Raw genomic sequence first — 115343 nt, 5'->3', positions numbered from 1 at the left:
ATAAAGGTCGTGTGCCTCTCATTAAGAGATGTGTTTCACTTCCTAGACTGTTTAATACTCCTGCTAGTTCCACTCCGATGTATCCACTACCAATGATTGCTACTTTTTCAGGTTGCTTGGTCAAGGCAAAGAAACCATCCGAATCAATTGCATGTTGAACGCCATGAATTACTGGTAGGGAAGGCTCGCCACCTGTTGCTATGATGATATGTTGCGCCTGATACAGTGTGTCATTTACCTGGACTGAGTGCGTATCGTGAAAAGTGCCAGCACCTTGAAGCAAAGTGATGTTATATTGGGTAAAACGTTTTGCGTAATTTTCCCTGAGTCGCTCTATATAGGCATTCCGTTTATTAACTAGAGTGTTCCAATCAAGTGTTGTGGCTGTTAGGGAAAAACCATATTCAGGTGCATGATGGATCATTTCATTAATCATCGACGCATTAAACATAATTTTTTTGGGGACACAACCTAAATTGACGCAGGTACCCCCTAAATAACTAGGCTCTACTACAGCAACCTTGGCTCCATATTTGGCAGCTCGCACAGCACTGGCGATTCCGCCACTGCCCCCACCGAGAACGATAAGATCAAATTGTTGGTTTTTCATAGACAATTTTTGAAAAATAAGTTTATATTATCAGGAACCGTCCAACCAACCAATATAAAATTCCCAATAAATATTTGCCTCATGGGGATGTTTTCCTAGTGTTTGTTTTTTCTGCCTATATTTAAACTGATTTGTATAAGTAAGTACTACAAATACAGCGTTCGATACTGAATTATCTTTTTTTAAAAAATTTGTAATCAATTATTTCGGATCTCTTCCTTGAGCATGATCAGGATTAGGTTTAGGAGATTTTGAGTTGCAACTGAAGCTTATCCTAGTTTTTCCTGCAATAGGATCGGAGATTTTGATCAATGATCTTTAATAAGGAGATTAATATGCCAGCACCTGTCATTAAGATTCGACGTGTCGTGGTTTTAGGAGATAGTTTATCGGATAGAAGTACATTTGATAAACGCATGCTTTTCGGTTTTATGCCTTTGGGTGATCTTTATGGGGTTGGTTTTGATGCACCACGAGGTCGGTTCACTAATGGATTTGTTTGGGGAGACTACTATGTTACAGCGATTATCGGGCAATTTGAGATAGATGAAGCACGAAGAAAACTTAACCTTGCGCACGATGCTCGTGGAAATGCAGATGTTGCAGATGCTATTTTAACGAATGATTTACATTTACGGAAAAAAAATCAAAAAGCATTTAGTTTAAATAATGACAAACATATTTTATATAAAGGATCTCGATTTGCCAGATTTTATTGTGAAGCAGGATTAACATCCTATGATTACAAGTCACAATTCACCCTTAATCCTAAAGAAGAAGTCGCTCGATTAATCGTGGCTCATTTAGAAGAGAAACGAAAACTACTCATTGCAGACGATAAAAAATATAAAGTTAGTGCCCAAGAAAAAGCCGAAACGTTAATCATTGAATGGTCTGGTGCGAATGATTTAATTACGGTGAATTCTGAACCGACTTTTCTTGAAGTAGATAATGCAATCAATGCCCGAATAGAAAATCTTGAGATTTTGATTCAACAGGGTTATCGAAATTTTGTTTTATTGAATCTTCCAGATCTCTCTTTAACACCAAGATTTAAAAATAAAAGTGTTAAGGAACAAGAAAATGCCGCCAAGTGCTCGGTGTATTTTAATAAACAATTGGCAGCTAAAGTACAGCAAATTATTGAAAAATATAAGGACTTAAATACGGCTTTGAATCTTTCGGTTTTTGATGTCAGTACGCAATTTGAAAAAATTTATACTCATTGTGAAGAGTATGGTTTCGAGAAAAGTAAATTAGAAGCACCTTATATTGAGTCTGAGCAATTTAAACAAAGCCAAAAAAATCCGATGCATCAAAAAGAACATATTTCCCCAGCAGATGGTTATATGTTTTGGGATGACATACATCCTACGATGGATACTCATACTTGGTTAGCAGTGCAATTTAAAGAGGCATACAGAACGATTTTTCAATTTATTCCTCCTGAACCTGTACGAAAATGCTGTAAAGATGCGGAAGATGCCTCACATCAATTTTCATCTGGATCTTATACGCATTTACCTCCGGATGTAGTAAAAATAATAAATAACCTTCATCGAAGTGCAATTAGCTTGGGGCAATCGTTTTGTGCATCACGTCGTGCACGAGGCGAGCTATTAAAGCAGTTTATTTTTAATTTACAGTGTCAAAGTGGGAATTTACAAGAGATAGATGCTTATATTAAAACATTTACTCAAGATCCTGAGAATATGAAAATAATAAAGCACAATAGCTCTTTTTTTGATTTTTTTGCATGTAAAAAACCGATTTATCCAGAAGATTATATTAGTGAACTAGGTAAGGTGGTTGTAGAAAATATGAGTCTCAAGCTGCCCGCAATATGATTAAAACATAAATTTTGGCCCCGGGTGCGTGTAGCGAAACCCGGGTTATGTTTCGCTACACCAAGGGTATGATTCTTTATTCTGCGCTTATTTTAAATTCCACATCAACATTGCCACGAATTGCATTAGAATAAGGACAAACTCCGTGAGCTTTGGCTACTAATTCTTCCGCTTCTTTTTGATTTAAGCCGGTAATGTGAGTATGCATTTCTACTCCAAGCTTATATCCTTTTTCAGGTGTGGGGTATAAAGATACTTGAGAAAGAATGGAGACATCTTGCAGAGGAATTTTCTGTAAACTAGCAACATGGCGCATAGCACTCTCAAAACATGCGGCATAACCTGCGGCAAATAATTCTTCTGGATTTGTGCCACCGCCTTGACCACCTAATTCCACTGGTTTGGCGAGGTCAAGTCGCAATAATCCGTCGGAGGTTTCTATATGACCATTTCGGCCGCCGTGCGTTCGTGCTGTTGCAGTATATAGTGCTTTCATATTTTAGTCCTTTAATGATATCTGATCAAAGTTAGAGTTGATTTATGAATTTGTCAATCAGGAAACTTTATATATTTTATTGCATTCTTGATTGGGTACTGTGGGACTTTTTACTCCATAAAACAACCCTTTATCCATATAATTACATACTTGTTTGGTATTTAACTGATTAAGGCATTGGGATAGTGTTTTGTGGCAATGTGGAAAAATAGCCCCAGGAGAGTTAATCGCCTGATATTGTTGGTTTTTCCAACTGCTTTTGTCACTTGTATAATAAGTAGTAAAATTATTTATTTTCAGATTATTGTCCAAGCTAAATATTTTTATCGCTGGGTAATTGTGATGGATGCGGCTGACAGCAGGAGTTGAATAAGCATATATATTACTGCCATCATTTAGATGGATTTTTCTGAATCCATCCATATGTGTATGAGAGGTGAGTAGAGTAATTTCTCCATATGATTTTTTGTTGTTGTTTAATATTTTTATAAATTCTTTCAAGTAAGTCTCATGCCAAATAGGTTCCCCACGATATGAAATTCCTGGTGGTTCATGCATAGCAATTAACAGTTGTTTGGCATGATGTTTTTTTAATTGTTGATTCAGCCAAGCGAGTTGAATTAACGCATCATGCTCCTGATTAGGATACTTAGTAAGGATGGGTGTTCTTGTCCATTGAGTTGCATTTAAAGCAATCAACATAATTTTTTTATTCCCAGGCAGTACATAGCTCGAATAATATCCATCTTGATGCATATGACTGTCATCAATAATTAAGTCTTTACAGTGCGCACAAGCCCCATCCCAGTCCGTAGCAAAATTTAATGGAGAAACGCCATTTGATTCGAAGGGTTGGTAATTACCAAGTAACGAGTCGTTGTTCCCTGTAATATAAAAAATAGGTTTCAGTTCCTTATCGTTTTCATATAATGCATCAAATACAGTTTTTTCAAACTCTCCTTTTTTAGGAGTATTAAATAAAGAGTGAGTGGGTAAATCGCCTAAGAAAAGAATGAAGTCTACTTTTTTGCTGAGTTTTTCATATTCCTTCATGGTAATTTTTAGAAATTCTGTACCGGTATCCTCTCCATCACGAGATTGATTAGTACTGCCGTAATGAATATCACTAATCGTTAAAAAACTTGGAGCTGCAAATACAGAATGAAAGAAGCAAAAAATCAGTAGAATAATTTGAACTAATGAATTCAATTGAATCTCCATTGCTATTTATTCAGGGATATTGTGTATATTAAATCATTTAGGCTGAGTGAGGGTAACGAAACTCAGAAATTTTTGATTTTCCCGAGTTTCGTTGCATGCCATCCGGATGCATTCCTAGGCAGCTTCGCGGATACTCCATACTCTTTGTATTTGATTGGGCGTATCGGGTGCTTGTACCCACAGTAGGGCAGGGCTACCCGAAGGATTAATCGGTAGCGTCTTGGAAGACAACATGACTGCAAAAGGATATTTTTTTACTACAGATTGCAGGATTGCCCATACTTTCCCTGGATCCGCTTGGTTATCGTTTACGATGAGTTCATTGCCTCGATATATTATGTTAACAGGTTGCCCTCTCAGCGCTGTTCGTATTGCGGACTCCAAACGTCTCCATCGAGCTTGATGTACCTTTTGTTTTTCAGCTTGGGTAGGATTCAGTTGGAAACTAATGCGTTGATGTGGTGAAAAAACTCGACTCAAACGACTGCTTTCAGGGTTTTTCTGTAGAAAGTAAGTAATAATTGCATCCAAAACCGGGCGTCCGGGTCCGGAGGCTTTTCCTGGTTGTCTGTTCACATACATTGCAAAAGCCAAAGTATGGCCACTGGCCGTATATAAATATCCTGAAAGACTGTTTATTCCTGTCATGGTACCGGTTTTAGCACGCACAAAACCTTGTTGTATGGGAATACGAAATCTTTTTTGCAAGGTTCCATCTCGTCCAGAAATGGGTAAAGCGGATATGTATTCATACGATAAAGGAAAACGCTGATATAAAAATTTTAATAATGCAATGGTTTGCTCAGGGGTTACTAAACTGTATCGTGATAGGCCTGAGCCATCAGTAAAAATCGCATTCGAAAAATCAATTCCAGTTTGTGATTGTAAAAAGTTTTTGATCAAGGGTTCAGCTCCTCGCCAGTTGACTGGAGCACCTTTGAGCTTTTCAGCAGCATGTAAATAAAGACTATCTGCATAGAGATTATCAGAGGGTTTTAAGGTGTCTGCCATTAATTGTGATACGGGTTTAGAGTGTTGGGTCGCAATTAATAAAGAACCTGCTGGAGTTTTACCTAACTGTACTTGACCATTGAGTTGGATATTAGCTTTGATCAATTGGCTTTTGATCATTGCTTGAGCATACATTAATGGGTTTTTTATAGCCAAACGTTGTTGTACTGCCCATTGTCCTACCCCGACGCAACCACGAACTGTTAAATGATTGTCTTGATCCAAACTAAAACCTACTCCACAGCCTTGAGCGCTGGCTTTAGTTGTCGCCTGGTTATTTAATGTAATAGCGCCACCTCCATCGTCTGCTTCAACGATCGCTGGATCTCCTACCTGAGCACCAGGGTTTACCGTAACGGTTAAACGATTGGAATCAACCATAACAGGGGCATTGGGGGCACCATAGCTGTAAGATAAATCTGCTGTTAACCAACCTGGTGGATAAGGGTCGACTCCAGCAAAACTGCTATCGATGTATACGTTACCCTGGATGGTATTGATATTCCATTCTTTTAATGAGGAAAGTAGTGTATTTAAATCATTGCGGGTAAATGAAGGGTCTCCGCTTAATTGCACATAAACGTTACCTTGGAGTACGCCTTGTTGTATGTTACCCGCACTCACATTCAATTGGTTTTTAAAACGATAATCTGGTCCAAGAACCATTAAAGCGGCTGCTTCCGAAAAAAGTTTCATATTACTTGCAGGGATATACAACCGTTCTGTATTACGGCGATATAAAGTTTGACCGGAAGTCAGGTCAAGAACGACAATTCCGAGATTAACATTCGGGTTAATGCGGTTAATTAACTTATCTACTTCGCTTTGGATACTGGCACCTTCTGATAGTGCTGATAATGCCAATAAAAACGTGCCAGTTAAGGTCCTTTTCATCGATATCGTTCCTTTTGCTTTACCATATGCTTAATAGAGAATTGATAAACATGTCTAATCATATCGCAAGCCCAATCGCTCCAAAAGTCCTGCAAGAGTATCATTATCAAAAAATTTAACTTGCAGCCATCCGCCATCACCATTATCGTTTATTATTTGAACAGGGGCCCCCACTTGCTCTGCCAATATGGCTTGTAATCGCTCAATGTCTCGATCTTTTTTAGCGTTTTGGGGAGGAGAACCTTCTTTGCTTTTTTGCGTTTTAACTGCCTGTTCTAACTGTCTCACAGACCATTCTTGCTCTATAGTTTGTTGGGCTAAATATTCTTGTTGCGTTGGGCTCAGCCCTACGAGAACTCGCGCATGCCCCAAAGATAAGGTTTTATTCCGAATTAAATTTTTTATTTGTTCACTTAAACTGAGTAGACGAATAATATTGGCAATATGGCTACGCGATTTTCCTACCAAAGTGGCTATTTCATCTTGATGATAATTAAACTCATCAATCAAACGTCGATAAGCGCTTGCTTCTTCAATCAAATTTAAATCTTCTCGTTGAATATTTTCAATCAGAGTGAGAGCGCATGCTTGTTTGTCACTATAATTTCCTATCAGACAAGGCACTGTTTGCAATCCTGCTATTTTTGCAGCACGCCATCGCCTTTCACCAGCAATGATTTCATAACGCTGTTTTGCGATTGGTCTTACGATTAAGGGTTCTATCAAACCTTGTGAGGCAATTGATTGGGCGAGTTCTTTTAATGCGATGTCATTAAAATCTTGTCTGGGTTGATAGTGTCCCGCTTGAATGTTTTCTATAGGTACGTGCTGAAATTCAACGTGCATCGAAAATAGTATTAGATGAGATTGTTATAAATTGTTTCATATTTTCGGAGGAATGGAAATAGGACTGGGTGTAACATAACCCAGATTTCACTGTGCGTTAACCCAGGCTAAGCTCCTATTTATAGCAAGCCATATATTATGGCTGAAATTGAGATGATACCCATGATCGTTGTAAATATATTGCTTACAACATGTGTGCGATATTTTTTCATTGCGGGAATTTTGGCCGTTGCATACATAGGCATAACAAATAACAGGATAGCAATAACTGGCCCACCTAGAGTTTCTATCATTTTTAAGATGTTGGGATTGATTGTTGCTACAATCCAGCAGGTAATTACCATAAAAATTTCTATGATGCGCTGCAATCTACATTGACTTATCTCTTTTCCAGCTTGTTTTAACAAATTGACGATAATACTGCTCAAACCTTCTTTTGCGCCTAAATAATGACCAAAAAACGATTTGGAAATTGCAATAAACGCAATAATAGGAGCAATACAAGCAATTAGAGGGGTTTTAAAATGATTGGCAAGATAAGAGAGGATCGATATATTTTGTTGTTTCGCTTGCAAAAGGTCCTGAGGTGAGAGACTAAAAACACAACTAAATACGAAGAACATCACTGAAAACACCATGAGTAAATGGCTGTAGCGCATGATCGAGAGACTATTAGTGTCTGCATTAATTCCATGTTCCTTTTTTTGATTAACCGCAAAAGATGAAATAATTGGTGAGTGATTAAAAGAAAAGACCATGACTGGAATGACCAACCAGAGCGTCATTAACAGACCATGTCCCCCATTGGCATGTAATGAATTGCTTTGTTGTAAAATATCACTATTCCAGTTGGGTATTAAATAAATAGACAAAAATAATAATATTGTTGCAAAAGGGTAAACCAATACGGACATTGATTTAACAATTATTTCTTGTCCAAAACGGACAATAGCCATGAGTGCCAGGATAAGGATTATGGCTAAAAGTGCTCTTGGCGGAGGGGACATGCCTAACTGATTCACCAGAAAACTTTCAGTAGTATTAGTAATTGCCACACTGTACATTAATAAAATGGGGTAAATTGCAAAAAAATACAAACCCGTCAATATTCTTCCTGCAAAAGTACCAAAGTGCTCTTCAACCACATCGGTAATGTCATTTTGTGTCGAGGATCCGGATAAGACGAAACGGCATAGAGCCCGATGTGAAAAATAAGTCATGGGGAAGGCAAGGATGGCCATTATCACTAAGGGCCAGATCCCATTAAGCCCGGCATCTATGGGAAGGAAAAGGGTTCCGGCGCCTACTGCAGTACCGTAAAGACTTAACATCCACACGGTATCATGTTTGGTCCATGAATACTTTTTATTAACTGCTAAGGGTGAAAGTATTGCTGCAGCTTCATTTGATGACATTAAAAAAATCCTTTATACCGAACACTGTGTTCAATATTAACACTGTGAAGCTAATATTTCAACAGAAGCTTCTTCATGCTACGGATGTTTCTGCATTTAATATTCTAGTTTTGTCCCATAAAGTCGGTCTCCTGCATCACCCAATCCTGGAATAATATAGCCTTTCTCATTGAGTTGTTGGTCTATTGCTGCAGTGTAAATGGGAATTTCTGGATGCTCTTCATGAAATGCTGAAATTCCTTCAGGAGAGGCTAACAGACAGAGAAATTTGATTGATTTAGGATTGATTGCCTTAATTTCTTTAACTGCGGCAATTGCTGAGTTTCCAGTAGCCAACATGGGATCAACTACAATCACATCACGATCTCGAGTATGTTCTGGAAGTTTAATATAGTACTCAATGGCTTCCAGCGTTTTGGGATCTCGATATAATCCAATATGCCCAATTCGTGCAGTAGGCACCAGTTGCAACATCCCATCAACTAAACCATTACCCGCACGCAAAATCGAAACAAAAACTAATTTTTTACCTTTTAAAACAGGTGATCGCATCATGGCTAGAGGCGTCTCGATCTCTTCATATTCTATTTCTAAATCACGGGTGATTTCATAAGCGAGTAACATGCTGATTTCATGCATCAACGTACGAAATTTGACAGTACTGGTATCTTTTCGGCGCATAATTGTTAATTTATGCTGGATTAATGGGTGCCTCACTACAACTATATGTTGATCGTTCATTCTAACTCCAAACTGCGGTTTTATGTGAAAAATTTGTAGCTTGGGTTAGGCGAAGCGGAACCCCGGAAATCTGTGGTAGGAAATCCGGGTTATGCTTTGCACCTTCACCCAGGCTACCATACATCCAAGCTACAATTGTCTTAATTTAAAAAACGGTACCATCACTAATGATTTGGATAGGTGGAATACCTTGAGGACGCTTTTGTTTCGCAATTCGTCGTCCGGCCTCCCAGGTTCCTCCTTGCAAAATTTTAGCCAAAGGGAGTTCATGGGCATTCTTTTGCAATTTTTTTCTGATCAAAATAGCTAATTCATCCAAGAGTGAAATGGTTAATGCTCGCCACTCCACTATCATTTCTGCATCAGGTGGCAGTGCTTTGTTTAGAACTTCTTTGTTTTTAATTTGCAATAAACCACAATCGATGAGTAAACCACCATTTCGATACTCAGGTAAACCAGTGAGTTCCTCCAAATGAGTGACTGTAATTCCCGCTTGTTCTAAGGGTTCAATCAAGGAATAAGTAAGCCACTGGGATAATTTATGAAATGGAATGTATTCCGATCCAGGTTCATTTGTTTTTAGAGCATTATATTGCCACACATCTCCAAGAGGGACTCCATCGAATGAAAGCCTGGCTGGCCATACTTCATTGAATGTATTGAGTACTTCATGAAAAATTTGAGCGGCCGTCAGTTTGTTATTTACTGCTAAAGAACTTATATAAGTATAAAAGTTACCTAAGCGATTTTCAGCTCCAAAATGATGTTGATCCTGTTGTATTAATGCGCCAAGCCGATTGAGTAAGGCAACTCTTCCGGAAAGACCTTCTAGTGGATTATCGGGAGTCACTTGGAAACCATGACGCAACTCATCTTCATTAAATGCCAATAAACGCTCTGCATCCACTCTTAACGGTTCAGTTGGGTTGGCACTGAAAATACCTTCTTGGTAAAGAGATAAACTGGCTAAGGCTAAGCCTTCTGAGCGTGAATATTCGATACCTGTCTTGGGTTCTTTATAGCGCCAATGTTGGCCGGCACCGGCATCTAGAAAGACACTGAGAATAACCAACTCATAAAGTATTTTTCCGTGTTTCTCCGCAGGCAAGGTATTTAATTGTTCTTGCATTTTTTGTATTCGATTAATACCTCCTGCTTCAAAATGACGCCAACGACTGTGATAAGGAATATCAAGATTTGGATAATTATCTTGAATAACCTCAATAACAAAAGAAGCGGTACGGGTCATTTTTTCCGGGTCTAAGGAGAAATAAACGGATTTGTCTTCTTTCACACGCTCTAAAATCGCTAGCGAGCGCGCACGTATGGTTCGTGGATCCTTTAAGGTAGCTAACACGTGTGCAGTTTCTTGTTCATTACTCATTAAGGTCACGTCCTCTAGTTCTTGCTAATTCATTAATATCCACGATCCTATCCGGTGAATAATAACCCGCCGCACGTTTGGCATTCATTTCTACTTGTGCATCAGGAGGAACGAGTTCATCAGGAATGGTTACTCGCTCTACAACCTGAATTCCAGATTTGAGTAAGGCATCATATTTCATATTGGACATGGAAACGAAACGATGAATTTTGGTGATGCCAAGCCAATGCAAAACATCGGACATTAATTCTTGAAAACGCATGTCTTGAACGCCCGCCACACATTCCGTTCGTTCAAAGTATTTAGCAGCGGTATCGCCACCTTGTTGTCTTTTGCGCGCGTTATAAACTAAAAATTTGGTTACTTCACCGAGCGCTCTTCCTTCTTTGCGATTATAAACAATCAAGCCCGCGCCGCCGTTTTGTGCCGATTCAATCGACAATTCGATTCCATGTGTCAAATAGGGTCTACAGGTGCAAATATCCGATCCAAATACATCAGAGCCATTACATTCATCATGAATTCGACAGGTAAGCTCAATTTTCGGATCGTGAATGGTGGTTACATCACCAAAAAAATAGGCAGTCATTCCACCTATAGGTGGTAGAAAAACATCATAATCAGAACGTGTTACCAACTCGGGAAACATCCCTGCTGTTTGCTCAAATAGAGTGCGACGTAAAAGTGACTCTGAAACCCCAAAACGCTCCGCAATTCCGGGTAAATACCACACTGGTTCCAGCGCGACTTTAGTAACCGCTACGTCGCCAGATTCTTTTAATATTTTTCCATCGGGTTTAAGCCGACCTTTTTGAATGGCTGTATGCAATTCTGGAATATTGATATGCGCTTTAGTGACGGCAATTGTAGGGCGAATGTCATATCCTGCATGAATTTCTTCTGCGAAAACACTGGCTACAAGATGTCCCCAAGGATCAAGCGAGACGATTTTCTGAGTATCGCTCCATTGTGGATGCGGGCCTATAGCTACGGGTGGTGTTGTGTCAGTAAGATCGGGTACATGCTCGGGGTCCAATACTCCCGCAGCGACAGCAAGTGCTCGATAAACTGAATATGAACCGGAGTGGGTACCAACCGCATTGCGATTTTTTATATTAGTGAGGGACGCTATTACTGGACCTCGTTCTTTAGGATTTTCTGCGCCCCATTTTATTTTTAAGGGTGCAGCAGTATGTCCGGAAGGATGTGACGATAAAACAATATGTCCTTTGGATTTTTTCTTGGACTCATCTTGAACCATAATGCTAATCCTTTAAATGATAACTACTCGATAAATTATCATAACAGAAGAAATTAATTGGTAGAAAGCACTATTTTCCTTATTGAATAGAGAAACTTGAGTCATTGTACTGGGTTAAGATTCTCGTTATTATGGTTTGTTTTTTATTAATTCCTCTAAAATAACACTAAGTTACGCGCCCGGGATTTATTTCACTATATCCAGGATGCAATTTTTTGATTTTTACTTGAAACGATTATTGTTAGGAAATACAACATTATGACTACCTTAATTCTTTGTTTGTTCATTGCCATATTAATGCCTTATCTTCTCAAGATTATTGTCGCCAATTTTATGCAAAAAGAAGGGAAATACGATAATCATTATCCAAGAGCTCAACAGGCAAGATTACAAGGAATGGGGGCAAGAGCTGTTGCCGCTCATCAAAACAGTTTTGAATCATTAATCGTATTTGCTACTGCTGCATTAACCGCAATGGCGACAAATCATATCGGCACAACGATTCAGATTTTGGCGATTGTTTATATTATCTCCCGAGTTATTTATTGTTATTTTTATTTAATGGATAAGGCTTCGTTAAGATCGCTCACCTGGTTTATTGGTTTTCTTTCGTGCTTAATTATTTTGGGACTATGTATGGTGTGATTTTGTTATACTATGGGCTTCATTCGGCTAGGGGCCATTAATTAAGAAAGTTGAAAAGGGTTTGTTGATGCACAAAGAAAATGATGTTCAGCAGGTTTCATTACAGCCATTGCTGGTTTTTGTGGTTTTAATGCTTATGGTATTGATGCAGATGACTACCGATCAGTATATTCCTTCATTACCTGCAATTACCAAGATTTTTAACAGTAATGAAGCATCTATTCAATTAACCTTATCTCTTTTTATGCTCGGCTTGAGCATTTCTCATGTGTTTTACGGCCCTTTATCCGATAAAATTGGTCGTAAACCACCGCTTATGTTTGGTGTCGGTCTCAGTATTTTAGGTAGTTTAATTTGTTTTCTTGCGCCTTCGGTTTTGGTTTTGATTATTGGCCGCTTTATTCAGGGATTTGGTATTGGATGTTGTGGTTCAGTAGGCCGTTCTTTAGTACGTGATCTCTTTACTGATAGAGTCTTATCCAAAATTGGTTCATATGTAGGTATTGTGAGTGTTTTTATTATGGTTGCTTCCCCGGTTCTTGGAGGTTATATCCAGGAACATTTTGGTTGGCGTACCAATTTTTTATTTTTGTTAGTATTTGGAATTGTTATATGGATCTTAGCTTTGTGTACTCTTCCTGAAACAAATAAAAACCTTAATCCTGATGCAACCAAATTAAGGGTAATGCGCGACAATTATTTTACCTTATTAAAATCCAAAGTTTTTTTAGGTTATGCATTATGCGCTTGTTTTGCTTGTGCCGGTTTAATTGGCTATCTCGCGATCGCTCCGTTTCTTTTTCAGGATACATTGGGACTTAGTCCCATAGAGTTTGGTCAATTGACTATTTTTATTGCCGGTGCAATTTGTATTAGTGGGATAATTAATAGCCAATTGGTGATGAGCAAAGGAGTATCCTACATGGTATTTATCGGGAGTGTGTTTATGGTGATTGGTGGTTTGACCATGCTCTTTCTCGCTCTTTCAGGAATACAGAATGTGCTCTCCATTATGATTCCAGTGGCATTGTTTAGCATGGGGATGGGATTTACATTTATCAATGCATTTGCTGGTGCGTTCCATCCATTTCCTCAAATGGCTGGAACAGTGGGTGCCTTGTATGCGTGCATGCAAGACTTAAGCGCTGCGTTATCTAGTGGTATTATCGCTCTGGGTAAATGGTATGGGCAATCTTCATTGGCTATAATTTTACTTATTTTAGGGTTAGGTTCTTTGGCTTCGTGGTATTATCTGGCCTCACAAGAGCATTAAGAGGTGTTGTTTATGAAAATTACTGAGACAGAATTAAAAAATATTATATCTAAACTATCAGGTGCAAAAGCAGAAGAAATTCATGATGATACGGCATTAATTGAGGACCTGCATTTAGATTCATTGAAAATAGTAGAGTTATTGGCCATTCTTAGTGAAGAATATAATTTAACAGTGACCGAAGAAGATGCAATGAATTTTCATACTTATAAAGATTTATTTGACTTTACTCAGGCGTAACGATACGCCATCCGGAAAGTAGTGCTTCCAATTCACCTTAAGTTTTCTACTTCATCCACGGAGCCCTAAGTGCTGCGACTTGTTCGCAGCATCCAGGAAAAACACCTGGGTACGGCAAATGCGTGCACCCAGGCTTCTATTTAAGGATTTAGAACTGAATCCAAGGTGTTTTCCTCATTCTGCTTCATTAAGTAGGTGAGTAGCATGCAAACGACGACCATTCCTACTAGAGCTGCTCCTCTAAAAAAAGAAAGATTCTGGCCGGAAGATACTGATTTTAATTGTGCTTTTTCGGCAGATAATTTACCAATTTTATACCACTCATGTTCGGGCGAGAATAATATAGAGTTGGGCTCAATTTTTTGATAGCGGTTGAGTAAATTAAGCCATTGCTCTTTGTGCTTTTTTTCATAAATTTGAGCATCCACTTTATTAAGTTGAGTATTACTTTTTAGAGATTCGGATTCTTGCAAAAACCCACTACATTTTTGATGTAATTCACGGATTGGTTGTGCAAATTCCTCTTTGCAATAACGAGTAGTTGCATTACGTTTTAAGATGGGAAGGGCATGTTTTAGACTTGCTTCTTCCAATTCTAGCGAAGGATTTTTAGCGAGTTTTATAGCGAGATCCAGAATGTAAAAAGCAATTGCAACACTATCATATTCGGTTTGCTTTTGTGTTTCAGTTACCGGTTTTGACGAAGAAGAATATGGGATGTTGGCTGAAACTGCGATCTCTTTTAATTGTTTGATTTGTTCATTGACTCGCGCCATAAGGGGTGTATGAATATTATTTTCATCGAGAAGCCAGCCTGCATATCCTCGGAGATGTTCTTGTTCAAGATAAAATTTAACTTGCTCAAATATTGAGGAAAAGAGTTCTGAGGAAAGAGGTTTATCCCCGCTTGCATGTTCCATTTCATCCATAAGTTGACCCGCAAAATCAAGCAACTCATTTACTTCTTGAAAAACAAGTTGTCCATTAAGACGAGCATCTGGTCCTATTCCTATTTTAGGTAAGGCAACATATTTTTTAATTTGAATATCAATTAACTTACATAAAAACTCGAATAATTCTTTTTGACTGTTCATAGTTATTCCATCCTGAATTTTGGGCAGATAGATTATCTGATGACTTTAATTGACGCAATTAAATCATGCTAGATCTTATTTTCTTTAAAGAGATATATAATAAGAGAAGGAATGCGTCGCTTCGTCAGGAATAACATGGAAACAAATCGCGGATTATCCGTAACGACCCAATCAGTTCAGGTTATAGAAAGCATTAATCACTTCCATCAACAAGTCTTAGGAGCAGGCAAGGAGCCGCACTTTATTTTAGATGCGGTCAAAAATAATCCTGATAATTTGCTCCTCCAAGTCTATACGGCTGCATTTTATCTTTATGGCCAGACTGATCCAGCTACTGCTTTAGCAAAAAAACATTTAGAGCACGCTGAAAAATTATTGTCTTCGGTTAATTTAAGAGAACAATTAAGCTATCAAGCAGTTAAAGCTTGGATGAATTTAGAGTATGAAACTGCGATAACTATTTTAACGGCTTTAACTGCGTTGTATCCGCGCGATACTTTAGCTGCTAAATTTGCTGAGTGGTTATTTTATTGTTCAGGACAAGCATATAATGGCCATCACTATTTGAAATTTTGCGAACGAATAGCTGCTCATAATCAGGATGAATCCCATTTTTTAGCCATGCATTCTTTTGCAGCCGAATTATCGGGTCACCTATCAGATGCGCAACGTTTTGCAGAACAGGCTTTGATTCTGCAGCCTCTTACACCTTGGGCGCACCATACTCTAGCTCATATCTATCTCAACACAAAGAATAGTTCGAAAGGGATAGCGGCCTTAGAAACGTTTCGCGGGAGCTGGGAGCAGATCTCAACACTTCTTCGTGGGCATAATAGTTGGCATTTGGCTTTATTTTATCTTACATTACGACAAGCAGATAAGGTGATGGATTTATATCCTGTAATTTTTGGTACTTCTCCGGAAATTATTACCGAGCAAATCGATGCTATTTCATTATTATGGCGTCTGGATATGGCAGGATTACCGCAGTTCGATCAATTTAATATCGTTGCCAATTATCTGGATGACAATCCTTTTACTCATTACACGGGTTTTAATACGGTCCATTATGTATATTGTCTTGCACGTTTAGGCAAGGAAGATGCGGTTCATAAATCGCTGGTCTCGATTGAAAATTATGCTAAAACCCTGCCTCAAGGCTACAACCAATCGCTGTGGCTTTCTGTTATTCTGCCTTTAAGTAAAGGGATTCATGCGTTTGTGAATAATGATTTTCAATTGGCCTATGATTGCATGACTCCATGTATCTCCAGACGCACAGAAATCGGTGGCAGTGATGCCCAGTCAGAAATCATTGCGCAGACTTATTTGCTTTGTTTATTACACAACAAGAAAAATAAAGCGGCAAAAGAATTTTTTAACTTCCATTTGGCGCATTATAAAGGAACACCACTGGCTGAATTTTGGTTTGATTCGAAGCTAAGGTTTTAATGAAAATAGTAGCCTGGGTTAGGCGATGCCGTAACCCGGGAACATTAAATAACTTCTAAAAGAGCACAAGCAGCAATACCTCCACCACCTGCAGCCACTAATAACACTTTATCTTTTGCTTTAATGTTTGCATGCTCGCGGAGGTATTCCAGAGCAATACCCACACTTGAACCTGAAGTATTACCCGTTTCTTCTACGGTCTTGATGATACGTTCTTCAGGAAAGCCTAACTGTTTGGCAACGGATAAAACCAAATTTTTATTGCCTTGGTGTGGGACCAACCATTGAATATCTCCAGTGGTAAGGTTTAATGCCTTCAAGAATTCTTCTGCTCCATCAACCATTCCATGAACTGCTTTAACAAATAGTGCAGTATTTTCTTTAATTGTGATGTAAAACAATTCTGGACTTGTACAATTCGCAGCGGGTAACCGCGAACCTCCGGCGGGGGTGGATACCGTATCGCTGACTTCTCCATCAGCAAATAAAGCTGAAGCAAGGAAACGAAACTCTGCATGTTCCTTATCGGGAGATACCACACAAGCGGCAGCTCCATCACCAAAAAGAACGCTTGTAGCAAAATTATTTTTATTTAAAAACTTAGAGCGAATTTCACTGGCGATTAATAAAATGGACCCCTTAGTTGCCTGAGCAATAGCAGCGCTTGTATGCAAGCCAACAACAAAACCTGCACAGGCGGCCCCAATATCAAAAGCACCGGTATTGTTTAAACCAAGTCGGTGCTGTACTAAGGGGCTGGTTGGTGGTGCTGGATAATCTCCAGATATAGTAGCCAAAATAATTTGGTTGATTTTATCTTTTTCTGCAGGTTTTGCCGTGAACAATTGTTCTGCTGCAAGAACTGCCAAATCACTACATGCCTGATCTTCATTGGCCCAGCGCCTATTTCTAATGCCGGTCGAAAAGCTAACCAATGTTGGACTTTGTGTGCTATTCATCCAGTTAAGCACGTCTTGATTGCTCATAACCGTTTCGGGCAATGCAATAAATGGACCTTTGATGTATATGTTTTTTTCAGCACGTAATAAATTCATGATGATAATAGTCCTTCAGAACGCATTAGAGGTAAACCACCGCTTACAGTAATTACTGAGCCGGTCATAAATGAGGTTTTGGACAATAATGGATCCATGGCTTCAGCGATTTGGGTTGCTTCTCCCATCATGCCCTGAGGTATAATTTGTGCCATTTTTTCTTGATAGGCAGGCCTTTTCCAGAATTGCTCGGTTCTAGAGGTTTTAATCAAACCGACACGCACAATATTGGATAAAATATTATTGGCACTGTAATCTACGGCAAGATTTAAAAACAATCCTTCCAGCGCGGCTTTGGTCGCACAATAAGCACCGTAGCGACTGGTTCCTGTAATTGCAGAAAGACTGGAAATTAGAATCAATCGTCCAAATTTATTGGCTAATAAAGCGGGTAATAATTGATGAATTAACCAAATATTACCATGCAAATTATCATCGATGTAGGTTCGCAATGCAGGATAGGATAAGGCATGTAATTTACGTAGCTGACTTACACGCGTAAACGCATTAAGAATGATTCCATCTAAAGGTTCCTGCAGTAGATTTTGCAGATCTTCTTTACTTGCTTCTGGATTGGAAAAATTATATACCAAACCGCTAACCTGCATGTCCTGTTGTTTGTAGTGCTCTAATGTGTTGTTTAAACTGTCCTTACTTGAACTGGTGATGATGATTTTATCACCTAATTGCAGTCGTCGTTTGGCTATAGCTTGAGCGATATCCGATGAGCCGCCTGTAATTAAAAGATTCATTTTGCCCCCAGTTCGATTAAATGTTTTTCTATATTTCCGATTGATTCATAATGTTCTTTTATTAAGGGGATAACCGGGATCTTGATTTTGAATTCTCGTTCCAACTCGATGATGAGTAAGGCCAACATTAGGCTATCTAAGCCTCCTTGTTCTAGGGAAGCAGATGAATCTTGAGGAAGATTGTTAAGTCCAATCTTTGCTAATGTATTGCGAATTCGTTCAGTGAGCATGGATTTTTTCCTTCTGACTTAAAAGTAGCGCTTTTCTATCAAGCTTCCCATGTTGATTACGTGGTAATTTTTTCAATAATTGCACCGTAATGGGAAGTTTTCTGGGTAAAAAATGTTGTTTTAGTTGTTCAGACAGTATTTGTTCAGTGGTAGTGGCGCTAAAGTTATCTTGTTCCAGACACGCAAGTAAACGGACACCATATAACTCATCAGTTAAAGGGATAACAATAACTTCCTTAATTCCTTCAATTTGACAAATCTTATGTTCAATATCAATTAAATTGACTTTTTCACCGCCTATATTGACGATATGATCCAACCGTCCTTTAATTGCGACCAAACCGGAAGGTAATTTCTCTGCTAAATCGCCAGTAAAAAACCAACCCTCGTCCATTCGGGATGGTTTGTCTTCTCCCAAATAGCCTAACATAAGCTGACTCCCTTTAATGAGTAATTCATTGTTTTCTGACAAACGGATCTGCCAATCACCTACTGGATAGCCAGCAAAGTCTTCCAGAAATAAGGGATCTTTGTTGGAGTAAGTTAATACGCGCGGGGCCGCTTCAGTTAAACCATAATTATTATAAATTGTTGCATGGGGAAATGTATGGATCAGACTTTGACGCAATGTAATGCTTAAGGGCGCTCCTGCAGAGACGATCGCCTTTATTTTGGCAGCGCTCTCTGGAAACAGTGTCCCCATTTTTTGAATCGCAACCCAATGAGAGGGAACACCGCTCCACATTTGAGGAACAGTGTATGTTTCTAATAAGGTTTTAATATCCGTAAATTGGGTAATCAATTGTGTCTTTATTCCAGCGATTAATCCAGGAAGCAATTGACCAAGCAGTCCAAAAGAATACGACAAAGGTAAAAATAATAATTGATCGTCTATGCTTGAGAATTCGAGCGCATTAATCACTGCCTTACAATTTGCAATAATATTTTTTAGTGAAAGTTGCACTGCTTTCATTTGCCCTGTGCTTCCTGATGTAAAGAGTACTAAAGCAAGTTCCGGGTGATGTTTGATGTGCTTATTTTCCTGGATTTCTATGAGTGTACCTTGCTCATCCACCGTCATATTCGTACTTAAAATATGACGTTTCTCCTGACCCAATTCTTGAGGAGCAAAGAGTGCAACCGGTTTTCCAATGCTTAAAGCCGCGATTAGCTGAATCACAAACGAAGGTTGGGGTATGGCGTGTAAAACCAATATTCCTGAGGGTAGTTTTTTCAACTGTAACGACATTTTTTGGATGGCAATCTCTAGTTCAGCAAAACTTAAATGCTGAGCTTCGAAGCTTAGTGCAACTCTATTGGGAGTGTCTGGAGAGAGAAATTGCATATCTTAATCCTCAACCTTATTTAATCGCCAGCTTGCGATTATAGGTAATGTTTTATCTAATAAATGTTTTCGACAGAAATTTCGACGAACTTTCCCACTAGTTGTATGCGGCATGGCTTTAAGAGGAATGAGAATAATATTATGAATTTCGAGTTGATGCGTCTGATAAATCAGTTCAAAAATAGCATTGAATAAATTATCTTGCTCCTCTGGTGACAAAAAACGATTTTTTACCTCGCACATGACCGTAAGCTCATATTCATGTTCTCTTTGAATGACAAAAGCAGCACATTTACCCAGAGCCCCATCCACCGATGAATGAAGAAGAGAGTATTCTATATCTTGCGGGTAATGATTTTTACCATATAGGATAATCAAATCTTTAATACGACCAGTCACATATAATTCCTCTTCATGTACAAACCCTAAATCGCCGGTTCTTAAATACACTTGATTGCTTGGATCATCGGAAATTTTACCATGAAATGTATGTTGGGTTTCTTCATCCTGTTGCCAGTACCCCTGGGCTACGCTGGCACTATGCACCCAGATTTCACCAATTTGATCATTATCACAAAGAGTAAGTGTTTCCGGATCTACAATTTTTACTGTTTGCATAAACCGTCCACAACTAATCAAGCTGTGGCTCTGAGGACTTCCTTCTGCTGCAAAATGGACACGATGATCCTGGTACTGCTCTTTAGACAAAGTGAGTTCGTGGTAAGGAGTACCAGGAGTGTTTCCTGTTACTAATAAGGTTGCTTCAGCTAAACCATAACAAGGAAAGAAGGCTTCTTTGCGAAATCCATAATCTTTAAAGGCTTGATGAAAATGTTCTAATGTTTCTTTTCGAATAGGTTCAGCACCATTCGATGCAATTTGCCAGCAGCTTAAATCGAGTCCCTGTTTTTTTTCTTCTTTAATGCGTTTGACACAATAATCGTAGGCGAAATTAGGGCTACCACTTATGGTCGCCCTATATTTGCTAATGTTTTGTAACCAAGAAAGCGGATTTTGTAAAAATGAAAACGGGGACATTAGATAGGTAGGTACTCCCGCATAAATAGGGGTTAAAATATAACCAATTAATCCCATATCATGATGAGGAGGGAGCCAGCTAAACGAGATGGTTTCCTCATTTAACTGGAATGCATTGGATATTTTGTGAATATTATCTAGCAAATTGCGGTGTGTGACCATGACTCCTTTAGGATGCATCGTTGAACCTGAAGTGTATTGCAGAAAGGCAATGTCGTGTTCGTGAATAAGGGGTGGCTGCCAAAAAGAACTCATATGCAATTCCATGTTTTCTATAGCCAAGCATGGAACTTTATCCAGATGTGGTTTTCCATTTCGATCCGGTGTGGCAAATTTAACCAAATGATCCGCCGTCATCATCACACATACTGGTTGTGCATTTTGAATGATGCGATGTGCCTTATCCACTAATTTTGCTTGAGCAGGAGGATAAATAGGCACAGCAATACAACCTGCGTAAAGACAACCAAAAAAAGCCTGAATCAGTGGCAGTCCTGGAGAGAATAATAATAAAATTCTATCTCCAGGCTTTGCTCCTTGTTGATGTAATTGTACTGCAATGGCCCTGGCCCGTTCATCCAATTCACCAAAAGTCATTGGTTCTTCTAAATTTCTATTTAGAAAAGTACAACTCGTTTTTTTTGGGGTATGAACGGCTCTGTATCGAACCGCATCAACTAATGACACACAGTTGAAAATCTCTTTATTCATTAGCGATCCTTATGGCTTATGGAATTCGAGAACTTGTCCCGCATAAGAGAGACCACCTCCTACACTCATCAGGAGTATTTTTCCAGGTCGATCAAAAATTTTTTCTTCAATTGCTCTAGCCAAAGAATAGAGAACAGAGGCACCACCAATATTACCAATTGTGTCAGAGTCCCAAATAATGGTTTTGTTCATCATTTGGTTTTCTTGGAGCACTTCGGTGATTAATTTGCGATTGACTTGATGAGGAATAATCCAGGTAATGGCGTTTCTATCCTCTTCGGTAGGTAATAAATGGGCAAGCATCTGCTTGTATTTAGTATAAGCAAGTTCTTTCATCAGTGTCTCATCACCAATTAAGTGATAGCCTACAGTATCGATTTGTTCTTTAGTGGGTGGAAAAACACCTTGAGTGGTAAATGCTTCGACATATTTTCCTTCCGTAGAAAAAAAGGTTTTCTCAACGGTAAATGCACCAGTTTCCTTTTGTTCCATGAGCAAGGCTGCAGCACCATCACCTAATCCTATCCATGTTTTTTCATTTTCAGGATCGATTACTTTAGATAATGTTTCAGCACAGCTAACCATAACATTAGGGTATCCTAAGGCCATTAATGCGTAGGCAAGATGAAGTGTAGACAGAGAAGTGGAACAGCCGGTTTTTAAATCATAAGCAGGAGCATCTATTTCTAACTCCCCAAGAACGGCAGCAGCTTGTGAACCTGTAAAGCGTTTATTGGTTGTAGATCCGAGTAAAAAAGCATGTATTTGGGGGAGTGTATAATTCGCAAATAATTTTTTCACTGCTTCAGTCGCTAATGATTCAGCAGTTAATTCGCGAGATTTATCCAAAGATTCCCAGGGTTTATGACACCAATAACGGGAGTAAAAACCAAATTCCTCACCGATTTTTTCAGCAAACTTTTCTAAAAAAGATAAAGAATGTTCTGAAGTTCGTGGAAAATTTTGTAAAATTTCCAGATTAGTAATAGGAGGGGAGTCCGGTAGGACTCGCGATGCGGCTGTAATATCAAATCGAATGTTAGGATGCAAAATTTCCATAAATTACCTTTTATTATGTCTTTAATTTGCCTTTTTCAGCAGTTATTTAAAATTTTAGAATTCAATGTGGCTAAATTATAGCTGTTTTTTAGGAAAAATTGACCCATGTAATTACGAAGTGTATATTTTATATAAACAAAATTTAAGGTTGAGCGTGATATGTCCTCATCGTCTGTTGATAAAACCACGATGAAATGGATAGAAAATCTTATTGACGAGCATAGTTTTCTTCCGTTCCTTGCAGATTATATTCCTAATAATCAACCCCATTTACAATTTGGGGCTGAAGTGATTACGGGGTTGGCCAAAGTAAATGACCGACCTGTTGCAATATATGCCCATGATAATTCAGTTAATCGAGGGTATATTACGAGCCAGGGCGCAAAAAAAATACTGCGCCTTATGGATAGGGCTAAAGATTTACGTATTCCAATTATTGCTTTTTTGGCGTCTCCTGGAATTTCTTTAGAAGAAAATTTATTAAGCGGTGATGAATACACACAAATTATCGCTCGTAACATTAACTTATCCGGTGTAATCCCACAATTTGCGGTGCTTGTTGCTCCCACTCTTGGGGCACCTGCTTATTCTGCAGTACTCATGGATCTGCTCTTTTTTAACAAACATCGCAGTTACCTGATGGTGACGAGCCCGATGGTCGTTCAACAAGCGATAGGTGAAAAAGTAAGTATGAGTGAATTAGGTGGGACCGCAATGCATGCAGGGACGACAGGTATTGCTGATTTTGTTGATGACAGTATCAGTGCACAAATCAATCATGTGAAAACCATGCTCAACATTTTTCCATCACATAGTGGTGAATGTCCTCCTATTCATTCAGTGCAAGAGCCTATACATGCTTTGCCCAATATTCCAACTGATCCGAGAATGCCATTTAATATGCTCGAATTGATTCAGGCCATTGTTGATAATTCGGAAGTATGGCAATACAAAAGCAACTATGGCCAAGCCATGATTTGTGCTTTTGTACGTATTCATGGGCATGTCGTAGGCATCGTTGCTAATCAGAGTATTCGTTTTAGTGGTGCGATTGATTCAGATGCAGCGCAAAAAGCAGCTAAATTTATTCGAATATGTGATGCCTATAGGATTCCTGTGCTGACGTTAATTGATGTTCCCGGATTTATGCCTGGAAAGCGTGAAGAACAAAAAGGTTTGTTACAACACGGAGCGAGGCTATGTGCTGCGATGCAAACTCGGGTGCCTAGAATGAGTGTAGTTGTGCGTAAATGTTATGGGGCTGCAGCATTTTTGATGATGCAAACTGCATCGCAACAAGGCGATCTTGTTTTGGCCTTGGAGACTGCAACTCTTGGGGTAATGGGTAAAGAAACGACGAAAAAGGTGCAAAATACTGATGGGCAAGTCTCTGCTGAGACGAAACCCCCGCTTACTGATAAGCTGCATCTGGATCCTTCTTTAGCGGACGCTTATGTGTCTGGTCTAATCGATGAAATTATTACTCTGCAGCAAATTCGTGGAAGATTAGGCCAACATTTGGAATATGTATATCGTAAATTAGAGGAATTGCCGATTGCACGACATTCTATTGTGTAGAACGAGCGTGGAGTGTATCCCTCATTCGCCCGCCCCACAGGGAGAAGGGAGTCCGGGCTACCCCCTTCACTCATGAGAGACGGTAGAAAGAATCCCCTCTCCAATTCATGGGAGAGGGGCAGGGGTGAGGTTATAAAAACAACACGTGTAAGGACCAATATGTCTTACCTTAACTTGCAGCAATTAATTAATTCATTTGAAGCTTATTTGGGAAATCCAGAAAAACAGGATACGCCCCTCAATTTTCAAGAAAGCTTGCATTATGATGAGCAAGAACAACTTGCCTGGCCCCAAATTAAATTGATCCAACAATGGGGGTTTATGGAATATCTAATCCCTCAATCTCTTGGAGGGCAATTTGTTTCACTCGACGTCGGATATTTTCTAGCAAAATCAATTTGCAGACGAGATCTAACTACCGGTATCGCTTTAGGTTTGCCATTCTTGGGGGCATTACCGCTTTGGATTGCAGGAAGCGAAAATCAGAAAAAAAATTTGGCCTCCTCTCTTCGGCGAGGGGAAATCACTGCCTGTGCTTTGACCGAAGAGGCGCATGGTTCTGATATTATGGCAAATGAAGTATTTGCTCATCCTTGTAAGAGTGGTTGGGAATTATCTGGAAAGAAGTGGTGTATTAATTTTGCTACTTTAGGGCATAGTGTGACGCTTCTTTGTCGTACTCATCCTCGAGGAGGGCCATTAGGCTTCTCGGTTTTTTTTCTAGATAAAGCGACAATTCAATCTGGGTTTATACCAACACCTAAACTTCCTACGCTTGGGGTTAGAGGCTTAGACATCAGTGGTTTTTCTTTGGAGAACGTTTTTTTGCCTCAAGATGCATTGGTTGGGGATGAAAAACGAGGATTAGAAATTATCTATAAAACCTTACAGGTTTCTAGAACTTTATGTGCTTCTTTTTCTGTGGGTGCTGCAGATACTGCTTTGCGACTAGCTCTTTCTTTTAGTCAGCAACGACACCTATATGGTAAAACGGCCTATGAAATTCCCGTTGTAAAACAGCGCCTGGGAGAGCAATTTACCCAGTTGCTTATTGCCGATTGTACTGCTTTAGCAGTCTCCCGCGCTTGCTCCGTCATTCCTGAGAAATTATCATTTTGGTCTGCCATCATTAAATTCCTTATTCCCAAAATAACCGAAGAAGTAGTCGATCAATGTGCTACAGTGATGGGGGCGCGTGCTTATTTGCGCACCACAGAGTGGGCGATGTTTCAAAAAATCAGACGTGATATCCCAGTGGTCGGTTTATTTGATGGAAGTAGCCAGGTTAATTTATCCGTGATTGCAGGTAGTTTATTACCACAAGCTGGAATGAGAGGAAGTTGTTCTTCAAATCAGGCACAACAATTGGAGCCAATTTTTAATCTCAACATTATTTGTCCCAAATTCACTATGGATCGTTTAGGTCTCTTTACTCATGGTGAAGACGATATTTTGGCTGGTTTGTCCATTTTAAAATCAACGCAAATTGCTCCATTAATTAAAGCGGTTCGTACTGAGCTCCAACAATTAGATCAGCATGTAATCACTTTGCAAGATCAAAAACAGTTTGACCCGCGCAGTTTGACTGCTTTTCGGTTGGCAGAGAAGTATTGTTGGATTTTTGCAGCAAGCTGTTGTATTCATTTTTGGCATTATAATCAGAAATTAATGTCTGAAGAACTAGGGGGCGTTGAGTGGATAAATTCGGCAATTCAACTTATTCTTAATAAATTAAATACACACTCAAATGTGGATAATAAATTGCAAGAGTCTATGGCGGATCATTTAGCTTTATTTAATGAGCAAAATAAAATGCTCTCTGTGCTTCCAATAAAAATACCTGGTTAAAGTGCCTCGCCAACTTTAGCTTTTGCAGTTATTATTATTTATTGTATTCAATGAGGTTCGCAATAAGAATGAATTGGAAAAGATTATTAATCGCAGCAATTACTCGAAAAAAATATCAGGCCTTCATTGAGGATACGAAATATCCTGAGCGTTCGCGTGAAAAGTTGTGGACTCGAGAGATTGTACCTTTATTAAAAAAATCTTCTTATTGGGGTGCTGCATTGAAAAGCATCCAAACTTTAAACCTGGATGATTTTCCAATTACCACCTATGCAGATTATGAAGCAGAACTCTTGGCTGCACAATATAGCCTTATTCAGCCCTTTAATGGGGAAAAATTGATTTTTTGGTCAGAGACATCAGGAACAGCCGGTGTTCGTAAATACTTCCCAATTACTCACTCGTTCCAAACTCAGTTTCAACGTACCATGCCGCCTTATATTTATAATATGACTCAGCGTTTTCCCGGGTTATTTCAAGAAAAAATATTGTATCTGGTGGCTGTGGATGCTCATCGAACATCTCCAGCTGGCATTCCTTCGGGTTGGATTAGCAATTTCAATTATCGTAATTTACCTTCTTTTATTAAGCGTTTTTATGCGCTACCTGATGAAGTACTCGATAATACAGAAGTCTATACACAATGGTCTGCTTTGTATGCTTTGGCCTCAGACCTTAGTGCCATATTTGCGGTAACTCCTATGGTTATCGATGCGTGTTTTGAGCGTTGTCTTAAAAACTTTAAGCAGTTTTTACCTTATTTATTAGGTGAAAAAGCAATCCCTGACTTTTTGCCGCCGATTCAAATTACGAAAAAACGTCGGGAATACTTGCGTCAATTAGCACAACAAGATCCCAAATCATTCAAAGAGTTTTGGCCGTCATTAAATGTAGTTGGATGCTGGATTTCTAGTCTTTGTGAATATCCCGCACTTGAATTGAAAAAATTGTTAGGACCAGGGGTAGATATGATGGATGGCACTTTTTCCGCTACGGAAGGATGGCTTACTGTTCCATTAGACAATCACCCCGGAGGATTTTTACATCCTAGTACCCATATTGTTGAGTTTATCGAGGAGGGTAAGCCTATTGAAAAAGAAAATCTTTTACAATCTTGGGAATTAGAGCAGGGCAAAAATTATGAGGTATTTTTAACTACGGCGATGGGTTTTGTTCGCTATCAGTTAAAGGATGTAGTGAAATGTACCGGCTTTTTAAATAAAGCACCAAGGCTTGAATTTTGTTATAAAACCCAAATGCTTAAATTGGAAAGTTGTTCAATCTCAGGTCACGAGTTGCAGGAAATGTTGCATTATATTTCTTTTGAGATGGCGCCTCACTGGTATTTTGCTCGTAATAGTTTGGGGAATCGGATTGTTTTGGTTACTGATGATGCCATTCAAATAACAGACTCCATATTATCAAAAATGCATGAACGTTTAATGCAAATCAATGAACCCTATGCTCACGGTGTGATGACTAAAGAAGTGTTGCCCATGGTTTTATTCCAATTGCCCAAAGATGAGTTATTAATAGATAATCATGCTCAGACCAAACCCAAACTTATTTCTCAGCAAGTAATTACTGAAAAATGAATTACAATGGTTCTGCATCGCTTTAATTTTACTATCGTTTCGCCCTCGAGCAGGCTGTTATCAAAGAGGAACATCATATTATGACTGAGAAGAATAAAACCAAGGCCAAAAAAAGAACGCCCAAAAAGACTGAATTGAGCTTATCTATGCTCATCATCAGTGATATCGTTTCAATCTTATTTAGTTTGATGCCTGCGGTAGCCGCTTTTAGTTTAACCGGTTTATTTATTTATCATGGTTATAATTACACCTGGTTGGTTCTTCCTTTGGCCCCTTTTGTTTTATTTGCTTCTTTTATCACTATTATTGCAGTAATTAGATTGTGTTTACCGCGCTTAAAGCCCGGACGTTATAAACGTGAAATGAATCGAATGACCGTTGCATGGTTTTGTCATTTTGCGCTCGCTCGTTCTGCTAAAGTGGTTGGTTTGATTCCTTTGTTGCAAACATTCAACATTGCTAAGTTTTTTTATTGGCGTGCGCTGGGGGCCAAAGTTTCCTTTCAAATTGTAAATTCTTTTGATATCGATTTTGTCGATTGTCCCTTAATTAGCATAGGAAAAAATGTCACTCTTGCGAGCCAAGTGTCAATTAGTTGTCATTCTGATGTGGGAAACTTACTTTTTCTTGCTCCTGTAATCATTGAAGATGATGTTTTTATAGGTATGGCCACAACTATTGGTCCAGGAACGACAATTAAAAAAGGGTGTTGGATTGGTTATGGGAATACGTTCGTCAATCAAATGGTTGAAGAAAATAGCCGATTTGGAAATATCAGGCCCACCCCGGATATACAATAAAAAACGCCCAGCGAAATGATATTCATTGATACGATATTAAGTTCTACGGAGCGATTATTGTTAATAGACTGGGTTGAGCGCCTACCTGAAATACTATTGGCATGTATGGAAGGTTGAACAAAAAGAGAACAGCTATAAAGAATAATGCAGAACTAATGTTACCTATCCGTACCCATTTTTGCTCCATAGTCTCAGTGAACCAGGCCGTAATCGCATAAGTTAAACTGAATAAGATTCCAGTGATGATGCAAATGAGCACATTAACGTCCTCGGAATAAGATTGGAAAATTTTATGCGTCATCATTAAAACTAAAAGGAATAAAATTACGCGATAAACACGTAATAACAATTTAAGCCAGGATGGAGCCCCTGATTCTATACTTCCATCTTGGAAGTAGGCATTAAAAAATATAATTCCTAAAGCAGTTAGTGGGATTAAAATAATTAAAGGATTGATGTATTCTTCACCACCACCTGCGGCGTGGCTTAAATAAAGAATAAAGTAAACCGTACTTATGAGTGCTAAGAAAGGGAATAAATAGTACATCATTCTTAAGAGTAAAAAGCGTAAATTATAGATAATATTGATATTTTGCTGACCGATTCCTAATCCTATAAAAAACAAAGTGGTATGGGAAATCAATTGAAAATGGATATTATTAGAATATAAGCCCCATAAGAAATCACTACCCACAGTTTTGAAAATAAAGGCGCCCAACAGAATCAGTAGATTGGCTAAAGCTGAAAACAAAGAGGCGACAAAAATCAAGGGAATCGTATTCCATACAGCAGCAAATAAACTGTTGTAAGTGATACGCCACGTATTATCATGATGGTACGCATAGTGAAATGCATGCACCATATAGACAAAGAGTGGGAAGGCGCACACAAATGTTAACCAGTGCTCAAGATGTCTGGATGGAACGCTTGCTTCTAAGGGCAGTAGAGGCAAAGACAAAAATAGGGCGATGATGAAGCTGCTTACAATTAAACGAAAGCAGTTTTTTTCATTGAACGCCAGCGCATATAAAAGAGCAAAAAGGCTAATCAAGGCATAATCAAATACTTTAGTAATTTCATTACGGATTAATCCGTCCAGTGCGAATCCTAGGAGTAAGCCAATTAGAGTGAAGAGATAGATTCCTTTTTTTGAGAGCATTTTTTTCTCCATAAGCTATGAATTTAGAATAGCTGATTTTAAATAAACTTGCATTTATTTCGTTGGTACACATTTTGGGGTTTTTATTAGAACAATTGATAGATATCATGGTTTTATTTTAATCTGCGTTTTTGTAGAATGAATTTTAGTAATTGATTAACTAACTGATTGAGTCGCTATGCTGAGTAAAATCGAACGTTTTAAAGAATGGCGTGGGAACAAATCGGACGCAGAGCAGGATATCCTTGAAACTGCACTGATTATAATTAATTATGTTAACTCAGTAGATAATCTTGATGACATCAAAGCGAATGCCCAGACAAAATATTACGAATTTGATCAATATCATAAACGCTCATGGGGAACGGCAGTTTTTATCAAACTATTTATCGATGAAGCAATTACTCACCTACCCAAGACAGCGGAAAAAGAAATAGCCCTTCTGACTCATTGCAGTGAGGTTGTCGCCAACTTGTACGAAAATTGGAAAAAGAATACTGCAGCAAATATTTTCACTTTAATTGGAAATATTGAAAAATTATTGTCCTTAAACAGTGTGCCTTTTGCGGATAAAAATCAATATAAAACGTTTCTTCTTTCTGCAGCTATGTTATTCCATATTATCAAACTTGGAATTTCTGAAGTTGAACGTGATTGGAAGGCACAAATGGTTCTTTCTGTTTTAATCGATCTGAAACAAATCAAGCCCAAGATCGATCTTTTTTTGCAAAACATAGAAGAAAGGGTGGCGAAATTAACACAGCCAGAACAAGAAAGCCCTGCACAAAGTATTGCCCCCGATCCTCTAAAACCAGTGAAAGATCTCTTTGCAAATCGTTATCTTAAGGTCATAGGAGTTAATCCTGTAACCTCAAAACAACAAAAGAAAACCGGGCCATATGGCTTTATGCGACATGTACCAGTAGCTCCGTCACATCCTCCAGTACGAAACATTCTGGAGAGTCTTTCTGTTCTTGAAGCAGATATGGAGAAAGTTACGTCAGGTATTTTTAGCGTGATCGATCTAAGAAGTAAAAAAGCAGAGATTGAAGAAAAAAAAGAAATAGTGAGGGCACTGTTTTTAGCGGCAGAAGAAAATGATTTTAAGATCACAGGGAGAAAAAACTTTTTAGAGTTTATCCAAGGAAAAGAACCATCAATTGAAGTGCTTTTAGAAAATTCAGAGGAGCATCGCAAACAAAAATTTATTGAACAAATCGAACAATTAAAAACCATGGGGCAATCCCCTGATCTGTCTTCAGAAGTGATACAAGGCGTAAGCTGGGTGGCTACACCAATAACCGTTGTTTATCGAACAGCCACCCCACAGAAATTGCAAAATATGATTGAATCCTCTCTTCCCACTACGTTGGATGGTTCATGCAAGACTGAATTTAAAGAGATGATAAAAGCATGTTTGTTGGATTTAGAAAGTAAACTAAGGAGAAAAGAACAACAAATTGCTACTATAAATAATCGTTTTTTTAATCAAGATGAAGAATTGAAATCGTTGATCGCAAGTGAAAGTTTGGAGCGACTTGCTGTTTTTCAACACGCAAATGAGGAAATGAAGGAGGCGATACAAGCCAGCTCTAAGTTACTTGCAACCGTAAAAGCAAACTCACTATTTATCCATGACCTTCAACAAAAGAGCCAAATCTTAAGCGAATTTATTAAACTTCATGACGGTTTTTTTGTGAAAATTAGCAATTTTCTAGCGCAATACTTTACTTGCTTTAAAACTGAGACCGCAAGAATGATAGATGATGCTGCTCATTTAAAAATTAAAGTCGACGAACTTGCAGGTGAATATCGAGGCGTTGTAAATCAGGGAATATGGCAAATTGACCAAATCTCATCTTTGGATGAGCGTTTTAAGACGCATATAAAAAATCAATTTAAGGCAGAGGAACTCGAGATAAATCACGAAAAACAAAATCACCTGAAGCCGAATAAACGTACGGTGCGGTTATTAATGAGCGGTTTATCGAATTTGTTTGCTCCAAAACCACAACCCCTTAAAGAACAAAAGAACAAAAAAGAATATGATAAAGAAGAGCCTGTTTTAGGTAACGCTCTCTAAAGTTTTTGAGCTCTCAGACTTATTCGATGCTCATAATCAGGATCAATCAATTGCTAACGCTACTTTGCATATTGTAATCAAATTCTTTTTCCCATAACCTTATAGATGCATATTACTTGGCAAATCTTATATGAATTATGAGAAAGTTTCGGTATACATTAATGAAGCGGAACAATGGCAGAATAGACCTTTGTATTTGGAACTCCTCAATCTGCTTAAAAAGCATAGTGTAGTAAATGGAGTAATATTTCGAGCGGTAGCGGGATTTCCTTTAGCTGAACGTGCTAAATCCTCTCTTTTTCATCTAAGTAAAAAATTACCTCTGATCGTGCAATTTATTGATAGTGTGGATGGGGTTGATGCTCTGTTACCTGAATTAAAAAAGATGGTTCCACATCATTTCATTATTCGCAAACCAATAGAAATAATAAGTTGGGGCGATATTCCATAGAAAACGTTATTTTAGGCATTTGCTCGGGCGGGAAAGAAGATCAAATGTTCTTTTTTTATTATGGTAATTAAGAACTCTAAAGCTACAGTAACTTTTTCGGGATGATCAAAAAATTCGATAATGAGAGGAAGAGAAAAAGATACATCCAAAAAAGAATCATTGTGTATTCCTGTTTCGCCACTAAAACCACTTATTGCACGAAAAACACTAATTCCTCGAATTTTAGCCTCGTTTTGTAAGTAATTTAAAATTATAGGGACATTATCGGCTCTTTCCAAAGTGTAAATTCGTACTACTGTAACTTCGACCGTTGCAATATCAAGTTTTTCGTTCACTCTTGATTCTCCATAACACTTCTCAAGTTGAATATTATTATCATATGGCATCGTAGGAAATATTAATATCCCAAACGTACCTCTAAATATAACTAAATCTGTTGAAAGGTGAAGAAAAATTTCGATACACTTGTCACTATTGATTCTTTTCGATTTATTGTAGAGTTAGTCATAAGAAGTAATTCAGTAAAACAATTTTAATCGATTAATAAAGGTACTCATGAAAAGGATATTTAAAGTCTCAAAAAGGGAGATTAATTTACCTGTAATTGTCATCGTTTTGAGTATCTTAATTGGCATTTACCATCTCCTGTCCTTTTTAATTCCTTTTACTAGTCATGCATTTGTGGTTACTAATGTTACTCCGATTGCAGCAGATGTTTCGGGCTTTATTACAAAAATCTATGTTCAAAATGGAAGTCCTGTAAAAAAAGATCAGCCTTTATTTGAAGTCTATCGGAAACCTTATCGTTTAGCTTATGATTCAGCAAAGGCTAGATATGAAGAAGCAAAAGAGCGCATTAAAGTCATTGAGCGGCAAACACAAAAAACAAAAACATTATTGGATGCAGCCAAGTATGAGTATCAAAAATCTCGATTTGAATATCAATTAAAAAAAGCACCTAGTGTACGCGAAGCTTTATCAAAACTTGAAGTACGGAAGCTTGATTATGATTTGCATTCAATTAAAAATAAAATGGATTCACTTAACAAACAAATTGCAGTCGAAGACCAGCAAATAATCCAACAAAGAAAATTAATTAAAGCGCTCAAAGCAGAAAAACGCAAAGCGAAAGTAAATCTTGATTTGACTATTGTTAAAGCACCTACTGATGGAGTAGTTGATAATCTTTATATTGGTCCAGGGACTCCTGTAAAAATACACCAACCATTATTTTCCTTTATTAATACATCAAGATGGTGGATACAGGCTAATTTTTATGAAACTGATATACGCAGAGTAAGGCCGGGCGATAAAGTCTATATTATGCTTCGCATGTATTATTTCAATAAAATCTTCCATGGCAGGGTAGTAAACACGATATGGGCAGCAGGGCGACAAATTACTGATCCACGCACGCAACAACAAATGGTTAGCAGTAATAATCAATGGTTATTAGAGCCACAACGTTTTCCAATTCAAATAGAGATTCTTGATCCAGATCCTAAATTTCCATTACATCCTGGTGCTAGTGCTTATGTTTATATCGAAACTAATTCGCATCATTGAAGATTATGATCCCTATGGAAATCATCGTGTTAATGGAGTGAAAGTTACTTATGTATTGCTTATTCTTTTTGCAGTTAATTTTATTTTTTCCATTCCTAACCCCTATTTTTATTATTTTTACATTCCAATTACCGCAATGGCAGCTGAGGTAGTAGGTGACACAATAAAAAGAAAAAATTTGCTGCTTTTTTATTGCATGTGGTGGTCTGTTATTAGTGCGTTTCTTTTTGATATTTTGTCCATTAGTGTTTTTTTTCCTATTTTTGCGTTCTTCTACTCGTTTTTTTTGTATATGATTGCTATTAAAAGCCGGATGCATACGATCGTAATTGCGCCCGTTGCCCTAAGTCTCGGCGCGTACTCATTGCTGTATAAAGAGATAAATACCAGTTTTTATGTCATTATTAATAATTGCTTGAATACTTTTATCGCGATGGCAATAGTTTTTGCGGCTTTAGCTTTTTTTCCTAGGAGTTATTATTATCGTTTATGGTTAAGGGCTTTGCTCTTACTCATTTCCCAGATTATTGAGCATTTATCCTTAATGGTAGAACGTAAAAACATTGTTTTTAATCCAGTGAGAGGTCATACAAACCATTTAATTCGTTATGCCTCGATGTTGCCTCGAACATTTCCTCTTCGCTCCATCTGGAAAATTAATTTACTTATTAATCACTTGCACTTAATTGTTTGTGTTATTGAATCAGAAACAATCATTTTAGAAAGTGAAAAAATCAATTTATTTATTGAGAAACTTAATATTTTAAAACGTGCAATTGAAAAGGAGCAGCCGTGTGAGTTAGCTGAAACGCCATGGAGCATTTTAAATAAACTTATATCTTCTTGGAATTATCTATGTTTAAAATTGTAGATTATCGAAAAGCTAGAGCATTGCAAATTTGTCTCGTTTTCTCAACTGCTTTGGCAGTTCAAAGTGTTTTAGGATATTCACATGCTGGATGGATTGGTTTTGCGGTAATGATGATTTACGCAGGATTTGATAGAGGTGCAAGTTTGCAGCGTACGACCCATCGTTTTTGGGGAGCGGTTTTGGGGTTGCTGTTGTCTTATATGCTATGGTTTATAGGACAAATTGATTTTCGTTTTATCCTAATTATTATTCCTGTTATTGTATTTATGGCTTACTTTTCTTTGGGAAAGCGTTATGCATTTCCTACTATTTTCACAGTAACGCTAACCTCATTAGGTACAGATTATTATGGTAGAAATAACTATGCTGTTCCTAATTTCTTTTTTGATTATTTATTATCGACAATTGTCGCATTTTTACTTTGTTTTATGTTTGAAACGTTGGTATTTCGCAATAGCCAATTATCGAGAAAATTTTATATTGATTTACAAAAAAGAATTATTACTCATTTGAATAAACTCTTTGATATAGTAACTCAAAAACCATTGCGAGATAGTATTTATTTAAAAGAAAGTATTGTGCTCAACACCAGTATGTTGGATTTATATGCTTTTGTTGATGCAGCCAAGCATGAACGGAATTTAGATGTGAACTTTGCAAATGAATTAGATTCTTTTGGCTCTGTAGTTCAACAAGCATATCATAATATTCGAAGGCTTTTTGTTTTAGGAGCCCATAGAAATGAAATACTGAAAATAGAAACGCGAAGTATACTGGAACAACTTACTCGGATAAATCAAAGCCAAAGAATTAAATATATTGGAGAATAACTTGATTAGGATGATTGGCTTACTGATTTTGGGCATCACATTGAGTTCTTGTACTCAACATCCGTCTAAGCCTTTACTTATCCCTAATCAATGGTCCGTTAAAGACTCTAAATTCATAAACTCCGATGAGAATTTGCCTTGTTTTCCATGGTGGAAGCAATTTAAAGATCCTAATTTAAATTCGTTGATTGACAAAGGTTTGGTCAATAATAACGATGTGAAAGTCGCTGTCGCTCATATTGAAGCAGCACAAGGTGAATTAAAGCGCGTACAACTGAATTGGATTCCTGAAGTTACGGGGAATGCAGGTTACTCCTCGTTCCCTTATTTAGGTTTCCCTGGTGTCCTACTTACGGTTGTTCCATCTTATACCATCAATATCTTTAAACAGATTAAAGAACAACAGAAAGCCAGATACGAATTAAAAGCAACAAAAGCAATGTATTATGGCGTTCGACTTGCTGTAATAAATCAGATTGCCAGCAGTTATTTTAATTATCAAAGCCAAATGGAACAATTATTTTTGTTACATTCTTTATCAACGGATCTTTCTAGATTAATTACTATATCTCAGTCTATGTACCAAGGTGGGTTATTTGCACGAACCCAACTAGAACTTGCCAAAACGGAGCTTTCATTAATTCAAGCTAAAGAAAGAATAGTGCAACAAAACATCGTGATTAGCGAAAATGCCTTGCATTATTTACTGGATGAAAATCCAGGAAGATTGCCGATGAAGCGTCACTTTAGAGATTTAAATAGTCAACAAATGATCATTGGTGCTCTTCCACTAACTATTATTGAAAATCGGCCTGATATGATGGAAGCCAAACAAGAGTTTTGTGCCGCCAACGCAGGTATTGGTATCGCTTTTTCTCATTTCCTACCCACAATTAATTTAGCTATGGCACGTGGAGAAATTGCTAAAGTTGCCAATGGAGGGCAGTTAGGCCAGGCGATTCATTTTAATCAGGCTATTCTCGAAGTTCCTTTTTTACGGGCATCGGCTTTTGGCCAATTACAAAAAGCTAAAGGACTAAATAAAGCATCCTATTATCGTTACACGGATACCTTACGCAAAGTACTTAGAGATGTAACGAATGATATATCAGCGCATGAACTGTATACCAAGCGACTTAATGATGTAATGAGGGCTGAGCGCGAACTAAGGAGTGCGTATCGATTAAATAAGACTTTATATCAAAGAGGTATTATCAGTCATCTTGTTTTAATTGAAGAAAAAGTTAAATTAGATCAACTCGCTATTGAAGTGAACCAACACAAATTGGAACAACTAATGACTATCGTTAATCTGTATCAGGATTTAGCGGCAGGGTATAATTATGGCTCTTTTGCTCTGAAATAGTCTGGTGAGAATCGTGCTATTTGACTTCTAATCCTATATGTTGCTCTTCGACATGGATTTCTTTTTTCTTGTTCACATTAAAAAATAAAACATTATCATGATGCTGTTTTACGGTAGAACGATGGGCGATACTAATAATTGTGGTGTTCGGCAGAAGCTCTTTGAGACGGCAATATACTTGTTCTTCCACATGTTCATCTAAAGAAGCTGTGGCCTCGTCCAGAAATATCCAGTCGGGCTTTCTTAGTAATACACGTGCAAAGGCAATTCGCTGTTGCTCACCCAATGATTTAAAGCCAACATGTTTATCTAATTTGTCTGTAAGGGTTTCCAAATTTACGGCTTTTAAAGCTGAAATCAATTCACTATCAGAATAAACACAATGTGCATCAGGATAAGCAAGGACCGCTCTCAGAGTATCATTAGGAAGAGTGGGTTTTTGCGGTAAAAAATAGACAGACTCTAGGCTATTGGGAATTAGGATTTCTCCTTCACCAGATAACCAAGTCCCCGCGATTGCTTTAAACAAGCTGCTTTTTCCAGTTCCTGACGGTGCTTGAATCAGGGTATGAATTCTCGGTTTAAATTGTAAATTAAGACCTTTGATGATTAATTCATTACTGCCGTGTAAGTGAAGGTCTAAGTTTTGTACGATAAGATTCTTATTTTGATGCCCTATACTGCGAATTATGTTCTTAGTGGATTCACCCTCATTATTTTTTTCCAAGGTTTGTTGTAATGTTATAATACGGGCTAAACTTGTTTGGAATTTATTAATCGTTTCAAAAGAGTTGATAAACCAGTTTAAAGAACGGGTTATCATAGAAAAATAATATCCTGCAGAATAAAATACATCCAAGGTAATTAAGTCTGTGAAATATAAAGGGGCTGCCGCAAAGACTGGAATAATTGCTTGGAGTATCCCATTAAATAAATTAAATGAGGAGGTTTCATTTTGAATGGATAATCGTTTTCTAGTTTTAGTATTTAATTCATCTACCTCCTTCTCCAGTCGGGTTTGGTAGTATTTCTCCGCATGTTCAATTGCGATTTCTTCCGAGAAAATTTTAATATGTTGCAAATCAGCGCGTAAATTGGATTGAGCAATGGTCTCTTCATTGGTTGATTCGCGTAACGATCGATTTATAAAATAACCCATGAGCGAAGTTGCAATCCCGACTCCTAATGCCACTAAGACTAAAAATCCAGGAATTATTATAGTTCCCCCAAAAAGCATAAAGGATAATGAGCCTCCTGCTAAACTTAAAAGTACAGTATAAATGGCGAGATTAAAAAAGTTATCGATAAACCCTAAGGATAAGTCCAGGAAGGACTCAACAACTTTATCAATGTCTTCTTGAATACGTTGTTCCGGGTTATCAATGTCACCATAAATTCGTGAAATTTCCAGATAATTCGTCTTATTATTTAAGTACTGATCTATTATTTTTTTAGTTAACCAGGAGCGCCAACTTACGTACAATTCATTTTTTAAAAAATTAGTTAAATAATTAAAACCAGCCATTGCCCCCGAAATTAAAAGGCCAGCTCCTAATCCCATTAACAAAGCAGCGGTATCTTTAACTATAAATGCGGCAAAAATATATGGAAAACACCACCACCCTAAAACAAAACTAAGTCCAATCATTGTGATGATGCTCAAAACACAACCTGAAAATAGAGCCCATGCTTTCCATTTATCATTAGAATTTAAAAAATAATCAGGCAAAAATCGCAGTGATTTTTTGAAATAAGAGGGCTCATCTCTCGAAGAAGTAGTCATTGAAACATCAATTAAGTTAAAAAAAAGACAACATAATGCATATAGAGCAAAGGATCAATGGGATTTTAAAAAGGGGAGGAACGGAGAAGCTAAATGAGCCAGTTTGCTTAATAAATTCAGTGATTTTTTAAGTAGACATAAGTATTATGATCCTCATTATTTTTATGAGAGATTAGATGAAATATAAGCCTAATTATTTTAAAGAATCCAAGCCAATTAAATCATTCAAATGGGTTATGGATAATTGTACCGTCAAGGTTACTACAGAAGAACAGCGGGACTTTATTAACAGTCCATTTGGCCAGCAGCTTATGGATAAACTTTTCGATAGCCCAAACTGGGAGCAATATTTAAAAGTAGCTCGACAAATAGAGGAAATAATGGAGTCTTTATCGGAGAACTATAATTCTTCATTTGGTTGTCGTCACTGAGGCGCTCTGGCCAACAATGATAAAGTGCTTGATTTTTAAAAACTTAATGTTTAAAGTTCGATCAGATTTAACTGCATTAAGGAGGATAAAAATGTTCGGTTTTTTTAATAGGGAAAATAGTTGGCGGGCAACCATGCAAGTTGCAAATGGTATTGCCCTATCGATAGCTGCTTATAATTTATTGTCTAATCCAGAAACAATTTGGGAAAATGGTTTTGAGATAGTAATGCTTGGGCTTAATGTAGTGACCTTCAGTAGCAATGATAATGCTTTAACCAGTATAGGAAACGCTGCTCTTAATTTTACAGGTTTGGGCACTGATTATGCGGGAGCTACAACGGGTTGCACTGCAAATTCGCTTCCAATTACCGCAGCAAAAGCGTTATTGCATATGACCAATGCAGTAACGAGTATTTGTTTCAAATATCAGCCCAATCAAGAAAATACTTCAGAAACTCATTCCGAAACTCATACAAAAACGCTTTAATCGACTGAGGTTGAGCGGGAACGTTCAACCTCCTCAATAAATTCAAATCGTTTAAAAATAAATCACTTAACGTTTCATGTTGCAATGAAAATTTTGAGCTATATTAAAAATACAGGATTTGAACAAATAAAAATAAGGACAAATCATGAGCGCTCTTCTGCTATTATTTTTAGCAGTAACTATAAGCTATTTTCCGCAACTTCCTTTAGAGCTTCCCCAAACACGGACTATGAAGGATGATGCTCGTTTCATCAGTGAAATAGCACCGTTTCCGGGCCTCGAGCAGATTAACGATCTTTACTTAAATGATATTAAGTCATTGTTAACTCATGAAGCGCCTAATTTAAATCCCCTAGTAATTAATAAAGTACTGACTACTCTCAAATGTGCTACAAACTATAATGTGGTGCATAATAATATTTTAACCATTATTGATTATTCATTGCCTTCCAACGAGAAGCGTTTCTGGGTTTTTGATTTAAAAGCAAGAAAGTTATTGTTTTACACCTATGTTTCCCATGGCATCAAATCTGGAGCATTGTTGACCAATTTCTTTTCTAATAAATTTAACAGTAAAGCAAGCAGTATTGGAGTGTATCAAACCCAACAAGCTTATTATGGCCGTGATGGTCTTTCATTACGTTTGGATGGCTTGGATCGTAGTTTTAACGATAATGCATCTGGTCGGTCTGTTGTGATGCATTCTGGTTGGTATGTAGAAGAAGGGTTTATTAAACGATATGGACGACCTGGACGAAGTTGGGGATGTCCTGCACTTCCTTTAGCGACCTCCAATGGAATTATAAATACCATAAAGGATAAATCATTATTGGTTATTTATTATCCGAGTGATGCGTGGTTTGCCAAATCAAAATTTTTAAATTGTGATAAAACTGCCGTGTCTCAAAATACGAATGATCCAACAATACAAGTACCTGATTCTGCTCCTGATGAACATCGCGATGCTATTTTATTTGTAGGAAGTGGTTATAAAGGCAGTAAAAATGCCGAAAGTAAACCTGTTGCCGTCATTTCAGCAGATACTTATGAACGTGTATTTCATACTACCGCACCATTGACGCGAATGTTACGACGTCAGATTAATAATGGAGAGTACATTGCTTTGAATGCAACAGAACTTTATTACTTGGCTAATAACAATAAGCCAGATACTGCAACAGGCCAAAATGAGGGACTGAATGCCATTCATTTCGTCATACCTGTACTGAAAATAGTTCGGGGTGGTTATTATGAAACACAAATGCAGATCGTCAATTTAGGTAAAATCAAAGAAGTTAAAATTAACGGAGGTTTATCCAAAGAAAACGAACTCGCAAATAGCTTCACCGTTTATTTTGAGGGGAGTTCAAGCGTTAATTTAAATGCGCATAATGAATTTATTCGCTGGGTGGGATTGTAGTATTAAAACTTGATTAGTGTAACAACCCGAGAAGATAGGGTTCTCGGGTTGAAGATTAGGCTACATTAGTTCATTAGTTGAATCATCGAGTTCAAGCCACATAGCGTTTAAGATAGCAAAACAACAGGCCAGACCAGTACCCAAAATCCAGGAAAAATACCACATAATAAACCTCCTAATAAGCCGTATCTTGATTTTTAGTAATTGTTTGCTCAGTTATTTTTCCTCGTAACACACGATAAACCCAAGCTGTATAAAGCAAGACAATAGGTAAGAAAATAACAGTAGCTGCTAACATAATAAACAAGGTTAATTGACTGGAAGAACTATCCCAGACCAATAAACTTTGTCCGGGATTTGAGGAAGAGGGGAGTATGAACGGAAACATACTAACACCTACCGTAGTGATAATCCCGGCAACAGAAAGAGCACTGCAAATAAAAGCAGTTTTAACATGTTTTGCGGCAATAAATGCTAGTAAAACCGCAATTATTCCTATTCCTGGAGCAAGTAACGTTATGGGAAGACTTTGGTAATTAGAAAACCAAGCATCTGCTTGTTGGATAACCGTTTTGTAATGTGGGTTTGATGGGCCATCATGCGCTAAAGCGCTGGTCAAACTATAACCATCAATACCATAATGAAGCCAAATCCCCGCTCCAATAAAGAGCAACATGGTCAATAGAGCAGATATTTTTCCTGCATTTCGAGCTCGCTCTTGTAGGTATCCCTCTGTTCTTAGGTTTAGATAAAAAGCACCATGCATGGCGAGCATCAGTACAGAGAGTAGGCCACATAGTAGCGCAAAAGGATTCAGTAAACCAAAGAAAGTACCCGTATAAAAGGGTCGTAGATATTCATCAAAATGAAAAGGAACGCCTTGCAACACATTGCCAATAGCAACCCCAAAGATCAGCGCAGGCACAAAGCCTCCGACAAATAAAGCATAGTCCCAAAATGAACGCCATTGAGGATTAGTTAATTTGGAACGGTATTTAAACCCTACTGGACGCAAGATTAGGGCCAATAATACCAAGAGCATTGCAAAATAAAAGCCTGAGAACGAGAGGGCATATAAGATTGGCCAGGCTGCAAAGATTGCACCCCCACCTAGAATAAACCAGACTTGGTTTCCTTCCCAAGTCGGTCCAATGCTATTAATTAATATGCGTCGTTCCGTGTCTGTTTTTGCAATCCATGGTAACCACATAGCCACACCCAGGTCAAAACCATCCATGATCGCAAAACCAATCAGTAATAAACCGAGCAGAATCCACCATATAATTCGCAATGTTTCATAATCCAAAGGCATAATGAATCTCCTAGTGAGCCATATTATCAGGGCCAAGACGGATGTACTTAACCATCAAGAAAATTTCAACGACGGCAAGAATTGTATAAAAGAGGATAAAACCCGTTATTGAGGTTAATACTTGAGCATTATTTAAAGTAGAGGTCCCCATAGCTGTGGGTAAGATATCCTGGACGACCCAAGGTTGTCGTCCGTATTCTGCAACCACCCAGCCTAGCTCTGCAGCAAGCCAAGGTAATGGTAATGAATAGAATGCCATACGCAAATACCAGCGGGTAGTATGTAATCTACGTCTCATAGACAAGTAGAAGCCTACTGCAAATAAAAGAATAAAGAAAAATCCGCAGGCAACCATGATACGAAAGGAGAAAAACAAAGGAGTGACTCGGGGCTTCAGATCATGGGCTGCTTGGTTAATTTGATCTTCAGTTGCGTCAACAACTTGTTCAGTATATTTCTTCAAGAGCAGACCATAGCCTAAATATTTATTGTGTGCGGTAAAATCAGCTTTTGCTTGTTCGTCATTAGGATTTTTTTGTAATCGAGTCAACGCTTCATAAGCAAGTATTCCTTCTTTGATTCGTTCTTTTCCTTGTTCGATCAACTCTGAAATACCTTCTAGAGGTTCTGTGAATGTTCGGGTTGCAATTAATCCCAATGCATAAGGAATAGTTATTGCATAATCAGTGGTCATTGTTTCTTCATTAGGAATACCAAAAACTGTAAGACCTGCTGGAGCCTTTTCCGTATGCCACATCGCTTCGATTGTTGCGAATTTCATTTTTTGGTTTTGATTATCAAGATAGCCGCTTTCATCCCCTAACACGACTACTGCTAAAGCGGATGCAAGTCCAAAACTGGCAGCTACAGTTATTGAACGTTTGGCAAAGTTTATGTTTCTACCGCGTAATAAGAAGTAAGCACTAATGGATAAAACAAAAATTGAACCTGTAACGTAGCCAGCACTAATCGTATGAACAAATTTAGCTTGAGCAACTGGATTAAACATCACGGCAACAAAGTCTGTGACTTCCATCCGCATGGTATGGAAATTAAATTCCGCACCAACAGGGTTTTGCATCCAGCCATTAGCAATCAGAATCCATAATGCTGAAAGATTGGTGCCTAAAGCAAGCAACCAAGTGCAACACATATGTTGGAAGCGACTTAATCTATCCCAGCCGAAAAAGAACAAACCGACAAAAGTGGCTTCTAAAAAGAAAGCCATAAGCCCTTCAATAGCCAGTGGAGCACCAAAAACATCGCCAACATAATGGGAATAATAGGCCCAATTTGTTCCAAACTGAAATTCCATGGTCAATCCGGTAGCGACACCTAAAACAAAATTAATACCGAAGAGAATTCCCCAATATTTGACCATTTGTCGCCAAATATCACGACCCGTCATTACATAGATTGTTTCCATGATGGCTAAAAGGAGGGACAAACCCAACGTGAGTGGGACAAAAAGAAAATGATAAAGTGCTGTTAGAGCAAACTGTAAACGGGATAGATCGACCAGGTCACTACCAGGAATCATTACTCACCTCGCATGTTTTGTACTTTATTGATAAACTCCTTAGATTCCCCTGTTTGTCTTAGAAAATACTAAGGAATTCCCTAATTTATTATTTTTCAGAAGAAAGATATTCTTTTGTTTGAATTGTTCCTAACAGCCATTGTTCATTGCTTTGATGTGGTTTTTCCACGTTCTTAAAGCAAATTATCCATAATAAAATCAATAAGCTAAATTTAATAATCAAGGTTATAAGAATATCACGAGTTAGTGGTTTAAGCATGTTCTTTAACCCCCTTTTCTTGACTCAGCATTCCATATTTTAAAGACTCTGCAATTAAGGAGGCTTTTTCAATGATTTCTTCCGCGATTTCTCTAGGCAAATGGTGTACTGCTTCTTTCTGGAATAAATCGAGCCAACGGACAAAGTGTGCTTCTTCAAAATGGGTGAATTGTTTTAATAGGACGTGTTTTTGATAGGCATTACCGTGATACTCATTGGTTTTCAACATGATGCTATTCCAAAATTGACACAGTAGAGGGATGTGCTTACCCCAATCAACTTGTGCCACATCATTAAAGATAGGGCCAAGGACCTCATCTCTTTGTACGTTTTGGTAAAAATGGGTCACGAGCTTTTCGATATGTGTTTTATTCAGCTCAGTCATGTCACTATCTGCTGATATAAATTAGGCTAATCATACTTAAGTTTCATTTTAAATACAACTTTAAATAGTACCAAATTTGATTATTTTCTTGTGGTATTAATTAACTCAAGTAAAGCGATTGCATTATTGTACTTTTCGTCTTTAGCACTGTATAACAAAGTCACAGTTTGGCGTTTTGCTTTGGTAGTGATTGTTGTGATTTGCTCTTGCTTTTTAGCCAGTTCATTAATGTAACGTTTTTTAAATTCTTGCCATTTTTCAGGTTCGTGATCGAACCATTGGCGTAGTTCGTTACTTGGTGCGATTTCCTTCAACCACAAATCTATAGCAGCGGTCTCTTTCTTTACTCCTCGAGGCCATAATCGATCAACCAATATTCTGTATCCATCTGATGAATCAAGTTGCTCATAAATTCTTTTAATTTTAATTTCATGCATCAGATTCTTCTCCTTGAGGAGCCAGATTGAGTAATGGGTAAAGTTCGACTTTGTTTAGAATAATGTCCGCTAAGCTAAATTGCTCTAAAATTGCAAAAAAAGCGCTTTGTGCTTCAAGAAGAATTTTTCGCAATTTACAGGCAGGTGCAATGCAACAATTTGCTTTATCTTTGTTAAAACAAGGTACTAAATCAAAATGCGGTTCAAGCTTTAAAACAAGAGCTTTTAAATTAATTTCTGCAGGATTTTCAGCCATGACAATCCCTCCATTTTTTCCTCTGGTTGTTTTAATAATCCCCAGTTTTGATAAGTTATGAATTATTTTTATCAAATGATTATGTGAAATGGCATATGCCGAGGCAATATCATTAATGGTGCAAGTATTTTGTTTGATCGCGATATAAATTAAAGCGCGCAGTGAGTAATCAGTAAATTGAGTGAGTTGCATTAAACACCCTAAATAGAAAGCAGGAACTTATTATTTCTTTTTATTAGATGTATTTCAAATGCAATTTCGAGGCACAAAAAATCGACAGAGATACTATTATTAAGACGTACTTGAGCTATAATTAAACTCATGGAGATTAAGAACGGGGAATGAGTATGAGCAGAAATATTATGAGTAAAATCATATGCATTGGAGTTTTTGCTCTAAGCCTCTTTGCTTCTGGAGTGAGTTCTGCAGGCGGGGGTTGGCATGGCGGCGGCTGGCATGGCGGTGGAGGCGGTTGGCATGGTGGAGGCTGGCATGGCGGTGGTTGGCACGGCGGAGGTTGGCACGGTGGTTACTATAATAGCGGCTGGCACGGTGGTTATGGGGGCTGGGGGACTGGTGTTGTAATTGGGGTTCCTTACTATAACGACTATTACTATCCCTCATGTCAAACTGTTCGCGTATGTAATCGATATGGACATTGTTGGTTACAAGAGTCTTGTTATTAAAATTATAAGAGCAATTTAATTTTATAACCCACGGGCTGAGTTTTGTGGGTTTTTATTTTAAAAAACCACACGCAAAGGTTTTCATGTCATACAATACCCCATATTGATGAAAAGTTTATAGTATCTATTGGTGAAAATTGATGCTATTTTTGATTACTTTTCGTATCTTTATATGAGTCTCCTATGAATTACACAATAGAATATCTGAAGCATATAAATTGGGAACAGATTGCTTTTGCATTATTTCTACTTTTTTTTGGTTATTTTTTTGCAAAAAAAATCAGTCACTGGGTTGAAAAAATAATTGAAAATCGATTTTCAAAACACCTCGCTATGTTATCAAGTCGAGTGATTTATTATGGGTTTTTTTTGCTGTTTTCGATTTCAGCATTGCATGAGATGGGGTTTAAGTTAACCTTATTACTAGGTACCGCGGGGCTATTTACTGTAGCTTTAAGCTTTGCTTCACAAACGGCGGCATCCAATCTTATTAGCGGTGTGTTTCTTTTATTTGAGCGCCCGTTCAAAGTAGGGGATGTGATTTCCATTAAAGATACTAAGGGAACAGTAGAAACTATTGACTGGTTATCAACTAAAATCAAAACCAATGACAATCGTTTGATTCGCATTCCCAACGAGGCTTTAATCAAATCAGAAATTACCAATTTAAGTATATATCCTCAAAAACGCGATGAGATAATACTTAGAATTGATGCAGTTCATGATGTCCATAATATTAAATCATTACTCCATAGAATTTGTGAGGAATGCAACCATATTTTACCCACACCCAACCCCCAAATTTTATTATCGCAGATGATTGATAGAGGAGGGGTTGAACTTAAAGTATTGTATTGGTCAAAAAGTGATTTAGCTACAGTACGCGATGAAGTGCTTTCTGCAATTAAAATAACATTTGAACGAGAAGCAATTACCTTTGTTAATGAACGAATTTACATCCCGACGCTTCCTTCATCTGCAACACCATTACCGCTATAGTTTGCAGAAAAAAGACGAAGCGAAATCTAGAACATTTCTTTGTGTGATTTTTTAAACAGATTTCGCTTCGTTTTATCTAATTTACACAATTAAGCCCACTTGCGAGTCACGCATACTAGGTGTATGTTGAATAGGAATGGATTGTAAGTTGGGAGTTGAAATGGAATCAACGATCGAAATTGTTGGCTATGTTGCCTGTTGCTTAGTGTTAGCGACGTTCTATGTCAAAAGGATTTTGACATTACGACTCATCGCAATTTGCTCCAATGTAGCCTTTATTATGTATGCGCTTGGTAGTACTCTCTATCCGATTTTTGTTCTGCATGCGTTATTACTACCTTTGAACTTATATCGGATTTTTGAAATAAAGAGAGGTACATTTAACTCATAATGATTGGGAATCTATTTTTTTAGAGGATCAATGGTTAAGAAAACGTAAATAATAGTTACAAATGTTTAAAGAGGTCATGGCATTTTCTTCAAAATTATTTTCATTATTTGAAAATGATAAAGTGAGAATTTGCCCTGACTTAAAAGTACCAAGTGCATAAATTTTGCATGAAAGAACAGCATTAATTGAAAAAATTCTTACGGTAATTATAAGGCCGCATACTTCCTCATGAGCTAGAAAAACTGTGGCTTTCATAATAGGCTTTAGTTCTTGAACTCTTTCTTGAGCTATTCATTTATTTTTCTGTTCGTGTTCAAGAAGCCATTGTTTGCGTGAGATTCCTCCACCATACCCCCCTAAATTTCCACTGGAGTTAATAATTCGGTGGCAAGGAATAATAATTGCAAGCGAATTTGCACCATTAGCATTGGCAACTGCTCGGTATGCAGTGGGTTTTCCTAGAGTTTGAGCTTGTTCTGCATAACTTCTTGTTTCGCCATAAGGAATAAGTGTCAAAGCATGCCAGGCCATTTTTTGGAACGGGGTTCCTAACATTTGGACGGGAGTGTTAAACTTTTTTAAAGCCCCAGAAAAATAAGCTTTGAGTTCTTTTTCAATCGAACGAAGTGGGGCAGTATCCCCTGGGATAATGGCTGCGTTCATTTTATTTCTTAGTCGTTCTACCTCACGCTCTAAACCTCTTCTATCCACGAACTCCAAAAGATGTAATGCCTCCTCATCAGCTACTGCAAGCAGTGGCCCAAGAGGTGAATCGAACCAAGAGGCTTTTAAAACAGTAGGATGTTTTGATAATTGCGAAGGAGCTGCTCCCATTATTTTAGAAAAAGCATCGCGAAAACCACTACCGGATTCATATCCGACATTTAATTGTGTTTCAATCACTATTGTACCCTCACGAATTTGTTTCATGGCTATACCCATTCTTCTTGCCCGCGCGTAGGCAACAAAAGTCATGCCAAAGCGTTTTTTAAATTGTCTACGTGCCGTTGATGTATCAATTCCTAATGCGGCGAAATCCCTGTCCCTCCATCTCTTTTCAGGATTAGCTTCTACAGCTGCAACTAATTGTTGAATCAAATTAGAAGCCTGATTAGGATAAACTAGGGGTTGGCAGCGCATACATGGTCTATATGACGCAAGGAGTGCCTCTTGAGCTGTGTGAAAAAACTCACAATTTTCAAATTTTGGTTTTTTTGCAGGACAGGTTGGTCTACAAAATATTCCAGTCGATTTAACTCCAACATAAAATAGACCTTCATATTTGGAGTCTTTAGCAAGTAAGGCCTGGTAATATTCTATTTTTGCTCTATCAGTTAACATGAATTGCTCAAATCAGTTGTTTCAATAGTTACTATAGCTTTTTTAAAAAAAAGAGCGACCGAAATTCAGGCATCGAATTTAAGGCAGTATCTAAGAGTCATTCACGGCCAAGCCATTCTGAGGAGTTTACGACGAAGGATCTCCTGATTTTTACTCATACCCATCTTTTCGAGGTCTCTCACTGCGTTCGGGATGACGTATCCTCCGCTATTGTAACCTGGATGGCAGCATAGCAGAACCCGAGTTTTTTAAATATTGGGCTAGGTGTTATTGAGTCCGCTAAAACAAAGAGGTTTATCTATTATCCCTTGAGCAGGCAAATTAAGTCGCACCATGCCGCACTGATCTGTCCTATAAAAGGGAATGTGTAATGAGCTCATAGCGGTTAAAGTTTTAGCATGAGGAAAATGAAAACGATTATCATAGCCTAAAGAGGCTATGGCATAACGTGGCGCAACTTCGAGCAAGAATCGATAAGAAGAAGAGGTTTTACTACCATGATGAGGGACAATTAAAACATCGGATGCCAGTTGTTCTCCATAGGTTTTTATTAAATAATCTTCGGCTTTTTTTTCAATATCTCCGGTTAATAATACCTTTCCAGCTTTAGTGCTTACTTGCAGAATACAGGAGTTATTGTTTTTATTTTTGAAATGAATGATGATTGGCAAGAAACGAAAATGAATACCATCCCACTGCCACTGCGGATAATTATGACATGATTCCCCATGACCATAATAACGAGGCTCATTGACTAATAGTTGCTCTACGTGCATTCCTTTCTCAAGGGACTTGAGCCCTCCACGGTGATCTTTATCTGGATGACTAATGACCACGGCATCAATTTTTTTTATTCCTAGGGTTTTAAGATAGGGTAAAATCACCATATTCCCTAGATCATTTCCTTTGAAAAATCGATCTCCAGTATCATAGATCATGACATGATGTTGACTTCTTACCGCAACTGCCAAACCTTGACCTACATCTAAAATATCAATTACAGCTTCTCCTGGTGATAGTGGAGTACGGGATGGAAAAAATGGAAGCAGTAACCAGAGTAGGGTAATCCATTGAAAGGGTTTAATGGGTAATAAAACCCACATTAGTAAAGCGCCCATCAAAATAATCACGAATTCAATGCTATGAATAGAGCAATTAATATTAATAATTTCTAAATGTTCAATAAGGCTTAATCCTTTAAATAACAATGCAATCAGCAACGATAAGAGTTTCATTAAGAGGAGGGCAATATTCCATGAACTGAGTGCCATCGTTATCAACGCTATGGGTACGATTAAAAAGCCAACCAGAGGAATAGCGAATAAATTTGCGATAAATCCATTAATTGAACCATACGAGTACCAGTAGAGGGTTAAAGGCATGAGTCCAATTAAGCAACTTAATTGTAAGGCTAAACTTCCTTTATATCCTTTTAGTCTCCAACGCTGTTGAGTTAAAAGCAAACATGCTACGGCGAGAAAGGAAAAATAAAAACCTTGCATGAATACTGCATGTGGTTCGATACATAAAACGCCAAAAAGCGCGTACCGCCATATTTGCCAGGCCGAAAAACGTTGTTTGCCTAAACGATAGAATGTATAAAAAAAACAGCCGATGAGTGCTCTTTGTACTGGGGGAGCAAATCCTGCTAAGAAGGCATATAACACAGCCGCCAGAAGACCGCTGACACTGGCTACATAGGGGGCTGGAACATACAAACAGCATAGGGCGCTTTGCGACCATAGCCAACGAATTAGCCAATAAATCATTCCTGATATCAATGCAATATGTTCTCCTGAAATCCCAAATAAATGGGTTGTTCCTGTACGTCTAAATAAATCCCAATTTTGTTGGCTAATATGGTTGGTCAAATTTAAAGTTAATGCTTCAACAATTCCTGCTGTGAATTGGTTGGGCGCCAATTGGTTGAGTTGATGACCTAAATGCTCACGTACTCGAAGCCAATTAAAATGAGAATGAGATTCTGAAAGCAATTGATTGTTTTTAGAAAGAATATAACCCGTCCAATGAATATGGCGTGTATTAAGTGCGCCAACATAATCGGCGCTTCCTGGATTAAGATAATTTCTCGGTTTTTTTAATTTGACAGTAAACTGCCATCGTTGCCCTACGCGTAATTCAGGAGCATTGTTATACCAAGATAATTGGATTAATCCTTGAGCTGGATGCTGCTCATATTGCTCAAGGGCAAATAAAAATTGGGTTTTAGAAAAATCTTGGTTAGGAATAGATGCAATTGTTCCTTGAATTGTCACTTTAGGTATGACGGGAATATTGGGCAATCCTTTAGTTAAATTAAGTGATTGATGCAGGAATGCCAGTAAAACCCCTAAAATAAAAAAGAGGATCAAGGAATACTTTGGACTTAGGAAAAAAACGAGTAGGCTAATTAGGGGTAAAGTACGGTTAAACGTATATAGATAGAGTATGCCTGTGAAAAAGCAAAAAATTTCCATTTCATTTTAAGTTGGACTGTCCGTTAAGCGAGATAGTAGAGAATAGGTTTTTGTTTGTAAAGTAAATTTTACTGTGGGGAGATAAGGTTCTAACTTAGCTTGGACTCCAACAAATAGTTTGTGCGGCTCCGGATGAGTCTACAGCTGTTTTCACATTCGATTGATTGATACTCAAACTGGCACAGGTTTCATCTTTAGTTTGGTAACCTATGGGGGTTGCGGTTAGCGTATAAGTAGTGTTTCCTATGTGCGTTAAGCGAATACTGTAAAAATCTTGAATCGATCTTTGCGGAAATAAGGGTAATGTATTGCAGGGCGCATTGTAAGAAAAATTTTGGGCATAACACCTTTCCAGAGTGATTTGAGCTTGTGCTAATGTGGCTATGGCATCGGAGCGATGTTTTTTTAGCAAGAAATGAAGGTAGCTAGGGTAGGCGATTGCAGAAAGGATGGCCATAATAAACAGGGTCATCATTAATTCAATTAAAGTGAATCCTTGGCTTCCTATTGGTTTTTTGTCCATCCTTGTTCGCACCAGAAGAGTAGATTGTTTTACGCCAAGTGAGCACTGGTAGTGCCCCTTGGTTTTTTAATCCCATTCGATAAATTTCTCAATATCTGCGTTTGCAACCTTGTATTGCTGAGGTCGTTTTTTGTTCTGCGCAAGAGCATGAGGTCTATTGCATTGAATTTGATTTTTAAATGTTTTTAATGCATCTTCTAAATTAACAAACTCATAACCATTTTGTTTATACAAATTGATGATATCAGGCAAAACATAAGCATTAAGTAAATTAGCGTGAATTAATAAAATTTGGGCTTGCTCCGTATTTTGATGGAATTCATTATGTTCTTCAGCACGTAGGGTTTGTTGCCAAATAAAATCCAGATAAAACGGCTTCAACTCGTCAAGATAAGTGCGTCTGTTCATTTCAGGAACGGATAACAAGCGTTGATTAAAGACAAAATCTTTGGAATCAATAGTAATAGGGGCAACCTGATAATTTTTTCGCGCAAGATAACAAAGTATGTCTTCTTTTTTTTGTCCAGAACTCATCGCCAAGTAAGGATAACGAAAATATTTAGGCTTCGTTAAAACAGGATTTAAAATGTTGTCAGCACCTCGAATTTCTTGAATGTATTCTTTGGTATCCATTTTATTTAAATTTGCATGGGTAAGGGTGTGGTTACCTAATCCAAAACCAGCATCGCGAAATTTCTGCAGTATTTCCCAGTTATTTTTGCGTACCTCACTGGCAATAATAAATCCAGTAGCAGGAATTTGCTCCTTAGTCATGGTTTCGATCATCATATTCAAATGAAAGTTTCGATATTCACCAACAAAAGGTAAATCATCGATGGTGATAGATACTATTTTTTTGGGGACAATCGATTTTTTAGAGGGCTCTTTTTTTCTATCGTAATTCTCTTGAGAATGATCCTCTGAATCTAAGATGCTACTAACATCATTAACAGTGTCCTTAGAATTGCGATGCTCAAATGCAAAACTGGTGCTTTGACTCGCTATTAGAAGCAATAAAATAAATGATATCTCTTTAATAATTAATTTAATTTTCATTAGTGCAAGGTACAAACAAATAGGGAAACCGACATTGTAACAAAAAAATAGCCTAAATGGCTGCTCTGAGACAGGTTGGTTACAAAAATATTAAGAAGATAAGATAGCCAAATGTGAATATTTGGCTACCTTATTTCAAAGGGACAAGTTAAAAAAGCTTGAAGATTAATACTAGTTTTTGGTAGGTAAAACTGTATGTTCTAGTTCTTCATCATCACTTTCTTCTTCGTCGGTGGCCTTACTTCCAAAGAAGGTTTTACCGATTGTAGAAGACAAACTGCCTAAGTATCCTTTAGACTCTTTAGATTCTTTTTTGGATTCTTTTTTAGTTTCTTTTTTAAATTCCTCTACAGCACCTTTTAATGAGGCCATGCGACAATCATAGATCATATCAATAAGTAAATTAAAAGATTCTTTTAATTTAAAGTTTGCAATTGCTGAAAAAATATGGTTGCTACGAATTGCCTTTTTGCCATCATTTTTCGGCGCGATGGTCATAAATTGCATGAATTGGGTTGCTGATGTAATCAAGGATTCAACATCTTGCGGTTTTACTTCGTCTACAGCAAGTATTTTGTTTAATCCATTGAAAATAATCGAATTTTCTTTGCTGGAGATGTATGAAGATGCATACTCAATTTCGATTTGTTTACGAACTAGATGCATGGCTCCAGCGAGAATGGCAACTTTTTCAGCTTCATCGATTTCTGAAAGGTCCAGTGTGTCTCTTATTGTCTCCAAAAAGGTAAGTTGAGCAATGCGTTCTGTTGATTTTAACTTTTCAACTTTGGGGATGCTTTTATCTGCAAGATCATCTTCGATTAAATCTTTAAGAGCCGCTTTGAGTTTATCCCAACCAGAAAATCGATTGGTTGCAGAGGCAGGTGATTTTTTTATTGCTTGGTAATGACTGAGTTCAGCAGGTGTTTGCGCATCATTAGTAAAAGAAGCAACGATTGCCTTTTGGGCGTCTTTTTCTAGTTTATAGGAGATCTGCATCAGCTGATCTAATTTTTCAGTTGGAATAGCAGATAACATATGGTGTTTTGCAAATCCCTGACGCGAATCATGTCCTATAAAAACCTGATTTAGGACTGCGTTTATTGCGGTACGGAATTTAGCAGTTTGATATATGCCAGGTCTATCTTCTTCTTTGGTTTCAACACCGATGCCTATTGCATCGTTTAGGCGCTCACTAAGTAAACCCGATGACTCTAACATGCCCCGGTTTTTTTCGATGTCTACGAGTACCGTTAACATTGCGCCATAAAAAGCATTTATTAGATTTGTAACAGTATGCTGAGCTTTTTCTCTTTTTTGTTCTTCTTGTATACTTGGAGAGAACTTCTCTTTTTCTGAAGTTTTTCTTTCTTCGTACTTTTTGATTATCTCTAGGGATGGTGCTGCTTGTTCTTCTAGTTGAGAAAGTACTGTTGAGAGGTATTGAAATTCATAGACTCTATGAGGGTTGGGAAGGTCTTCAATTTTCCCCTTTTTTTCACGTTTTAATATAACTCTAACGGTTTCATCAAAATTGCTTCTTAATTCACTTAGTTCCTTTAATACAAACGTCATGTTAGTCTCCAAATGTCCAATGGATAAATGTAAGATCTTCTTACAAGGCCTCAGTGTAAACTAAAGTAAACCGCTCGTCATGTATTTTCATTATACAATTTCATTCTTTTCATGAAAAATTATAAAATTCAATGTGTTAACTACAAAATTGCGCATTAAAATGATGCTGTTCTTTATCAATGTACATAAAAAAATTGTATTAATTAAAATAAAGGGTAATATTTCTGTCATTTTTTATTGAGTGCTAATCAATGTAACTTGATGAAGCGAGCTGAAATTTCAGATTCATAGATTTTGCTTACTTGCAAGAGAGAAATTTTTAATGAGGATCTGTTTTGAATATTGAAAACGACAATCAGTTGCAACAACAATTTTTTTATAATGCACAATTTGCATTAGTCTTTCTTCTGGTCTGTCGAATAATTTCCATTTGTTTTATTCCATTAAATGATGTTTCCGAAGCACGCTATGCCGAAATTGCACGAAAAATGCTGGAAACTGGAAATTGGGTGACGCCACTTCATGATTATGGAGTTCCTTTTTGGGCAAAGCCGCCGTTGTCTACCTGGCTATCTGCTTTTTCAATGAAACTTTTTGGAGTTAATGAGTTTGCTGTTCGATTACCCGGTTTGTTTCTATCTTTGATTACGATTTGGCTTATTTGGTATTTGGTTAAAAGGCATAGCGGTGATGTCATTGCCATGGTCACAACCTTGGTGCTTTCAGGAACACTGTATTTTTTTCTTGATGCAGGAACTGTAATGACGGACCCCTCTTTGGTCCTTTGCATTACTTTGGTCGAGGTCGCTTTTTGGCGGGCCGTGGTTGATGGAAGCAAACTTTGGTCTTATGTTTTTTTTGTAGCTTTGGGACTTGGTTTATTAGCAAAAGGTCCTGTTGCTATTGTTTTATCAGGAATGCCCATATTTTTTTGGGTTTTATTACGGAAGCAGTGGCGTAATTTATGGGAAAGATTACCTTGGATAAAGGGCATAATACTCATGCTTGCAATTGCACTTCCTTGGTATATTTGGGCAGAAATAAGAACGCCGGGATTTTTAAATTATTTTATTATTGGTGAGAATTTCAATCGATTTTTAAAACCAGGATGGGTAGGTGACAAGTATGGTTTTGCACACCAACAAGCCTGGGGAATGATTTGGATATATGCGGTAATAGGGACCTTGCCTTGGTGTGTGCTCGGGGCTGCATGGTTTATTAAATACAAGCATAATGTGCGCAAAGTATTTGTCGACAACAACGGGTGGTTAAGTTACTTTTTTCTATGCACCATAGTTCCGATCGTCTTTTTTACTTTTTCCCGGAACATTATTTACACCTATATTTTTCCAAGCCTTCCTGCTTTTTCAGTGTTTTTTGTGACGTACTGGGATCGTGTGGGGGCCATAACCAGAGCAAGGCAGCTTATTATAAAGCTCTCTGTACTCGTCGGAGTACTGTTCCTTGCAGCAACCCTTGCCTACAATGCCACTCCACAAGCAATATCCAAAACAGAAAAATATGTAGTTGCCGCCTGGTTAAAGCAACATCCCGAAGCTGGAAGCTATCTTATTTATTGGAATTTCAAAACTGAATTCTCAGCTCAATTTTATTCAGGAGGTCGAGTAAAATTTGCTTTAAATAGTAAAGAGCTTTGCCGATTGCTGGACAATGGACGAGAAAATTATCTGGCAATTAAGCCATATTATATCACCGATGTTGCACCGGAATTGTTTTCCAAAATGGTCCTAATTCAACGAGTTCACTCTGGTGATAAGCCATTTTTATTGATGCGAATTCCAGTTTCTGCAAAAAATACGTGTAAAAACATAACAACAGCAGAAGCGGAATATTGGAAATATTATTATCTTGAACAAGGGGAAATTGTACACCACGTAGTGACTCCAAGTTTGTTCAATAAAGATACCAATTTATTTAGAGTTTTGATATAATCGGGCGCAATTTTTAAGCCATAAGGAGTAACTGTGTCGCAATCTGTTGCAGTGGATTCGAGAACTTTTGTGCCCCGTGGTGATTTAATGGCCTGGGTTGTGTGCCTATCGGCAGGACTCTTTTTTTTATATGAATTTTTTCAACTCAACATTTTTGATGTAATCAATCAGCCTTTACGGGATGATTTTCACATCGATGCAACTCAATTAAGTTGGATGTCCAGCGCTTATTTGTGGGCAGATATTCTATTTCTTCTTCCAGCTGGAATTATTCTGGATCGTTTTTCTACACGTACTGTTATTTTAAGCGCGATGTTTATTTGTGTACTTGGTACGGTAGGTTTTGCGTTAACTCACTCGTTTATTTTAGCTTCGTTCTGTCATTTTCTTTCCGGAATAGGTAATGCATTTTGCTTCTTATCCTGCGTCGTCTTGGTATCGCATTGGTTTCCACCAAGAAGGCAAGCTCTTGTGATCGGATCTTTGGTTACAATGGCCTTTGTTGGCGGTATGATGGCCCATACTCCTTTTGCGTATCTTTATGAATTATTTGGATGGCGTAAGGCTTTGTTAATTGATGGGGCAGTGGGTGCTGTATTGCTGCTGTGGATTTACTATATGGTAAGCGATAAACCCGCAGAGTCACCCATGAAAATTCGTACCAATCAGGGGCAAGTTATTTCGGGATTTATCAAAGCATTCTCTAATTCACAAAATTGGTTGGCAGGTTTTTACACCTCCTTTCTTAATTTACCCATTATGGTTTTATGCGCTTTATGGGGTGCGAGTTATTTGCAGGTCGTTCATCATTTACCCGAAATGGCGGCCAGCAATGTCGTCAGTTTGATTTTTATGGGAAGTGTTATTGGTTGCCCATTGGCTGGATGGTTGTCTGATTCTCAGGGGCGTCGAAAGCCTTTAATGATCGGGGGAGCTATTGCAACCCTTATCATTGTAATTCCTTTATTCTTGGATATCGTTTTATCGCAGTTTGCACTTAGTATTATCTTTTTTGCCTTAGGATTTTTTACCAGCACACAAGTAATTTCTTATCCTTTAGTGGCTGAAAGTAATTCTGCTGAAAACACTGGGGCTGCTACAGGTATTGCCTCAGTAATTATTATGGGTGGTGGGGGCGTAGGACAAGTACTCTATGGTTGGTTAATAACCCACCATGCTGGGTCGGCAGCAACAACTTATTCTGTGGTAGATTTTCAATACGCCATGTGGATGTTCCCAATAACTACGGTTGCGGCTTTAATTGCCGTATTAATAACCCGTGAAACATATTGCAAGCGATAAAGCTGAGGAGTAAAGATGCAAGTGGTGGATGAGTTTCCAGGATATAATGAGATGAAGTCTTCATTATTACCCTGGCTGGTGTGTTTTGCTGCGACCTTATTCTTTTTTTATGAGTTTATTCAGGGGAATATGTTTGCATCCATTGCTGCAAATATCATGCAGGATTATCAGATACAAGCTGATAAAATGGCGTGGTTATCAAGCATTTACTATCTTTCTAATGTATTGTTTCTTTTTGTCGCTGGGATGGTTCTTGACCGCTTCTCCATTAAGAATACTTTATTAATTGCTATGTTTTTATGTGTGGCAAGTACGTTTCTACTGGCTTACTCACATTCATTTTATATGGCCTTATTTTGTCGGTTTATCACAGGTATAGGTAGTGCTTTCTGTTTCTTAGGGCCTGTCCGTTTAGCATCGCATTGGTTTCCACCAAAACGTATGGCTTTGGTCACTGGAGCTATAGTGACTATGGCAATGGCTGGAGGCATGTTGGCTCAATATCCGTTAACCCAATTGGTTAATTTAGTTGGATGGCGTCAGGCAGTTCAAGATGTCGGAGTTCTTGGTTTTGCCATGCTGATCGTTATGTTTTTTTGGATAAAAGAAAGACCGCACACATCAATAAAGCATGTAGTTAAACCAATCAATGTATTCTCAGCCGCTAAAAAGGCGTATTTGAATACTCAATATTTGCGGGCTGCATTTTATGCCAGTTTAATGAATATGGCTATTGCTGTATTTGGTGCCATGATGGGGACTTTATATCTAGTACAGCGGTTAGATATTAGTTCTTCGCAAGCGTCTGTCGTAAATGGTATGTTATTTTTGGGATCAATTATTGGATCACCTCTAGTCGGGTGGATATCTGATAAAATGGGTTTACGAATTATGCCTATGAAAATTGGTGTAATTGCTTCCTTATTAACTTTACTCGCAGTGCTTTACCTTCCTGTTTCTTATAGCATGATGGCATTTTTATTTTTCTTGCTTGGTTTTTTTACTTCAGCGCAAGTGATTAGTTATGCTTTGGTTGCTGAAAGTAGTTCACCTGCAATGACCGCAACCGCTGTAAGTGTCATTTCGATATTGACTCAAGGTGGTTATATTGTGTATCAAAATATGTTCAGTTATTTATTAACGAATCATGGGGGTATGCAAATGGTGAATGGAACTCCTGTTTATCTACTCGGCGCATATCAATATGCTGCAATTATTTTACCTGTAGGCCTATTAATTGCTTTCTTCATGCTGATAGGTTTAAAAGAAACACGCTGCCAACATATTGAGAACTAAGATGACTGGGAGAGTTTGTATATTACTGATGGATTCTTTTGGCATTGGAGCTAGTTTAGATGCCCCTCGTTATGGGGATGCTGGTGCCAATACTTTTGTTCACATCCATGAAGCATGTGAGCGTGGTGAATGCAATCGAGAGGGGCTTCGCCAAGGCTCTTTAACATTACCCAATCTGGCCAGACGGGGACTTTATCATGCAACCCTAGCAAGCTGTGGATTACGTTTTGTTGAGTTGTCTAATTTTTCTGAACCTGTGGGCCATTATGGCTATGCAGTAGAACAGAGCTTAGGCAAGGATACTCCTAGCGGGCATTGGGAGTTAGCAGGGGTTCCAGTGACGTTCGAATGGGGCTATTTTCCTGAACAACCGTTCTGCTTTCCTAAAAAATTAATTGATACCTTTATTCAACGTGCCGGTTTACCAGGAGTGCTTGGTGAGAAACATGCGTCAGGAACTACAATTCTTGAGGAATTAGGTGAAGAACACATTCGAAGTGGTAAACCCATCGTTTATACTTCCGCAGACAGCGTATTTCAAATTGCCGCCCATGAAGAACACTTTGGTTTACAGCGTTTGTATGATATTTGTGACATTGCGCGGACTTTAGTAGATGAATATCAGATAGGACGAGTGATTGCGCGACCTTTTATTGGCCAACCAGGAGCCTTCAAACGAACTGCTCATCGTAAGGATTATGCAACCTTACCTCCTGCAAAAACACTACTTGATTACTTGAAAGAAGCCGGTCGCGAAGTGATTGCATTAGGAAAAATTGCTGATATTTATGCGCATCAGGGAGTCACTCAAGTGATTAAGGCTGATGATAATATGGCCTTATTTGATGCTACTTTGACTACCATGAATACTGCTCCTGAGGGTAGTTTGGTTTTTACTAATTTTGTAGATTTTGATTCCTCATTCGGCCATCGGCGGGATGTAACGGGTTATGCTCATGCGCTTGAAGAGTTTGATGCACGTCTTCCAGAGCTCGATGCTTTATTAAAACCGAATGATCTAGTTGTTATTGCAGCGGATCATGGTTGTGATCCAACATTTCCTGGTTCAGATCATACAAGAGAGCATATTCCAGTATTAGTATATGGTCCTAATCTTAAAAGCCGTTTTATTGGCCGTCGCGATACCTTTGCTGATGTAGGTCAAAGCATCGCACAACATCTTGGATTACAAAATTTATCCCATGGAGTATCTTTTTTAATCTGAAAACTGTAGGTTGAATGTAACTGTTTACGTACTTGTGCCAACTGAAATAATTGTTGCAGGGTACAAGTCGTAACAGAAAATTCAAAACCGAAAATTCTGCATTCCCTGTACCTCATCCAGAGTACACTCTAATTTTACAGCATCAATAGTTACAATTTATTCACTTTGAGACCCCTTGTTTTTTTGTTTATCATCCCCATGTATAGGGTTCCGGTTTGATTTGAGGATTTTATTTTGGAACAATTTCGTGGGACAACCATACTTTCAGTACGACGCGGAAATCAAGTGGTTATCGGTGGAGATGGCCAGGTCACTCTAGGTAATACAGTGATGAAGGGGAATGCGCGTAAGGTGCGACGCCTCTACAAAGATCAAGTAATTGCTGGTTTTGCTGGCGGTACTGCGGATGCGTTTACTCTTTTTGAACGTTTTGAGAGCAAATTGGAAATGCACCAAGGTCATTTGGTCCGTGCTGCAGTTGAACTTGCTAAAGATTGGCGAACAGACAGAATGTTGCGCCGACTTGAGGCAGTTCTTGCTGTTGCAGACGTCAAATCCTCCCTAATTATTACAGGTAATGGCGATGTAATCGAACCTGAGCATAGCTTGATTGCAATTGGTTCAGGTGGTCCTTTTGCGCAAGCCGCTGCACGAGCATTGATGGAAAATACAAAATTATCTGCTGTAGAGATAGTGCGTAAAGCATTAAATATTGCAGGGGATATCTGTATTTATACCAATAACAATTTAACTATAGAAGAATTAAACAATGGCGACAAATAACAGCAAGATGACGACTCCTCGTGAGACTGTTCGAGAAGTGATGACTCCTCGTGAAATTGTCCAGGAATTGGATAAATATATTATTGGCCAGGATGACGCGAAAAGGGCAGTAGCAATTGCATTACGTAATCGTTGGCGACGCATGAACATTAAAGATCCTGCTTTGCGCAATGAAATCATGCCTAAAAATATTCTCATGATTGGACCAACAGGTGTTGGTAAAACAGAAATTGCTCGACGTTTAGCTAAATTAGCACGCGCTCCGTTCATCAAAGTAGAAGCAACAAAATTTACTGAGGTAGGCTATGTTGGTCGTGATGTAGATTCCATTCTGCGAGATTTGGCCGATATCGCGGTTAAACAAGAACGTGAATTTGCGATGAAAAAAGTGGAGCATTTGGCTGAAGATGCAGCAGAAGAGCGAATTCTCGATGTATTACTTCCACCTGCACGTGGCAGTTTGACTCCTAGTGAAAAAGACAGTACAGCCAGACAAGTGTTTCGTAAGCAATTGCGTGAAGGAATTCTCAATGAGAATGAAATTGAAATAGAAGTTTCAGCAACCCCTATAGGCATTGAAATCATGGCTCCTCCCGGCATGGAAGAGATGACAAGCCAATTACAATCAATGTTTCAGCAAGTGGGCACTCACCGAACAAAAACACGTAAAATGACTATAGGTAAGGCAATGCAGATTTTACGTGAAGAAGAGGCTGCTAAGCTGATTAATGAGGACGATATTAAGATTCATGCCATAGAAAATGTGGAGCAAAATGGAATTGTCTTTATTGATGAGTTGGATAAAGTAGCCCGACGAACTGAGAATGCGGGGGGCGGTGATGTTTCTCGTGAAGGCGTCCAAAGAGATTTATTACCTTTAGTTGAAGGAACTTCAGTTACCACGAAATACGGTATGATTCGGTCGGATCATATTTTATTTATTGCATCTGGAGCATTCCATGTTGCTAAGCCTTCTGATTTGATTGCTGAATTACAAGGTAGATTACCTATTCGTGTTGAATTATCTGCTCTTTCTGTTGAGGATTTCGTGCGTATTCTTACCGAACCTACTGCATCATTAACATTGCAATACAGTGCTTTAATGGCTACTGAAGGATTAACGTTAACTTTTGATGAGTCAGGAATTAGACGAATTGCCGAAGTAGCTTGGCAGGTAAATGAGCGCACTGAAAATATTGGCGCGCGTCGGCTCTACACTGTGATGGAGCGGTTATTAGAAGTTGTTTCATTCGAAGCCACAGATAAATCAGGCGAATCAGTGCATGTCGATAAAGCCTATGTTGAAAAAAACCTCGGCCAGCTTGTAGCAGACGAGGATTTAGCTCGTTACATTCTTTAGATTCAAGAGCCTATGTGCAACTTGGCGAACCTGTGTTCTGCTGCGTTGCACTCAGGCTACAATTCCTCAAAGCAATAATCTTTATTTCTAAAACTTAAGGTGTGTTCTACTTTGCTTGTTAAATGAGCATGTCAAATAAATTAAGGAAAATAGTACGAGAACTCATCCACTCTGTTTAATGTGCGGGGGGCTTGATTCAATTGTAATTTTGGTATGTGATTAAAAAGAAACTGCAAGTTCTATAAAAACGGCTGTTCTCATGGAGGAGAAAAAAATGTCACATCAATCGAGTTCTATTGCTACAATAAGAAGTGAAGATCTTGAGTTAGAAGAAGGCACTGATGATTCTTTCGAAAATGATGAGCCCCATCCTTCTTTTTCCTGTATTGGTGTAAAAGCGTATTCATTTTTTAATTCTCAAAAATTTACTTTAGATTTCCCTGTTCATACCAAAATTTGGAATACAAGTAGGGGGGATTCCAATCACAGAAGAATCAAAGCGTTGCTTATCGATTATACTCGAGAAAATTGTTTATTCGGTTCGTTTATTGGACGTATGATTTCAGGATATTGGAATAGACATCATGTTAGTGCAGTAAGTAAAATTATCGCAAATATGTCGATTAATAATTATTATGATTCTGCTGATGATATTGTTTCTGACTTGAAAACATTAAAACCTAAAAAAGGAGGAGCTTTGTATCAGCTAATTAAATTTATTGAAATGAAGTTGGAAGCGCAACTAAAGTATAATTTTAAATTTTAACTTAGAGAAGCAGTTGAGTTCGTTACGAGAAGTGAAAAAGTAAATTCAGTACAATTCGTGCGCGTTCAACTGCTTCCTCGATTTGAAGTAATGGAGTTGTTTGATGTTTAATCCTTATGTTTTGGTTTTATATTACTCGCGAACCGGTTCAGTAGCGCAATTAGCCCAATATGTTGCGCGTGGTGTCGAACGTGTTGTGGGGATTGAAGCACGTTTAAGAACGGTTCCACCTGTTTCTACTACATGTGAAGCAGTTGATAAGCCGATCCCAGATAATGGAGCGCCTTATGTAACCTTAGATGATTTACGCCATTGTCATGGACTCGCTTTAGGTAGCCCGACCCGTTTTGGAAATATGGCAGCTCCTTTGAAATATTTTCTGGACGGTACTTCTTCTTTATGGCTGGCAGGTGATTTAGTAGATAAACCGGCTTGCGTTTTTTCTTCTTCTGCGAGCATGCATGGTGGCCAGGAAACTACTTTATTAAGTATGATGTTGCCTTTGTTGCATCAAGGCATGATTTTATTGGGTGTGCCTTATTCTGAGTCGTCTTTGAATGAGACCGTGAGTGGTGGAACCCCCTATGGTGCAACTCATGTTTCTGGTGTGGCAAATGATCGACCACTGAGTCAGGATGAAATTAACTTAGCCAAACATTTAGGTGAACGTTTGGCACGAGCAGCTCTTAAATTGAGTGAAGAAAAATGAGTCATTAATTTGAGTTCTAATAAAACAACTCGTAGTCGAGAATTTTTGTAATGGCACTTGGCGGTCTTGTTTCGCCCGGACTGCAATAAATAAATTGAGTGAAAAATGAAAGTAATTAGTTTTAATGCCAATGGTATACGTTCAGCAGCTCGTAATGGATTTTATGAATGGCTTGCAACGCAAAATGCAGATTTTGTTTGTATTCAAGAAACGAAGGCTCAGCCCGAGCAATTAACTCCGGAAGAGTTATATTATCCACGCGATTATTTCTGTGATTATTATTCAGCCCAAAAGAAAGGGTATAGTGGAGTGGCCATTTATGCGCGTCACAAACCGAATCGTATCATAAAGGGTATGGGTTTTGATTATTGTGATAACGAAGGGCGGTATATTCAATTTGATTATCCAAAATTTAGTATCGTCTCGCTTTATTTACCTTCAGGGACTAGTGGTGATGAGCGTCAAATGGTGAAGTACGGTTTTCTCGAACAGTTTGCTGAACATTTAATGCGATTAAAAAATGAAGGACGAGAGTTGATTGTGTGTGGGGATTATAATATTGCCCATAAACAAATCGATTTGAAAAACTGGCGTGGTAATCAAAAAAACTCTGGATTTTTACCCGAAGAACGAGCTTGGATGGATAAATTGTTTGGGACTATGGGGTTTGTTGATGCATTTCGAGTGCATAATCAAGAAGAAGAGCAATATACCTGGTGGTCTTTTAGAGGGCGTGCATGGGATAAAAATGTAGGGTGGAGAATTGATTATCAAGTAGTTACACCTGGACTCACAGAGTATGTAGTCGACAGTTGCATTTTTCGTGAAGCACGTTTGTCAGATCACGCTCCTTTGCTAATCGAATATAAAGGAGATTGGTGTGCTTAAATTAGCAAGCTGGAATGTGAATTCCTTGAAGATACGGTTAGATCAAGTGTTGGAATGGTTTGATTCTTCGCGTGTGGATGTTCTTGCCTTGCAAGAAACAAAATTACTCGATGAAAATTTTCCAATGACCGCGTTTATGGAGAAAGGCTATCATGTTGTATTTTCCGGACAGAAGACTTACAACGGTGTTGCTGTAATAAGCCGATATCCTTTGTCTGATGTTCTAACTAATATACCTGATTTCGATGATCCTCAACGTCGTGTTTTGGCGGTTACTGTCGCAGGTATTCGTTTGATCAATTTGTATGTTCCCAATGGGTCGGAATTAACTTCGGATAAATATCAATACAAACTGAATTGGTTGAAAAAAGTTACTGCTTTTGTTCAACAACAAATGAGCGTTTTTCCAAATGTAGCGGTAGTCGGTGATTTTAATATAGCTCCTGAAGATCGCGATGTTCATGATCCTGCTGAATGGATAGGATGTGTATTAGTTAGCCCTGCTGAGCGAGAAGCATTTATGCAATTGTTACAGCTTGGATTACACGATAGTTTTAGAAGTTTTAAGCAGGATGAGCAGATATTCAGTTGGTGGGATTATCGTGCGGCTGCCTTTAGACGTAACAGAGGTTTGCGCATTGATCATATTTTATTGAGTAAAACGCTTAATGCATTATGCAGGCAATCTGTTATTGATAAAGAGCCGCGTAAATCAGAAAGGCCCTCCGATCATGCACCTGTATGGGTTGAATTGGATCTTAATGTGAATTAGTTGTAGTCTAGATGGAACGGAGCAGAACCCGGGTTACGGTTTGCCTAAACCAACCCGGGCAAAGCAGTTCCACTGTTACTATCACTTATTTTGCAAGGTTTCAAATAAAAACCAAATTCGTCGTTCTGTTTCATCAATATAAACTTCCAAGATGCTTGTGGTAGCGAAGTCATTTTTTTTGCTACACACTTCATGAACCTTTCTCAAGTTTTTTAGGAACCCTTTATTGTCTTCCAGTAGATTTTGCAGCATCTCATCTGCAGAAAGAGTTTCATTCGTATCGCGAAGCGTTTGCAATTGTTTGATCTCTCCAATAGAGTGAATCGTGCGTTCTCCCAATTTGCGTACACGTTCTGCTAAAACATCAATCATCGCAAAAATTTGTTCGCTTTGTTCATCTAATAAAAGATGATAATCACGATAATGTGGCCCTGTCATATGCCAATGAAAATTCTTGGTTTTAACAAATAATGCAAATGTATCGGCCAACAGAGGATTAACCGCCTCGGCAATTTTCCGACGATCTCTTATATCGAGGTCATTTGGGGTTTCAAGCTTATAAAGTTCCAGTTTTTTCATTTTAACTCCTGTTAAATTAATTTGTTTTTATAAGCGTAGACCAATAGTGACTATTTTGTTTCTATACTGACGAAATATTGTCATTTCAGTGAGGATATGAAGAAATAAATAAGAAATTGTTTATTCTTAGGGAAGGGTAGGGAATGAACAGTGGGCTATTATAGTCTATATTTATTAGAGGCAAGCTAGCGAAAAATAAATTTAATGTAAGTTTTTAAAGCACTTGTAGTTTAGCTAATGAAGCAGCTCAATATCACAAAAACTCATATTCCCAATAATTATCAGCTTTAATTGTGTATCAGTGTTTCATTTAATAGAACAAACAGGGGTATCACCGCTGTTTCGGTTTGATAAAAAATTGCTTTAAAGAAGTTTTTCTGCTATTGTTTTGCGTCATTTGTACCGAGTATGGTGCCTGGCGTTGGGTTCAGGTGGCGATACTCATTTAAACTATAGAGAGTAGTATTATGAAGGCATCAATTCATCCAGAATATAAAACAGTCAAGGTAATATGCAGTTGTGGTGAGGAATTTGAAACCCGTTCAACTTTATGTAAAGACTTGAACATTGAAGTATGCTCACAATGCCATCCTTTTTATACTGGTAAACAAAAATTAGTGGATACTGGAGGTCGTGTTCAGAAGTTCCGCGATCGTTACAGCCAGCGTTCTAATCAAGCTACTAAAGAAGAAAAGAAATAAGGCGCGTTATTTTGCGCCTTATTTGTATATACTTCATTCGAAGTATATCTTATTGACAGATTGTTCCCGCAATGCTAATTTCGGTGTCGCGGGTTCTTGACGTCCAATTATTGTCTCCATCCCATCATCCATTGGCTGTTTCCCTTATATTTTATTAAGGGTCCATAGTCAGATGTTTGTGTGCCTATAGCACTATGGTTGAACAATGAATTGACAATTGGTTGGTAGGATTTTTAGACCTTACTTAAGTTTTATTTCAATGTAAGAGAGTGAGTACTTTGGATAATGACGTTTTAAAGCAGTGTGCATTGGATTATCACGAGTTTCCAACTCCTGGAAAACTTGGTGTTCATATTACCAAATCAACTGACTCTCAGAGTGATTTGTCTCTGGCTTATACACCTGGTGTTGCTGCCCCGGTGATTGCAATAGCAGAAAACCCCGAAGATGCTTATCGTTACACGAATAAAGGAAATTTAGTCGCTGTAATGACTAATGGTACTGCTGTATTGGGTTTAGGTGATCTTGGGCCTCTGGCCAGTAAACCAGTTATGGAAGGTAAGGCTGTTTTATTTAAGCGTTTTGCGGGCATTGATGTATTTGATATTGAAATTGATGCTCATGATTCACAAGCTTTTATTTCTACAGCAAAACGTATTGCCCCCACTTTCGGAGGGATTAACCTGGAAGATCTTAAAGCTCCTGAATGTTTTGAGATTGAGCAGGCGTTAATTGAACAATTGAATATTCCTGTATTTCATGATGACCAGCATGGTACTGCCATAGTTGTTGCAGCAGCTTTACTGAATGCTCTTGAGTTACAGCAAAAAAAATTATCTGATGCCAAAATTGTGTGTATTGGTGCAGGAGCAGCAGGAATTGCTTCTATGCGATTGCTTGTTGCGTTAGGCGCTAATAAAGAGAATATGTTGCTTTTGGACACCAAGGGAGTAATCCATTCGGGGCGTGCAGATCTAAATGCTTATAAATTTGCTTTTGCGCGTACTACTGAATGCCGGACTTTAGCTGATGCACTTGTGGATGCTGATGTATTTATTGGGGTCGCCAAGCCGAATTTATTAGATGCTGATCTATTGAAATTAATGGCACCCAAACCTGTTATTTTTGCATTATCTAATCCTGATCCTGAAATCAGACCTGAATTAGCTTTTCAAGTACGTAACGATTTGGTTATTGCTACTGGACGTAGTGACTACCCTAATCAAGTCAATAATGTGTTGTGTTTCCCATATATTTTTCGTGGTGCGTTGGACGTACGCGCTAAATGTATTAATCAATCGATGCAAATTGCGGCAGTTGAAGCTATTCGTCAACTGGTGCATGAGCCCGTCCCTCAGGTAGTGAAGGATAATTACCCAGGTGTTACGCATTGGGATTTTGGCCCTAACTACATTATTCCCAAGCCTATAGACCCTCGTTTAAGAGAACGAGTCCCTGCTGCTGTAGCTGAAGCTGCAATAGCAAGCGGCGCGAATCAAGTAAGTTGTAATTTAGAATAAAAGTAGCATCCCGGTAATAAGGGATCTCAGGTGTAGCAGTATGCCATATGAGATATTCCTGTTTGCGCTCGGGATAATAATAGGTGAATTGTAGGTACGAATTTTTACTGTTGAATTTTAAAACAGTGCTCGTTCATGCCTAACAAATAGTTAAGGAGATTACTTTGCTTTCTGAAAACCGGAGAAATTACGCATTAATTGGATGGCTTATTTGTGGTCTTGGAGCTGTGTTTTACAGTTACGAATATTTGCTTCGAATAGCGCCTAGTGTCATGGAAACTGCTCTACGTGAGCACTTTAATTTGTCGGCAACAGGTTTTGGACACATTTCATCTATATATTATTATGCATATGTCCCTATGCAATTACCTGTAGGGATAATGATGGATCGTTATGGTCCTCGAAGGTTGTTAACTGTAGCCTGTTTTATTTGTGTTGTTGGAACGTTCTTATTCACCGGTACCACTTCTTTTTGGGTTGCAGCTTCAGGACGGTTTTTAGTTGGGTTAGGCTCTGCATTTGCATTCGTGGGAGTGTTAAAACTTGCAACAATCTGGTTGCCTGAGAATAAACTCGCTATGGTCTCTGGTATTACATCGGCCTTAGGAACAGTCGGTGCCATGCTCGGTGATAATTTTTTAGAACTATTCGTCACTAAATTAGGATGGATTAAAACCCTAAACATGACGGCATTTTTTGGGATTGTATTAACTTTTGTTTTATGGTTAGGTATCCACGATAAAAAAGGTCGACATAGACAAAGTGGTACTGTTTCTAATTTTAAAATCGGTTTAATTGACTTAAATATAATACTCAGTAATAGACAGATATGGATTAATGGACTGTACGGATGTATGGTTTATTTGCCGACAACTGTTTTTGCTGAATTATGGGGAATTCCCTATTTAAGACATGCACATGGCTTATCAACGCATGCCGCTGGTTTAGCAAACTCATTGCTTTTCTTGGGCTTTACAGTAGGTGCCCCACTAATGGGTTATTTTTCTGACCGAATAGCGCGCAGAAAGTTACCTATGTTTTTAGGTGCAAGTATGGCTACTGTCCTTATGTTAGTAATTCTGTACTTCCCCGGTTTAACTGAAACTAATGTACAAATACTTATGTTTTTCTTAGGCTTATTTTATAGTGCGCAAGCGATTGTATTTGCCGTCGGAAGAGAATTGAGCCCAGGAGAGGCAGCAGGTACAGCTATGGCATTTACCAACATGATTGTCATGCTCGGTGGTATGTTATTACAACCCTTGGTAGGACATTTATTGGATTTCAGCTATTCTTTGCGCAACGGAGCTTCGCTTACTTCGGCGCTGGTTGTGGAAAACGTGAATAAACTTTATAACGTGACTGATTATCGCATTGCGCTAGCTTTTATACCTCTAAGTATGTTTATTGCCGCTTTATTAACTTTCTTTTTAAGGGAAACTCACGCACATGCACCTAAATAATACTGTTTCAAGAAAACAAATGCTCTTTGGTATGTTTATCTGCTTTGTCGGAGCTATTTTTTATTGTTATGAGTTTATCTTACGCATAATTCCAGGTGTTTTGCAGACGGAGCTAAGTATTGCGCTGGGGCATATTTCAGCGACTACTTTTGGTCAAATTTCTGCTTTATATTATTTTGCCTATTCGCCGATGCAAATGCCTGTAGGAATGCTCATGGATCGATTTGGTCCTAGACGGCTTTTAACTTTTGCCTGCATTTGTTGTACCGTTGGTTCCTGGATGTTTACCTTGACCTCATCTATGTTTTTGGTAGGGGCAGGGCGCTTTCTCGTGGGATTTGGTTCTTCTTTTGCATTTGTGGGGGTTTTATCTCTGGCATTACATTGGCTGCCCAGACGCTATTTTTCTTTAGTTGCAGGCTTGATGACTACTTTAGGAATGTTAGGCCTTGTTTATGGTGAAGTGAAGATTACCGAGTGGTCTCAAAGGATTGGTTGGGAACAAGTGCTGTTCTTTATTGCCATTGTAGGTTCCGGCTTGAGTGTTTTAATGTTTCTTGTGGTACGTGATGGGCCTGAAGGACATCAACCCAATAAACATCCTTTACCTGAATTCTTCCAAAACGTTCTTAAAGTATTAATGGCTCCAGAAGTTTGGGTTATCGGTTTTGTCGGGGCTTGTTTGTATACTTCTTTATCTGTATTTGGTGAGTTGTGGGGAAAAACGTATTTGGAACAAGCACACCATTTAACTAAAGTCGAGGCAGCCAAGACTGTCTCTGCAGTGTTCTTAGGTTGGGCGGTTGGTGCACCTATAGCGGGTTATTTATCGGATCGTACTGGCAGACGTTTATTGCCTTTGGTGTTGGGTGCAATTTTGGCGTTGATTTGTATTAGCCTTGTATTATACCTTCCTGGATTATCATACGTTAGCTTGAATGTTTTATTGTTCTTGTATGGTGTGTTTAGTGCCACGGAAATTATTGTATTTATTATGGCTAAAGAATGCAGTGGTGCACAATTATCAGGTACGGTATTTGCAGCCACAAACATGATAGTTACTCTTGGTGGGGTAATTTTCCAACCCCTGGTTGGTAAATTGCTGGATACTTTTGGTGATAGTGGCATTGTAGAGGGAGAACACATCTATACAGTAGTGGATTATCAGGTTGCTTTATCTATATTACCACTTTCGTTATTACTCGTTACTATTCTTGCCTTCTTTATCAAAGATCATAAAGATCATCAAATTCATTAAAAGTGGGGCCCGGGTGAAATCAACTAAAATCCGGGCCCGATAATGCTACATAACTGGGACTCTTGGTTTTCAAGGTCTGATATGTCCCTCACCCAAGACAACCCACTTATAACTTGATAAAGCGTCTAATGACATAGGCCCACGAGCGTGTAGTTTTTGAGTACTAATTCCTATTTCAGCACCCATCCCAAATTGTCCTCCATCCGTAAAAGCTGTAGAGGCATTAACATAAACAGCTGCAGAATCGATATGATCGAGAAAATAATCGATGCTCTTTTGATCTTCAGCGATAATTGCTTCGCTATGCCCCGAAGTGTGCTCCATAATATGAGTAACAGCTTCTTCTAACGAGAAAACAGTTTTGATTGCCAATTTATAAGATAAGAATTCCTGACAAAAATCATTAGAGGTTGCTTTTCGCAATAATTTTTTTGGATAAAAGGATTTAATTGCTGCATAACTTGGTTTGTCTGCAAAAATTTCAACCTGTTTATGAGCAAGTGGTTCAATAATAAATGCTAAATCATTCAATCGATTTTGATGAATTACTAATATATCGAGTGCATTGCAAACACTTACTCTTCTAGTTTTAGCATTATCTATAATTAACCGTCCTTTTTGTATATCACCACTTTGATCGAAATAAATATGAACGATACCAGCACCTGTTTCAATAAATGGTATTCTTGTATTTTCACGTACAAAATTGATTAATGATTGGCTTCCTCTTGGGATACAAACATCCACCAAGTGATTGGCTTTTAAAAGAATATGTACGGCTTCTTTTTCTAAGGGTAATAAATAAACAGCAGATTTGTCGATACCATGTTTTTGTAAGACATCATGAATCAATGATATTAAAAAAAGATTAGTAAAATAAGCTTCCTTTCCGCCCTTCAAAACACAAGCATTACCTGTTTTAAAACATAGAGTAAAGGCATCTAAAGTGACATTGGGTCGCGATTCATAAATAATAGCGATAACTCCTAACGGGACAGAAACTTTCTGAATGACTAACCCATTAGGAAGTTTTCTTTGATCTAAAATTCTTTTCTTTGAATAGGGTACGGAAGCAACTGTTTCAACATCAGCGGCCATTGATTCAATTCGATCTTTAGATAAAAGCAGCCGATCATATTTAGGATCTTCTTTATCCATCAACGCTAAATCTTTTTTATTTTCGTTAATGAGTGCATTAGCAGAATTTCGTAATCGATTGGCAAGATCGCGTAATACTTGATTTTGCTTTTGTTCATCCAAAAATCTTAAGCTCAGGCTGGATTTTTTTGTTGCTTTAAGTTGGTTCGTGATTTCGTCAATCATGTAATTCTCTAAAATATATGTAAATGATCATAATGAATAAATTCAGGTTTTCCCGATTGGCCTAAATACTCATTTAATTTAACTGCATCATATTTAGCTAGACCAATCCCTATTTTTTCATTGCTTGGCGTCAGTATTTCTATCAAATCACCTCGTTTAAAATCACCCGTAAATTGTTCAATTCCAACGGGTAGGATGCTGATGACTCGTTTGTTCTCTTTTATAATTTCTACCAAGCAGGAATTTATTGTAATTGAGCCTGTCTTTTTTTCAGTATAAGCAATCCATCTTTTTATATTAGATTTTTTCTTTGTTGGGAAAATAGTGGTGCCTAAGGCTTCATCTTTAAGTATACGTAGAATTACTGAAGGTTGATTGATGCTCGCTATATGAGTGGTTATCCCAAGGTTTGACATTTTTCGAGCCGTTCCAAGTTTGCTAATCATCCCACCTCTGCCATGAAGGCTTTTTATACTAGAAACTTCAGGCCAAGTATGCTTTGGATTGATGACAGAAATTAAGTCGGATCCAATTTCATCAGGATGCTTAGTGTAAACGCCTTCAACATTACTAAGAATAATTAATTTATCAGCATTAATCATTGCTGCGATTAGACCGGATAGCTCATCGTTGTCTGTAAACATGAGCTCTTCAATGGCAACACTATCGTTTTCATTGATAATAGGTACAATATTTTTCTGAACTATAATTTCATGAAGTAATCTAGATATATTCAAATAGTGCTGTCTCGTTTGAAAATCCTGTTTTGTGAGCAGTAATTGGGACGCCAGCATTTTATGTTTTTTTAACATGGATGCGTACATATGCATCAATTCATATTGTCCTAATGATGCAAGAACTTGTTTTTCTCCTATCGAACAACCATATTGACGGTCCAGAAATTGATTCGCAACCTTTCGCCCCGATGCAACTGCACCCGAGCTAACTAATACTACATGATGATCTTCTTTTTGAAGAGTGACAATTTGTTCAACCAAGGAAAGCATAATAGGCTCAAATGGAGTACCATCACTTGATAAAATACTTTGAGTTCCAACTTTAATTACAATTTTCATTCTTTACTCACTTTTTATGGAGCCTGTTTTATTTGAACCTTAGAATCATAGAAATAGACAAATACTTTAGAAGAAACGGAGAATATCTTCATCAATGGACTATTAGTCTATCAAACTGGTAAAGAAAAATTGTTATCCAATTCACGCATTTTCTTTGCTGTAAAGTGCCTTAATTCCGTTGAGATGATGCCGGGATTTGGGTGGTTTATTAATTCAGATCCTGTGACCTATCAAAACGGACATTTTATTTTTATATCAAGTTTACAAGTTCGCGGGTAGGACAATGTTATTCCATGGAATTAAATATAACGACCTATAATCAAGGTATGTTTAACCCAACCAAGAATATCTAGGTCTTACTCCTCAGGTAGACGAAGTCGTAAATGCATCAATACAGTTTTTAAAGCAACCTTTTAATGAAAACTTAGCTTGCTTTTAAGAAAATGTCTACAATGCTTTCAGATTAATTAAATATGGCAATTAACTCGTTTACTGGACGACGAAGCGATCCTTGGCAATTTATAAAACGTGATACTGGAAAGCTTTTAATTTCTGCTTTTCTATAGTGGTAACGAGTAAATTCAGTATCGTGATTGGATAAGATAACAGGGATTCCTCGGGCTGCTGTTTCTTTAGCCAATTCCGTCAATTCGATTTGATCTTCGGTTGTAAATAGTTTTTTAGTATAGGGTAAATGATGTGATTTCTCTGAAAGAAGTACGTAAGGGGGGTCGCAATAAATTACATCCCCTCGTTCTGCATATTCAAAAGTTTTTCTGAAATCATTATGGAGGAATTCTGTTTGTTGGCTTTTTGAGTGAAAAAGCTGCATTTCCTTGCGCGGAAAATAAGGTTTGCTGTAAAGCCCAAAAGGAACGTTATAGATACCTTTGGAATTATAGCGACATAATCCATTATAACCGTGTCGGTTTAAATAAAGAAAAAGCGCAGATTTTTGTGCGGAATTAAGGGAGGCATTGAAATCCGCTCTTATTTGATAATATTTTTCTTTATGGTTGAATTCAGGGCGGAAATAAGTATCGCAGTGTGTAATAAATTCCTCTCCCTGTTGTTGCAAGGTTGTAAATAGATGAACTAAATCAAAATTACTTTCTGCTAACAAATAGGAAGAATAATTTGTATTCATAAAAACCACGCCCGAGCCGGCAAAGGGCTCGATTAAGCGTTTACCTGGAGGAAGAAAGGGAATAATCTTTTCCAAACAGTTGTATTTACTCCCTGCCCATTTAAGAAAAGGCCTTATTTTAACCATAGGTTTTACCACGATTTATTCAGAAAGAAGTATTGCTTATTTTTAAGAAAAAAAACAGAATTTTTAGTGTAAAAATTTTGGTTGTTCTTTCTTTTTTGAAGGTCAGGGACGAAAATTAAAAAATTTGAGACGAAGTGACTTAGGTAAATTCATATACTGAGTCAAAGAGTCTATCTCTGATTAATACTCCCAAACGACAGGAAATAAAGGGTGGTCCATTGGCGCACCTTCTGGAAGTTGTTCCCTTAACCCCGGGAAATCAGGTGAGGTAACCCATTTTCGTGGTGCATGGATAACGTCATCGCCGAGAAAACGTACGGAGAAAACTCGTCGTCTCTGAGTGTTGCCTACTCCACCTGCCGCATGAAGAGTAAGCATATGGAAGCAAACTATGTCACCAGGGGTTATTTCCCAACCGATAATAGGGTAGTCTTCGCGTTTTAAGTCAATATCGGGGAGATCCATGAGGCTTCCCTCTGGAAACCATTTTGCTTGGCTGTCCATAAAAGAACGGGGCATGAACCATGGTCCCAAATGAGAACCAGCAATAAACTCTAAGGTCGAGGCACGAGGTACTGGATCCACCGGTATCCATAAACTGCAATTTTGTATTCCTTCAATATTGTAATAAGGTTGATCTTGATGCCATGGGGTTCTTTGTTGTGTGCCAGGCTCTTTAACTAAAAGATGATCATGGTATAGCCGTGTTCTTTTACTCCCCATGAGTTTGCCTGCAATAAGGCTAGCCGGGGATTCAAAGATAAATTGTTGGTAATGAGGATTTGTTTGCCAAGTACAAAAATCCTCAATAAATCGACCTGGGTCCTCATTTTTACTTGCAATTTTAACCCGATGGCTCGGTGACTTTAAATTAAGTTCGATACCATCACAGAGTAATTCTATTTCTCCAGGGTTCAGAATTTGGCGAATACAAACAGCACCATCTTTTTTGTAGGCGTCTATATGCGCTTGTGTCACTGCTTTTTCTACACGCCGAATAATTGGTTCAGAAATGGAATGTTTTGTCATCTGAAATAAGAACAATGATCGATTTTATTGATGTTACTAAAATTCAGGAAAAAGAACCATTTCAAAAAAGTATGAAGGGTAACGATAATGGTCTGTTTTAAAAAAATCATGAGTGCAATGTAAAGTTATGATATTTTACAGAGTTTTATGAGACAAGGATTTGCACGTGCATGAGTCGAAATTGAAGTCTAATGAGCGGAAAATTATTTTTCTTGCTTCCTTGGGGGGGGCATTGGAGTTTTATGATTTTATTATTTACGTTATTTTTGCACCAATAATTAGCCAGGTTTTTTTTCCAAAAACAGACAAATTTGCTGCATTGATGAGTGTATATGCTGTTTTTGCCATTGGATATTTAATTCGTCCATTAGGTGGTCTCGTCTTTAGTCATTTTGGAGATAAATACGGTCGCAAAAAGACGTTTATTTTTTCAGTGCTTTTAATGGCTGTTCCAACGGTTCTTATTGGATTTTTACCCACCCACCAACAGATAGGGATTTCTTCGAGTATCCTTTTAATTTTTCTGCGTTTACTGCAAGGACTTTCAATTGGTGGAGAAATTCCTGGAGCATTAACCTTCACTTGCGAACATGTGAATCCTCGTTTTAGAGCACTTGCTTGTGGGATTATTTTTGCTTTTCTTAATTTAGGTATTTTTCTGGGGGCGATGATTAGTTTAATTCTAACAAATCAACTCTCAAACGCTCAATTATTAAGCTTTGGTTGGCGTATTCCATTTGTATTTGGTGGATTGCTTGGCGTGTTCAGTTTCTACATTCGCAAACAATTGGCTGAAAGTCCCTTATTTCTTGCATTTAAAAATTCCATTGAAAATACACGAATACCTTTTGTTGAGGCAATCACCCAGTACTGGCGCAATATTTTACAGGGAATTGGTTTAACGTGTCTGGGTTCTGTAATGATTAATTTATTATTTCTCTATATGCCCACCTACCTATCAACGATTCTTGCTTATCCAAAGCAACAAGCAACTTTACTCAATACGATTAATTTGGGCTTTTATTCCTTGCTGCTTGTATTTTTTTGTTGGTGTGGTGATCGATTGGGACGTAAATTGGTTCTCTCCATCGGAGCGGTTGGGTTTATTTTGTTAAGTTATGTTTTATTCTTCACTTTATCCCAACAAACCACATTATTACTTATAGTAAGCTTATTTATTTTTGCTATTCTAAGTAGCTCCATTATGGTTTATCCCAGCATACTGGTTGAATTATTTCCGGTGTCGATTCGTTATACTGGGATTGCTATTTCTTATAATCTGGCATTCGCTTTTTTTGGTGGTTTAACTCCATTTATTACCACTTATTTAATTCAATCATTAAATAATAATCTTGCCCCCAGTTTTTACCTAACTCTGAGCGCAATTCTTTGTTTCGTTGCCGTGGTATCCATTAAAAAATTATATGCAGAATCATGAGATGAATTATGAATTTTGCGAAACAAACGGTTGTTTTTTTTATTTTCTCTTTATTTTTGTTCTCTTTAGCACATGCTAATAGACCTTTTATTATCGATACTGATGTAGGAATCGACGATGAATTAGCGATGTTCTATTTGTTAGCACAAAAAGACATCGACATTAAGGCGATTACGGTAGTGGGTACTGGAGAGTCACATTGCCCAGCTGGCTTGAGGAATGTTGCGGGATTATTAGCGTTGACGCATCATGAAAACATCCCATTAGCTTGCGGACGCGATACACCGATGACTGGAACACATCAATTTCCTAATTGGCTACGTAAACAAGCAGATAATTTAGCAGGTGCTGCAAATTTGTTGCCCAAAGTGGAAGTATCCACCTCAAAGACTGCGATGGAATTGTTGAAATCTACTTTAACGAATGCAAAAGAACCGGTTGAGATTTTAGCTATTGGTCCGTTAACAAATCTTGGTGAGCTGGTGACCCAAATGCCAGAGATAAAAAATAAAATTAAAATGATTTATGTTATGGGGGGAGCCGTAGATAGCACCGGTAATTTGATTGAGTTGGATCACTCAATTCGAAATAACACTGCGGAGTGGAATATATATGTTGACCCGCATGCTGCAGATAAAGTATTTCGTTCTGGAATTCCTCTTACTATGATTGGTTTGGATGTGACCAATCAGGTCCCCGTAACTAAAGCGTTTTATCTGAAATTAAAGCAAAATCAAAATAGTCTGGGCAATAAATTTTTCTATGAACTTTTTCATCGCAATGAGGCCGAGATATTTGAACATAAGTGGTATTTTTGGGATGTGCTTTCAGCAGTAGTAGCGCACGATAATTCAATCGTTAAAGCCATAAATAAAAAATTGAGTATTTTATTAAGCCCTGAAAATCAATCAGGCACTACCATAGTCGATAAAAAGGGGAATATCGTACGTGTATGTACGGCAGTAAATCAGGAGCAACTGGAAACTATTTTGATGGATACGTTAAAAAAGACTTCCTAAAGGATAGAAATGTAGCCCGGGTTTCGCTGCTGCACCCAGGCTACATTAATTTTAATTGGGCACGGAACGTTTTTCTTCAAAGAATTGTACTTTCCCTGTTTTTATATCATGTAATCCCGCTACTATTCCTACCTGTTTTTTACTAATTAATTCTTTAAGAATAGGACTCTTTTCTTGCATTTCTTTGACAATTCTTAAAGCATTGGCTTTAGCAATGGCATCAATTAATTTTGCATCAGAGCAATTTTTTGTTCCTTGTTCTTGCATACTGATATCTACCACTGGTTTAATTTTATCTATAATATCAGTCAAATGTCCGAGTTGTACGCCACTACAAGCACCACTTACAGCACCACATGAAGTATGTGCCAAGACGACAATAAGTCGAGAGCCAACGACTTTAGTCGCATATTCCATACTACCTAAAATATCGTTATTGAGCACATTTCCTGCTACACGCAAAGTAAATAAATCGGCCAAACCTTGGTCAAAAAATAATTCAGGGACACTGCGTGAATCCATACAATTAAGCACTACTGCAAATGGGTATTGTCCGTAAGAAGATTGATGGGCTTGTTTTAAATAATCTCTGGGAATTGAGGTGTTATTTAAAAAACGTTGGTTCCCATCTTTCAAGCGTTGTAGTGCTTGCTTGGGCGTCATATTTTGCTGTTTGGCTTGAGATAAGGTTTTTCCCAAAATAGGTACTTCTGCAGCAGGTGAACTTGCAAAGCTAGTGTAAGCACACATCAAACCAAAAGTTATGGCTAGGATTTTTGTTAGGTGTTGCATTGAGATGCTCCATTTTTTAATTAGAAATCGTCCTTCAGTGATAATAACTTAATCTTAAAAACGCATATACTTTTTTTAAAAATTTATTTTCTAAGGCTTATGTATGTAGTTCATTTTGGTTTTTACTTTAATTTCTATTGATCGCATTTAAAAGCAACAAAATGATTAAAATTTAATCTTAATTGGCTATACTTATTGAAAATGAGCAACTTCATTTTAGGAATAAGATATGCTTAATAAAAGTCAGGCAAATGAACAGTCTACTACCACTCAACCATCACCAGTCGTAGCAATTACTTTTTACTCCAAGCGAACTGATACACCGCCAGGATACCATCCGGGTATTTTAAGTGCAGGAAATAGGCAAGATGTGGTTCGCTTAAAAGACGGACTTGAAAGTGCAGCAAAAGAAAAGGGAGAAACACCCCCTAAAGTTGAAATCACGTTGTTTCTTATTCCCAATTGGGATAAGGGAGAAGATTATCATTCAGCAGAATATCAAGCAGCAAGAAAGCAGATGATGACGGATGCCCAAAAATTTTATGGAAGCGACATCCTGATTAAAGATTATCTCAACGCTAACGTCAGTGAGGCGGAGCTTAAATTTTTAAGAAATTGTAAGGCTATTGGAAGCGTTGCTGATATTGTTAAAACACGAACAATTATAGACAACCAGGGCCGTCCCTGTTTACAGACTGACTCTAATGTCACATGGGCAAATAATGATTTTGATAAATTGTACGAATTAACTTTTCACGCCAATTCAGATGCATTTAATTGCAGCAGATGCTCTGAAGTTTATGTTTCTGCACATAATAAATTATTATTCACCGGTTCTGGTAGTAAGTTACCAGGAATTTTTGCTAAAACTTTAGTAGATTACTGCACTCAATACGATTCGGATCCATGGCATAAAGATGAAAAATGTAATGGGGTATATGATATCGCTTTTTGTGAGGGCATGAGTCAGTATGGTCTCACCTATAGAGTGAGAGTCGATGATAAGTATAATAAAGATAAAACTTTTGATTTTTATCCAGCAGCTTTAGATGATTCACGATATAAATTAATGCCGCTTGTTATTGCCTGTCAACGAGAAAGTTGGCGTGCGGGTATGGCTCCACCTCCGCAGGCTGTACTTGAGTTAACTGGGGGGCTTACTCTACCTAATAACGCGAAAAAGCCGGCCATGGAGGTTGAAATTAATGGTGTTAAGTATGGATATTATCATTTTAAAAGTCTACTCAGGGTATTTACAAATATACCGAGTTGGCATGCTGAAGAAGGAAGATACAAATATGCATACCAAACAGGAGACTTTTTTAAGACAGCTGAACATGCTCGAAATATATTTGTAAATAAACAAGATACTTTATTATCAATGCAGATCTTTGCCCAATATTACAACGCGGTGAAACAAGAGTACGAGGCAGGCCGTTTAAAGACGGGAAAACGCCCATTGGAAGTATTAGCAAATCTATTTCCTGATACAGATGCTGGTAATAAATTATGTGCCGAATTGTTTGGTTGTATTGTAAAAGAATTGCATGAAAATCCTGTGCGTAAAGCTTTAGTACCGATTGAACCGAAACAAAGGTATCATACAAAATTAACAGTTCCTGTGGTACCGACTTTTCTACAAGAAATAGCCCCTAATGTGACAGGAATGACTCCATTTTCATTTTTTCCTTCTCAAAGACCGTTTGAACATCTGATGACAAAGGAAACACTGAAACTTATTGCGCAATCAGCAGATAGTTTACCTAAGAAGGACCGTCAGCACGCATTAGAGTTTTTCAAAACCTTATCTAAAGAAAAGTTAGAGGGAATTAAGAACGAATCTAAGACTGCTCAGGAGGCTTGGGACGAACAATATGGGATGGTATCTTTTAATGATCCCAAAGGGCTTAAATAGACTGATGCACACTATAATAGGCTTAAGATAGGAGATTAATTCATGCGAACTAAAATTGATCCAATGGATGAAAGTTTGTGTGAGGCTGTTTTAGATGGAGATCTGGAACAGGTTCAATTAATTGTAAAAGAGTATGGTGGTAATGTGAATGCTCAAGATAAATATGGAGCTTCTCCCGCCTTGATTGCTGCCAAGCGTAATGATCTGGAAATATTAGAGTTTTTAGTGGGAAGTGGGGCTGACTTAAAAGTTAGTGATGATTTAAATCAAACGCCAATGGATTGGGCTGAACATAATAGAAATGAAAAAATGATCGATTTTATAAATGAGCATACTCAGACTTATATGAAGAAATGAGCTCTTGGTGTATTCCCATCACGAAGTCCATGCGTAACCTGTTATGGCACTTTGTTTAGTTTGACTCTTACTTTAGTAGGAAAAGGGAATGAGGTGTTTTGGGCTCCCTTGGAGAAGAGAGCCGGAATTTGATTATTCTCAGATAAGAATTATGAGACACCCTCTGCGAGTTTCAATGAGAATATGCGAATACGATGATTATCGGGATCCAGCGCGACAAAGGTGTAACCAAAATCCATCATTGTAGGGGGTTGGGCTATTTGAATCCCTTCTTGTTGCCAGAGTGTGTGTAGTTCGTCAACTATATGGTCCTTTTCTACTTGTAATGAAAGCTCACTTCCCCCACCAAGTGCTGCTGCAGGCGGCTCAGCAACGTGTTTTGACCATAAGCCGAGACGCATACCTGATTTCAATAAAAACATGACAAAAGTAGGAAATGATTCAATAGGTTGACTCCTGAGTAAACGCTCATAAAACGGTGCGCTTACCTGAGGATTATCAACATAAAAGATTATTAAATTTGGATCAAGATACATACACGACTCCTTTTAATTGAATGGAGATTTGAGTTTAAAAGATCGTGCTGACAGTTTTTGTCAGTAGTGATTCGGCCTAATCATAAAGATATGGATAACAAGGGTAATTGGTGATTTAATATCGCCAAAAGTGCCTGCCCGAGAAGCAGGATAGGAACTAATAATAAGGAAGTTAACCATGAATAAGTTCTACGTCGATCCCGATATAGCAAAAGCCTCTACGTTACCTGCACATTTTTATACGTCTTTGGATTGTTTCGAAGAAGCAAAAGAAAAAATATTTGCAAGGACTTGGCAGTTTTGCACCAGCACAGAAAGCCTGCGATTAGAAGGGCAACTGGTGCCTTTTACTTTATTGCCAGGATTGCTTGATGAGCCGTTATTATTTGTTCGTGATGAACAAGACCGTTTTCGTTGCCTTAGCAATGTATGCACCCATAGAGGCAAAATTTTGATTGAAGCTCCGTGTTCTGCTGAAAAGATTAAGTGTTCTTATCATGGACGTCGATTTAATCTTTGTGGCGAACTTCTACATATGCCTGAATTTGAAAAAACATGCGATTTTCCAACGGCAAAGGACAATTTGGCAAAAATCCCTTTTGATTTCCTTGAGCCATTTCTTTTTGCCTCACTCGCACCACAAGTCCCTTTTAGGGATGTGTTTGCAGATATAAAAGAACGTCTGTTTTGGCTGCCTATGGAAAAAATGCGTCTCGACATGAATCGATCACGTGATTATTTGGTTAAAGCCCATTGGGCATTGTATTGCGAAAATTATCTTGAAGCCTTACATATTCCTTTTGTCCATCATTCATTAAGAAAAGTGATTGATTGTACTACCTATAGTACAGAGCTTTATCGCTATTGCAATTTGCAATTGGCTCTTGCCAGTCATGGTGAGGAATGTTTTGATTTGCCTAAAGATTCACCAGATTATGGCAAACAAGTCGCGGCTTATTATTACTGGATTTTTCCCAATACAATGCTTAATTTCTATCCATGGGGATGTTCTGTAAATGTAGTGAAACCATTAGGGCCCGCATTAACTAAAGTCTCATTTCTTACCTTCGTGCTTGATGAAACCAAATTAGGCAAAGGAGCCGGTGGGGACTTGGATAAAGTAGAGCGCGAGGATGAGGCTGTTGTCGAATCAGTCCAACAGGGAATTCGTTCTCGTTTTTATGAAGCCGGTCGTTTTTCTCCCACCAAAGAACAAGGAACGCATCATTTTCATCGACTACTTTGCGAGTTTTTTAATGATTAATCAATGAAAATAGTGTTATTAATGGATAATACTTTTCATTAGTTCAAGGATGAATGATGCACAATTTAGCTCAGGAGCCTTCGCTGCAACGAAAGCTTAATGCGCGAATCTTGGGAATGATAACCTTAGGTGGCTCTATTGGAACGGGAATTTTCTTAGCCAGTGGTAGTGCTTTATCTTTAGCGGGACCTGGAGGGACGCTACTTGCCTACCTGGTTATGGGGATTATGGTCTATTTTTTAATGACCGGTCTTGGCGAAATGGCGGCATTTATGCCGACCAGTGGCTCATTCTATGTTTATGCAGCCCGTTTTCTCGATCCTTCTTTAGGATATGCACTTGGGTGGAATTATTGGTATAGCTGTGCCATTTATATTGCTTCAGAAATTTCAGCTTCCGCGTTAATTATGCATTTCTGGTTTCCTGAAAGCCCATCCTATATTTGGTGCTCCATTTTTCTCTTTTTGATCATTGGTTTTAATGCGATATCAACTAAAGCTTTTGGCGAGGTGGAATACTGGCTTTCCTTTATCAAAATTTCTGTGGTGATTCTCTTTATTGTGACCGGATTTTTCCTCGCTTTCGGTTTTGCGGATTATAAAGCTGGCGGTTTTGAAAATTGGCGTATTGGTGATGCCCCATTTCATGGTGGTTGGGTTGGTGTTCTGGGTGCTTTTGTTGCCGCAGGGTTTTCTTTTCAAGGCACGGAATTAATCGGGGTGGCGGCGGGGGAAAGTTCTAATCCTGATAAGACAATACCAAAAGCCGTAAAGATGGTTTTTTGGCGGATCCTCATTTTTTTCATCTTATCCCTGTTTGTTATTAGTCTTTTAATTCCTTATACGGCATCACAATTAGTCAGCTCCGAAGTAGTAATGAGCCCTTTTACCTTAGTGTTCCAACAGTTTAATAAAGCATTCGCCGCAATGATTATGAATGCAGTCATTCTTGTTGCCATTATCTCGACAGCTAATTCGGGTATGTATGTGGGCAGCAGAATGCTCTGGTATCTCGCGAAGGAAGGGCATGTTCCTCGAGTTTTTTCTGTGGTTAATCGAAGAGGAATACCTGTGTATGCTTTAGCATTAACCAGTGCTGTGGCAATGCTGGCTTTTTTATCTTCCTTTTTTGGCAATGGGACGGTTTATTTCTGGTTACTCAATGCAACAAGCCTTTCCGGATTCATTGCATGGATGGGAATAGCCGTTAGCCATTATCGTTTTCGTAAAGCGTACTTACACCAGGGAAAAGATCCGACGAAACTTCCTTACCTGGCAAAAGGGTACCCATTTGGACCCTTGTTTGCTTTTAGTGTATGTATCATTGTGATTGGGGGCCAAAATTACGCTGCGTTTACAATAACGCCTATAGATTGGTATGGAATACTAATTTCTTACTTGAGCTTGCCTTTTTTTCTAATGCTTTGGCTCGGCCATAAATGGATAAAAAGAACCAAAATAATACCATTACAAGAGTGTAAGTTGGACTATGAATAGCTGAGGTGATCTTTTAGTTTTGACATTCTGGTATTTAACATAGAAAACTAGAAAATTGCCTGGCTTGAGCATTAGTATAAATTGTTTAGAGCAAATGTAGCGGTTTAATAAGAGGTGCCTTCCATATAACGATGGGTTTGTATTCTCCAATTTAACAATTATGTCTGCATGCAAATATATTGCAGAGGAAGAAAGTCGATAAATAACTCTCTAACATAAATGAAGAGTAGTTGTATTGAAACAGGTGGAAGTTTAACCTCTCCTGTTGTTTGTTTTATATACAATTAAAAATTGAACTCACCCAATAAACTCTTGTCTGTGTATGAACTTATTGTAACAACAATTTTGTAGGCTTGATGGCGCAACACGGATCAAGCTTATTTATAGACCACATAAAAACATAGTTTGAATCTAACAATTAAAGTCTCATTGATGAGATAACTGAAGTTTCAAGATCAAGGATCCCTTTTTCTCCAAGACACTCCCTTTCTTTATGATATATTTTCACAAGGGACCGATTCTCAAATATTTTAAGATACAAGGATTGTGCTTTTTCTAAATCGACCTCTTTATTAACTAATTCCATTAAGTAATTGATACCGGGGAGATAATTTGATGGGGGGAGAGGTAAATTCGCTTTTCGGCTTTCCTTTAAAGAGTCTTGAAATAAAAAATACTCACTGAAATAACTATAGATGGTAATTAAATCTTTTATCGAAAACATCATCACCAATCTACTTTTTAATAGCATCAAACTGTTTTCTACAGAAGATAATGCTAAATCTTTTAGGGAGAGGCTATTCTTATGAAGAACTTCTTGAATTAATTCTGGCGTAAGACGATTACGATGGTTATATATTATGTTACACAAATCATTGAGCTCTAAATTTCTTAAATTGTGATTTTTTAGTAGCTCCAAAGCTGAATCGAAGTCTGTTGGCGCTTTGGATTTAAGCTCCTCAAATCCATTTCGAAGATTCTCTTGTTGTGAGCCTAAATTAAAAATTCGCAGTTGGGAAAAGTTGTTGTTGTTTTTAATCTGGAGTTTATCTCTCAGCTGCTTTTTAATTGTTTCATTTTCAGCCTGTAGCATCACTTTGAGGGTGGCACTCTTTGAAATAATATCTATACATTCTTTTTTCTCCTGTTTTTCAGCTTCCAATAATATACGATGGATTCCAGGAACTTGAGTTGGAGGTGGAGAAAAACCAGATTGCCGAGCTTGATTTAAAGCATTAATAAACAAGCGATCGTGACGGTGAGCATAGTAAATATGAGCTAGCTCGATGGCGGTGAACTCTAAATAAACTCTGCTTTTCAAAAACAGTAATGTATTTTCGACCGATGCTATTGCCAGAGACTCTAGGGAAAGATGATTTTCGGCAAGAATGCTGTTAAGTTTCTTAAAATCAATTTGCTTGCGATGTTGATAAATAAGATGACCCAACTTTGAAGGATCAATTTCATTGAGATCACATGCCAAAAGTTCTAAAAAGAAACTAAAATGGTGTTGTGCTTTTTGAAGTAATTCATCTCTAAGATGATTTTGGTCATTTGTTTTAATAACACCTTTTTCCTGAAAAAGTCCTGCAAAAAATTCTTTGGAATCTTCGATGTCTTTGATTTGTTCGACTTCTTGATTATCCTCTTTTATCAAAAATTCATCAATTTTTTCTTCTTGATGATTCATGGCCAAGATGCCATTTAGAGTATTTAATCTTTTTTTGGCAGCCGCATTTATCGCTTTGATCTTTGTGTCATAAGCTTCATTCACTTTGGGATGTCCGGCGGGAAAGCCTAGATATTTTTCTGCTTCTTTTAAGCGAGAATCTAAAGCGATAGCCTCCACACGTTTGATCTGAGTCCTTCGGTTGTATTCAACCTCTTCTTCGCTCGATCCGCTATTACTTTCCAAACAATCTTCAATTTGCTGTACATAAGCAATAATTAACTGCTCTGCCTGGCGATATTCTCTATTCTGGATAATTCCGGAAATAACCGCGGTGTGGAGTGGATGGCCTTTATCACTTCTAATTTCGGCAAGAACTTCATTAATTTCATTTTGAGGTGGTTGCTCGTAGTTCAAAAGCAACTGGATCAATCCGGCATCAGCTAGACTCACGGATAACAACCGGAAAAATTCTTTTTTATTCCCATAAGCCATTATCATCTGTCTTATCATTGTAAGTTGTTTTTGACTGTCTTCTGCAGAAGGCTTAGACGAACTAAGAAGTAAATCAAAATATGGGATTTGAGAGTGCAGTTGGACACAAGCTTCTAATTGCTGCATTGTAAGAGAACGACTTCCCCATTCTGTCTGTAAGGATAGGAGCGCTTTATATAAATTAACTCGTGCATAAATGTATTGACGTGTATATTCATTGCATTGGAGTAATGTTTTATTTAAAGTTTCTCTAGGCTTATCGAGATTCAACACAAAGAATCGGGCTTCTCTTTTTCTTAATTCTTCCTCACTAAATACTTCAGTTTTACTGTTATCCCACGGATTGACTAAATGAAAATATACGATTGGACCTGATTCTGTCTGTACAACCTCCAGCCGATGGATCCTAAGAGTATGAACAGAATGTATTTCCCCAGAAGCATCGGGCAAACCATATTTCATATCGACAACAGTAGATGGTGTATATGGGGTAATGGATTCCTTCATTTTTTTTATGTACTCAACTGGAGCAGGGTAAGCATGGGTCCCTAGTAGATGACTCACAAAAACAGCTGCGGCATTCGTACTTTCATATCGATTATTAAAGTTATGAGCTATAGCACTAATATTAGGCTCAGTGCCAAGTGAGCCAGTAAAATAATAAGAGCTCAGATGCTCAATTATCTTTACAGCAAGTGAGTTAGACTGTACTCCATATTTATTGAATTCAATTTGGTTTCTATCAATTCGCTGCAATTCCTCTTTGGGTATTGTAAAAACATCATGTCCTGTTGTCTTATCCTGGGTATAGTGATATTTTGCAGTAATATCGGTCAATACAAGATATTTACTGTAATGATTTCTTGGGAAACGAACAGTAACACTACCATCACTGTTTTCGGTGAACATTTCCTTGATATGCGAACGCCCTCCGGCTACTTCATTTAGGTAGCAATCCAAATGAGCCAGTAAATAACAATCCCCTACTTGCTGTTGGCTAATATATACATACTCATTATTGTTTGGAAATAAAGGGGGCATTTTGTATACCTAATGTTAAAATTTATTAAAAATTTTGTAAGTCCTTTTCAGGAACGTTCCTATAAACCTATTGAAGCACTATTAATTTAAAATATGGATATAAATTAATTCAATAAGGTCAAATTTTAAACACTCAGATGGTGTTTGTATAGATAGTTTTTTGGAAAATTATTTTTTCAAAAATGGAAATAAAAAGAAGCATTATTTACTTTTTAAAAGATAATTATTTGGCACCATTGCAGTTCATGGCCCTCTATCTCTTATTTATAGTTTTTAACAACTAAAAGTGATATTTCAGAACAATGTATTTTCTATTTTCGGTATTCCAACTGGCTCAGATTAATACTTAAAGTTCTCCTCGTCACATTCACTCGCCCACAACCCCGAGGTTAAAGATTTGATTAAGCAAGAGTAGAAGTAGCATTATTAAGCCATGTGATTACACTAAGAACACTTTTGTATGTTAATATAATCAAAGATAAGTAGTATTTGAGTAATAGAGTTTAGCACGATCGAGACCAAAACCCCGATGTGCAACAAAAAAGGTATAGTTGATGGACAGAGCTTCTAATGATCCACTGCATGGCATTACACTAGAGACTATTTTAAATCGTCTTTTGATTCGTTATGGCTGGGAGGGCTTGGCGGAGAGAGTCAAGATAAATTGTTTTTCTACCAACCCTAGCATTAATTCAAGTCTTAAATTCCTACGCAAAACACCATGGGCAAGGACTAAAATTGAAACCCTTTATCGTGATTCCTTAAAAAGTAAAAATTGCGACAATTAAAAATTACTGGAGTAATAAATAATATGACGGATGTTTTCATTAATAAAGAACCTGTTGAACTTTTTAAAATTCTTAAATTTGAAGGTATTGCCTCGAGCGGAGCAGAAGCCAAGGATATGATTGCTACTGGCAATGTCTTAGTAAACGGCATAATAGAAAAACAGAAAAGAAAAAAGATGGTTGCAGGGGATACGATTGAATTGAAAGGTCAGATCTTTCGGCTAAAGTTGATTGACAATTAAACCAGTGGAAGTGCATTGGTTTAAAAAGAGTCTTTGGTTTCTAACTTGATTATTTATAAGCAGCAACGCTCACAAGATAAATCTAATATTACTACCAGCGCACCATCAGGGGTGTTAATTTAATTAATTTCTAATGAAATTGTATTATTTCAGTATCTATATTTTTTAGATGATTAAGCAATGTCAATGCAGCCGATAATGCGATTTTTTCCTCAGGACGAAAATCCATTGCAACCGCAAATCCAATATGATCTTCTTCGGGTAAAGTTAATTCTTTGTTCAAAGTCGGTCTTACTTTATCTATCAGTTTCTGCATTGCCAGATCATCTATCGAGGTGAAATGCGTTTTTCTGTTAGCCAACATCTCGCCCAAAGTTATATGTAGCGCATATTTCAATAAATATAGGGCATCTTCTTGCGCTGGTTCCAGATTATTTAACTGAATAAGACCTGCTTCATTATATAAATGGGTAAATTCATAGAGCCCAGGTGAAAACTCATCATTAAGGATATTCGATTGCTGCTCCTGTCTTGCCTGGCATCTAAAGAAATACAAAACAATATGTTCTCCATCCAGCTCCGTAATTTTGAAACAGCCTTGAAAAATAAAAGGAACGTTCCACACAGCGACTAACAAATGGGTTTCAACTTGAATGCCGGTAAATTTTTTCTCATGTGACATGTTACATCAAATCCCTCGATTTATTTGTTGTTATCATTATAAGCAAAATCAAAGATCTTGGGTCTAAAATTTTAGTATTATTCGCGGTTTTAGCTGAATTTATGATACAACTGGTAGTCAACATGTAGGAAAGTGTTCTAAAAAATTAATATGTCCCCCATGGCGATACCATTTATAGATCTTACTCTTATTTACTTATCCTATACGACTCATTAATATGAAACTATATAGCAGGACTTAAACCTCCCGTATTTCAGAGCGTCGGTACCTGGGTTCAAGAAGGAATTATCAGCAGATCCTACTATAATAACAATTTATTCTGCGGAAGAATTTTTATGCTAAATAAAAACCATGTACCAAATATTGTTATTGTCGGCGGTGGTGCAGGCGGAATGGAGCTGGCGGCGTTGTTTGGAGCTAAGTATGGAAAAGAGGGTAAAGCAGCTATTACGCTGGTTGATTGTTCCCCGACCCATATTTGGAAACCATTATTACATGAGGTTGCCGCAGGGAGCTTATTTACCAATGAAAATGAAATTGACTATCTCGCTTATGCTGCGACCCATCATTTTCATTTCGTTTTAGGGGCACTCGAAGGTCTGAACCGGAGTATAAAAGAAATCTATTTATCTCCGTTTTACAGCCATGACCGGGAAGTACTTCCAAAACGAGCGCTTTCATACGATATATTAATTATTGCAGTTGGAAGTGTTGCTAATGATTTTGGTATCTCCGGGGTACGTGAACATTGTTTGTTTTTAGATAATATTCCGCAGGCAGTTTATTTTCATCGTGAATTATTAAATCACTTCATGCGTCTTTCTCAACAGTCAGAGCAGAGGAAATTTAATCTTGTGGTTGTCGGAGGAGGTGCTACTGGGATTGAATTAATAGCAGAATTAAACAGCTCAATCCACGAAATTATAAATTATGGCATTGGCATTAAACCCGAAATTGTTTCTTTTACGCTCATCGAAGCGGCAAGTAGATTATTGACAGCCCTTCCAGAACAGCTTTCAGAAAAAGTGTTTACTGAATTAACGAGTATGGGTGTCAAAATCTGTGTTAACGAACAAGTTAATGAAGTGACAGAAAAAGGTTTGCATACTAAATCAGGACAATTTATTCCTGCAGATCTTATTGTCTGGACTGCTGGTATTAAAGCTCCAGATTTTTTGAAGCAACTGGATGGTTTGGAAGTAAATCATATCAATCAACTTTTAGTGAAACAAACGCTACAAACAACCTTAGATGATTCTATTTTTGTTTTAGGGGATTGCGCCAGTTGCCCGCAAACTCATTCGGATAAAACTGTGCCGCCGCGCGCGCAAGCAGCGCATCAGCAAGCACAATTTTTGTATAAAAATTTTGATAAATATTTAGAGGGAAAACCCCTTCCTATTTATCATTATCATGATCATGGTTCTTTAGTTACTATGAGTCATCATGTAGTTGGCAATTTGATGGGAAAAATCACTAATAGTTTGATGATAGAGGGAAAATTAGCTCGTTTATTCTATCTATCATTATACAAACAACATCAAATTTCATTATATGGGTGGTGGCGAGTTTTCTTACTCACACTATCGAATGTGTTAAGCCGTAGAGTAAAACCACGACTCAAGTTGCACTAAAGACGCGCTTGATTGGTTGTCTGAAAAGTAATCGGTATTCGGGTTATCCAGTGTACCTCCTCTTTTTTTAATATAAAATTGATAGGAAGCAATAATGTGGGAGCAGAATAAAAAAGGGTATTTAAAACGTCTGTCCAAGATCAAATCCTACCTGAAAAACAATAAGTTTGTTGCTGCATGCGACCTTGTCGCTGTACTTTCTCAGCTCATTCACTCAGGGGATCGGGTATGTATCGAAGGAGATAACCAAAAGCAGGCCAGTTTTTTGGCGATGGCATTGACCCAATTAGATCCTACCAAAGTAAATCATTTACATATGATTCAATCCGCTATTGCCTTATCCGAACATCTCGATATTTTTGAAAAAGGAATAGCAGACCGCATTGATTTTGCGTATTCCGGCCCTCAATCAGTTCGTCTTGCTGAAATGGTGAAAAACAAAAAAATCAACATAGGAAATATTCATACTTATAATGAGCTCTTTGGTAGGTTGGTTGCTGATTTAACACCCAATGTTTGTATGTTGATGGCTGATAAAGCAGATAAACAGGGTAATTTATTTACTGGAGCAAATACAGAAGAAACGCCAGCGCTTATCGAAGCAACTAACTTTAAAAACGGCATAGTTATTGTTCAAGTTAATGAAGTTGTGGAGCAGTTACCGCGAGTTGATATTCCTGGAGATTGGGTTGATGTCATTGTTCAAGGTCCAGAAGCATCTTATATTGAACCACTTTTTACTCGAGATCCCGCACAAATAGATGAAGTGAAAATATTAATGGCCATGATGGTGATCAAAGGGATATATGCACCTTATCAAGTGAATATATTAAATCATGGTGTCGGTTTTAATACCTGTGCCATTGAACTTCTTTTGCCTACCTATGCGGCATCACTGGGGTTAAAAGGAAAAATATGCCAGCATTGGGTTGTTAATCCTTTACCTACCTTAATACCTGCTATTGAAGCAGGATTTGTAAAAACGATTTATCCGTTTGGAGGCGAAGTGGGTATGAATCGCTATGCGGCTGCCCGTCCAGATATCTTTTTTACAGGTAAAGAAGGATGTTTGCGTTCGAATAGGATGTTAGGTCAGTTAGCGGGACATTATGCCTGTGATGTGTTTATCGGTGCAACGTTACAAATGGATCTTGAGGGGAATAGTTCTACAGCGGTTGAAGGTCGTATTGCGGGTTTTGGAGGGGCTCCCAACATGGGTTGTGATGCACCAGGCCGACGTCATTCTTCATATGCTTGGTTAAAAGCAGGACAAGAACGCAGCGAAGCTCTGGCGACCAAAATGCCACGAGGAAGAAAATTGGTGATTCAAATGGTAGAAACATTCCAGAGTTCAACCCAGCCTACATTTGTGGAAAAACTGGATGCTTGGGCTTTGCAAAAATCAATGAATGCTGATTTACCCGCCGTGATGATTTATGGAGACGACGTGAGTCATGTTGTAACCGAAGAGGGTATTGCTAACCTCCTTATGTGTCGAACTCTTGAAGAACGTGAACAAGCGATTCGGGGCATTGCAGGATATACTGAGGTTGGAGTAATGCGGGATAGGAAAAAAGTGGATGAATTGCGTCAGCGAGGAGTTATTAAACGTCCTGAAGATTTAGGAATTAAAACTTCCGATGCAACTCGAGATTTATTGGCAGCCAAGTCAATTCGTGAACTTGTTGATTGTTCGCAGGGACTCTATGAGCCGCCTGTAAAATTTAGAAATTGGTAGGACAAAAAATATGGAAATGATGGAGTTTCGTTTTGCACTTTCTGGAGAACGTTTGCGAGGCAAAAAAACCGTTTGTGGCGTTGTTGGCTCGGGTAATCTAGAAGTTATTATTGAGGAAAATACGAGTTCTGAAACAATATTCACGATTCAGACGGCAATTGAACATTATAAGCCTGTATGGAAAATGGTTATTGGGGATTTTGTCACGCAACATCAACCCATTGGTTTGCACTTTACGCTCAATGATAACGGAGCGACTCCTGCAGTTGTTTTATTACGATTAAGTCAGGCATTGGACGAGTTTCAGGGGAATTGCAAAATAGGTACTAATTATGAAGAGCTTGATGCGCGTGAACGAATTCAGGTTGTTTTTGATGAGGGTTCGTTTACTGAGTGGCTTACCGAGGAAAAGCAATACAGCCCTTATTTAGCTGCTTTAAATTTGCCAGGCGAAGCTGATGACGGTATTGTTATTGGTTCCGCGTTGTTACAAAAAAATAAAGTACTTGTTGCTGCCCAGCAAAAAGATTTCATGGGTGGTGCTGTTGGTGAAATTCATGGAGCAAAACTTACTGGTTTATTCAAAGCTGCGATTACAACCCAAGTTAAGGCCGTGATCCTTCTCATTGATAGCGGAGGCGTGCGTTTGCATGAAGCAAATGCAGGAGAAATAGCAATTTCAGAAATAATTCGCGCTATTTTCGAAGCACGTCATCATGGGATAACCACAATAGGTGTTGTTTGTGGTAAAAACGGTGCTTTTGGCGGTATGGGAATTATTTCTGCGTGTCTGGATTATCTTGTAATTAATGAAGTAGCACGTATTGGCGTATCAGGTCCTGAGGTGATTCAAGCGGTAGCTGGAATTGAAGCGTTCAATTCACAGGATAGGGCATTGGTATGGCGCGTATATGGAGGTAAAACACGTTATTTGCAGGAAATTGCTCAAAGTTATGTGGGCTCTAATGTTGCCGCGATACGTACTAAACTGATTGCTGCTCTTGATAAGAGGGTGCTTTTGGATCTTAATTCCATCAAACAAAAGCATACGCTGTTAAAAAAACGTTTTCAGGAGACTCATGGATACCAGGAAGAGGGGGCTTATCTTAATAAAGTTGCTCCAAAGTATGCTGCAACACTTTTTGATATGAGTGAAGAGGAGTTTTTAAACGCAGCAAAAGAAATAAAAAAGAATCGTAATTAATTGCACCCAGGCTACGAAGTATCACTGCGATAATACAGAAGGAATAAGAAATGGTTGAATTAAAGGATCTTCTCAAACAGATATTTTCTCAGGATGTTACGCTAGAGGAAAATCAATCTGTTATTTATGGGCAAGCGACACTGAATAATCAACTGGTTCATATTCTTGGGATAAAAGAGTCAACTTTTTTGGGGGTAGAGCAAGCGCTGATTATGGCGCAGCACATAATTGACATTCTTGAGACTCAATCAAAAGCTCCTGTTTTGCTTTTAGTCGATGTTGCAGGACAAGAATTAACCATGCGAGATGAATGGTTGGGGATGCAACAATATTTTGGACATTTGCTTGAATGTTTGGAGTGTTTACGCCAACAAGGAAATGCTTTGATATCGCTTGTGTATAATCAAGCATTAGGTGGTGCTTTTATCGCCTATGGGTTAATGGCAGACACCATTTTAGCCTTACCCGATGCAAGCTTAGCCGTAATGTGGCTGGAAGGTATTGCAAAGGTGACCAAAATAGAATTAAGCACCCTTCAAGAGCTTAGTAAGACATTCCCGGTTTTTGCACCTGGTGTGCAAAATTTTTATGAACTTGGTGGGTTGCATGAGATTGTAAGACCATCTGAACTTGCTGCAAAAATTGAATGGGCAATCCATCAGGGCAATACTAAAGATGAGCGTGCACTCTTGGGGAGCAAACGCGAAGGTAGAAAGCTTGCTTATTCGATTATCAATAAAGTAGCCAATCATTTATGAGTCCACAACGACATCATTTAATTTATCTTCACCCTAATGCTGATTTTGCTATAGCGTCATCTCATGAAGAGAAACAAATGATAGAAGAAGAGGTGAGGATCTGGCTTGCAAAAGGTTTTCCTTGTATTTATGCCAAACAAATAGCTCCTCAAGAAACAATAAGTCTTGGATTAACTCTTTTGTTGGCCAATAAAAAGCATCGAGTTGGTTTACGAGTTGCGCCCTCATTAGTACAAAAACAAAAGCCACTTCCTCAACTGAACGAGATGTACGATTTTTTTTTCCGCCATTATGGAGTAAAGGCGTTAAATCGTATTCTTGAGATGTATTTGATTTCTGATATCGCCGTGTACGGCTCATTTTTATTTCACTATTTATCAGGCCACTCCTTTGTTAGTCCTGATTCAGACCTTGATGTACTTCTCAATTACCAAGGATATTCTTTGGTTACTCTGTGTGAGTTCGTTGAGGCATTAACCAAAAAACTTAATCGCCAGATTGATGGAGAGGTGCGTTTTCCTGGTTTTGGCGATATTCCGCTCAAAGAATTACTCAATGTATCTGCAAAAAAGCTGCTGTGTAAGAGTCAGGATAGGGTTACGTTGTTATCAAGAATTGAACTTTATGAACACTATCCACTGTTGTGAAAGAACACTTGCCAAAATGGCAGTTAGAGCGCTTTATTTTGAAGTTAAAGCCTATCCAAAACCCGGTTTGGTCAGTTTTGTGGATGCTGGCGCGCATCATGATATGAATGGTGAAACCTTTTACCGTAGTCTATTTACCTTACGTCATTACTTTTATCAAATTACAAAAAAGGGATTAATTAATGATTCTTTTGATGAATTAAAACAAGTGGCGATTGCTGCGGAGCAGCGGATGCTGGAAAAAACTGGTGGAATCAATACACATCGTGGTGCTATTTTTGCTTTGGGTATAATCTGTATTTCGGTTATGAGGTTGGCCCAGGAAAAGAAACAATTCACTCCATTGGATGTTCATCAGCAAATACTAAAAGATTGGCCCAAATATTTGGCGGACCATGTTGGAAATCCAGAAAGCCACGGTGCATTAGTGCGTCAAAAATATAAGGTTATTGATGCCAAGCAAATAGCGATACAGGGTTATGAGCTTATTTTTCAATTGCTCCCCACCTTTATTTCACTGTTTATTGAGACTCAATCACTGGATATAGTCTGTTTATTTGCTTATTCAGAGCTTTTACTGCATACGGATGATACTAATATTCTTCATAGAAAGGGTAAGTTAGGTTTAGATTATGCGAAAAATAAAGCTGCAGAATTATTAACAATTCAATGCGTGCAGACTCGCCAAAAAAAGGCATTGGAATTACATCAACTTTTTTCCGAGATAGGAATTAGTCCTGGGGGAGTAGCCGATTTAATTAGTGTTTTATTGTTTTTAGGACAATTGTTTTGCGACCAACTACGCGACTATTCTGAGTGTAAAAAATTTTAGAAAATACAACTATACTATGATCAAAAGGTACTGCGTTTCTAGGATATATCTTAAATAGGGAGAAAGTATATGGAACCTAGTAATGGTCTATCACAAGCAGAAATTATATCCATTCTTTCTCGGGCCACTATTTTTACAGGTATTGGCCTAATTGAACAAAAAATGCTTGCTGATAAATGTGTTATTGCGAACTATAGACCCGAAGAGCTCGTCATAGAACAAGGGGAAATAGGGGATAAGTTATATATTATTATTCGAGGTACTGTCCAAGTTTCTATAAAAACCCAATCTATGGGGTGGAAACGCATTAATACTTTGGGTGCAGGCGATGTGTTCGGGGAAATTGCGATTTTACGTAATATTCGCAGAACGGCGCGTATTAGCACCATAACTGCGTGTCAGTTTCTTACGATTAATGCTAGGGATTTTTTGGCAGTCTATCAATATTTCCCTGCGCGAGCACGAGATAATATTCAGTTAGTTGTGGCCAAGCGACTACAGGAAAGTGGGGCTCATGTGCGTTTGTAAATAGTCATAGTTTGTATTTGAGCTTTTCGCGCCAATTTATTTTTGTAATGCAGCAATGGAGTTTTGCAAACAAACAAGTGACCGCACAAGATATTGATTAAAATGAATTGCAAGTTCCGGAAATAAAATGGAAGCGAATTTTATTAATATTATTTTAGGGTTTATAGAAGGATTTTGTTTAATTATTTCTCCTTGTATTTTACCTATTCTACCTATTTTTTTAGCAGGTTCACTCTCTGGATCCAAAAAACGCCCCATAGGGATTATTGTTGGTTTTACCTTGTTTTTTTCCATATTAGTGTTCTTTTCTCATCAATTAGTGCGTTATTTAGATGTTGATTTTAACTTAGTTCGAGAGATTGGTTATGCCATTTTGCTTTTTTTAGGCCTTATCATGATCTCAAATTATTTAACAGAGAAATTTGGCAAAATAACACAAGGACTCACCCGAATAGGTAGTTTTTTTTCCACTGCCCATAAACCAGAAGGAGGTTTTTGGAATGGACTTTTTTTAGGAGGGATCATTGCTCTTATTTGGACGCCTTGTGCAGGTCCAATTCTGGCTGCGATTATTGTGCAAACAGCATTACAGGAAACAACAATAATTACTTTCTTGACGCTGCTCGCATTTGCTCTTGGCGCTGCAATTCCTATGTTTATTATTTCCCTATATGGGAAAAAATTAATTAATACGTTCACTTTTTTTAAAACAAGAGCCACCCTCTTTCGTAAATTTTTAGGAGGGATAATTATTGCGAGTGTGGTGTACATGATTTACTTTGAAGGAGAGGTTGTTTCATCTTCAGTGACTCCTCAAACAGGAATTAAAACGTCAAACGCTCTCATCAATGGTTTATGGTTTACTTATCCAGCACCACCAATACAAGGTATCGACGCATGGATTAATTCGCCTCCTTTACACCTAGATGATTTGCATGGAAAAGTAGTTTTAATCGATTTTTGGACTTATTCATGCATCAATTGTTTGCGCACGATCCCTTACATCAAAGATTGGTATGATCGTTATCATGATAAAGGTTTGGTTATTATTGGTATCCACACACCGGAGTTTGATTTTGAAAAAAACTTAGATAATGTCAAAGCTGCGGTGAAGCGATATGGAATTGCTTATCCTGTAGCACTCGATAATCAATTTGTAACCTGGAGGAATTATCAAAATCACTACTGGCCTGCGCATTATTTAATTAACAAAAAAGGTTATGTGGTTTACAAACATTTTGGTGAAGGTGAATATGATGTTATGGAGAATAACATCCGCTTTTTATTGGGAGTTAAGGATCTAAGCACTTTAAAATCTTTAAAAGGTATTTCATTCAACTTAACCCAAACGCCAGAAACCTATTTGGGGTATGCAAAAGCTGATTCCAATTACAGTCCAGAGCTTATAAAAGATAAAACCACCCAATACCATTTTTCCGAAAAATTATCGTCTAATGCATGGAGCTTGGATGGATTATGGCAGGTTAATGCAGAGAACATTGTCTCTGCAGAAGCAAATGCTGCTATAAAAATACACTTTAATGCCCGCAAAGTTTATGCGGTTATGGGAACTAATACAGCAAATCCCATCACGGTTAAGGTGATTCTCACTGACCAACAATCAGGAAAAAAATTACAAGAACATACGATCGTGGTCGATAAATATTCCATTTATGAGTTAATTTCGCAAAAACAATTCACTAATGGATATTTACAAATTATTGCTCTCGATCCTGGTGTTAAAGTATACACGTTTACCTTTGGAAGTTGATCGTTAACTCTTTGTGAATGAACCGTTCTGTTTCGCTGGGATCATTATCAGGTCTGGTTGCCTTCTTTTTTTCATCCTGGAAGAACGATAGCATTTTTTTGAATCGTGACTCCGTTGGTTTTGCCGCAGCTTCTAGAGTTATTTCACTATCTTTGATTACTTGAGGTTTGAACTCGGCAGATTTCTTTTTAAGTTCCAAAAACTCGTTTACTTTAAATAGGTGTTTAAACAAGGAGGTTACTTCTTTATCCTTGACTATTTGTTTTAATAACATGCCTAAATCAATAAAAATTTGTCCATTGATAAAAATAGCAACCTCTGGGTTAATTGCATCTTCAATGTATTTTTGCGTGTACCCAGAATCGTTCCAGCCCCCAATTGCTCGGATTAACGATGGTTTTCTTAATGCAAATGAAAGGCTATCGATCAATGCATTACGAAGTCGTTCTGCATTGCCTATCGGGAGCTCAACAATTAAAGTTTTACCATATCCCCCTGATGTGCTCGTTATTTTAATATTAAATTTTTTATGAAGGATACTAAAGGCCTTCAAATACAACAGTACGTTATCTGCTTTTACTAGTTCTCTTTTAGAGGCTGTAGAATCTGGGGTCTCGATATCCATATCACCAGGAATTTTTGTTAGGAGACTTGCGAAATTAAAAGCCCCAATATAAAAAAAATGACATGTTCCACCGCCTAAAACATGCTCATATTTCGCTGGCTCTAATGTATCATTAAGACTAAGCAGGCTTACTTGTAAGAGTGGCCAGCCTGAATTGTAATTACGTAGTAATTGTGGGATTTTGTTCTTATCAGTTTGAGTCTTATTATATTGACTCAAAATGGGAGCCTGTTCCTCTTCTGAAAAGGAATGGATGGGCATAGTATTCCCCTTAAATATAATGAGTGGTTGGGTAAAATAATTACGAATCTTTTGTTCTTTTATTTTTTGATAATAGAAAGAATTTTTTTCACTTCAGCAACGACTTTTCCGTCTTCATCAGTTATAGGAACAATAAATTCCGAGTCAATTTTTTTCGCTTCATTGACTTCAAGCCGAATGTTTTCAACCTGTTCAGTAGATAGTTTGAATTGCGCATAAAGAGTACCTTTAGCAGGGATTTTATAGCGGATGGACGCTGATTTATCCCAAACAACATACCCCTTTCCTAATAAATTCATTAACATCAACATATAAAAAGGATCGGTCATAGAGTACATGGAGCCACCATAATGTGTTCCCACATAATTTTTGTTCCAAAAACGCATTTTCATCTGAACGACAATCTGAGTGCCATCAGAATGAAAATTTTTTACACTGATTCCAGCACCCCAAAAAGGTGGCCAAAAACGCATCAGTCTTAATAGTGTTGAAAACTTCATTGGATTATTCCAGTTACAGGACTTACGTCCTGAGTTAAATGGCTGCTTACAGAATCTCTATTTTTCATTTTAAGTCAATTTCAGTCAATAAATATTATATACTTCGTGTTCTTAACTCGATTTATCAAGGTTTTTATTTTTATGGGACGTTTTTTTATAAAAGAATTATTTGTGCTGACTGCGATACTCCCTTTTGCAGCAAATGGTCAAAATAAAAACTCTTATCTTCCTCCTGTTTTCACTGAAAATAACCGACTTACAAAAATTCAGGTGGAATTTCCTGTCATTGATGAAATGTACAAGAAATATGCAGAAAAAAATCATGTTCCTGGTTATGCTTATGGGATTATTCTCGATGGAAAGCTAGTACATACTGGGAGTGGTGGTTATATCGATATCGCGAAAAAAATTCCTGCTACTCCTCAATCGATGTTTCGCATTGCATCGATGACCAAAAGCTTTACGGCCATGGCTATTTTAAAACTTCGTGATGAGGGTAAATTAAGATTGGATGACCCTGCCTCTCTTTATATTCCTGAATTAAAAAATCAAAAATTAACTCAAGATGCACCAGAGATTACCATTCGTGATCTCTTAACTCATGCAGCTGGATTTCCTGAAGACAATCCTTGGGGTGATAGGAATCTGAGTAAGACGGATGAAGAATTAACTGCATTAGTAAACCAAGGTCTTTCTTTATCTAATGCCTCCGGCACATCATTTGAATACAGCAATCTCGGATTTGCGCTCTTAGGTTTGATTGTTAAAAAAGTATCAGGGGTTTCTTATCAGGAATATATTGCTGCAAATATTTGGCAACCTTTAGGAATGAAGAATGCAGCATGGGAGTTTGCTCAAGTTCCAGCAAATCAATTAGCCCATGGTTATCGATGGGATAATGGACATTGGATGGAGGAGTCTTTATTACATGATGGCAGTTATGCTTCCATGGGAGGTATGATTGCTTCGATTGAATCATTTAGTCGTTATGCTGCCTTACATCAATTTGCATGGCCTCCACGTGATGATGGAGAAACTGGACTGATTAAAAGAAGTTCTATACGTGAAATGCATCAACCTTGGCGACTTTATGCGGTGAATGCAACGAATAAGGTAAATGGTACGAAATGCCCCACAATTAACGCATATGGCTATGGATTAAGATGGGCTAAAGATTGTCATGACAAAGTATCAGTAGGACATAGCGGTGGGTTACCTGGTTTTGGTAGTAATTGGTTCATATTGCCTGAATATGGGGTAGGAGTGATTTTATTTACGAATGTGACTTATGCGGCTGCGGACGAAGTCAACATGAAAGTCGTTAATAAGCTCATTAAAGAAGCGCAACTTACACCCAGAACGTTGCCTCCTTCACAAATTTTGAATGAAAGACAAAAAGCATTAATGAAACTCTTACCTGAATGGAACGATGCAAAAACAAGTGGATTGTTCGCAGTGAATTTTTTTCTGGATTCATCAGTTGCTTCGTTGCGAAAAAACACTCAGGATCTTTTTGCCAAGGCAGGTAAAATTCTTAAAGTGGGTACTGTGGTCCCAGAGAATCAACTACGCGGGTATTTTATTATTCAAGGAGAAAAAGCAAATCTTAAAATAAGCTTCACATTATCACCAGAAAATCCTGCACTCATTCAGCATTATGAAATAGAGCAAAAAATATAAGTGCATAACTCTAGGTGGAGCAAACCAACGTTTTCCTGACATCAGCTGCTTCTGGGTGCGGCTGTGCCTTTACCCAGGTAATTAGTTATTTTAAATAATACTTTGTGCTGATACGGCTTTTTCACAAAGTACACGTAACGTTGTAGCGATTTGTTTTAATTGATTACCATGTAAATGGTATGCTTTTCCTAATTGAATGGGATCGGTGAAACTTAACCATACCTGTCCACTTTGATCTTCTGTTGCCATTATCCGCAAGGGTAAATCAAGTGCAACTGCTGCATTCTCTTGCATCAAGGGTGTTCCTTTTTCAGGATTGCCTATAATAAGTACCTCTGTAGGGGGGAGTGATTGATTCACCTTTTGAGCTTCACTACTATGATCAATATGAGCAAATATTTTTCCCCCTTTTTGGGTGATCATGTCAGTGATTCGTTCTATGGTTTGAGAGACTGAATAAGGACTTTGCAGTGTTTCGGAGCCTACCCCTTCTGGTGCCGCCAGTCTAATATCAAAAGCGGCTGCAATTTTACGGGCTAAGATATCCAAATCAAATAAATTCTCTTTATTGGCTAAAAGAGTGACACACAAAAGTTCATCTGGGGCAGTAAAACGGCTTAAAAAAGCAGAAAAACCAGGAATGTTACCCTTTATTTCCATTAAGCCCGGATGACCTGGGAATAACCAGCTCGCATTTCCAGGGATGACTGTTTTATTATTTAAAGTAATACTATGGTATAGAAAATCTCTATTTTCGGCTTCTTTGACTAAAATAGATCCCGCCAGACTGATATCCCATATGCTGATATCTTCGGCGGAAGCAATGATGCCACTATGTGCAAAAGTAGTTGCCCAAGTAAGCTCTGGAGCTGCTTTATTATCTGCTTTATAACCCACAGCAACTTCTGTAGGGTCTATGTAAGAGGGGTTATGTAAAAACTCGCTGTGCTTAAAAGGCGTACTCCCATTATGAACTTCATTATCGATTGAGGATGTATTTTTGATAAACGATGTGCATTTCAAACCAACCCGCTCAATTTGATTTTTGGTAACATAAGCTTCATAACTCATGCCACTGATGTTCTCAATAATAATTCCCAGTAAATAATAATTTGAGGCACTGGGTTGCATTTTGGTGCCTGAAGTAAATAATAAATTGGGATCTTTAATTAAATTAAAAATCTCCTCGGGATGATAATCTTTATGAAAAGAAAAACCCTCGCATTCTGAATAATCAGGTATTCCCGAACTGTGAGTTAATAATTGTCTAATGGTAACCCCTTGCCATGCTTGAGGTAAGGACGATATGGAAGCAGAAATCGAGTCATCTAACTGCAGTTTTCCATCTTCTATTAATTGCATTATAGCTACCGCAGTAAATGCATGTGTTAATTGCCCCACAGGAAAGAGAGTGCGAGTAGAGACGAGACGCTTTTTTTCTGTATCCGCTAATCCATAGCCAATGACTCGGGTAATATAAGGTGCTTGAACAATTGCCAAAGACATTCCAGGAATGTTATTTTCTTCCATATATTCAATTATGAGATTATCTACAGATCGACCTTGATACAGTGTATGAAAATCGCCGCGGCCACTACTAGAATGAGTATTCATTATTAATTCCTTTCCTCTATGCCACAAACTATTTTTAGTATAGATGAGGATTTAGGAGTTGTAACTTCTCATTATGAGTTGATGTTTAAAGTAAACTTACTATATTAAATAAACAGAGCGGAGATTTAATGATTTTTTCTCAGATAGCTAGGTTAATAATGCAGAAACGCATTGTTAATTCATTTTCTATTTGATTCGTGGATATAGATAAGGATACCTTAATATGCATCACGCACTTCCCTTGATCACTACCGTTGCGATGGGATTTGCTTTGGCATTAATCATGGGGTTCATTGCAGTTCGATTTAAAATTCCAGCTTTAGTAGGTTACTTATTAGCAGGTGTTGTTATCGGACCATTTACTCCTGGGTTAATGGCAAATGTTGAAATTGCTCAAGAACTTGCAGAAATTGGCGTTATGCTGCTCATGTTTGGGGTGGGTTTGCATTTCTCATTATCCGATTTGATGCACGTTCGTAAGGTGGCAATTCCTGGAGCGATTGTGCAAATGATTGTAGCCACAATATTGGGGGGTTGTACTGCCATCATGTGGGGTTGGAATTATGGGTATGCATTAATTTTTGGGCTTTCATTATCGGTTGCAAGTACCGTTGTTTTATTGAGAGCACTTGAGGAAAGGGGCGCTTTAGAAACAATTAATGGCCATATCGCTGTAGGTTGGCTTTTAGTTGAAGATCTCGCCATGGTTGTTGTGCTTGTCTTGCTTCCACCATTATCTCAATGGTTGGGTTCTAATGCTGTAGAAGGTATTCATAAGCCATTATGGTTTGTACTTGGTCTTACTCTGATAAAGGTTTCAACTTTTATTGCACTGATGTTTCTGGTGGGGCGTCGATTGTTTCCAAAATTGCTTTGGCATGTTGCGCGTACAGGTTCCCATGAATTATTTACTTTATGTGTTGTTACCGCCGCAATTAGTATTGCCTATGTGGCCGCGCAATTGTTTGGAGTTTCTTTTGCTTTAGGTGCTTTTTTTGCCGGGATGATTATGAGGGAGTCCGCTTTTAGCCGTCGTGCTGCCGAAGAATCGTTACCCCTGAGAGACGCATTTGCCGTGTTATTTTTTGTTTCTGTAGGTATGTTATTTGATCCTACAGTTCTTGTGAAACAACCAATGCAAGTTCTTACTGTGGTAGGTATCATTGTTATCGGAAAATCGATTGCAGCGTTTATACTCGTTCTTGCTTTTCGCTATCCTTTGCAATCGGCATTAATTGTATCCGCAAGTTTGGCGCAAATTGGCGAGTTTTCTTTTATTCTTGCTGAACTTGGGACGCGCCTCGGTCTTCTTCCAGTGGAAGGGCAAAGTTTCATTTTGGCTGGCGCATTGATTTCAATAGCGATTAATCCTCTTATATTTAAATTGATAAATCCCATACATGCTTGGGCAAAATCTTATCCTAAATTAATTGAGATTTTTGAGCGTTCAAAAGATCCTTTAACTGAATTACCGACGACAACCAAAGAAGAGTACCTTGCAGGGCAAGTTATTTTGGTAGGATATGGGCGTGTGGGAAAGCGTGTTGCTCAGTTACTTTCTGAAAAAGCAGTTCCTTATGTGGTGGTAGATGATAATCGAGAGTTAATAGAAGATTTGCGGATTTCTGGTATCCCAGCAGTTTATGGAGATGCATCTAAACCATCTGTGCTTGTTCAAAGCCATATTGCTCATGCTAGCATGCTTGTACTTGTGATATCAGATACGGTTCATGTAAGAAAAATGATTCAATATGCAACGCAACTCAATCCAGAGATCGAGATTGTTATCCGTACACATAATGAAGAAGAGGCTACGTTGCTCCAAAAAGAAATAAAGGGCAAAGTGTTTTTTGCAGAAGGTGAAATAGCAAATAATATGGGACTTTATACTTTAAATCGCTATGGAAAATCTCCAAACTAACGGTATATCTATTCATTGTTAATTAGGGGAGCAGTGGTAAAACAGCAGCACAAGAGGTATCCTGATCCCGTTGATTAACCAAGTAATGCAAAATTAATGAGTATTAGAATGATAAGAATTGAACTTCTGCAAAATAATCTTGATGCGATCCCTGAGCTTGCTCTGATGTGGCAAGAAGGACTTGGAAAAATTTGGTTACCTGATGTGCCTTTGGATGTTGTAGAACAGCGTTTTCTTGACCATGCAAATAATGAAACGTTACCAATGACTTTTGTGGCATTTGATGACGAAAAGCCAGTTGGTATGTGTAGTTTACGTGAAAATGATGGGATTCGCCCTGATTTAATGCCATGGCTAGGCTCTTTAACTGTAAAACCAGAGTATCAAAGACAAGGACTTGGTCAACGACTCATTGAGGTAATTAAAGAGCAAGCAAAAAAAATGGGATATGAAGTACTTTATCTTTTTGCTTTTGATCGAACAATCCCAAATTATTACCAATCATTAGGATGGAACATTATAGATAAAGACAGTTTCAAAGGACATCCTGTAACCGTAATGGAAATTATAATATAAACCCTAATCATCTCCTCGTTTATCCTTAGTAATCTCCAGATAAGCCTGAATTCAATCATCGTATCTTGAATCGGTACATTTGTTTTTTTTTTGCGCTTTTTAAAATTATTGACTAGCCTTTACTTTGCAGTAAAAAACATTTTATTAGCAAAAAATATTAAGGAGATAAAAATGAATCAGAATATTTTTCAAGGAAAATGGATGGAAATAAAAGGTCAAATGAAGCAATTTTGGGGAAAACTTACTGATGATGATCTTAAACAAATTGAAGGCAACCAAGAAGAAATTTTTGGAAAATTAAGAAAACATTATGGTTATACCCAAGAAGAAGCTAAAAAAGCAGTGCAAGATTTTCAAAGAAAAATTCATCATTAATCGTTAAACGGGAATTTAAAAGGAGTTTTAAAATGGAAAACAGAGGAATTGTTAAGTCCGGTGAACTTACCGGCTCTAAGGTTATGAATCCTGCCCATGAAGACCTAGGTGAAATTGCAGAGGTTGTTATAGATAAACAATCTGGCAAAGTGAATTATTTAGTATTAGATTTTGGAGGCTTTTTAGGGTTTGGAAATAAGTTTTTTGCAGTGCCCTGGAACTTATTTTTATACAATAATAAAGAAGACTGTTTTATTCTCAATGTGGATAAACAGCGTTTGAAAAATGCCCCAGGCTTTGATAAAGAACATTGGCCAAATTTTTCTGCACCTGAATTTAAAACTACAATAACAGGTTTTTATACAGGAGATAAATAATGAAAATTTTATCAGGACTCCTGTTTAGTACTTTAGTTTGTTTCTCTGTAGCTTCATTTGCGAATGATGAAGCGACGGGTTCGAACTCTAAGACTAAAACTTCAATGAGTTCAAATTGGGTTTGTACTACTAATGCAAGCTCTAGTGATAAAAAAACAGACCAAGATGCTGATAAGAGAATGTCCGAGCATTCTGGTTCTGCTACTAAATCATTTTCTTTTGCACAAAAGCATTGTCGAGATTGTACACAAATCACATGCGATATTAAAAAGTAATCTCTATTACCTGCATTTTTTACCAGAAATGCAGGTAATTTCTCCTAAAAATTATTGTCTTTCAAATAATTAAGTATATTCCTTAGTTCACCTTGATCCACAAATCAATTATTTTTTTAATTTGATTTGAAGAATTAAATAATTCTTCCTATGCTAAAAAGAGTTTTCGGTAATTCATTATATGCCAAAGGAATGCTAATGAACATTTTAAAAACCCAGGTCTTGAAGGGCCCGAATTATTGGTCGAACTACAGAAAAGAACTCATCGTTATCAAACTAGATTTAGGGAAATATGAAGAGCTTCCCACCAATCGCTTAATTGGGTTTAAGGAGCGATTGATACAAAATCTTCCTAGTTTAGACAAGCATCGTTGCTCTTTGGGTATTGAGGGTGGATTTTTAACCCGCGTCGAAGAAGGCACCTGGTTGGGTCATGTGATAGAGCATGTTGCTTTGGAGTTACAGTGCCTTGCTGGAATGGATTGTGGTTTTGGCAGAACTTATGGAACTAATGAGTATGGGGTTTATCAAGTCATCTATGCATACCAAATTGAGGAAGCGGGTCTGTACGCGGGACAGGTTGCTGTTAATTTCATCCATTCCATAGCCGAGGGCAAAGAGTATCCTGTCGATGAGGCAATCAATCACTTAAAAACAATTTTTAAACAAAAAGGTTTGGGACCTAGTACTCAGGCGATTGTGGATGAAGCGACAAAAAGAAAAATCCCTTGGAAACGCTATGAGAATACTTCATTAATTACATTAGGATATGGTCGAAACCAAAAAAGGATTTGGGCTTCAGTTTCTTCGAAAACCAGCTCTATTGGTGTCGATATTGCTTCTGACAAAGAACTTACTAAGCAGATTCTTAATTCAAATCTTATTCCCACGCCTAAAGGATTAATTATTAGGTCTGAGGACGAATTGCATAATGCAATAGAACAATTAGGATTCCCATTAGTAATAAAGCCTCACAACGGGAATCATGGAAAAGGGGTAACTACTAATATTACAGATCTCCATAAAGCAATTTTTGGCTATGAGCTCGCGAAAAAAATTTCCAATGAAGTGATAGTTGAACGTTTTACTGCTGGAGATGATTATCGATTTTTGGTAGTAAACTATAAAGTAGTTGCTGTAGCAAAACGTACTCCCGCTCAAGTTAGAGGTGATGGACGACTTACAATTCATCAATTAATTCAAAAAGCGAATGAAGATCCAAATCGGGGCGAGTGTCATGAAAATATGCTGACTACCATTAAGATGGATGAATCCACTTTTTCTATTTTAAAACAAAACAATCTAACTCTAGAAAGCATTTTACCTAATGGTCATATTTTAAATTTAAAAGAAACTGCCAATTTAAGCTCAGGCGGCACTGCAAAAGATGTTACCGACGCGGTTCATCCCTTTAATATTTTTCTTGCGGAGCGTGTAGCAAGACTAATGAATTTGGATATTTGTGGAATCGATGTAATTGCAAAGGACATTGGTTCTCCTATAAATGAAAATAATGGAGCGATTATTGAGGTAAATGCAGGACCAGGTTTAAGAATGCATTTATCCCCTAATGAAGGTACACCACGTAATGTAGCGGAACCTATTTTAAATATGCTTTATCCATCTAATTTAACTTCACGAATCCCAATAGTTGCAGTTACAGGAACGAACGGAAAAACATCTGTTGTCCGGTTGATTGCCCATCTTGCTCGTTTTGCGAATCATTATACGGGCCATACCACAACGGAAGGGATTTACATCAATAATAAACTGATCTTTAGCGGAGATTGCAGTGGACCTGCCAGCGCACAAGTAGTTTTGTATGATCCTGAAGTAGATTACGCAGTCTTAGAATGTGCTCGAGGTGGAATTTTACGCTCAGGTTTAGGGTTTGATGAATCAGATATTAGTGTGATTACTAATATTACCGGAGATCATTTGGGATTAAATGATATCCATACTCTTGAAGAATTGGCCGAGGTGAAAGCCGTTGTCGCGCGGAGTACGAAGGAAACAGGTTATGCGATTTTAAACGCGGATGACGATTTAACTTATGATTTAAGAAATGATTTAACGTGTCATATTGCTTTATTTAGTATGTTTGAAAATCCAAGGATTAGGAAGCATTGCAGTTTAGGTGGGTTGGCCGCGTATCTTGTTCAAGGCAATATCGTAATCCAAAGGGGTTCGGAGCGAACGGTTTTAGCAGATATAAAATCAATACCGCTAAGTTTTCAAGGCAATGCAACTGCTATGATTATGAATATATTAGCGGCCACATTAGCTGGCGTAATCAGTCATTTTTCGATGGAAAAAATAAAAGAAGCTCTTCAAATATTCTATCCTACGGTTGAAAACCTTCCAGGGAGAATGAATCTTTTTAAATTCCAGCATTGCCAAGTTATGGTCGATTATGCTCATAACGAAGGTGCATTTTGCGAATTAAAAAATTATCTTGATTCGCTTCCTTGTACTAAAAAGATAGGAATTATCGGGGTGGCTGGCGATCGGCGTGATGAAGATATCGAAAAATTAGGCTATCACATTGCTTCTATGTTTGATGAGATCGTCATTCGTCATGATAAGGACGGAAGAGGACGAACGCATCATGAAATAAATCGTCTTCTTGTTGCCGGCATACTGCGTTCTGATTTCAAACCGTCTTTAAATATCATTTCAGATGAGCTTGAGGCAATTGAGCATATGATGGAAATAGCCGAGCCAAATACTTTTATCTTTTGCGCCGTGGAGGACGTATTTGAGACGACTAATTTTCTCAAGAAAAAGGAAAAACAAGCGATGCTGATGAATGAGGTTTATAATGACACCCAAAGCTAAGTTATTGATCATCGGGGGCGCTGAGGATAAGGGTGATGAGGAACCTTTGGATATTTTGGAGCAAAAAAAAGAATTTACACGTTATGAAATTCTTAATGAATTATTGCCGCCCTCGAATAAGAAAATTGAAATTATTACTACCGGTTCTGAAATTCAGGATGAAGTAAAAAAAATTTATCAAAAAGTTTTTCAAAACATGGGGTATAACAATATAGGATTTCTGCCCATAAAAAATAGAAGCGAAGCACGTCAAGACGAATATTTACATAGAGCAAAAGAGGCTGGCGCTATTTTTTTTACTGGAGGGGATCAGTTTCGTTTATCCACAATATTAGGTGGTACTCCTATTGTCGATATTATTAAAGAAAGATATCTGGAGGATAATGAGTTTATTATTGCTGGAACCAGTGCCGGGGCTATGGTTATGGGGACGGTCATGATTACTGGTGGCGGTTTATCAGAGGCTTTAAGATATCGAAATTTACTCACTTCTTCAGGTTTAGGAATCTTACAGTCTTGTGTTATTGATACCCATTTTATCAAAAGAGGACGATTTAGTCGTCTTGCGCATGCAATTATTATGAACCCCGAGCAACTAGGTATTGGTTTAGGGGAAGACACTGCCCTGGTGATTCGAAATGGATCGGATGCAGAATGTTATGGCTCAGGGATGGTTGTTATTATTGATGGAAGAAATATTGATCAAACGAACATTACTGAAGTTGAAGAAGGGGAGCCCGTATTTGTTGAAAATTTGATCGTTCACCTTTTGGTAAAAGGATGTCAATTTTCAATTGCAGATCGTACGCTGGCGAACCCTGCAATCCCTCTAAGTAAACACAAGTAACGGAATAAGCCTTATGAATAAAATTGCAATCGCAGTACATGGTGGAGCTAGTGAAAATTATACTTTTTTGCAAGAACATCAAAAAGAATTTGAACAGGGTTTAGCTAAAGCTACGGAAACGGGTTATGCGGTGCTCGAGAAAAGTGGTTCTGCTTTAGATGCCGTAGAAGCGGCGGTTGCGTTGCTTGAAGATAATCCTCTATTTAATGCAGGAAGAGGCTCCGCGTTAAACTGTCAAGGTGAAGTGGAGATGGATGCTTCAATTATGAATGGCAATGACCTCGATGCTGGGGCAGTGTCCATGGTTCGTTCGGTAAAAAATCCGATTCGTCTTGCGCGATTAGTGATGGAGGAAACACGACATGTCTTTCTTTCTGGATATGGGGCTTTAGAGTTGGCAAAGAAATATGGTATGGAAATGGAAGCTGAGTCGTATTTTACAACTCCATATCAGTATGAGGTATATGAAAAGCTTAATAAAATAGAAACTATGGAAGAAATTCAGAACAAGAGAATGAAAGGAACTGTAGGTGCTGTGGCTTTAGATTTACAAGGAAATCTTGCTGCGGGGACATCAACAGGTGGAACCAGCAATTGTCTTCCAGGACGAATTGGAGACAGTTGTGTGATTGGCGCCGGATGTTATGCTAACAACAGTACCTGTGCAGTCTCAGGAACTGGCGAAGGTGAGTATTTAATTAGAAAGATGGTGGGGCATACTATATCCATGATGATGGAGTTTAATATGCCATTACAAGAGGCATGTGACTATGTCATTCATGAACGCAATAAAAAGTTAAATGGAGAAATGGGTATCATTGCTCTTAATCAAAAGGGTGATTTTGGGATTTCTTTTAATACAGAAATCATGAAAAGGGCTTGGAAAAGTTCATCGCTAGCAATTCAAATTAAACTTTTTGATTGAATAAAACGGTAATCAGGTTAAGACGTTTTATTTCATATTGAGATTCCCGGGCTCTGCTTAGTAACCTCTTCGGTTCATATACTTATCTTCACCCGGGGCTAAATGATTTTATAATGGGGGTGGCGGTCGGCGACCAAGTAACCCCAGCACCAAGAATACGACAAAAATAACCAGAAATAAAAAGAATAATATTTTCGCAATTCCTGCTGCAGCTACTGCAATACCGCCGAATCCAAAAGCTGCGGCAATGATTGCAATAATGAAAAATATGAGGGCCCAGCCTAACATGATAACCTCCTTGTATTTTTCTTGAATGAGATTCATGTTTAATTATAGACCCTATACGTTAACTTAGTTATAGAACAGCTAAAGGAATGCCAAGTTTAGTGCTGCGAAACTTGAGGTTTGCAAAGAGACTTCCTTGGTTTTGTTGCGTGCATTCAGGCTACAATAGCGGAGGATACCTCATCCCGAGCGTACTACTTCCACCTCACCTTAAGTTTTCTTTGACTTATAACAATACCCACGAGGTGGAGGCTGTAGTGAGGGACCCCAAAAGACAAGTTTGAGTAAAAATCAGGAGAGCCTTCGTCGAAAACTCCTCAGGATGACTTAGTCGTGAATACAATGATATTTAAGATAATGGCGAGCATAACTCAACTAATGTGCCATCAGGACAACGCACATAAGAAACCAATTGTCCCCAAGGTTTTTCCATAGGTTCTTGAATTGATTGAGCACCCGCTGCGACAGCTTGTTCATGGGCTTGTTGGACTGAATCGGTAACTAAGGCAATTTCCATACCTAAGGGTTGACTCGATGAATCAGCTGCTACATAACCATTAGGAAGATTGTGTGCACCTAAATGATGAGATGCAAAGGCAAGTGTTGTTTCTCCGGTTTCAAGCTCACCATAACCTGCTTCATGAAAGAAACGGGTTTTTATATTAAAAGCCTCAGAAAAAAAGGCCAGAGAAGCTATGACATCGTGGACATAAATAATGGTATATCCGAATTTCATAGATTTAGCTCCTTGTTATTTGCCGCATTTAACGCGTCAACTAGAAAAAATATGAGGGTATAGAGAATTTAAGATATATATTGTTCCTTGCTTATTATGTAAGCAACGCAAATGATTTCGGTTCGCGCCATTAGCTCATAATCGCAATGACCAGTAAACCAATTGCAATGAAGCCAATTAAAGCTAAACTGGAGTTACCCCCTGGTACTAAGTGAGTTTCTGTTGTAACTAGGTGGGATTTACGTCCTCGCCATGCCATAATTGCGGGCAATAACAATAATAAAATGACACAGCAAATACCTGCATAGCTTAAAGCATGTAGATAGATACCAGGATTTAATAAGACTACTGCTAGTGGAGGAAGGAATGTTAAAGCCAAGGTATATTTTCCTTGGTTTCCAGATTTCTTCAGTTTTAGTCCATCTGCCAAAAAGTCAAACAGCCCCAATGAAACTCCTAAAAATGCCGTAAGCATACAGATGGAAGTAAAAAAGCCAAAGAATCCGCTAATCCATTGATTTTGCACGGATTGGCTTAAAGCTTCAGTTAATCCGCTTGTCGCATGTTCTGAACTCATCAACGCCAGGAGGCCATTTTCTCCTTCGCGGGAGACAACCCCCATAATGACTGCATCCCAAACAATGTAGCATGCAAGTGGGATAAGTGAACCTAATAAAATGACACGTTTTAAGCTTCGTGTATCATCTCCAAAATAGTCACGTAAGCTCGGTATTATTGATGCATAACCAAAAGAAGTAATTAAGATCATTAAGGTGCCAGTGAAGGCACGTGCTGAACCATCCGTTAAACCCAAAGTTGAGGCATGGGGACTAATAATCGCGACTAATAAAACATAAATGCCTAATTTACCAAACATTAAACCGCGATTGACATAATCTACTGAGCGGATGCCTTTATAAACAATTAAACTAAATAAAAGTGTAAACAGGATTGCAGTGACACTATTAGGCAAATGGATATTCAATTTATGTAATAAACTATTGAATACATCACTACCACCTGAAATATAAGCTGAGAGTAGGGTGTAAAGCAAAAATAAGTAGGTGATCCATGCGATGATTTGACCAGGTAAACCCAATGTAGATTTAGCCATGGAAATCATATTGCTTCCTGCTGGAAGTCGTAGATTGACTTCTAACATTAATAATGCACCTGCAGTCATGACCATCCAGCAGAAAAATAGGAAAAAAATTGAATTGCTAAAGCCTACTTCTGCTGTAGAAACAGGTAGGGCAAGCATCCCGCCACCTATAGAAGTTCCTACTATAAGTAATATTCCGCCTACTAGTTTTGAATTGATCATGAGATATAATCCAAAATTGTTTAAAAATAATTCAATATGATACTTTGTTATGCATTTTTAGTCAATGTATCACATAGTCCCTGGTATGCACAAAGTCCTGAGTGATGGCGTTTCATTCTGATTATCTACACAAATTCCATAGTTCGTGTATTAATAATCCGATAGAAATAACAATTACAGCCCCCTGGGTCCATTTACCTCCGGGAACGATAAAAACAGAACGATGACTTTTTCTGCCAAAATAACACATTAATGCAGGTAAAAGTAGTAGGAGAATGATACAAAAAATACCGGCATAACCTAATGCATGAAGGTAGGCGCCCGGGTAATAAACAACAATCAGTAACGGAGGGGCAAAGGTCAGTAAAAATAACCCGATGCCATGATTTCCTCGTTCGCGCAGCTTTAATCCATCGGCAAGAAAACTATACAAGCACAGGGAAACGCCCAGGAAGGCAGTCAGCATACAGATAGAAGTGAAAAAATTAAATAAAGCACTGATCATAGTATTTTGCACTTTATTCGAGAGCATACTTGCTAAAGCACTAGTAGTATGTGGATTATGCATTAAGCTCTCAAGGTTTTGACTTCCTTCAGAGGGAAGGGCGCCCATAATTACAGCATCCCAAGCCAAGTAACAAAATAGAGGAATTAGCGAACCAATAAAAATGACTTTTTTCAATTGTTTCACGTCATCATCAAAATAATCTCTTAAATTGGGAACAATGATGGCGAATCCGAAGGAGGTAATTAAAATCATAATGGCGCCACCGATATATTGTATGTCACCATGACGTAGATGTTGTAGTTCAATATGTGGGGCAATAAGCAGTACTAATAGGAAATAAACAGCCAATTTACCAAACATCAGGCCTCGATTGACATAGTCCACATAACGAATTCCCCCATAAACAACCAGTCCAAAAAGAAGTGTAAACAACAAACTTGCCTGCCAATCAGCAAGATGCAATCCTATTTTAAGAAGTAGGCTGTTTAATACATCAGCTCCACCTGAAATATAAGCGGAGAGTAGGGTATAAAGTAAAAAAAGATAGCTTATCCAGGCCGCAAGCAAGCCATAATTACCCAAGGTGGCTTGCGCCATTGAAACCATATGCTTTCCTCGGGGTAAATAAAGATTGGCTTCAAGAATAAAAAATGCGCCTAGGGTCATAAAAACCCAGCAAAGGAACAGAAAAATTGAAGACTGCCAAAAACCAGTGGCTGCATTGGCAACAGGCAAGGCGAGCATTCCTCCGCCTATAGACGTACCAACAATTAAAAGAATTCCCCCAATAAATCTTGAACGCATTATCCGCCTTACTTCATTGAATAGACTACTGGTGATGGTACTGGAATTGGACATGTTGCACAAGTCTTAATACCATAATTATTGAACCACTGAATTTCAATGCGACGATTAAATGCACTACCATGAATTAATTTATTGTCCCCCACATCATTTTTATCCCCATAACCCTCTGCTTTAAGAAGCTGAGCCGGAATGTTATTAGCCCATAAAAAGGTAAGCATCGTTTCAGCTTGGGCTTGGGACAGTAATTTTTTATGGTGACGTGTACCAACATTGTCCGTGAACCCTGCAACATAAACAGGACTGTTTGGGTAAAATTTTAATAATCTAATAATATTTTCCAAACCTGGATAACAGACTTCATTGAGGCGAGGACTTTCAAACATAAAATATTTATCAACAGGTACAATTAAGGTTATGGTATCCCCGTATTGTACATATTCGATATTTTCTTTATTTAATTCTTTAATAATGCTACGTCTACTGGCTTTGTAAAAACCTACCCCAGCGCCCACCGTACCTCCGGCTACAGTACCTACTAATGCTCCGGCTACAGTTCCTGTGGCTGCAGCACCTACAGCAGTTCCAACAACTGCTCCAGTAGCAACTCTCCTGGGCATGGGGTG

107 protein-coding genes (2 of these 107 cut by a window edge) are annotated in these 115343 nt (G+C 38.0%); 59 read left to right on the top strand and 48 right to left on the bottom strand.

Features of this window, described 5'->3' with window-relative positions; translation table 11 throughout:
* Positions 1 to 610, bottom strand: partial view of a glutathione-disulfide reductase gene (gorA, locus tag ACWTEW_RS12975; RefSeq protein ID WP_454782052.1) — the start only. It extends 749 nt beyond the left edge of the window; the window shows 610 of its 1359 coding nt (coding positions 1–610); its start codon is at positions 608 to 610; its stop codon lies off the left edge, out of view.
* A gap of 335 nt (positions 611 to 945) precedes the next feature.
* Here gorA and ACWTEW_RS12970 point away from each other — a divergent pair, with 335 nt between their 5' ends.
* Positions 946 to 2457: an SGNH/GDSL hydrolase family protein gene (locus ACWTEW_RS12970; RefSeq protein WP_454782051.1), complete on the top strand. Its 1512-nt coding sequence runs from the start codon at positions 946 to 948 to the stop codon at positions 2455 to 2457.
* A 76-nt stretch (positions 2458 to 2533) separates the two neighbouring features.
* On the opposite strand, the gene ACWTEW_RS12965 is transcribed toward ACWTEW_RS12970, so the two are convergent.
* From ACWTEW_RS12965 to ACWTEW_RS12930, 8 genes are all read right to left on the bottom strand, one after another.
* Entirely contained in the window at positions 2534 to 2953 is a 420-nt protein-coding gene (locus tag ACWTEW_RS12965; RefSeq protein ID WP_454782050.1) for an organic hydroperoxide resistance protein, read from the bottom strand.
* A gap of 57 nt (positions 2954 to 3010) precedes the next feature.
* The gene (locus ACWTEW_RS12960) at positions 3011 to 4162 is read right to left on the bottom strand and encodes a metallophosphoesterase (protein WP_454782049.1); all 1152 of its coding nucleotides are present in this window, start codon (positions 4160 to 4162) and stop codon (positions 3011 to 3013) included.
* Between the two features lie 126 nt (positions 4163 to 4288).
* A complete protein-coding gene (gene dacB / locus ACWTEW_RS12955) occupies positions 4289 to 6079 on the bottom strand; it encodes a D-alanyl-D-alanine carboxypeptidase/D-alanyl-D-alanine endopeptidase (protein WP_454782048.1) in 1791 nt (596 codons plus the stop codon).
* A 54-nt stretch (positions 6080 to 6133) separates the two neighbouring features.
* Positions 6134 to 6925 (bottom strand): ParB/RepB/Spo0J family partition protein, encoded by a 792-nt coding sequence (locus ACWTEW_RS12950; protein WP_454782047.1) that lies wholly within the window; start codon positions 6923 to 6925, stop codon positions 6134 to 6136.
* A 119-nt stretch (positions 6926 to 7044) separates the two neighbouring features.
* Positions 7045 to 8340: a serine/threonine transporter gene (locus ACWTEW_RS12945; RefSeq protein WP_454782046.1), complete on the bottom strand. Its 1296-nt coding sequence runs from the start codon at positions 8338 to 8340 to the stop codon at positions 7045 to 7047.
* A 96-nt stretch (positions 8341 to 8436) separates the two neighbouring features.
* Positions 8437 to 9081, bottom strand: coding sequence for a uracil phosphoribosyltransferase (gene upp, locus ACWTEW_RS12940; protein WP_454782045.1), 645 nt, complete (start codon positions 9079 to 9081; stop codon positions 8437 to 8439).
* Between the two features lie 145 nt (positions 9082 to 9226).
* A complete protein-coding gene (locus ACWTEW_RS12935; protein WP_454782044.1) occupies positions 9227 to 10465 on the bottom strand; it encodes a URC4/urg3 family protein in 1239 nt (412 codons plus the stop codon).
* The gene (locus ACWTEW_RS12930) at positions 10458 to 11726 is read right to left on the bottom strand and encodes a GTP cyclohydrolase II (RefSeq protein WP_454782043.1); all 1269 of its coding nucleotides are present in this window, start codon (positions 11724 to 11726) and stop codon (positions 10458 to 10460) included. Before ACWTEW_RS12930 ends, ACWTEW_RS12935 begins: the two co-directional genes overlap by 8 nt.
* Positions 11727 to 11984: 258 nt before the next feature.
* On the opposite strand from ACWTEW_RS12930, the gene ACWTEW_RS12925 reads away from it, so the two are divergent.
* From ACWTEW_RS12925 to ACWTEW_RS12915, 3 genes are all read left to right on the top strand, one after another.
* Positions 11985 to 12371: an MAPEG family protein gene (locus ACWTEW_RS12925; RefSeq protein WP_454782042.1), complete on the top strand. Its 387-nt coding sequence runs from the start codon at positions 11985 to 11987 to the stop codon at positions 12369 to 12371.
* Between the two features lie 67 nt (positions 12372 to 12438).
* Complete coding sequence (locus tag ACWTEW_RS12920) at positions 12439 to 13644, top strand: multidrug effflux MFS transporter (protein ID WP_454782041.1); 1206 nt, start codon at positions 12439 to 12441, stop codon at positions 13642 to 13644.
* Positions 13645 to 13656: 12 nt separating this feature from the next.
* The gene (locus ACWTEW_RS12915) at positions 13657 to 13884 is read left to right on the top strand and encodes an acyl carrier protein (protein ID WP_454782040.1); all 228 of its coding nucleotides are present in this window, start codon (positions 13657 to 13659) and stop codon (positions 13882 to 13884) included.
* 140 nt (positions 13885 to 14024) lie between these two features.
* Here the strand turns inward: ACWTEW_RS12915 and ACWTEW_RS12910 are convergent, their stop codons facing one another.
* Positions 14025 to 14978, bottom strand: a complete 954-nt coding sequence (locus ACWTEW_RS12910; RefSeq protein WP_454782039.1) for a hypothetical protein — start codon at positions 14976 to 14978, stop codon at positions 14025 to 14027.
* Between the two features lie 135 nt (positions 14979 to 15113).
* Here ACWTEW_RS12910 and ACWTEW_RS12905 point away from each other — a divergent pair, with 135 nt between their 5' ends.
* Positions 15114 to 16430, top strand: coding sequence for a tetratricopeptide repeat protein (locus ACWTEW_RS12905; protein WP_454782038.1), 1317 nt, complete (start codon positions 15114 to 15116; stop codon positions 16428 to 16430).
* 44 nt (positions 16431 to 16474) lie between these two features.
* On the opposite strand, the gene ACWTEW_RS12900 is transcribed toward ACWTEW_RS12905, so the two are convergent.
* Genes ACWTEW_RS12900 through ACWTEW_RS12875 form a run of 6 tightly spaced genes read right to left on the bottom strand, consistent with a single transcriptional unit; the run spans position 16475 to position 22620 of the window.
* Positions 16475 to 17485 carry a 3-oxoacyl-ACP synthase III family protein gene (locus ACWTEW_RS12900; RefSeq protein ID WP_454782037.1) on the bottom strand — a complete coding sequence of 337 codons (1011 nt, stop codon included), beginning with the start codon at positions 17483 to 17485 and terminating at the stop codon, positions 16475 to 16477.
* Entirely contained in the window at positions 17482 to 18237 is a 756-nt protein-coding gene (locus ACWTEW_RS12895) for an SDR family NAD(P)-dependent oxidoreductase (RefSeq protein WP_454782036.1), read from the bottom strand. Before ACWTEW_RS12895 ends, ACWTEW_RS12900 begins: the two co-directional genes overlap by 4 nt.
* Complete coding sequence (locus ACWTEW_RS12890) at positions 18234 to 18467, bottom strand: acyl carrier protein (protein ID WP_454782035.1); 234 nt, start codon at positions 18465 to 18467, stop codon at positions 18234 to 18236. Before ACWTEW_RS12890 ends, ACWTEW_RS12895 begins: the two co-directional genes overlap by 4 nt.
* Positions 18457 to 19812: a class I adenylate-forming enzyme family protein gene (locus ACWTEW_RS12885; protein ID WP_454782034.1), complete on the bottom strand. Its 1356-nt coding sequence runs from the start codon at positions 19810 to 19812 to the stop codon at positions 18457 to 18459. Before ACWTEW_RS12885 ends, ACWTEW_RS12890 begins: the two co-directional genes overlap by 11 nt.
* 3 nt (positions 19813 to 19815) lie before the next feature.
* Positions 19816 to 21561, bottom strand: coding sequence for a fatty acyl-AMP ligase (locus ACWTEW_RS12880; RefSeq protein ID WP_454782033.1), 1746 nt, complete (start codon positions 21559 to 21561; stop codon positions 19816 to 19818).
* A gap of 9 nt (positions 21562 to 21570) precedes the next feature.
* Positions 21571 to 22620: a 3-oxoacyl-ACP synthase III family protein gene (locus tag ACWTEW_RS12875; RefSeq protein ID WP_454782032.1), complete on the bottom strand. Its 1050-nt coding sequence runs from the start codon at positions 22618 to 22620 to the stop codon at positions 21571 to 21573.
* Positions 22621 to 22779: 159 nt separating this feature from the next.
* Here ACWTEW_RS12875 and ACWTEW_RS12870 point away from each other — a divergent pair, with 159 nt between their 5' ends.
* The 4 genes from ACWTEW_RS12870 to ACWTEW_RS12855 all read left to right on the top strand — a co-directional run bounded on the left by ACWTEW_RS12870 (position 22780) and on the right by ACWTEW_RS12855 (position 28441).
* Positions 22780 to 24198, top strand: coding sequence for an acyl-CoA carboxylase subunit beta (locus tag ACWTEW_RS12870; protein WP_454782031.1), 1419 nt, complete (start codon positions 22780 to 22782; stop codon positions 24196 to 24198).
* A 159-nt stretch (positions 24199 to 24357) separates the two neighbouring features.
* Positions 24358 to 26046 (top strand): acyl-CoA dehydrogenase family protein, encoded by a 1689-nt coding sequence (locus tag ACWTEW_RS12865; protein WP_454782030.1) that lies wholly within the window; start codon positions 24358 to 24360, stop codon positions 26044 to 26046.
* Between the two features lie 68 nt (positions 26047 to 26114).
* The gene (locus tag ACWTEW_RS12860) at positions 26115 to 27641 is read left to right on the top strand and encodes a GH3 family acyl-acid amido synthetase (protein ID WP_454782029.1); all 1527 of its coding nucleotides are present in this window, start codon (positions 26115 to 26117) and stop codon (positions 27639 to 27641) included.
* An 80-nt stretch (positions 27642 to 27721) separates the two neighbouring features.
* Complete coding sequence (locus tag ACWTEW_RS12855) at positions 27722 to 28441, top strand: hypothetical protein (RefSeq protein WP_454782028.1); 720 nt, start codon at positions 27722 to 27724, stop codon at positions 28439 to 28441.
* A 43-nt stretch (positions 28442 to 28484) separates the two neighbouring features.
* On the opposite strand, the gene ACWTEW_RS12850 is transcribed toward ACWTEW_RS12855, so the two are convergent.
* Positions 28485 to 29600: a hypothetical protein gene (locus tag ACWTEW_RS12850; RefSeq protein WP_454782027.1), complete on the bottom strand. Its 1116-nt coding sequence runs from the start codon at positions 29598 to 29600 to the stop codon at positions 28485 to 28487.
* 178 nt (positions 29601 to 29778) lie between these two features.
* Here ACWTEW_RS12850 and ACWTEW_RS12845 point away from each other — a divergent pair, with 178 nt between their 5' ends.
* Together ACWTEW_RS12845 and ACWTEW_RS12840 are read left to right on the top strand one after the other, a co-directional pair.
* The gene (locus tag ACWTEW_RS12845) at positions 29779 to 31683 is read left to right on the top strand and encodes a hypothetical protein (protein ID WP_454782026.1); all 1905 of its coding nucleotides are present in this window, start codon (positions 29779 to 29781) and stop codon (positions 31681 to 31683) included.
* Between the two features lie 130 nt (positions 31684 to 31813).
* Positions 31814 to 32134 carry a DUF190 domain-containing protein gene (locus ACWTEW_RS12840; RefSeq protein WP_454782025.1) on the top strand — a complete coding sequence of 107 codons (321 nt, stop codon included), beginning with the start codon at positions 31814 to 31816 and terminating at the stop codon, positions 32132 to 32134.
* Between the two features lie 11 nt (positions 32135 to 32145).
* Here the strand turns inward: ACWTEW_RS12840 and ACWTEW_RS12835 are convergent, their stop codons facing one another.
* Positions 32146 to 32469, bottom strand: a complete 324-nt coding sequence (locus ACWTEW_RS12835) for a DUF190 domain-containing protein (RefSeq protein ID WP_454782024.1) — start codon at positions 32467 to 32469, stop codon at positions 32146 to 32148.
* Positions 32470 to 32689: 220 nt separating this feature from the next.
* Here ACWTEW_RS12835 and ACWTEW_RS12830 point away from each other — a divergent pair, with 220 nt between their 5' ends.
* Genes ACWTEW_RS12830 through ACWTEW_RS12815 form a run of 4 tightly spaced genes read left to right on the top strand, consistent with a single transcriptional unit; the run spans position 32690 to position 36767 of the window.
* Positions 32690 to 33700, top strand: coding sequence for an HlyD family secretion protein (locus ACWTEW_RS12830; RefSeq protein WP_454782023.1), 1011 nt, complete (start codon positions 32690 to 32692; stop codon positions 33698 to 33700).
* Complete coding sequence (locus ACWTEW_RS12825) at positions 33669 to 34571, top strand: hypothetical protein (RefSeq protein WP_454782022.1); 903 nt, start codon at positions 33669 to 33671, stop codon at positions 34569 to 34571. The genes ACWTEW_RS12830 and ACWTEW_RS12825 overlap by 32 nt, the downstream gene beginning before the upstream one ends.
* Positions 34556 to 35401, top strand: a complete 846-nt coding sequence (locus ACWTEW_RS12820) for an FUSC family protein (RefSeq protein ID WP_454782021.1) — start codon at positions 34556 to 34558, stop codon at positions 35399 to 35401. Before ACWTEW_RS12825 ends, ACWTEW_RS12820 begins: the two co-directional genes overlap by 16 nt.
* A 10-nt stretch (positions 35402 to 35411) precedes the next feature.
* The gene (locus ACWTEW_RS12815) at positions 35412 to 36767 is read left to right on the top strand and encodes a TolC family protein (RefSeq protein WP_454782070.1); all 1356 of its coding nucleotides are present in this window, start codon (positions 35412 to 35414) and stop codon (positions 36765 to 36767) included.
* 16 nt (positions 36768 to 36783) lie between these two features.
* On the opposite strand, the gene ACWTEW_RS12810 is transcribed toward ACWTEW_RS12815, so the two are convergent.
* Positions 36784 to 38550 carry an ABC transporter ATP-binding protein/permease gene (locus ACWTEW_RS12810; RefSeq protein ID WP_454782020.1) on the bottom strand — a complete coding sequence of 589 codons (1767 nt, stop codon included), beginning with the start codon at positions 38548 to 38550 and terminating at the stop codon, positions 36784 to 36786.
* A gap of 176 nt (positions 38551 to 38726) precedes the next feature.
* Between ACWTEW_RS12810 and ACWTEW_RS12805 the strand changes: the two genes are divergently transcribed.
* The 3 genes from ACWTEW_RS12805 (at position 38727) to ACWTEW_RS12795 (ending at position 40888) form a co-directional block, all read left to right on the top strand.
* Entirely contained in the window at positions 38727 to 38981 is a 255-nt protein-coding gene (locus ACWTEW_RS12805; RefSeq protein ID WP_454782019.1) for a hypothetical protein, read from the top strand.
* Positions 38982 to 39072: 91 nt separating this feature from the next.
* A complete protein-coding gene (locus ACWTEW_RS12800) occupies positions 39073 to 39468 on the top strand; it encodes a hypothetical protein (protein WP_454782018.1) in 396 nt (131 codons plus the stop codon).
* A gap of 145 nt (positions 39469 to 39613) precedes the next feature.
* Positions 39614 to 40888: a murein L,D-transpeptidase catalytic domain family protein gene (locus ACWTEW_RS12795; RefSeq protein ID WP_454782017.1), complete on the top strand. Its 1275-nt coding sequence runs from the start codon at positions 39614 to 39616 to the stop codon at positions 40886 to 40888.
* Positions 40889 to 40948: 60 nt separating this feature from the next.
* On the opposite strand, the gene cydX is transcribed toward ACWTEW_RS12795, so the two are convergent.
* The 7 genes from cydX to ACWTEW_RS12760 form a co-directional block, all read right to left on the bottom strand.
* Positions 40949 to 41056, bottom strand: coding sequence for a cytochrome bd-I oxidase subunit CydX (gene cydX, locus ACWTEW_RS12790; protein WP_454782069.1), 108 nt, complete (start codon positions 41054 to 41056; stop codon positions 40949 to 40951).
* 7 nt (positions 41057 to 41063) lie between these two features.
* The gene (gene cydB, locus ACWTEW_RS12785; protein ID WP_454782016.1) at positions 41064 to 42200 is read right to left on the bottom strand and encodes a cytochrome d ubiquinol oxidase subunit II; all 1137 of its coding nucleotides are present in this window, start codon (positions 42198 to 42200) and stop codon (positions 41064 to 41066) included.
* Positions 42201 to 42210: 10 nt separating this feature from the next.
* Positions 42211 to 43740, bottom strand: coding sequence for a cytochrome ubiquinol oxidase subunit I (locus ACWTEW_RS12780; RefSeq protein ID WP_454782015.1), 1530 nt, complete (start codon positions 43738 to 43740; stop codon positions 42211 to 42213).
* A gap of 88 nt (positions 43741 to 43828) precedes the next feature.
* Positions 43829 to 43999: a cytochrome oxidase putative small subunit CydP gene (cydP, locus tag ACWTEW_RS12775; RefSeq protein WP_454782014.1), complete on the bottom strand. Its 171-nt coding sequence runs from the start codon at positions 43997 to 43999 to the stop codon at positions 43829 to 43831.
* Complete coding sequence (locus ACWTEW_RS12770) at positions 43992 to 44384, bottom strand: group III truncated hemoglobin (RefSeq protein ID WP_454782013.1); 393 nt, start codon at positions 44382 to 44384, stop codon at positions 43992 to 43994. The genes cydP and ACWTEW_RS12770 overlap by 8 nt, the downstream gene beginning before the upstream one ends.
* 80 nt (positions 44385 to 44464) lie before the next feature.
* Complete coding sequence (locus ACWTEW_RS12765; RefSeq protein WP_454782012.1) at positions 44465 to 44821, bottom strand: DUF488 domain-containing protein; 357 nt, start codon at positions 44819 to 44821, stop codon at positions 44465 to 44467.
* Positions 44814 to 45269: an Rrf2 family transcriptional regulator gene (locus ACWTEW_RS12760; protein WP_454782011.1), complete on the bottom strand. Its 456-nt coding sequence runs from the start codon at positions 45267 to 45269 to the stop codon at positions 44814 to 44816. Before ACWTEW_RS12760 ends, ACWTEW_RS12765 begins: the two co-directional genes overlap by 8 nt.
* Positions 45270 to 45439: 170 nt before the next feature.
* On the opposite strand from ACWTEW_RS12760, the gene ACWTEW_RS12755 reads away from it, so the two are divergent.
* Together ACWTEW_RS12755 and ACWTEW_RS12750 are read left to right on the top strand one after the other, a co-directional pair.
* The gene (locus tag ACWTEW_RS12755) at positions 45440 to 45763 is read left to right on the top strand and encodes a hypothetical protein (RefSeq protein ID WP_483099567.1); all 324 of its coding nucleotides are present in this window, start codon (positions 45440 to 45442) and stop codon (positions 45761 to 45763) included.
* 183 nt (positions 45764 to 45946) lie between these two features.
* A complete protein-coding gene (locus tag ACWTEW_RS12750; protein WP_454782009.1) occupies positions 45947 to 46762 on the top strand; it encodes a mechanosensitive ion channel family protein in 816 nt (271 codons plus the stop codon).
* Between the two features lie 682 nt (positions 46763 to 47444).
* Here the strand turns inward: ACWTEW_RS12750 and ACWTEW_RS12745 are convergent.
* The 5 genes from ACWTEW_RS12745 to ACWTEW_RS12725 form a co-directional block, all read right to left on the bottom strand.
* Positions 47445 to 48494, bottom strand: a complete 1050-nt coding sequence (locus tag ACWTEW_RS12745; protein WP_454782008.1) for a bifunctional transcriptional activator/DNA repair enzyme AdaA — start codon at positions 48492 to 48494, stop codon at positions 47445 to 47447.
* 260 nt (positions 48495 to 48754) lie between these two features.
* Complete coding sequence (locus ACWTEW_RS12740; protein ID WP_454782007.1) at positions 48755 to 50971, bottom strand: DNA internalization-related competence protein ComEC/Rec2; 2217 nt, start codon at positions 50969 to 50971, stop codon at positions 48755 to 48757.
* 94 nt (positions 50972 to 51065) lie between these two features.
* Positions 51066 to 51494: a type IV pilin protein gene (locus ACWTEW_RS12735; protein WP_454782006.1), complete on the bottom strand. Its 429-nt coding sequence runs from the start codon at positions 51492 to 51494 to the stop codon at positions 51066 to 51068.
* Between the two features lie 66 nt (positions 51495 to 51560).
* Complete coding sequence (locus tag ACWTEW_RS12730; protein WP_454782005.1) at positions 51561 to 52550, bottom strand: polysaccharide deacetylase family protein; 990 nt, start codon at positions 52548 to 52550, stop codon at positions 51561 to 51563.
* A 171-nt stretch (positions 52551 to 52721) separates the two neighbouring features.
* The gene (locus tag ACWTEW_RS12725; protein WP_454782004.1) at positions 52722 to 54125 is read right to left on the bottom strand and encodes a hypothetical protein; all 1404 of its coding nucleotides are present in this window, start codon (positions 54123 to 54125) and stop codon (positions 52722 to 52724) included.
* Between the two features lie 335 nt (positions 54126 to 54460).
* Here ACWTEW_RS12725 and ACWTEW_RS12720 point away from each other — a divergent pair, with 335 nt between their 5' ends.
* The 10 genes from ACWTEW_RS12720 to xth all read left to right on the top strand — a co-directional run bounded on the left by ACWTEW_RS12720 (position 54461) and on the right by xth (position 65178).
* Positions 54461 to 56077 carry an ArnT family glycosyltransferase gene (locus ACWTEW_RS12720; RefSeq protein ID WP_454782003.1) on the top strand — a complete coding sequence of 539 codons (1617 nt, stop codon included), beginning with the start codon at positions 54461 to 54463 and terminating at the stop codon, positions 56075 to 56077.
* Positions 56078 to 56110: 33 nt separating this feature from the next.
* The gene (locus ACWTEW_RS12715) at positions 56111 to 57379 is read left to right on the top strand and encodes an MFS transporter (RefSeq protein WP_454782002.1); all 1269 of its coding nucleotides are present in this window, start codon (positions 56111 to 56113) and stop codon (positions 57377 to 57379) included.
* A 15-nt stretch (positions 57380 to 57394) separates the two neighbouring features.
* Positions 57395 to 58675, top strand: coding sequence for an MFS transporter (locus ACWTEW_RS12710; protein ID WP_454782001.1), 1281 nt, complete (start codon positions 57395 to 57397; stop codon positions 58673 to 58675).
* 1 nt (position 58676) lies between these two features.
* A complete protein-coding gene (locus tag ACWTEW_RS12705; protein WP_454782000.1) occupies positions 58677 to 59900 on the top strand; it encodes a phosphopentomutase in 1224 nt (407 codons plus the stop codon).
* Between the two features lie 234 nt (positions 59901 to 60134).
* Positions 60135 to 60683 carry an ATP-dependent protease subunit HslV gene (gene hslV / locus ACWTEW_RS12700; protein WP_454781999.1) on the top strand — a complete coding sequence of 183 codons (549 nt, stop codon included), beginning with the start codon at positions 60135 to 60137 and terminating at the stop codon, positions 60681 to 60683.
* On the top strand, positions 60670 to 62043 hold the full coding sequence (gene hslU / locus ACWTEW_RS12695) for an ATP-dependent protease ATPase subunit HslU (protein ID WP_454781998.1): 1374 nt from the start codon (positions 60670 to 60672) through the stop codon (positions 62041 to 62043). Before hslV ends, hslU begins: the two co-directional genes overlap by 14 nt.
* A 259-nt stretch (positions 62044 to 62302) precedes the next feature.
* On the top strand, positions 62303 to 62809 hold the full coding sequence (locus ACWTEW_RS12690) for a DUF5617 domain-containing protein (protein WP_454781997.1): 507 nt from the start codon (positions 62303 to 62305) through the stop codon (positions 62807 to 62809).
* A 103-nt stretch (positions 62810 to 62912) separates the two neighbouring features.
* Positions 62913 to 63518 (top strand): NAD(P)H:quinone oxidoreductase, encoded by a 606-nt coding sequence (gene wrbA, locus ACWTEW_RS12685; protein WP_454781996.1) that lies wholly within the window; start codon positions 62913 to 62915, stop codon positions 63516 to 63518.
* Positions 63519 to 63623: 105 nt separating this feature from the next.
* Positions 63624 to 64406, top strand: a complete 783-nt coding sequence (locus tag ACWTEW_RS12680) for an exodeoxyribonuclease III (RefSeq protein ID WP_454781995.1) — start codon at positions 63624 to 63626, stop codon at positions 64404 to 64406.
* Positions 64399 to 65178 (top strand): exodeoxyribonuclease III, encoded by a 780-nt coding sequence (gene xth / locus ACWTEW_RS12675; RefSeq protein ID WP_454781994.1) that lies wholly within the window; start codon positions 64399 to 64401, stop codon positions 65176 to 65178. Before ACWTEW_RS12680 ends, xth begins: the two co-directional genes overlap by 8 nt.
* Positions 65179 to 65259: 81 nt before the next feature.
* On the opposite strand, the gene ACWTEW_RS12670 is transcribed toward xth, so the two are convergent.
* Positions 65260 to 65757 carry a Dps family protein gene (locus ACWTEW_RS12670; RefSeq protein ID WP_454781993.1) on the bottom strand — a complete coding sequence of 166 codons (498 nt, stop codon included), beginning with the start codon at positions 65755 to 65757 and terminating at the stop codon, positions 65260 to 65262.
* A gap of 467 nt (positions 65758 to 66224) precedes the next feature.
* Between ACWTEW_RS12670 and rpmE the strand changes: the two genes are divergently transcribed.
* The 4 genes from rpmE to ACWTEW_RS12650 all read left to right on the top strand — a co-directional run bounded on the left by rpmE (position 66225) and on the right by ACWTEW_RS12650 (position 70699).
* Complete coding sequence (rpmE, locus tag ACWTEW_RS12665) at positions 66225 to 66458, top strand: 50S ribosomal protein L31 (RefSeq protein ID WP_454781992.1); 234 nt, start codon at positions 66225 to 66227, stop codon at positions 66456 to 66458.
* 278 nt (positions 66459 to 66736) lie between these two features.
* Positions 66737 to 67978 carry a malic enzyme-like NAD(P)-binding protein gene (locus tag ACWTEW_RS12660; protein WP_454782068.1) on the top strand — a complete coding sequence of 414 codons (1242 nt, stop codon included), beginning with the start codon at positions 66737 to 66739 and terminating at the stop codon, positions 67976 to 67978.
* A gap of 164 nt (positions 67979 to 68142) precedes the next feature.
* A complete protein-coding gene (locus ACWTEW_RS12655) occupies positions 68143 to 69441 on the top strand; it encodes an MFS transporter (RefSeq protein ID WP_454781991.1) in 1299 nt (432 codons plus the stop codon).
* Positions 69428 to 70699, top strand: coding sequence for an MFS transporter (locus ACWTEW_RS12650; protein WP_454781990.1), 1272 nt, complete (start codon positions 69428 to 69430; stop codon positions 70697 to 70699). The genes ACWTEW_RS12655 and ACWTEW_RS12650 overlap by 14 nt, the downstream gene beginning before the upstream one ends.
* Before the next feature lie 69 nt (positions 70700 to 70768).
* Here ACWTEW_RS12650 and ACWTEW_RS12645 read toward each other — a convergent pair whose 3' ends face one another.
* The 4 genes from ACWTEW_RS12645 to ACWTEW_RS12630 form a co-directional block, all read right to left on the bottom strand.
* The gene (locus tag ACWTEW_RS12645; protein WP_454781989.1) at positions 70769 to 72022 is read right to left on the bottom strand and encodes a glutamate-5-semialdehyde dehydrogenase; all 1254 of its coding nucleotides are present in this window, start codon (positions 72020 to 72022) and stop codon (positions 70769 to 70771) included.
* A gap of 8 nt (positions 72023 to 72030) precedes the next feature.
* Complete coding sequence (gene proB / locus ACWTEW_RS12640; RefSeq protein ID WP_454781988.1) at positions 72031 to 73098, bottom strand: glutamate 5-kinase; 1068 nt, start codon at positions 73096 to 73098, stop codon at positions 72031 to 72033.
* Positions 73099 to 73561: 463 nt separating this feature from the next.
* Positions 73562 to 74371, bottom strand: a complete 810-nt coding sequence (locus ACWTEW_RS12635; protein ID WP_454781987.1) for a DNA adenine methylase — start codon at positions 74369 to 74371, stop codon at positions 73562 to 73564.
* Between the two features lie 180 nt (positions 74372 to 74551).
* Positions 74552 to 75400, bottom strand: a complete 849-nt coding sequence (locus ACWTEW_RS12630) for a phytanoyl-CoA dioxygenase family protein (protein ID WP_454781986.1) — start codon at positions 75398 to 75400, stop codon at positions 74552 to 74554.
* Between the two features lie 166 nt (positions 75401 to 75566).
* On the opposite strand from ACWTEW_RS12630, the gene ACWTEW_RS12625 reads away from it, so the two are divergent.
* Positions 75567 to 76838 carry an MFS transporter gene (locus ACWTEW_RS12625; RefSeq protein ID WP_454781985.1) on the top strand — a complete coding sequence of 424 codons (1272 nt, stop codon included), beginning with the start codon at positions 75567 to 75569 and terminating at the stop codon, positions 76836 to 76838.
* An 8-nt stretch (positions 76839 to 76846) separates the two neighbouring features.
* Positions 76847 to 77857 (top strand): nucleoside hydrolase, encoded by a 1011-nt coding sequence (locus ACWTEW_RS12620; RefSeq protein WP_454781984.1) that lies wholly within the window; start codon positions 76847 to 76849, stop codon positions 77855 to 77857.
* A gap of 51 nt (positions 77858 to 77908) precedes the next feature.
* Here the strand turns inward: ACWTEW_RS12620 and ACWTEW_RS12615 are convergent, their stop codons facing one another.
* On the bottom strand, positions 77909 to 78607 hold the full coding sequence (locus ACWTEW_RS12615; protein WP_454782067.1) for a carbonic anhydrase family protein: 699 nt from the start codon (positions 78605 to 78607) through the stop codon (positions 77909 to 77911).
* Positions 78608 to 78878: 271 nt separating this feature from the next.
* Between ACWTEW_RS12615 and ACWTEW_RS12610 the strand changes: the two genes are divergently transcribed.
* Together ACWTEW_RS12610 and ACWTEW_RS12605 are read left to right on the top strand one after the other, a co-directional pair.
* Positions 78879 to 80564 carry a hypothetical protein gene (locus ACWTEW_RS12610; RefSeq protein WP_454781983.1) on the top strand — a complete coding sequence of 562 codons (1686 nt, stop codon included), beginning with the start codon at positions 78879 to 78881 and terminating at the stop codon, positions 80562 to 80564.
* Positions 80565 to 80606: 42 nt separating this feature from the next.
* The gene (locus tag ACWTEW_RS12605) at positions 80607 to 80921 is read left to right on the top strand and encodes an ankyrin repeat domain-containing protein (RefSeq protein ID WP_454781982.1); all 315 of its coding nucleotides are present in this window, start codon (positions 80607 to 80609) and stop codon (positions 80919 to 80921) included.
* A 149-nt stretch (positions 80922 to 81070) separates the two neighbouring features.
* Here the strand turns inward: ACWTEW_RS12605 and ACWTEW_RS12600 are convergent, their stop codons facing one another.
* Positions 81071 to 81457, bottom strand: a complete 387-nt coding sequence (locus ACWTEW_RS12600; RefSeq protein WP_454781981.1) for a VOC family protein — start codon at positions 81455 to 81457, stop codon at positions 81071 to 81073.
* A 178-nt stretch (positions 81458 to 81635) separates the two neighbouring features.
* On the opposite strand from ACWTEW_RS12600, the gene ACWTEW_RS12595 reads away from it, so the two are divergent.
* Complete coding sequence (locus tag ACWTEW_RS12595) at positions 81636 to 82721, top strand: SRPBCC family protein (protein WP_454781980.1); 1086 nt, start codon at positions 81636 to 81638, stop codon at positions 82719 to 82721.
* 53 nt (positions 82722 to 82774) lie between these two features.
* A complete protein-coding gene (locus ACWTEW_RS12590; protein WP_454781979.1) occupies positions 82775 to 84217 on the top strand; it encodes an amino acid permease in 1443 nt (480 codons plus the stop codon).
* 418 nt (positions 84218 to 84635) lie between these two features.
* On the opposite strand, the gene ACWTEW_RS12585 is transcribed toward ACWTEW_RS12590, so the two are convergent.
* Positions 84636 to 87422 carry a hypothetical protein gene (locus tag ACWTEW_RS12585; RefSeq protein WP_454781978.1) on the bottom strand — a complete coding sequence of 929 codons (2787 nt, stop codon included), beginning with the start codon at positions 87420 to 87422 and terminating at the stop codon, positions 84636 to 84638.
* Between the two features lie 554 nt (positions 87423 to 87976).
* Between ACWTEW_RS12585 and ACWTEW_RS12580 the strand changes: the two genes are divergently transcribed.
* Both ACWTEW_RS12580 and ACWTEW_RS12575 read left to right on the top strand, forming a co-directional pair.
* Positions 87977 to 88210, top strand: coding sequence for a VF530 family protein (locus ACWTEW_RS12580; RefSeq protein WP_454781977.1), 234 nt, complete (start codon positions 87977 to 87979; stop codon positions 88208 to 88210).
* Complete coding sequence (locus ACWTEW_RS12575; RefSeq protein WP_454781976.1) at positions 88198 to 88452, top strand: RNA-binding S4 domain-containing protein; 255 nt, start codon at positions 88198 to 88200, stop codon at positions 88450 to 88452. The genes ACWTEW_RS12580 and ACWTEW_RS12575 overlap by 13 nt, the downstream gene beginning before the upstream one ends.
* Before the next feature lie 130 nt (positions 88453 to 88582).
* Here ACWTEW_RS12575 and ACWTEW_RS12570 read toward each other — a convergent pair whose 3' ends face one another.
* On the bottom strand, positions 88583 to 89134 hold the full coding sequence (locus ACWTEW_RS12570; protein WP_454781975.1) for a hypothetical protein: 552 nt from the start codon (positions 89132 to 89134) through the stop codon (positions 88583 to 88585).
* A 335-nt stretch (positions 89135 to 89469) separates the two neighbouring features.
* On the opposite strand from ACWTEW_RS12570, the gene ACWTEW_RS12565 reads away from it, so the two are divergent.
* The 8 genes from ACWTEW_RS12565 (at position 89470) to ACWTEW_RS12530 (ending at position 98246) form a co-directional block, all read left to right on the top strand.
* Positions 89470 to 90768: an NAD(P)/FAD-dependent oxidoreductase gene (locus ACWTEW_RS12565; protein WP_454781974.1), complete on the top strand. Its 1299-nt coding sequence runs from the start codon at positions 89470 to 89472 to the stop codon at positions 90766 to 90768.
* 94 nt (positions 90769 to 90862) lie between these two features.
* Positions 90863 to 92506, top strand: coding sequence for a malonate decarboxylase subunit alpha (gene mdcA, locus ACWTEW_RS12560; RefSeq protein ID WP_454781973.1), 1644 nt, complete (start codon positions 90863 to 90865; stop codon positions 92504 to 92506).
* A 10-nt stretch (positions 92507 to 92516) separates the two neighbouring features.
* Positions 92517 to 93710 (top strand): biotin-independent malonate decarboxylase subunit beta, encoded by a 1194-nt coding sequence (locus tag ACWTEW_RS12555; RefSeq protein ID WP_454781972.1) that lies wholly within the window; start codon positions 92517 to 92519, stop codon positions 93708 to 93710.
* A 50-nt stretch (positions 93711 to 93760) separates the two neighbouring features.
* Entirely contained in the window at positions 93761 to 94468 is a 708-nt protein-coding gene (locus tag ACWTEW_RS12550; protein ID WP_454781971.1) for a biotin-independent malonate decarboxylase subunit gamma, read from the top strand.
* Positions 94465 to 95115, top strand: coding sequence for a malonate decarboxylase holo-[acyl-carrier-protein] synthase (gene mdcG / locus ACWTEW_RS12545; protein WP_454781970.1), 651 nt, complete (start codon positions 94465 to 94467; stop codon positions 95113 to 95115). The genes ACWTEW_RS12550 and mdcG overlap by 4 nt, the downstream gene beginning before the upstream one ends.
* Positions 95093 to 95947, top strand: a complete 855-nt coding sequence (locus ACWTEW_RS12540) for a triphosphoribosyl-dephospho-CoA synthase (protein ID WP_454781969.1) — start codon at positions 95093 to 95095, stop codon at positions 95945 to 95947. Before mdcG ends, ACWTEW_RS12540 begins: the two co-directional genes overlap by 23 nt.
* Positions 95948 to 96016: 69 nt before the next feature.
* Positions 96017 to 96475, top strand: coding sequence for a cyclic nucleotide-binding domain-containing protein (locus tag ACWTEW_RS12535; RefSeq protein WP_454781968.1), 459 nt, complete (start codon positions 96017 to 96019; stop codon positions 96473 to 96475).
* A 127-nt stretch (positions 96476 to 96602) separates the two neighbouring features.
* Positions 96603 to 98246 carry a cytochrome c biogenesis protein DipZ gene (locus tag ACWTEW_RS12530; protein WP_483099566.1) on the top strand — a complete coding sequence of 548 codons (1644 nt, stop codon included), beginning with the start codon at positions 96603 to 96605 and terminating at the stop codon, positions 98244 to 98246.
* On the opposite strand, the gene ACWTEW_RS12525 is transcribed toward ACWTEW_RS12530, so the two are convergent.
* Together ACWTEW_RS12525 and ACWTEW_RS12520 are read right to left on the bottom strand one after the other, a co-directional pair.
* Positions 98230 to 99132, bottom strand: coding sequence for a hypothetical protein (locus tag ACWTEW_RS12525; protein WP_454781967.1), 903 nt, complete (start codon positions 99130 to 99132; stop codon positions 98230 to 98232). The two genes, ACWTEW_RS12530 and ACWTEW_RS12525, sit on opposite strands and share 17 nt — an antisense overlap.
* Before the next feature lie 59 nt (positions 99133 to 99191).
* Positions 99192 to 99632, bottom strand: a complete 441-nt coding sequence (locus ACWTEW_RS12520; RefSeq protein WP_454781966.1) for a DUF4442 domain-containing protein — start codon at positions 99630 to 99632, stop codon at positions 99192 to 99194.
* Between the two features lie 141 nt (positions 99633 to 99773).
* On the opposite strand from ACWTEW_RS12520, the gene ACWTEW_RS12515 reads away from it, so the two are divergent.
* Complete coding sequence (locus tag ACWTEW_RS12515; protein ID WP_454781965.1) at positions 99774 to 101312, top strand: serine hydrolase domain-containing protein; 1539 nt, start codon at positions 99774 to 99776, stop codon at positions 101310 to 101312.
* Between the two features lie 90 nt (positions 101313 to 101402).
* Here the strand turns inward: ACWTEW_RS12515 and ACWTEW_RS12510 are convergent, their stop codons facing one another.
* Positions 101403 to 102926: a serine hydrolase gene (locus ACWTEW_RS12510; protein WP_454781964.1), complete on the bottom strand. Its 1524-nt coding sequence runs from the start codon at positions 102924 to 102926 to the stop codon at positions 101403 to 101405.
* Between the two features lie 223 nt (positions 102927 to 103149).
* Between ACWTEW_RS12510 and ACWTEW_RS12505 the strand changes: the two genes are divergently transcribed.
* From ACWTEW_RS12505 to ACWTEW_RS12470, 8 genes are all read left to right on the top strand, one after another.
* On the top strand, positions 103150 to 104847 hold the full coding sequence (locus ACWTEW_RS12505) for a cation:proton antiporter domain-containing protein (RefSeq protein ID WP_454781963.1): 1698 nt from the start codon (positions 103150 to 103152) through the stop codon (positions 104845 to 104847).
* A 108-nt stretch (positions 104848 to 104955) separates the two neighbouring features.
* The gene (locus ACWTEW_RS12500; RefSeq protein ID WP_454781962.1) at positions 104956 to 105423 is read left to right on the top strand and encodes a GNAT family N-acetyltransferase; all 468 of its coding nucleotides are present in this window, start codon (positions 104956 to 104958) and stop codon (positions 105421 to 105423) included.
* Between the two features lie 171 nt (positions 105424 to 105594).
* Entirely contained in the window at positions 105595 to 105798 is a 204-nt protein-coding gene (locus tag ACWTEW_RS12495; RefSeq protein ID WP_454781961.1) for a CsbD family protein, read from the top strand.
* Between the two features lie 32 nt (positions 105799 to 105830).
* The gene (locus ACWTEW_RS12490) at positions 105831 to 106175 is read left to right on the top strand and encodes a PRC-barrel domain-containing protein (protein ID WP_454781960.1); all 345 of its coding nucleotides are present in this window, start codon (positions 105831 to 105833) and stop codon (positions 106173 to 106175) included.
* Complete coding sequence (locus ACWTEW_RS12485; RefSeq protein ID WP_454781959.1) at positions 106175 to 106450, top strand: hypothetical protein; 276 nt, start codon at positions 106175 to 106177, stop codon at positions 106448 to 106450. Before ACWTEW_RS12490 ends, ACWTEW_RS12485 begins: the two co-directional genes overlap by 1 nt.
* Before the next feature lie 198 nt (positions 106451 to 106648).
* A complete protein-coding gene (gene cphA, locus ACWTEW_RS12480) occupies positions 106649 to 109288 on the top strand; it encodes a cyanophycin synthetase (protein WP_454781958.1) in 2640 nt (879 codons plus the stop codon).
* Complete coding sequence (locus ACWTEW_RS12475) at positions 109272 to 110135, top strand: cyanophycinase (RefSeq protein ID WP_454781957.1); 864 nt, start codon at positions 109272 to 109274, stop codon at positions 110133 to 110135. The genes cphA and ACWTEW_RS12475 overlap by 17 nt, the downstream gene beginning before the upstream one ends.
* 13 nt (positions 110136 to 110148) lie before the next feature.
* Positions 110149 to 111060 carry an isoaspartyl peptidase/L-asparaginase family protein gene (locus ACWTEW_RS12470; RefSeq protein WP_454781956.1) on the top strand — a complete coding sequence of 304 codons (912 nt, stop codon included), beginning with the start codon at positions 110149 to 110151 and terminating at the stop codon, positions 111058 to 111060.
* Positions 111061 to 111168: 108 nt separating this feature from the next.
* On the opposite strand, the gene ACWTEW_RS12465 is transcribed toward ACWTEW_RS12470, so the two are convergent.
* The 5 genes from ACWTEW_RS12465 to cmpA form a co-directional block, all read right to left on the bottom strand.
* Entirely contained in the window at positions 111169 to 111348 is a 180-nt protein-coding gene (locus ACWTEW_RS12465; RefSeq protein ID WP_454781955.1) for a DUF1328 family protein, read from the bottom strand.
* Positions 111349 to 111694: 346 nt separating this feature from the next.
* On the bottom strand, positions 111695 to 112081 hold the full coding sequence (locus ACWTEW_RS12460; protein ID WP_454781954.1) for a VOC family protein: 387 nt from the start codon (positions 112079 to 112081) through the stop codon (positions 111695 to 111697).
* 130 nt (positions 112082 to 112211) lie between these two features.
* Positions 112212 to 113405 (bottom strand): amino acid permease, encoded by a 1194-nt coding sequence (locus ACWTEW_RS12455; RefSeq protein WP_454781953.1) that lies wholly within the window; start codon positions 113403 to 113405, stop codon positions 112212 to 112214.
* 121 nt (positions 113406 to 113526) lie between these two features.
* Positions 113527 to 114717 (bottom strand): amino acid permease, encoded by a 1191-nt coding sequence (locus ACWTEW_RS12450; RefSeq protein ID WP_454781952.1) that lies wholly within the window; start codon positions 114715 to 114717, stop codon positions 113527 to 113529.
* Positions 114718 to 114725: 8 nt separating this feature from the next.
* On the bottom strand, positions 114726 to 115343 hold the 3' portion of the coding sequence (cmpA, locus tag ACWTEW_RS12445) for a C-OmpA-like family protein CmpA (protein WP_454781951.1). The gene runs 102 nt beyond the window's last position; 618 of the gene's 720 nt are visible here — the last part of the coding sequence; its start codon lies off the right edge, out of view; the stop codon is at positions 114726 to 114728.

The organism is Legionella stuttgartensis (genome assembly GCF_977063405.2).
The sequence above is the reverse complement of the archived record's forward strand: the minus strand, read 5'-3'. Positions and strand labels throughout refer to the sequence as shown.

Bases quoted from the DNA above. Each gene is read 5' to 3' on its own strand.
- ACWTEW_RS12970 (WP_454782051.1), top strand. From the start codon at position 946: ATGCCAGCACCTGTCATTAAGATTCGACGTGTCGTGGTTTTAGGAGAT.
- ACWTEW_RS12965 (WP_454782050.1), bottom strand. From the start codon at position 2,953: ATGAAAGCACTATATACTGCAACAGCACGAACGCACGGCGGCCGAAAT.
- dacB (WP_454782048.1), bottom strand. From the start codon at position 6,079: ATGAAAAGGACCTTAACTGGCACGTTTTTATTGGCATTATCAGCACTA.
- ACWTEW_RS12950 (WP_454782047.1), bottom strand. From the start codon at position 6,925: ATGCACGTTGAATTTCAGCACGTACCTATAGAAAACATTCAAGCGGGA.
- ACWTEW_RS12945 (WP_454782046.1), bottom strand. From the start codon at position 8,340: ATGTCATCAAATGAAGCTGCAGCAATACTTTCACCCTTAGCAGTTAAT.
- upp (WP_454782045.1), bottom strand. From the start codon at position 9,081: ATGAACGATCAACATATAGTTGTAGTGAGGCACCCATTAATCCAGCAT.
- ACWTEW_RS12935 (WP_454782044.1), bottom strand. From the start codon at position 10,465: ATGAGTAATGAACAAGAAACTGCACACGTGTTAGCTACCTTAAAGGAT.
- ACWTEW_RS12930 (WP_454782043.1), bottom strand. From the start codon at position 11,726: ATGGTTCAAGATGAGTCCAAGAAAAAATCCAAAGGACATATTGTTTTA.
- ACWTEW_RS12925 (WP_454782042.1), top strand. From the start codon at position 11,985: ATGACTACCTTAATTCTTTGTTTGTTCATTGCCATATTAATGCCTTAT.
- ACWTEW_RS12920 (WP_454782041.1), top strand. From the start codon at position 12,439: ATGCACAAAGAAAATGATGTTCAGCAGGTTTCATTACAGCCATTGCTG.
- ACWTEW_RS12915 (WP_454782040.1), top strand. From the start codon at position 13,657: ATGAAAATTACTGAGACAGAATTAAAAAATATTATATCTAAACTATCA.
- ACWTEW_RS12910 (WP_454782039.1), bottom strand. From the start codon at position 14,978: ATGAACAGTCAAAAAGAATTATTCGAGTTTTTATGTAAGTTAATTGAT.
- ACWTEW_RS12905 (WP_454782038.1), top strand. From the start codon at position 15,114: ATGGAAACAAATCGCGGATTATCCGTAACGACCCAATCAGTTCAGGTT.
- ACWTEW_RS12900 (WP_454782037.1), bottom strand. From the start codon at position 17,485: ATGAATTTATTACGTGCTGAAAAAAACATATACATCAAAGGTCCATTT.
- ACWTEW_RS12895 (WP_454782036.1), bottom strand. From the start codon at position 18,237: ATGAATCTTTTAATTACAGGCGGCTCATCGGATATCGCTCAAGCTATA.
- ACWTEW_RS12890 (WP_454782035.1), bottom strand. From the start codon at position 18,467: ATGCTCACTGAACGAATTCGCAATACATTAGCAAAGATTGGACTTAAC.
- ACWTEW_RS12885 (WP_454782034.1), bottom strand. From the start codon at position 19,812: ATGCAATTTCTCTCTCCAGACACTCCCAATAGAGTTGCACTAAGCTTC.
- ACWTEW_RS12880 (WP_454782033.1), bottom strand. From the start codon at position 21,561: ATGAATAAAGAGATTTTCAACTGTGTGTCATTAGTTGATGCGGTTCGA.
- ACWTEW_RS12875 (WP_454782032.1), bottom strand. From the start codon at position 22,620: ATGGAAATTTTGCATCCTAACATTCGATTTGATATTACAGCCGCATCG.
- ACWTEW_RS12870 (WP_454782031.1), top strand. From the start codon at position 22,780: ATGTCCTCATCGTCTGTTGATAAAACCACGATGAAATGGATAGAAAAT.
- ACWTEW_RS12865 (WP_454782030.1), top strand. From the start codon at position 24,358: ATGTCTTACCTTAACTTGCAGCAATTAATTAATTCATTTGAAGCTTAT.
- ACWTEW_RS12860 (WP_454782029.1), top strand. From the start codon at position 26,115: ATGAATTGGAAAAGATTATTAATCGCAGCAATTACTCGAAAAAAATAT.
- ACWTEW_RS12855 (WP_454782028.1), top strand. From the start codon at position 27,722: ATGACTGAGAAGAATAAAACCAAGGCCAAAAAAAGAACGCCCAAAAAG.
- ACWTEW_RS12850 (WP_454782027.1), bottom strand. From the start codon at position 29,600: ATGCTCTCAAAAAAAGGAATCTATCTCTTCACTCTAATTGGCTTACTC.
- ACWTEW_RS12845 (WP_454782026.1), top strand. From the start codon at position 29,779: ATGCTGAGTAAAATCGAACGTTTTAAAGAATGGCGTGGGAACAAATCG.
- ACWTEW_RS12840 (WP_454782025.1), top strand. From the start codon at position 31,814: ATGAATTATGAGAAAGTTTCGGTATACATTAATGAAGCGGAACAATGG.
- ACWTEW_RS12830 (WP_454782023.1), top strand. From the start codon at position 32,690: ATGAAAAGGATATTTAAAGTCTCAAAAAGGGAGATTAATTTACCTGTA.
- ACWTEW_RS12825 (WP_454782022.1), top strand. From the start codon at position 33,669: ATGTTTATATCGAAACTAATTCGCATCATTGAAGATTATGATCCCTAT.
- ACWTEW_RS12820 (WP_454782021.1), top strand. From the start codon at position 34,556: ATGTTTAAAATTGTAGATTATCGAAAAGCTAGAGCATTGCAAATTTGT.
- ACWTEW_RS12815 (WP_454782070.1), top strand. From the start codon at position 35,412: ATGATTGGCTTACTGATTTTGGGCATCACATTGAGTTCTTGTACTCAA.
- ACWTEW_RS12810 (WP_454782020.1), bottom strand. From the start codon at position 38,550: ATGACTACTTCTTCGAGAGATGAGCCCTCTTATTTCAAAAAATCACTG.
- ACWTEW_RS12805 (WP_454782019.1), top strand. From the start codon at position 38,727: ATGAAATATAAGCCTAATTATTTTAAAGAATCCAAGCCAATTAAATCA.
- ACWTEW_RS12800 (WP_454782018.1), top strand. From the start codon at position 39,073: ATGTTCGGTTTTTTTAATAGGGAAAATAGTTGGCGGGCAACCATGCAA.
- ACWTEW_RS12795 (WP_454782017.1), top strand. From the start codon at position 39,614: ATGAGCGCTCTTCTGCTATTATTTTTAGCAGTAACTATAAGCTATTTT.
- cydB (WP_454782016.1), bottom strand. From the start codon at position 42,200: ATGCCTTTGGATTATGAAACATTGCGAATTATATGGTGGATTCTGCTC.
- ACWTEW_RS12780 (WP_454782015.1), bottom strand. From the start codon at position 43,740: ATGATTCCTGGTAGTGACCTGGTCGATCTATCCCGTTTACAGTTTGCT.
- cydP (WP_454782014.1), bottom strand. From the start codon at position 43,999: ATGCTTAAACCACTAACTCGTGATATTCTTATAACCTTGATTATTAAA.
- ACWTEW_RS12770 (WP_454782013.1), bottom strand. From the start codon at position 44,384: ATGACTGAGCTGAATAAAACACATATCGAAAAGCTCGTGACCCATTTT.
- ACWTEW_RS12765 (WP_454782012.1), bottom strand. From the start codon at position 44,821: ATGCATGAAATTAAAATTAAAAGAATTTATGAGCAACTTGATTCATCA.
- ACWTEW_RS12760 (WP_454782011.1), bottom strand. From the start codon at position 45,269: ATGCAACTCACTCAATTTACTGATTACTCACTGCGCGCTTTAATTTAT.
- ACWTEW_RS12755 (WP_483099567.1), top strand. From the start codon at position 45,440: ATGAGTAAAATCATATGCATTGGAGTTTTTGCTCTAAGCCTCTTTGCT.
- ACWTEW_RS12750 (WP_454782009.1), top strand. From the start codon at position 45,947: ATGAATTACACAATAGAATATCTGAAGCATATAAATTGGGAACAGATT.
- ACWTEW_RS12745 (WP_454782008.1), bottom strand. From the start codon at position 48,494: ATGTTAACTGATAGAGCAAAAATAGAATATTACCAGGCCTTACTTGCT.
- ACWTEW_RS12740 (WP_454782007.1), bottom strand. From the start codon at position 50,971: ATGGAAATTTTTTGCTTTTTCACAGGCATACTCTATCTATATACGTTT.
- ACWTEW_RS12735 (WP_454782006.1), bottom strand. From the start codon at position 51,494: ATGGACAAAAAACCAATAGGAAGCCAAGGATTCACTTTAATTGAATTA.
- ACWTEW_RS12730 (WP_454782005.1), bottom strand. From the start codon at position 52,550: ATGAAAATTAAATTAATTATTAAAGAGATATCATTTATTTTATTGCTT.
- ACWTEW_RS12725 (WP_454782004.1), bottom strand. From the start codon at position 54,125: ATGACGTTTGTATTAAAGGAACTAAGTGAATTAAGAAGCAATTTTGAT.
- ACWTEW_RS12710 (WP_454782001.1), top strand. From the start codon at position 57,395: ATGCAAGTGGTGGATGAGTTTCCAGGATATAATGAGATGAAGTCTTCA.
- ACWTEW_RS12705 (WP_454782000.1), top strand. From the start codon at position 58,677: ATGACTGGGAGAGTTTGTATATTACTGATGGATTCTTTTGGCATTGGA.
- hslU (WP_454781998.1), top strand. From the start codon at position 60,670: ATGGCGACAAATAACAGCAAGATGACGACTCCTCGTGAGACTGTTCGA.
- ACWTEW_RS12690 (WP_454781997.1), top strand. From the start codon at position 62,303: ATGGAGGAGAAAAAAATGTCACATCAATCGAGTTCTATTGCTACAATA.
- wrbA (WP_454781996.1), top strand. From the start codon at position 62,913: ATGTTTAATCCTTATGTTTTGGTTTTATATTACTCGCGAACCGGTTCA.
- ACWTEW_RS12680 (WP_454781995.1), top strand. From the start codon at position 63,624: ATGAAAGTAATTAGTTTTAATGCCAATGGTATACGTTCAGCAGCTCGT.
- ACWTEW_RS12670 (WP_454781993.1), bottom strand. From the start codon at position 65,757: ATGAAAAAACTGGAACTTTATAAGCTTGAAACCCCAAATGACCTCGAT.
- rpmE (WP_454781992.1), top strand. From the start codon at position 66,225: ATGAAGGCATCAATTCATCCAGAATATAAAACAGTCAAGGTAATATGC.
- ACWTEW_RS12650 (WP_454781990.1), top strand. From the start codon at position 69,428: ATGCACCTAAATAATACTGTTTCAAGAAAACAAATGCTCTTTGGTATG.
- ACWTEW_RS12645 (WP_454781989.1), bottom strand. From the start codon at position 72,022: ATGATTGACGAAATCACGAACCAACTTAAAGCAACAAAAAAATCCAGC.
- proB (WP_454781988.1), bottom strand. From the start codon at position 73,098: ATGAAAATTGTAATTAAAGTTGGAACTCAAAGTATTTTATCAAGTGAT.
- ACWTEW_RS12635 (WP_454781987.1), bottom strand. From the start codon at position 74,371: ATGGTTAAAATAAGGCCTTTTCTTAAATGGGCAGGGAGTAAATACAAC.
- ACWTEW_RS12630 (WP_454781986.1), bottom strand. From the start codon at position 75,400: ATGACAAAACATTCCATTTCTGAACCAATTATTCGGCGTGTAGAAAAA.
- ACWTEW_RS12620 (WP_454781984.1), top strand. From the start codon at position 76,847: ATGAATTTTGCGAAACAAACGGTTGTTTTTTTTATTTTCTCTTTATTT.
- ACWTEW_RS12615 (WP_454782067.1), bottom strand. From the start codon at position 78,607: ATGTGTGCTTACACTAGCTTTGCAAGTTCACCTGCTGCAGAAGTACCT.
- ACWTEW_RS12610 (WP_454781983.1), top strand. From the start codon at position 78,879: ATGCTTAATAAAAGTCAGGCAAATGAACAGTCTACTACCACTCAACCA.
- ACWTEW_RS12605 (WP_454781982.1), top strand. From the start codon at position 80,607: ATGCGAACTAAAATTGATCCAATGGATGAAAGTTTGTGTGAGGCTGTT.
- ACWTEW_RS12600 (WP_454781981.1), bottom strand. From the start codon at position 81,457: ATGTATCTTGATCCAAATTTAATAATCTTTTATGTTGATAATCCTCAG.
- ACWTEW_RS12595 (WP_454781980.1), top strand. From the start codon at position 81,636: ATGAATAAGTTCTACGTCGATCCCGATATAGCAAAAGCCTCTACGTTA.
- ACWTEW_RS12590 (WP_454781979.1), top strand. From the start codon at position 82,775: ATGATGCACAATTTAGCTCAGGAGCCTTCGCTGCAACGAAAGCTTAAT.
- ACWTEW_RS12585 (WP_454781978.1), bottom strand. From the start codon at position 87,422: ATGCCCCCTTTATTTCCAAACAATAATGAGTATGTATATATTAGCCAA.
- ACWTEW_RS12580 (WP_454781977.1), top strand. From the start codon at position 87,977: ATGGACAGAGCTTCTAATGATCCACTGCATGGCATTACACTAGAGACT.
- ACWTEW_RS12570 (WP_454781975.1), bottom strand. From the start codon at position 89,134: ATGTCACATGAGAAAAAATTTACCGGCATTCAAGTTGAAACCCATTTG.
- ACWTEW_RS12565 (WP_454781974.1), top strand. From the start codon at position 89,470: ATGCTAAATAAAAACCATGTACCAAATATTGTTATTGTCGGCGGTGGT.
- mdcA (WP_454781973.1), top strand. From the start codon at position 90,863: ATGTGGGAGCAGAATAAAAAAGGGTATTTAAAACGTCTGTCCAAGATC.
- ACWTEW_RS12555 (WP_454781972.1), top strand. From the start codon at position 92,517: ATGGAAATGATGGAGTTTCGTTTTGCACTTTCTGGAGAACGTTTGCGA.
- ACWTEW_RS12550 (WP_454781971.1), top strand. From the start codon at position 93,761: ATGGTTGAATTAAAGGATCTTCTCAAACAGATATTTTCTCAGGATGTT.
- mdcG (WP_454781970.1), top strand. From the start codon at position 94,465: ATGAGTCCACAACGACATCATTTAATTTATCTTCACCCTAATGCTGAT.
- ACWTEW_RS12540 (WP_454781969.1), top strand. From the start codon at position 95,093: ATGAACACTATCCACTGTTGTGAAAGAACACTTGCCAAAATGGCAGTT.
- ACWTEW_RS12535 (WP_454781968.1), top strand. From the start codon at position 96,017: ATGGAACCTAGTAATGGTCTATCACAAGCAGAAATTATATCCATTCTT.
- ACWTEW_RS12530 (WP_483099566.1), top strand. From the start codon at position 96,603: ATGGAAGCGAATTTTATTAATATTATTTTAGGGTTTATAGAAGGATTT.
- ACWTEW_RS12525 (WP_454781967.1), bottom strand. From the start codon at position 99,132: ATGCCCATCCATTCCTTTTCAGAAGAGGAACAGGCTCCCATTTTGAGT.
- ACWTEW_RS12520 (WP_454781966.1), bottom strand. From the start codon at position 99,632: ATGAAGTTTTCAACACTATTAAGACTGATGCGTTTTTGGCCACCTTTT.
- ACWTEW_RS12515 (WP_454781965.1), top strand. From the start codon at position 99,774: ATGGGACGTTTTTTTATAAAAGAATTATTTGTGCTGACTGCGATACTC.
- ACWTEW_RS12510 (WP_454781964.1), bottom strand. From the start codon at position 102,926: ATGAATACTCATTCTAGTAGTGGCCGCGGCGATTTTCATACACTGTAT.
- ACWTEW_RS12505 (WP_454781963.1), top strand. From the start codon at position 103,150: ATGCATCACGCACTTCCCTTGATCACTACCGTTGCGATGGGATTTGCT.
- ACWTEW_RS12500 (WP_454781962.1), top strand. From the start codon at position 104,956: ATGATAAGAATTGAACTTCTGCAAAATAATCTTGATGCGATCCCTGAG.
- ACWTEW_RS12495 (WP_454781961.1), top strand. From the start codon at position 105,595: ATGAATCAGAATATTTTTCAAGGAAAATGGATGGAAATAAAAGGTCAA.
- ACWTEW_RS12490 (WP_454781960.1), top strand. From the start codon at position 105,831: ATGGAAAACAGAGGAATTGTTAAGTCCGGTGAACTTACCGGCTCTAAG.
- ACWTEW_RS12485 (WP_454781959.1), top strand. From the start codon at position 106,175: ATGAAAATTTTATCAGGACTCCTGTTTAGTACTTTAGTTTGTTTCTCT.
- cphA (WP_454781958.1), top strand. From the start codon at position 106,649: ATGAACATTTTAAAAACCCAGGTCTTGAAGGGCCCGAATTATTGGTCG.
- ACWTEW_RS12475 (WP_454781957.1), top strand. From the start codon at position 109,272: ATGACACCCAAAGCTAAGTTATTGATCATCGGGGGCGCTGAGGATAAG.
- ACWTEW_RS12470 (WP_454781956.1), top strand. From the start codon at position 110,149: ATGAATAAAATTGCAATCGCAGTACATGGTGGAGCTAGTGAAAATTAT.
- ACWTEW_RS12465 (WP_454781955.1), bottom strand. From the start codon at position 111,348: ATGTTAGGCTGGGCCCTCATATTTTTCATTATTGCAATCATTGCCGCA.
- ACWTEW_RS12460 (WP_454781954.1), bottom strand. From the start codon at position 112,081: ATGAAATTCGGATATACCATTATTTATGTCCACGATGTCATAGCTTCT.
- ACWTEW_RS12455 (WP_454781953.1), bottom strand. From the start codon at position 113,405: ATGATCAATTCAAAACTAGTAGGCGGAATATTACTTATAGTAGGAACT.
- ACWTEW_RS12450 (WP_454781952.1), bottom strand. From the start codon at position 114,717: ATGCGTTCAAGATTTATTGGGGGAATTCTTTTAATTGTTGGTACGTCT.